Origin of the sequence: Enterococcus sp. 22-H-5-01 (assembly GCF_050310005.1) — a bacterium.
Lineage (GTDB): Bacteria > Bacillota > Bacilli > Lactobacillales > Enterococcaceae > Enterococcus_A > Enterococcus_A hailinensis.
In genome coordinates this window covers 115,343-230,685 of record NZ_CP189994.1, presented here as the reverse complement: position 1 = coordinate 230,685, position 115,343 = coordinate 115,343, and the positions used below count along the sequence as shown (strand labels likewise).

112 protein-coding genes, 8 pseudogenes and 1 riboswitch (2 of these 121 running past the window's edge) are annotated in these 115,343 nt (G+C 35.7%); of the genes and pseudogenes, 30 read left to right on the top strand and 90 right to left on the bottom strand.

Annotation, left to right across the window (positions count from 1 at the left end):
- On the top strand, window positions 1-329 hold the 3' portion of the coding sequence (locus tag ACQKTA_RS12100) for a FadR/GntR family transcriptional regulator (protein WP_427814556.1). Its footprint begins 256 nt before the window's first position; only the last 329 of its 585 coding nucleotides appear in the window; its start codon lies off the left edge, out of view; its stop codon occupies window positions 327-329.
- A 50-nt stretch (window positions 330-379) separates the two neighbouring features.
- Here the strand turns inward: ACQKTA_RS12100 and ACQKTA_RS12095 are convergent, their stop codons facing one another.
- Both ACQKTA_RS12095 and ACQKTA_RS12090 read right to left on the bottom strand, forming a co-directional pair.
- Window positions 380-1,270, bottom strand: coding sequence for a DMT family transporter (locus tag ACQKTA_RS12095; protein ID WP_427814555.1), 891 nt, complete (start codon window positions 1,268-1,270; stop codon window positions 380-382).
- Entirely contained in the window at window positions 1,267-1,752 is a 486-nt protein-coding gene (locus ACQKTA_RS12090) for a GNAT family N-acetyltransferase (RefSeq protein ID WP_427814554.1), read from the bottom strand. Before ACQKTA_RS12090 ends, ACQKTA_RS12095 begins: the two co-directional genes overlap by 4 nt.
- Window positions 1,753-1,854: 102 nt before the next feature.
- Between ACQKTA_RS12090 and ACQKTA_RS12085 the strand changes: the two genes are divergently transcribed.
- Entirely contained in the window at window positions 1,855-2,742 is an 888-nt protein-coding gene (locus tag ACQKTA_RS12085) for an AraC family transcriptional regulator (protein ID WP_427814553.1), read from the top strand.
- 60 nt (window positions 2,743-2,802) lie between these two features.
- Here the strand turns inward: ACQKTA_RS12085 and ACQKTA_RS12080 are convergent, their stop codons facing one another.
- The 9 genes from ACQKTA_RS12080 to ACQKTA_RS12040 form a co-directional block, all read right to left on the bottom strand.
- The gene (locus tag ACQKTA_RS12080; protein ID WP_427814921.1) at window positions 2,803-3,381 is read right to left on the bottom strand and encodes an ECF transporter S component; all 579 of its coding nucleotides are present in this window, start codon (window positions 3,379-3,381) and stop codon (window positions 2,803-2,805) included.
- Between the two features lie 6 nt (window positions 3,382-3,387).
- Window positions 3,388-4,362, bottom strand: coding sequence for a nucleoside hydrolase (locus tag ACQKTA_RS12075; RefSeq protein ID WP_427814920.1), 975 nt, complete (start codon window positions 4,360-4,362; stop codon window positions 3,388-3,390).
- Between the two features lie 24 nt (window positions 4,363-4,386).
- A riboswitch (PreQ1 riboswitch) is annotated at window positions 4,387-4,431 on the bottom strand.
- A 153-nt stretch (window positions 4,432-4,584) separates the two neighbouring features.
- Window positions 4,585-6,234, bottom strand: a complete 1,650-nt coding sequence (locus ACQKTA_RS12070) for a phosphoenolpyruvate carboxykinase (ATP) (protein ID WP_427814919.1) — start codon at window positions 6,232-6,234, stop codon at window positions 4,585-4,587.
- Between the two features lie 54 nt (window positions 6,235-6,288).
- Window positions 6,289-7,449: an NAD(P)-dependent oxidoreductase gene (locus tag ACQKTA_RS12065; protein ID WP_427814918.1), complete on the bottom strand. Its 1,161-nt coding sequence runs from the start codon at window positions 7,447-7,449 to the stop codon at window positions 6,289-6,291.
- 50 nt (window positions 7,450-7,499) lie between these two features.
- Window positions 7,500-7,934 (bottom strand): hypothetical protein, encoded by a 435-nt coding sequence (locus ACQKTA_RS12060; RefSeq protein ID WP_427814917.1) that lies wholly within the window; start codon window positions 7,932-7,934, stop codon window positions 7,500-7,502.
- Between the two features lie 50 nt (window positions 7,935-7,984).
- Window positions 7,985-8,155, bottom strand: a complete 171-nt coding sequence (locus tag ACQKTA_RS12055) for a hypothetical protein (RefSeq protein ID WP_427814916.1) — start codon at window positions 8,153-8,155, stop codon at window positions 7,985-7,987.
- 57 nt (window positions 8,156-8,212) lie between these two features.
- Window positions 8,213-8,641, bottom strand: coding sequence for a hypothetical protein (locus tag ACQKTA_RS12050; RefSeq protein ID WP_427814915.1), 429 nt, complete (start codon window positions 8,639-8,641; stop codon window positions 8,213-8,215).
- Between the two features lie 80 nt (window positions 8,642-8,721).
- On the bottom strand, window positions 8,722-9,087 hold the full coding sequence (locus ACQKTA_RS12045; protein ID WP_427814914.1) for an ArsC/Spx/MgsR family protein: 366 nt from the start codon (window positions 9,085-9,087) through the stop codon (window positions 8,722-8,724).
- A 29-nt stretch (window positions 9,088-9,116) separates the two neighbouring features.
- Complete coding sequence (locus ACQKTA_RS12040; protein WP_427814913.1) at window positions 9,117-9,299, bottom strand: hypothetical protein; 183 nt, start codon at window positions 9,297-9,299, stop codon at window positions 9,117-9,119.
- 769 nt (window positions 9,300-10,068) lie between these two features.
- On the opposite strand from ACQKTA_RS12040, the gene ACQKTA_RS12035 reads away from it, so the two are divergent.
- Complete coding sequence (locus ACQKTA_RS12035) at window positions 10,069-10,275, top strand: hypothetical protein (protein ID WP_427814912.1); 207 nt, start codon at window positions 10,069-10,071, stop codon at window positions 10,273-10,275.
- Window positions 10,276-10,355: 80 nt separating this feature from the next.
- Here the strand turns inward: ACQKTA_RS12035 and ACQKTA_RS12030 are convergent, their stop codons facing one another.
- The 10 genes from ACQKTA_RS12030 to ACQKTA_RS11985 form a co-directional block, all read right to left on the bottom strand.
- Window positions 10,356-11,213: an aldo/keto reductase gene (locus ACQKTA_RS12030; protein WP_427814911.1), complete on the bottom strand. Its 858-nt coding sequence runs from the start codon at window positions 11,211-11,213 to the stop codon at window positions 10,356-10,358.
- Window positions 11,214-11,256: 43 nt separating this feature from the next.
- Complete coding sequence (locus ACQKTA_RS12025) at window positions 11,257-12,237, bottom strand: aldo/keto reductase (protein ID WP_427814910.1); 981 nt, start codon at window positions 12,235-12,237, stop codon at window positions 11,257-11,259.
- 77 nt (window positions 12,238-12,314) lie between these two features.
- Window positions 12,315-12,626, bottom strand: a complete 312-nt coding sequence (locus tag ACQKTA_RS12020) for a carboxymuconolactone decarboxylase family protein (protein WP_427814909.1) — start codon at window positions 12,624-12,626, stop codon at window positions 12,315-12,317.
- A gap of 6 nt (window positions 12,627-12,632) precedes the next feature.
- Window positions 12,633-13,049 (bottom strand): cupin domain-containing protein, encoded by a 417-nt coding sequence (locus ACQKTA_RS12015; protein WP_427814908.1) that lies wholly within the window; start codon window positions 13,047-13,049, stop codon window positions 12,633-12,635.
- Between the two features lie 21 nt (window positions 13,050-13,070).
- Entirely contained in the window at window positions 13,071-13,589 is a 519-nt protein-coding gene (locus ACQKTA_RS12010) for a flavodoxin (RefSeq protein ID WP_427814907.1), read from the bottom strand.
- Between the two features lie 87 nt (window positions 13,590-13,676).
- A complete protein-coding gene (locus tag ACQKTA_RS12005) occupies window positions 13,677-14,558 on the bottom strand; it encodes a LysR family transcriptional regulator (protein ID WP_427814906.1) in 882 nt (293 codons plus the stop codon).
- Between the two features lie 142 nt (window positions 14,559-14,700).
- Window positions 14,701-15,534, bottom strand: a complete 834-nt coding sequence (gene dapF, locus ACQKTA_RS12000; RefSeq protein ID WP_427814905.1) for a diaminopimelate epimerase — start codon at window positions 15,532-15,534, stop codon at window positions 14,701-14,703.
- A gap of 23 nt (window positions 15,535-15,557) precedes the next feature.
- Window positions 15,558-16,856 carry a diaminopimelate decarboxylase gene (lysA, locus tag ACQKTA_RS11995; protein WP_427814903.1) on the bottom strand — a complete coding sequence of 433 codons (1,299 nt, stop codon included), beginning with the start codon at window positions 16,854-16,856 and terminating at the stop codon, window positions 15,558-15,560.
- A gap of 10 nt (window positions 16,857-16,866) precedes the next feature.
- The gene (locus ACQKTA_RS11990) at window positions 16,867-18,021 is read right to left on the bottom strand and encodes a M20 metallopeptidase family protein (RefSeq protein ID WP_427814902.1); all 1,155 of its coding nucleotides are present in this window, start codon (window positions 18,019-18,021) and stop codon (window positions 16,867-16,869) included.
- Between the two features lie 147 nt (window positions 18,022-18,168).
- Complete coding sequence (locus tag ACQKTA_RS11985; RefSeq protein ID WP_427814901.1) at window positions 18,169-19,131, bottom strand: bile acid:sodium symporter family protein; 963 nt, start codon at window positions 19,129-19,131, stop codon at window positions 18,169-18,171.
- A gap of 453 nt (window positions 19,132-19,584) precedes the next feature.
- Between ACQKTA_RS11985 and dapA the strand changes: the two genes are divergently transcribed.
- From dapA to ACQKTA_RS11965, 4 genes are all read left to right on the top strand, one after another.
- Window positions 19,585-20,469: a 4-hydroxy-tetrahydrodipicolinate synthase gene (gene dapA, locus ACQKTA_RS11980; RefSeq protein ID WP_427814900.1), complete on the top strand. Its 885-nt coding sequence runs from the start codon at window positions 19,585-19,587 to the stop codon at window positions 20,467-20,469.
- Between the two features lies 1 nt (window position 20,470).
- A complete protein-coding gene (dapB, locus tag ACQKTA_RS11975) occupies window positions 20,471-21,226 on the top strand; it encodes a 4-hydroxy-tetrahydrodipicolinate reductase (RefSeq protein WP_427814899.1) in 756 nt (251 codons plus the stop codon).
- 62 nt (window positions 21,227-21,288) lie between these two features.
- Window positions 21,289-21,990 carry a 2,3,4,5-tetrahydropyridine-2,6-dicarboxylate N-acetyltransferase gene (gene dapD, locus ACQKTA_RS11970; protein WP_427814898.1) on the top strand — a complete coding sequence of 234 codons (702 nt, stop codon included), beginning with the start codon at window positions 21,289-21,291 and terminating at the stop codon, window positions 21,988-21,990.
- 120 nt (window positions 21,991-22,110) lie between these two features.
- A complete protein-coding gene (locus ACQKTA_RS11965) occupies window positions 22,111-22,752 on the top strand; it encodes a hypothetical protein (protein ID WP_427814897.1) in 642 nt (213 codons plus the stop codon).
- 33 nt (window positions 22,753-22,785) lie between these two features.
- Here the strand turns inward: ACQKTA_RS11965 and ACQKTA_RS11960 are convergent, their stop codons facing one another.
- The 9 genes from ACQKTA_RS11960 to ACQKTA_RS11920 all read right to left on the bottom strand — a co-directional run bounded on the left by ACQKTA_RS11960 (window position 22,786) and on the right by ACQKTA_RS11920 (window position 30,495).
- Window positions 22,786-23,322, bottom strand: coding sequence for a TetR/AcrR family transcriptional regulator (locus ACQKTA_RS11960; protein WP_427814896.1), 537 nt, complete (start codon window positions 23,320-23,322; stop codon window positions 22,786-22,788).
- 30 nt (window positions 23,323-23,352) lie between these two features.
- On the bottom strand, window positions 23,353-24,054 hold the full coding sequence (locus tag ACQKTA_RS11955; protein ID WP_427814895.1) for an ABC transporter ATP-binding protein: 702 nt from the start codon (window positions 24,052-24,054) through the stop codon (window positions 23,353-23,355).
- Window positions 24,055-24,104: 50 nt separating this feature from the next.
- Window positions 24,105-25,166: an ABC transporter permease gene (locus ACQKTA_RS11950; RefSeq protein ID WP_427814894.1), complete on the bottom strand. Its 1,062-nt coding sequence runs from the start codon at window positions 25,164-25,166 to the stop codon at window positions 24,105-24,107.
- Window positions 25,167-25,298: 132 nt separating this feature from the next.
- Entirely contained in the window at window positions 25,299-26,042 is a 744-nt protein-coding gene (gene pnuC / locus ACQKTA_RS11945) for a nicotinamide riboside transporter PnuC (protein ID WP_332579773.1), read from the bottom strand.
- Between the two features lie 47 nt (window positions 26,043-26,089).
- On the bottom strand, window positions 26,090-26,785 hold the full coding sequence (locus ACQKTA_RS11940; RefSeq protein WP_332579774.1) for a deoxynucleoside kinase: 696 nt from the start codon (window positions 26,783-26,785) through the stop codon (window positions 26,090-26,092).
- A gap of 283 nt (window positions 26,786-27,068) precedes the next feature.
- Window positions 27,069-27,479 (bottom strand): amino acid decarboxylase, encoded by a 411-nt coding sequence (locus tag ACQKTA_RS11935; protein ID WP_427814893.1) that lies wholly within the window; start codon window positions 27,477-27,479, stop codon window positions 27,069-27,071.
- Window positions 27,469-28,041 carry a UbiX family flavin prenyltransferase gene (locus ACQKTA_RS11930; protein ID WP_407855283.1) on the bottom strand — a complete coding sequence of 191 codons (573 nt, stop codon included), beginning with the start codon at window positions 28,039-28,041 and terminating at the stop codon, window positions 27,469-27,471. Before ACQKTA_RS11930 ends, ACQKTA_RS11935 begins: the two co-directional genes overlap by 11 nt.
- 9 nt (window positions 28,042-28,050) lie before the next feature.
- Window positions 28,051-29,523: a UbiD family decarboxylase gene (locus ACQKTA_RS11925; RefSeq protein ID WP_427814892.1), complete on the bottom strand. Its 1,473-nt coding sequence runs from the start codon at window positions 29,521-29,523 to the stop codon at window positions 28,051-28,053.
- Window positions 29,524-29,619: 96 nt separating this feature from the next.
- Window positions 29,620-30,495 (bottom strand): LysR family transcriptional regulator, encoded by an 876-nt coding sequence (locus ACQKTA_RS11920; RefSeq protein ID WP_427814891.1) that lies wholly within the window; start codon window positions 30,493-30,495, stop codon window positions 29,620-29,622.
- Window positions 30,496-30,607: 112 nt separating this feature from the next.
- Here ACQKTA_RS11920 and ACQKTA_RS11915 point away from each other — a divergent pair, with 112 nt between their 5' ends.
- Window positions 30,608-31,339 carry a DUF554 domain-containing protein gene (locus ACQKTA_RS11915; RefSeq protein WP_427814890.1) on the top strand — a complete coding sequence of 244 codons (732 nt, stop codon included), beginning with the start codon at window positions 30,608-30,610 and terminating at the stop codon, window positions 31,337-31,339.
- A gap of 113 nt (window positions 31,340-31,452) precedes the next feature.
- Here ACQKTA_RS11915 and dhaM read toward each other — a convergent pair whose 3' ends face one another.
- The 19 genes from dhaM to ACQKTA_RS11820 form a co-directional block, all read right to left on the bottom strand.
- A complete protein-coding gene (dhaM, locus tag ACQKTA_RS11910; RefSeq protein WP_407855286.1) occupies window positions 31,453-31,821 on the bottom strand; it encodes a dihydroxyacetone kinase phosphoryl donor subunit DhaM in 369 nt (122 codons plus the stop codon).
- Complete coding sequence (dhaL, locus tag ACQKTA_RS11905) at window positions 31,814-32,392, bottom strand: dihydroxyacetone kinase subunit DhaL (protein WP_427814889.1); 579 nt, start codon at window positions 32,390-32,392, stop codon at window positions 31,814-31,816. Before dhaL ends, dhaM begins: the two co-directional genes overlap by 8 nt.
- A gap of 32 nt (window positions 32,393-32,424) precedes the next feature.
- Complete coding sequence (gene dhaK / locus ACQKTA_RS11900) at window positions 32,425-33,408, bottom strand: dihydroxyacetone kinase subunit DhaK (protein WP_427814888.1); 984 nt, start codon at window positions 33,406-33,408, stop codon at window positions 32,425-32,427.
- Window positions 33,409-33,469: 61 nt separating this feature from the next.
- Entirely contained in the window at window positions 33,470-34,192 is a 723-nt protein-coding gene (locus ACQKTA_RS11895) for an MIP/aquaporin family protein (protein ID WP_427814887.1), read from the bottom strand.
- A 70-nt stretch (window positions 34,193-34,262) separates the two neighbouring features.
- Window positions 34,263-35,786, bottom strand: coding sequence for a glycerol kinase GlpK (gene glpK / locus ACQKTA_RS11890; RefSeq protein WP_427814886.1), 1,524 nt, complete (start codon window positions 35,784-35,786; stop codon window positions 34,263-34,265).
- 10 nt (window positions 35,787-35,796) lie between these two features.
- On the bottom strand, window positions 35,797-37,596 hold the full coding sequence (gene glpO / locus ACQKTA_RS11885) for a type 1 glycerol-3-phosphate oxidase (RefSeq protein ID WP_427814885.1): 1,800 nt from the start codon (window positions 37,594-37,596) through the stop codon (window positions 35,797-35,799).
- A 332-nt stretch (window positions 37,597-37,928) separates the two neighbouring features.
- Complete coding sequence (locus ACQKTA_RS11880; protein ID WP_427814884.1) at window positions 37,929-38,078, bottom strand: hypothetical protein; 150 nt, start codon at window positions 38,076-38,078, stop codon at window positions 37,929-37,931.
- A 20-nt stretch (window positions 38,079-38,098) separates the two neighbouring features.
- Complete coding sequence (locus tag ACQKTA_RS11875) at window positions 38,099-39,682, bottom strand: bifunctional aspartate transaminase/aspartate 4-decarboxylase (protein WP_427814883.1); 1,584 nt, start codon at window positions 39,680-39,682, stop codon at window positions 38,099-38,101.
- Between the two features lie 20 nt (window positions 39,683-39,702).
- Window positions 39,703-41,064 (bottom strand): APC family permease, encoded by a 1,362-nt coding sequence (locus tag ACQKTA_RS11870; RefSeq protein ID WP_427814882.1) that lies wholly within the window; start codon window positions 41,062-41,064, stop codon window positions 39,703-39,705.
- Between the two features lie 68 nt (window positions 41,065-41,132).
- Entirely contained in the window at window positions 41,133-42,620 is a 1,488-nt protein-coding gene (locus tag ACQKTA_RS11865) for an amino acid permease (protein WP_427814881.1), read from the bottom strand.
- Between the two features lie 23 nt (window positions 42,621-42,643).
- Complete coding sequence (locus tag ACQKTA_RS11860) at window positions 42,644-44,047, bottom strand: C69 family dipeptidase (protein WP_427814880.1); 1,404 nt, start codon at window positions 44,045-44,047, stop codon at window positions 42,644-42,646.
- 301 nt (window positions 44,048-44,348) lie between these two features.
- A complete protein-coding gene (locus ACQKTA_RS11855) occupies window positions 44,349-45,761 on the bottom strand; it encodes a peptidoglycan DD-metalloendopeptidase family protein (protein ID WP_427814879.1) in 1,413 nt (470 codons plus the stop codon).
- A 15-nt stretch (window positions 45,762-45,776) separates the two neighbouring features.
- Window positions 45,777-46,139, bottom strand: a complete 363-nt coding sequence (locus ACQKTA_RS11850; RefSeq protein ID WP_427814878.1) for an ArsC/Spx/MgsR family protein — start codon at window positions 46,137-46,139, stop codon at window positions 45,777-45,779.
- 420 nt (window positions 46,140-46,559) lie between these two features.
- Window positions 46,560-47,336 (bottom strand): SDR family NAD(P)-dependent oxidoreductase, encoded by a 777-nt coding sequence (locus ACQKTA_RS11845; protein ID WP_427814877.1) that lies wholly within the window; start codon window positions 47,334-47,336, stop codon window positions 46,560-46,562.
- A 13-nt stretch (window positions 47,337-47,349) separates the two neighbouring features.
- Window positions 47,350-48,222: a GRP family sugar transporter gene (locus ACQKTA_RS11840; RefSeq protein ID WP_427814876.1), complete on the bottom strand. Its 873-nt coding sequence runs from the start codon at window positions 48,220-48,222 to the stop codon at window positions 47,350-47,352.
- A 27-nt stretch (window positions 48,223-48,249) separates the two neighbouring features.
- Window positions 48,250-49,035, bottom strand: coding sequence for a glucose-1-dehydrogenase (locus ACQKTA_RS11835; protein ID WP_427814875.1), 786 nt, complete (start codon window positions 49,033-49,035; stop codon window positions 48,250-48,252).
- A gap of 24 nt (window positions 49,036-49,059) precedes the next feature.
- Window positions 49,060-49,809: an SDR family oxidoreductase gene (locus ACQKTA_RS11830; RefSeq protein ID WP_427814874.1), complete on the bottom strand. Its 750-nt coding sequence runs from the start codon at window positions 49,807-49,809 to the stop codon at window positions 49,060-49,062.
- A 187-nt stretch (window positions 49,810-49,996) separates the two neighbouring features.
- On the bottom strand, window positions 49,997-50,614 hold the full coding sequence (locus ACQKTA_RS11825; RefSeq protein WP_427814873.1) for a TMEM175 family protein: 618 nt from the start codon (window positions 50,612-50,614) through the stop codon (window positions 49,997-49,999).
- A 58-nt stretch (window positions 50,615-50,672) separates the two neighbouring features.
- Window positions 50,673-51,053 carry a winged helix-turn-helix transcriptional regulator gene (locus ACQKTA_RS11820; protein WP_427814872.1) on the bottom strand — a complete coding sequence of 127 codons (381 nt, stop codon included), beginning with the start codon at window positions 51,051-51,053 and terminating at the stop codon, window positions 50,673-50,675.
- Between the two features lie 109 nt (window positions 51,054-51,162).
- On the opposite strand from ACQKTA_RS11820, the gene ACQKTA_RS11815 reads away from it, so the two are divergent.
- Window positions 51,163-51,456 (top strand): putative quinol monooxygenase, encoded by a 294-nt coding sequence (locus ACQKTA_RS11815; protein ID WP_427814871.1) that lies wholly within the window; start codon window positions 51,163-51,165, stop codon window positions 51,454-51,456.
- Window positions 51,457-51,481: 25 nt separating this feature from the next.
- Complete coding sequence (locus ACQKTA_RS11810; RefSeq protein WP_427814870.1) at window positions 51,482-51,778, top strand: putative quinol monooxygenase; 297 nt, start codon at window positions 51,482-51,484, stop codon at window positions 51,776-51,778.
- A gap of 131 nt (window positions 51,779-51,909) precedes the next feature.
- Here the strand turns inward: ACQKTA_RS11810 and ACQKTA_RS11805 are convergent.
- Window positions 51,910-52,312: pseudogene (locus ACQKTA_RS11805) on the bottom strand (VOC family protein).
- A gap of 154 nt (window positions 52,313-52,466) precedes the next feature.
- Here ACQKTA_RS11805 and ACQKTA_RS11800 point away from each other — a divergent pair.
- Both ACQKTA_RS11800 and ACQKTA_RS11795 read left to right on the top strand, forming a co-directional pair.
- A complete protein-coding gene (locus ACQKTA_RS11800) occupies window positions 52,467-52,658 on the top strand; it encodes a hypothetical protein (RefSeq protein WP_427814869.1) in 192 nt (63 codons plus the stop codon).
- A 214-nt stretch (window positions 52,659-52,872) separates the two neighbouring features.
- Window positions 52,873-54,417 (top strand): MFS transporter, encoded by a 1,545-nt coding sequence (locus ACQKTA_RS11795; protein WP_427814868.1) that lies wholly within the window; start codon window positions 52,873-52,875, stop codon window positions 54,415-54,417.
- Between the two features lie 35 nt (window positions 54,418-54,452).
- On the opposite strand, the pseudogene ACQKTA_RS11790 reads toward ACQKTA_RS11795, so the two are convergent.
- The 4 genes and pseudogenes from ACQKTA_RS11790 to ACQKTA_RS11775 all read right to left on the bottom strand — a co-directional run.
- Window positions 54,453-54,842, bottom strand: a pseudogene (locus ACQKTA_RS11790) (family 1 glycosylhydrolase); the annotation flags it as partial.
- A 135-nt stretch (window positions 54,843-54,977) separates the two neighbouring features.
- A complete protein-coding gene (locus ACQKTA_RS11785; protein WP_427814867.1) occupies window positions 54,978-55,754 on the bottom strand; it encodes an Asp23/Gls24 family envelope stress response protein in 777 nt (258 codons plus the stop codon).
- Window positions 55,755-55,981: 227 nt separating this feature from the next.
- Window positions 55,982-58,470 (bottom strand): annotated as a pseudogene (locus tag ACQKTA_RS11780) (glycyl radical protein).
- A 124-nt stretch (window positions 58,471-58,594) separates the two neighbouring features.
- Window positions 58,595-59,305, bottom strand: coding sequence for a DeoR/GlpR family DNA-binding transcription regulator (locus tag ACQKTA_RS11775; RefSeq protein ID WP_427814866.1), 711 nt, complete (start codon window positions 59,303-59,305; stop codon window positions 58,595-58,597).
- A 157-nt stretch (window positions 59,306-59,462) separates the two neighbouring features.
- On the opposite strand from ACQKTA_RS11775, the gene ACQKTA_RS11770 reads away from it, so the two are divergent.
- From ACQKTA_RS11770 to ACQKTA_RS11760, 3 genes are all read left to right on the top strand, one after another.
- Complete coding sequence (locus ACQKTA_RS11770; RefSeq protein WP_427814865.1) at window positions 59,463-60,239, top strand: glycyl-radical enzyme activating protein; 777 nt, start codon at window positions 59,463-59,465, stop codon at window positions 60,237-60,239.
- An 87-nt stretch (window positions 60,240-60,326) separates the two neighbouring features.
- The gene (locus ACQKTA_RS11765; protein WP_407856799.1) at window positions 60,327-60,500 is read left to right on the top strand and encodes a hypothetical protein; all 174 of its coding nucleotides are present in this window, start codon (window positions 60,327-60,329) and stop codon (window positions 60,498-60,500) included.
- 145 nt (window positions 60,501-60,645) lie between these two features.
- Window positions 60,646-61,056 carry a GtrA family protein gene (locus tag ACQKTA_RS11760; protein ID WP_427814925.1) on the top strand — a complete coding sequence of 137 codons (411 nt, stop codon included), beginning with the start codon at window positions 60,646-60,648 and terminating at the stop codon, window positions 61,054-61,056.
- A gap of 6 nt (window positions 61,057-61,062) precedes the next feature.
- On the opposite strand, the gene ACQKTA_RS11755 is transcribed toward ACQKTA_RS11760, so the two are convergent.
- Window positions 61,063-62,040 (bottom strand): Gfo/Idh/MocA family protein, encoded by a 978-nt coding sequence (locus ACQKTA_RS11755; RefSeq protein WP_427814864.1) that lies wholly within the window; start codon window positions 62,038-62,040, stop codon window positions 61,063-61,065.
- A gap of 26 nt (window positions 62,041-62,066) precedes the next feature.
- A complete protein-coding gene (locus tag ACQKTA_RS11750) occupies window positions 62,067-63,086 on the bottom strand; it encodes a Gfo/Idh/MocA family oxidoreductase (protein ID WP_427814862.1) in 1,020 nt (339 codons plus the stop codon).
- Between the two features lie 220 nt (window positions 63,087-63,306).
- Here ACQKTA_RS11750 and ACQKTA_RS11745 point away from each other — a divergent pair, with 220 nt between their 5' ends.
- Entirely contained in the window at window positions 63,307-64,170 is an 864-nt protein-coding gene (locus ACQKTA_RS11745) for a MurR/RpiR family transcriptional regulator (RefSeq protein ID WP_427814861.1), read from the top strand.
- Window positions 64,171-64,271: 101 nt separating this feature from the next.
- Here ACQKTA_RS11745 and ACQKTA_RS11740 read toward each other — a convergent pair whose 3' ends face one another.
- From ACQKTA_RS11740 to ACQKTA_RS11730, 3 genes are all read right to left on the bottom strand, one after another.
- Window positions 64,272-65,111, bottom strand: a complete 840-nt coding sequence (locus tag ACQKTA_RS11740; RefSeq protein ID WP_427814859.1) for a sugar ABC transporter permease — start codon at window positions 65,109-65,111, stop codon at window positions 64,272-64,274.
- A 2-nt stretch (window positions 65,112-65,113) separates the two neighbouring features.
- Complete coding sequence (locus ACQKTA_RS11735) at window positions 65,114-66,436, bottom strand: carbohydrate ABC transporter permease (RefSeq protein WP_427814924.1); 1,323 nt, start codon at window positions 66,434-66,436, stop codon at window positions 65,114-65,116.
- Window positions 66,437-66,552: 116 nt separating this feature from the next.
- Window positions 66,553-67,812 carry an extracellular solute-binding protein gene (locus tag ACQKTA_RS11730; protein ID WP_427814858.1) on the bottom strand — a complete coding sequence of 420 codons (1,260 nt, stop codon included), beginning with the start codon at window positions 67,810-67,812 and terminating at the stop codon, window positions 66,553-66,555.
- Window positions 67,813-68,080: 268 nt separating this feature from the next.
- On the opposite strand from ACQKTA_RS11730, the gene ACQKTA_RS11725 reads away from it, so the two are divergent.
- The 5 genes and pseudogenes from ACQKTA_RS11725 to ACQKTA_RS11705 all read left to right on the top strand — a co-directional run bounded on the left by ACQKTA_RS11725 (window position 68,081) and on the right by ACQKTA_RS11705 (window position 74,799).
- Window positions 68,081-69,184: an ABC transporter ATP-binding protein gene (locus ACQKTA_RS11725; RefSeq protein ID WP_427814857.1), complete on the top strand. Its 1,104-nt coding sequence runs from the start codon at window positions 68,081-68,083 to the stop codon at window positions 69,182-69,184.
- A 17-nt stretch (window positions 69,185-69,201) separates the two neighbouring features.
- Window positions 69,202-70,968 carry a glycoside hydrolase family 13 protein gene (locus ACQKTA_RS11720; protein ID WP_427814856.1) on the top strand — a complete coding sequence of 589 codons (1,767 nt, stop codon included), beginning with the start codon at window positions 69,202-69,204 and terminating at the stop codon, window positions 70,966-70,968.
- A 38-nt stretch (window positions 70,969-71,006) separates the two neighbouring features.
- A complete protein-coding gene (locus ACQKTA_RS11715) occupies window positions 71,007-72,632 on the top strand; it encodes a glycoside hydrolase family 13 protein (protein WP_427814855.1) in 1,626 nt (541 codons plus the stop codon).
- A gap of 3 nt (window positions 72,633-72,635) precedes the next feature.
- Window positions 72,636-74,262, top strand: a pseudogene (locus ACQKTA_RS11710) (glycoside hydrolase family 13 protein).
- A 45-nt stretch (window positions 74,263-74,307) separates the two neighbouring features.
- On the top strand, window positions 74,308-74,799 hold the full coding sequence (locus ACQKTA_RS11705) for a GNAT family N-acetyltransferase (RefSeq protein ID WP_427814854.1): 492 nt from the start codon (window positions 74,308-74,310) through the stop codon (window positions 74,797-74,799).
- Between the two features lie 42 nt (window positions 74,800-74,841).
- On the opposite strand, the gene ACQKTA_RS11700 is transcribed toward ACQKTA_RS11705, so the two are convergent.
- Window positions 74,842-75,018 (bottom strand): hypothetical protein, encoded by a 177-nt coding sequence (locus ACQKTA_RS11700; protein WP_427814853.1) that lies wholly within the window; start codon window positions 75,016-75,018, stop codon window positions 74,842-74,844.
- A gap of 26 nt (window positions 75,019-75,044) precedes the next feature.
- Entirely contained in the window at window positions 75,045-75,527 is a 483-nt protein-coding gene (locus ACQKTA_RS11695) for a hypothetical protein (RefSeq protein ID WP_427814851.1), read from the bottom strand.
- A 355-nt stretch (window positions 75,528-75,882) separates the two neighbouring features.
- On the opposite strand from ACQKTA_RS11695, the pseudogene ACQKTA_RS11690 reads away from it, so the two are divergent.
- Both ACQKTA_RS11690 and ACQKTA_RS11685 read left to right on the top strand, forming a co-directional pair.
- A pseudogene (locus ACQKTA_RS11690) lies at window positions 75,883-76,447 on the top strand (TIGR00730 family Rossman fold protein).
- The gene (locus ACQKTA_RS11685) at window positions 76,448-76,885 is read left to right on the top strand and encodes a nucleoside 2-deoxyribosyltransferase (RefSeq protein WP_427814850.1); all 438 of its coding nucleotides are present in this window, start codon (window positions 76,448-76,450) and stop codon (window positions 76,883-76,885) included.
- Between the two features lie 76 nt (window positions 76,886-76,961).
- On the opposite strand, the gene ACQKTA_RS11680 is transcribed toward ACQKTA_RS11685, so the two are convergent.
- The 20 genes from ACQKTA_RS11680 to liaX form a co-directional block, all read right to left on the bottom strand.
- Window positions 76,962-80,546, bottom strand: a complete 3,585-nt coding sequence (locus ACQKTA_RS11680; RefSeq protein ID WP_427814849.1) for a Cna B-type domain-containing protein — start codon at window positions 80,544-80,546, stop codon at window positions 76,962-76,964.
- 198 nt (window positions 80,547-80,744) lie between these two features.
- Window positions 80,745-81,440, bottom strand: coding sequence for a hypothetical protein (locus ACQKTA_RS11675; RefSeq protein ID WP_427814848.1), 696 nt, complete (start codon window positions 81,438-81,440; stop codon window positions 80,745-80,747).
- Window positions 81,406-81,909 carry a hypothetical protein gene (locus ACQKTA_RS11670; RefSeq protein ID WP_427814847.1) on the bottom strand — a complete coding sequence of 168 codons (504 nt, stop codon included), beginning with the start codon at window positions 81,907-81,909 and terminating at the stop codon, window positions 81,406-81,408. Before ACQKTA_RS11670 ends, ACQKTA_RS11675 begins: the two co-directional genes overlap by 35 nt.
- A 15-nt stretch (window positions 81,910-81,924) precedes the next feature.
- A complete protein-coding gene (locus ACQKTA_RS11665; RefSeq protein WP_427814846.1) occupies window positions 81,925-83,295 on the bottom strand; it encodes a glutamate decarboxylase in 1,371 nt (456 codons plus the stop codon).
- A gap of 19 nt (window positions 83,296-83,314) precedes the next feature.
- Window positions 83,315-84,304: a choloylglycine hydrolase family protein gene (locus tag ACQKTA_RS11660; RefSeq protein WP_427814845.1), complete on the bottom strand. Its 990-nt coding sequence runs from the start codon at window positions 84,302-84,304 to the stop codon at window positions 83,315-83,317.
- A 374-nt stretch (window positions 84,305-84,678) separates the two neighbouring features.
- On the bottom strand, window positions 84,679-85,239 hold the full coding sequence (locus ACQKTA_RS11655) for a DUF308 domain-containing protein (RefSeq protein ID WP_427814844.1): 561 nt from the start codon (window positions 85,237-85,239) through the stop codon (window positions 84,679-84,681).
- Window positions 85,232-87,724 (bottom strand): YhgE/Pip family protein, encoded by a 2,493-nt coding sequence (locus ACQKTA_RS11650; RefSeq protein ID WP_427814923.1) that lies wholly within the window; start codon window positions 87,722-87,724, stop codon window positions 85,232-85,234. The genes ACQKTA_RS11655 and ACQKTA_RS11650 overlap by 8 nt, the downstream gene beginning before the upstream one ends.
- Before the next feature lie 2 nt (window positions 87,725-87,726).
- On the bottom strand, window positions 87,727-89,148 hold the full coding sequence (locus tag ACQKTA_RS11645; RefSeq protein ID WP_427814843.1) for an amino acid permease: 1,422 nt from the start codon (window positions 89,146-89,148) through the stop codon (window positions 87,727-87,729).
- Window positions 89,149-89,337: 189 nt separating this feature from the next.
- Window positions 89,338-90,291 (bottom strand): alpha/beta hydrolase, encoded by a 954-nt coding sequence (locus ACQKTA_RS11640; RefSeq protein WP_427814842.1) that lies wholly within the window; start codon window positions 90,289-90,291, stop codon window positions 89,338-89,340.
- A 140-nt stretch (window positions 90,292-90,431) separates the two neighbouring features.
- Window positions 90,432-91,517: a Cna B-type domain-containing protein gene (locus ACQKTA_RS11635; RefSeq protein WP_427814841.1), complete on the bottom strand. Its 1,086-nt coding sequence runs from the start codon at window positions 91,515-91,517 to the stop codon at window positions 90,432-90,434.
- Between the two features lie 111 nt (window positions 91,518-91,628).
- Entirely contained in the window at window positions 91,629-92,129 is a 501-nt protein-coding gene (locus ACQKTA_RS11630; RefSeq protein WP_427814840.1) for a hypothetical protein, read from the bottom strand.
- Window positions 92,130-92,292: 163 nt separating this feature from the next.
- A complete protein-coding gene (locus ACQKTA_RS11625) occupies window positions 92,293-92,559 on the bottom strand; it encodes a hypothetical protein (protein WP_427814839.1) in 267 nt (88 codons plus the stop codon).
- 41 nt (window positions 92,560-92,600) lie between these two features.
- Window positions 92,601-92,759, bottom strand: a complete 159-nt coding sequence (locus tag ACQKTA_RS11620; RefSeq protein ID WP_427814838.1) for a hypothetical protein — start codon at window positions 92,757-92,759, stop codon at window positions 92,601-92,603.
- A 122-nt stretch (window positions 92,760-92,881) separates the two neighbouring features.
- The gene (locus tag ACQKTA_RS11615; RefSeq protein ID WP_427814922.1) at window positions 92,882-94,603 is read right to left on the bottom strand and encodes an oleate hydratase; all 1,722 of its coding nucleotides are present in this window, start codon (window positions 94,601-94,603) and stop codon (window positions 92,882-92,884) included.
- A gap of 3 nt (window positions 94,604-94,606) precedes the next feature.
- A complete protein-coding gene (locus ACQKTA_RS11610; RefSeq protein ID WP_427814837.1) occupies window positions 94,607-94,738 on the bottom strand; it encodes a methanol dehydrogenase in 132 nt (43 codons plus the stop codon).
- A gap of 21 nt (window positions 94,739-94,759) precedes the next feature.
- Entirely contained in the window at window positions 94,760-95,014 is a 255-nt protein-coding gene (locus ACQKTA_RS11605; RefSeq protein WP_427814836.1) for a hypothetical protein, read from the bottom strand.
- Between the two features lie 23 nt (window positions 95,015-95,037).
- Window positions 95,038-95,424, bottom strand: coding sequence for a DUF805 domain-containing protein (locus ACQKTA_RS11600; RefSeq protein WP_427814835.1), 387 nt, complete (start codon window positions 95,422-95,424; stop codon window positions 95,038-95,040).
- Window positions 95,425-95,839: 415 nt separating this feature from the next.
- Window positions 95,840-97,333 (bottom strand): helix-turn-helix domain-containing protein, encoded by a 1,494-nt coding sequence (locus ACQKTA_RS11595; protein ID WP_427814833.1) that lies wholly within the window; start codon window positions 97,331-97,333, stop codon window positions 95,840-95,842.
- Between the two features lie 161 nt (window positions 97,334-97,494).
- Entirely contained in the window at window positions 97,495-97,779 is a 285-nt protein-coding gene (locus tag ACQKTA_RS11590; RefSeq protein ID WP_332579796.1) for a PspC domain-containing protein, read from the bottom strand.
- Window positions 97,780-97,785: 6 nt separating this feature from the next.
- Window positions 97,786-99,378, bottom strand: coding sequence for a daptomycin-sensing surface protein LiaX (gene liaX / locus ACQKTA_RS11585; RefSeq protein WP_427814832.1), 1,593 nt, complete (start codon window positions 99,376-99,378; stop codon window positions 97,786-97,788).
- A gap of 193 nt (window positions 99,379-99,571) precedes the next feature.
- On the opposite strand from liaX, the pseudogene ACQKTA_RS11580 reads away from it, so the two are divergent.
- Window positions 99,572-100,056: pseudogene (locus ACQKTA_RS11580) on the top strand (AmiS/UreI family transporter).
- Window positions 100,057-100,120: 64 nt separating this feature from the next.
- On the opposite strand, the gene ACQKTA_RS11575 reads toward ACQKTA_RS11580, so the two are convergent.
- From ACQKTA_RS11575 to ACQKTA_RS11565, 3 genes and pseudogenes are all read right to left on the bottom strand, one after another.
- The gene (locus ACQKTA_RS11575; RefSeq protein ID WP_427814831.1) at window positions 100,121-101,167 is read right to left on the bottom strand and encodes a DUF916 and DUF3324 domain-containing protein; all 1,047 of its coding nucleotides are present in this window, start codon (window positions 101,165-101,167) and stop codon (window positions 100,121-100,123) included.
- A gap of 42 nt (window positions 101,168-101,209) precedes the next feature.
- Window positions 101,210-101,950, bottom strand: coding sequence for a WxL domain-containing protein (locus tag ACQKTA_RS11570; protein ID WP_427814830.1), 741 nt, complete (start codon window positions 101,948-101,950; stop codon window positions 101,210-101,212).
- Between the two features lie 231 nt (window positions 101,951-102,181).
- A pseudogene (locus ACQKTA_RS11565) lies at window positions 102,182-103,331 on the bottom strand (cation:proton antiporter).
- A gap of 157 nt (window positions 103,332-103,488) precedes the next feature.
- On the opposite strand from ACQKTA_RS11565, the gene ACQKTA_RS11560 reads away from it, so the two are divergent.
- Window positions 103,489-103,839 carry a DUF488 domain-containing protein gene (locus ACQKTA_RS11560; protein WP_427814829.1) on the top strand — a complete coding sequence of 117 codons (351 nt, stop codon included), beginning with the start codon at window positions 103,489-103,491 and terminating at the stop codon, window positions 103,837-103,839.
- A 175-nt stretch (window positions 103,840-104,014) separates the two neighbouring features.
- Window positions 104,015-104,572: pseudogene (locus ACQKTA_RS11555) on the top strand (YitT family protein); the annotation flags it as partial.
- A 130-nt stretch (window positions 104,573-104,702) separates the two neighbouring features.
- Here the strand turns inward: ACQKTA_RS11555 and ACQKTA_RS11550 are convergent.
- The 3 genes from ACQKTA_RS11550 to ACQKTA_RS11540 form a co-directional block, all read right to left on the bottom strand.
- The gene (locus ACQKTA_RS11550; RefSeq protein WP_427814828.1) at window positions 104,703-105,026 is read right to left on the bottom strand and encodes a hypothetical protein; all 324 of its coding nucleotides are present in this window, start codon (window positions 105,024-105,026) and stop codon (window positions 104,703-104,705) included.
- A gap of 17 nt (window positions 105,027-105,043) precedes the next feature.
- Window positions 105,044-105,703 (bottom strand): ABC transporter ATP-binding protein, encoded by a 660-nt coding sequence (locus ACQKTA_RS11545; RefSeq protein WP_427814827.1) that lies wholly within the window; start codon window positions 105,701-105,703, stop codon window positions 105,044-105,046.
- A gap of 121 nt (window positions 105,704-105,824) precedes the next feature.
- Complete coding sequence (locus ACQKTA_RS11540) at window positions 105,825-107,348, bottom strand: ABC transporter permease (protein WP_427814826.1); 1,524 nt, start codon at window positions 107,346-107,348, stop codon at window positions 105,825-105,827.
- 248 nt (window positions 107,349-107,596) lie between these two features.
- Here ACQKTA_RS11540 and ACQKTA_RS11535 point away from each other — a divergent pair, with 248 nt between their 5' ends.
- The 3 genes from ACQKTA_RS11535 to thyA all read left to right on the top strand — a co-directional run bounded on the left by ACQKTA_RS11535 (window position 107,597) and on the right by thyA (window position 110,556).
- A complete protein-coding gene (locus ACQKTA_RS11535) occupies window positions 107,597-108,271 on the top strand; it encodes a response regulator transcription factor (RefSeq protein WP_427814825.1) in 675 nt (224 codons plus the stop codon).
- Window positions 108,272-108,275: 4 nt separating this feature from the next.
- Window positions 108,276-109,601 (top strand): sensor histidine kinase, encoded by a 1,326-nt coding sequence (locus ACQKTA_RS11530; RefSeq protein WP_427814824.1) that lies wholly within the window; start codon window positions 108,276-108,278, stop codon window positions 109,599-109,601.
- A gap of 79 nt (window positions 109,602-109,680) precedes the next feature.
- Complete coding sequence (gene thyA, locus ACQKTA_RS11525) at window positions 109,681-110,556, top strand: thymidylate synthase (protein ID WP_427814823.1); 876 nt, start codon at window positions 109,681-109,683, stop codon at window positions 110,554-110,556.
- Between the two features lie 63 nt (window positions 110,557-110,619).
- Here thyA and ACQKTA_RS11520 read toward each other — a convergent pair whose 3' ends face one another.
- The 3 genes from ACQKTA_RS11520 to ACQKTA_RS11510 form a co-directional block, all read right to left on the bottom strand.
- Complete coding sequence (locus ACQKTA_RS11520) at window positions 110,620-112,377, bottom strand: DUF2075 domain-containing protein (RefSeq protein WP_427814822.1); 1,758 nt, start codon at window positions 112,375-112,377, stop codon at window positions 110,620-110,622.
- Between the two features lie 103 nt (window positions 112,378-112,480).
- On the bottom strand, window positions 112,481-113,344 hold the full coding sequence (locus tag ACQKTA_RS11515; protein ID WP_427814821.1) for an HNH endonuclease: 864 nt from the start codon (window positions 113,342-113,344) through the stop codon (window positions 112,481-112,483).
- Between the two features lie 209 nt (window positions 113,345-113,553).
- Entirely contained in the window at window positions 113,554-114,189 is a 636-nt protein-coding gene (locus ACQKTA_RS11510) for a TetR/AcrR family transcriptional regulator (RefSeq protein ID WP_427814820.1), read from the bottom strand.
- Window positions 114,190-114,334: 145 nt separating this feature from the next.
- Here ACQKTA_RS11510 and ACQKTA_RS11505 point away from each other — a divergent pair, with 145 nt between their 5' ends.
- A protein-coding gene (locus tag ACQKTA_RS11505; protein ID WP_427814819.1) for an MATE family efflux transporter crosses the window boundary here: on the top strand, window positions 114,335-115,343 show its 5' portion. The gene runs 341 nt beyond the window's last position; 1,009 of the gene's 1,350 nt are visible here — the first part of the coding sequence; the start codon lies at window positions 114,335-114,337; its stop codon lies beyond the right edge, outside the window.

Here is a 115,343-nt window from a genome sequence, read left to right as displayed (position 1 = left end):
AGAATGGCTATCAAATAGAAGATATGTTGCAATTAAAGGAAATTCTCCATGAGCGAAACACTTTATTAGCAGAGGGGAAATTTTCTGCTTATGTGACTGCTGATCTACAGTTTCACTATAAAATAATTGAAATGTCGCACAATCCTTTTTTAACCCGATGGTATCAAGAAATCCAAACTGATTTAAGCACCTATTTGAGTACTCAGATTTTACATTTGGAATCTTATTCAGATAATACTTTACTGCACAATGAACTTTATCAAGCAATCCTCGATTTAGACAGTCCTACTGCCATCGAAAAAATCAAAATAAACAATCACACCTCGTGACCAGTATTTTATTCCATTAAAAAAGGCAATCCAATTTAAGGATTGCCTTTTTAGGACTTCAGACTTCTTCTCAGAGTTATCAAATTACTTGTTATGATAATAAAAATTCCCAAAATACTATACATCGTCACTTCTTCGCCTAATAATAAAACACTAAAAATCATACTGACCGCTGGTTTAGAAAAGAATATAAGATGAGCAACTTCCGGATACCTGCGTTGACAAATAAAATAGAGAAAAAAACCACCGGCTGTTACGATGATACTCAAAAAAAGCAATGAAGGAATATTTTCCCAATCAACCCCTGTCAGCATACGCAAATTAAAATACTCAAATATCTTTGAGTAAGGTGACAATTTATGACTAATTGTTACTATTCCATAGAGCTCAAAAGCCCCAAGAATAAATGTATAAGCTGTATTCGTCAAAGTGGAATTAGTTGTACCTATCCTTATATTTAACCAGCTATATATGCCAAATAACATCGAAGCTGCTATAGCATAGAATATTCCGATAAAATTATTAGTTACTGCTGGAATCACGATAAAGCTTAATCCAATAAGCGACGGTAGCATAACAAGCAACGAACGAAAAGAAATATTTCCTGAAAGAGCATCAACGACTCGTGCAAATAATGGATTCAGACTGAAAACCACCGCTACAAAAAAAGCATTGCTTTGTTCGATTGCCAATTGGTAAAAAGTCATACTTAATACAATAAATAGAAAAGCTAAGGCGAGTATTCTTGGTAAGCTCTTCAAAGCAATTTTCTTTTGTTTTGTTAGGCTTAATAAAAATAGCCCTCCAATCAAAAAACGCCAAAAATTCAATTGAAGACCACTTATGGTAGCGTGGCCAATCAATTTTAAGGTTACTTCAGTCGAACTAACAATCAAAGTGGTTAGAAAAATTAGTAAATAATTTGTTGATTGCTTCTTCATACCGCTCTATATAAGATATGCATATCAGAAAGTGTCCCGTCTTTTAAACGAAATCCAGCTGGAACCGTACCAATAATAGAAAAATCATTCTTTATATACGTATGGAGTGCTGCTAAATTACTAGCGACTACTGCATTGAATTGAAGACCACTAAAACCTAGATGAGCAGCTTGTTTGATAGATTGAGCAACTAATGCGCTAAAGCCACCTTTACCGCGTGCTGATTTATCTATGCAATAACTAGCATTTCCAATATGACTGCATCGCCCGATATTATTCGGATGCATTACAAAATACCCTACATACTTTCCATTATAAAACATACATGTCACTGCACTTTGCTCTACTAACATTTTTTCAAAATCGGCTGCAGAATAAAATACTTCTCCTGGAAATGCGACACCATCTTCTAATATTTCATTCCACGTTTGTGTCATCTCTTCTAAATATAATCGTTCATATTTTTCAAAAGTTATTTTCAAAACATTTCACTCCTATCTGTGATACGATAATATCAACATATCGAAAGCAAATATAGGCGATTTTACGCTGTTTTATGTAAAAAAATCGCCAAAGGAGTTTCTATGAATTCTTATCACGAAAAAAATACCTATAACGATTTACTTTTTCCTTTTGAAATCTATACGATAACTTCTGATGGCGTTCGCCCAGCAGGTAGGGGGTTTGGTGATACCCATTGGCATGAAGAATTACAATTTACAATTGTCAAACACGGAAAAATCCAAGCGAAAGTTAATGGCGAAGACTATCTTCTAACTGAAGGCGATGTGATTTTTATCAATACCGACGTATTACATCAAATGACTGACTTAGAAAAAAATAGCAGCTATATCAGCATCAATTTTCCAGCTGGACTATTAGCTTTTTTTCCAAATAGTCGGATGGAAAAAGATTTTGTAGATCCCTATTTAGGTTTTTCACATTTTCCAGCTAGGATTTTTAAGCAACAAAATCAGGAATACCATGACATAAGAAATATCTTAAAAGAAATCGAACAACTTTATTTCAAACAAAATTCTCAGACCTGGCAATATCAGCTTTCAATTCTACTGTGTCAACTATGGTTAAGTGTTATTGAAACCATTTCTGTTGATACCTTAAAAAAGATGACTGAAAAAGGACATAAATACGAACGAGCGTTGACTATGATTCAATATATTCATAAAAATTATCACGAACAAATTCAATCACAGGACATTGCAGATAGTACCAACATCAGTATTTCAGAATCAACTAGGATCTTTAAAAAATTTACTGGCCAAACACCTTATCGTTTTTTAATCGATTATCGTTTATACCGAGCAAGTTTACTGTTAGAAAACAGCCCTCTAAATATTACGGAAATAGCCTTAGCCTGTGGATTCTTAGATACAAGCCTGTTCATTCAATCCTTTAAGAAAAAATATCACACAACACCTAAGAAATATCAGCAAGTTAGATTGCAAGGATAGCTAGTCAAACTAAAAACTCTTAAACCATAGATATTTGTCTATGGTTTAAGAGTTTCTAATTTATGAATTACTTAAAAATAAATTTCGTTTAGGTAATATTGCTACTACTGCAACTACGACCATCACGGATAATAATCGATCCAAATAATCGGTTCCAGTCTGAACTAAAATAACACTCATCGTTTGAGTCATGCCTAATCCGTTTAATACTTGAACGATCAGGCTTGAACCTGACGAGGTAATTCCGCCAAATAAATAAACTGTAATAAATGAGGATACTAATGTGCCCGGAAATGAAAGTAAAAATGCTAAGCCGGGAATTTTCCACGATCCTTTTTTGATCAACTTTCCTTTTAATAAAAATCCTGCGAGTAAACCGGTAACAATTTGTACCGGTGAATAATATAAAGAGAAAATATCTGTCGTGATCCCACTTAATAAACCACTTAAAAGTCCTGTAACAAGACCCACGATTGGGCCACCGATCGCTCCTGCAAATATCGTCCCGATACTATCAAGATAAATCGATAATCGTAAAAACAAAGCGATCGATCCTCCTAAAAAATTGATCCCGATACATAGGGCCATCATCGTTACGATTCTAACATTTATTTTTGGATTATTCGTAGTGCGTTTCATCTATCATCATCCCATCTGAAGTTTTTCTAAATCTGATTCGATCGTTTCTTTTTGTGCATTTAAAAGAACGGTCAAAAACTTCGTGAAGAACTGACGAGAATCGACAGCTGTTAAAATTTTACTATTTGGTGCTTTTTGCCAAAACTGATGACGATCAACTAATGTCTGACCTAAACTGATTCCTTGGGTCTCTACAACTGTATAACTTTCAAACCCTTGACAAAGAGAATCATCGATAAAGTAGGCCACGGCTAATGGGTCATTGATGACACAGCCCAAAATACGTTCCTGTTTCCAATGAAAATCAAAATAAAATCGTGTAATTGCTGCTAAAAACTGTCCCACTTCAGGATTCATTTGACAACAATATTCAAGAATCGTTGGTGTAAAAACAATTTCTCTCGTAACGTCGAGCCCTACCATTTCGATCAACTGGCCAAGTTTTTCAAATACTACGGCTGCCGCATCTGGATCACACCAATAGTTATACTCGCCAACTGGTGAACAGTTTCCATGACTTTTATATGCGCCGCCCATCGTTACAAAGCGCACCATATTTTTTCCTAACGACTCATTCAACAACAATGCTTGCGCAATATTCGTCAATGGTCCTAGCGCAATAACAGAAATTTCTGTTGGTTCACTAAACGTTTGAGCTAAATATTTTGCGGCAGATAACTGTTCCACAGCTTTGCCACTGTGAATCAAAATATCAGATTCGCCCAAACCATCGATTCCATGAGTGTCCTGCGCACTGACAAAATCACGTTTGAGCGGCTGTTCAGCCCCCTGAAAAATCGGGATATCCAAACGATCCAGCCGTTCTAAACATTTGATTACATTTTTTGAACCCAGCTCAACCGGAACATTTCCGCAAACATTAGTAATTGCTACTACTTCAATCTCTGGCGATTGAATCGCTAACAAGAGCGCTAACATATCATCAATGCCAGGATCACAATCAATAATTACTTTTCGCATTATTTCCAACCTCCAATCTATGAGAGATACTTAGTTTTTTTACCTGGGAAGTTTACGAACCAGTCCAAGACATTGTCTTGATTTAAATGCACGTTGTTAGTATACCATTTTGAAGGGTCTTGTAAATATTAGAATGTTAGCCTAGTTACAAATAAAAAAAAGTAGCCTGAATTAAAAATCAGACTACTTTTCCAATTTAAGATAACAAAAAACGATTATTTACTAGTTTAATTTTGAGATTATTTCTCTCATTTTTTGTTCTGCTTCTACAGGTAATGCATTATAACCATTATTTTCAACATTCATTTTCAAAATGAATGCGAGTCTATTTTTCATGCTTTGTTTTAGTTTATTCGCATAGATTGGATCATCAAAATCGGGCAAATGACCTTCAAATGGCAAATAACTGATTGATTCAATTGTTCCGAATGGACGAAACGCAGCTTGACCTTCAACTACTTTTTCAATACTAGTTAATGTATCCAAAGGCGTCACTTTTTTTCCATTGAAATAGCCAGTATTTAAAATGTAGCAATCCGTTTTTTGACTTATGAATAAGTTGATAAAATCTGAATAATCTTCTTTCAAAGGGTAGCTTCTAAATGGATTTGCAAATGGTTCAATTACCAAGTCATTCGCATCATCATCTACTACGATATTTTCTGCAGAAGATCGCTTAGTAGCCAGAGTTGCACCAAAGACCGCTGCTAAAACAGGATCATTGATTTTAATCATAGGGGGCAAAGATTCATCTTTCATTATCCAATATACTGCATCAATTTTTTCTTTTAAATGATCTACTCTATTCGGAGTTGAGAATCTAGATTTTACTGTTCTACCATTCCCATTACGTATATCTTCAGTAACCAAAATCTTATTCCCAAATTCGTCTAATGTAACCCCAACATTTTGACAGGTCAAATAATATTTGATAGCCTCACTTCCCATTGGGTAATCCTGTGTCTTATCAAAATAGGATGGTTCCAAGGCTGTAGTCATACCATTTTCTTTTGATATAACAAATGCATCATCGTGTAAGACCACCATATCATATTTATCATTGTGATTTGCTAATGTGATCGTTGATTTTCCAGAACCTGAAAGACCAAAAGCTGCCATAGTATAAGCAGAATCCTTAAATCGATATTGTTTCATTCCACCATGGCATGAGATAAATCCATTTCTATGAGCAACTCCCCAAGCCAACGTCAACGTCGCTTTTTTAAATTCTCCAAAATAGCGTAATCCCAATATTGCTGCTACATTATGCTGAGGATCAAAAATGACTAATCCAAATGGATAGTCTGGATGTGTCCATTCAGGATCACCATAAATATAAAGCTCATTCTCAGAAAATTTATTCGAATTAGTGTATCTATTTTGGAAATCTTTATTTAGAAATTGAAAGTTTAACATATACGAATATAAAGTAGATTCAAAGTTTTTAGGTAACATAATATGCGCTTTTAGCATAAATGATTCGTCTAGCCCAACAATAACTTCACTAGAATAATATTTTTTCAATCCACCTAAGTACATAGCTTCTCTTAAAATTTTGGCCAATTCTTTATTGTCTACATTTGGTTGTCCTATAATCTTTCGTGCGGCAGAGGTCCTCCCTACCACAGATCCATTATTGTTAACTAAAACCTTTGAATTTTTTGGTAAATCCAATGCCTCATAATTAAATACAGGGATATCTGTTATAATCGTTCCCGAAGTTTTAACTGCCAAGTTATATGCTTCCTCAACTGAATTAACCTGGTGAACATTATTGCCATAAAAATTTGATTCAATAATTGCGCGAAAATCAGAAAATTTATTATTATGTTTAGACATTTGACTATTGGTTAATTTTTGAATGCTGCTCATATAAACCGCTCCCTAATTTGCAATGTATTTCTCAAATAAAAAAATCATCTAGTTTTAAATTTCTATAGATTTTATAATTCGGATCCTTTGGATAAAACATAATGTCTCTAGTTCTTTTTTTACCAAAAGTAATTGGGTAAGTTCTGTATTTAACACATCTAGTAGTAAGTAGCCATAACCATTTTTTTGCTTATTAATGATACGGTCAAACTTCAAATTTTTAGCCATCGCAGTGGATAAAATCACCGTTAAATCTTCCTTTTGAAGGGTATAAAAAACTGTAAGTCTAAAAGGGGTAGAAAAGCGATCAGTAACATTAGGAAAATTAATGGCATTCTCCGTGATACCGTATAATAGAAATTGTTCCATTTGCTTTAATGCTTGTTTTTCACCGCCCTTTCTAGCTTCTACAGTACTTCCTCCGAGGTGTGGGATCATCCAGACGTTATCAACATCAACCAACTCATTAACTGGAAAATCCGTAATATACGTTTGTATCTCTCTATTTCTTATAAATTTTAATAGTGCTTTATTATCCACAATCTCAGCACGTCCAAAATTAATCAAAATACAATTTTTTTTCGCATGACTCAGTAAATAATCATCTACAAGCCCGATGGTATCATTATTTAATGGAATAACTATAATTACAAAATCAGATTCTTTAAAAATATGGCGTAGTTTTACTCTAGTAGTATAGCTATTTTCTAGGTTCTCATTTCTATCATAAGCCAGTACGTTCATATTTAAACTATGGCAAATCTTGGCAAGTTCGCTTCCAACACTTCCTAATCCTAAAATTCCAACAGTTTTTCCTTTTAATTCATGACCTATATATGGACCTCGTCTTTGTTCTGAAGCTAATTGTAAAGAATCATATTCTTCTAATGTCGCATGGACTTCATTAATCATAGTATTTGCAGAAAGAATCGGTCTCTGGGACAAAAGCATTGTTAAAATGATCAATTCTGTAACTGAAGATTTATTGATTCCAGGGGTATTCATAACAACTGTTCCATTATTTGTAGATTTCTCGATATCAATAGTATCCACACCTATCCCTGATCTAACGATGCAAAGGAGCTCTTCGTTGATTACCTCTTCATCTATCTTACTAGAGTTAACAATAATTCCATCAATATTTTTTGTCCCAACTTTTAGATAATCCTTATTTATCTCTTCTGAAAATCTATCTTTCAAAAATATATTGTACATGTCTTCACCTCTAAAATTTAATCAGCAAAACTACCCTTTCTATTCTAAAGTCAAGGATAACCTTTAGTAATCGCATATTCATCCCATATACCCGGTTCAGAATTTCCACATCGATAAATAATTCCCTTTTCAATCTTGTAGCATACAACATAAATAATTTCTGCTTGATTTTTAAATTTTTCGTGTATATCATTTAGCGTCTGTAAACTGCCTTCGACATCTATAAAGATTGGCATAAGACCTTGTAGTGTTTCTAGATATATTTTTATAAATTTAAAATCGCTGATAGTGGTTTCTCCTAGTAATTGTTCTTCGGACGTTTTTTTTACCTCTATTTCGCCTTTATAAAAAGGAGTCATCAATTTTATTAAATTTTCATGTTCACTGTCTTCTATAGGATCATCTAAATATTGAAAAAAAGCTAAACTACTTTCAATTCCATACATTTCTTGAACCTTCTTAAATGCTTCGCGCTTAGTTTTCATTTTGGACAATCCTTTCTAAATATATTTATAAGTTACTCTAATTAATAGATTTATCTATTTATTTCATTAAGAAATGCTTTCAAGACAAGTACATCAAAGAAATCTTTTTGAGCATATGTCTCTAATGTGTATTGAACAGCCAAACTTGATATATAATCATTTTGCCTCATATAGAATTCATATAATCTTTTTAACATATCTAACTGATCTTTAGCATCCATCATTTCCACTCCTCACCCATAAACTGATATTACGCAGTGATTAGAATTACTAACTTCTTATGGTGCCAAATAGTCAACATTCCCTAATATGATTAATTCATCGTCTTGATATCTTTCTAACCAGTCATGAAGTCCATTATATTTATTTGTAGCTACCAAACCTTTTATATGCTCAGTTTTATCAATTCCTAATTCAACCAACAATATTTCTCCAGAGGAAGTCCTAATAACATCATGGAATTTAATTTCTTTATTATTTGCATCTTTCACAAATTTTTTACGGAATGTATAATCTGGATAATTATCGACCATACTTTCATTTTTTTTCAAATCTTTAAATAATTGCACGGCTGTAAATAAGTCCATTTGCAATTCATTTTGAATGAATTCAACAGTAAAGGCTGCTTCTTGATTGATTTCTTCAAAATGCATTTTCTGAAATTGCATAGTTTTAAATTGTTCTGCTGAGTACGGCACACTTCCCATAATTTTCTCCTCTTTCCTGTGATCATTAGAAGTCGACCACTTTTATTGGTTCAATTTTATGACGAAATAAATTTTCTATATTAAAGTAAACCAACATACTTTTCTCTTTGACTTCTAGGGATAAACACTCTTATTTCACTATCATTGAATCCTGACTGTACGGTTTTTCCGTCAAATAGAATAGGCTTTTTTAAAAAATTTGGATTTCTAATAATTATAGTTAGAGCTTCTTCCAATGATAGCTCATTCAATTCAGCATTCTGACCAGATCTACTTAATAGATCATCTAACCCATTCTCAGTATATTTGAGTAAATTTTTCAAATCTTTTAGATTGAATGGGTGTCTATTTACTCGAACTTCAAAATAATCGATATTATTCATCTTTAGCCACTCAACAGCTTTACGACTTCGTAAATTACTTGATTCAGTATAAATTATTACCATTAAGCATCATCCTTAAATAATGGGAGTAGTTACTCAATCTCGGTGCAAGCTCCGTTTATTTCTTTCATATTTTTAAGCACTTCGTCAAAAATTTTTTCTAATTGAACGACTGTTATTTCTTTATTAAAAAAAAATGAATTGAATTCAATATCCTCTTCTGCCAATTTGTATTCAACTTCAATAAGTCCAAAATCCTCTTTTTCAATGTCCAAAATATCACCTTCATATTATTAGTAATAATTACTTTTAAAAAATAAAAAAAAGGCAGCTTACAAATCGTATTTGTAAGCTGCCTTTTATGTTACAGATTCCTTTGTCGAAATAAATTTAACACATTTAGAAAGTAATATTTCTAAAGCAGTATCTAAGCAAAAGATACTAAAAAGCTTAATTTATTAAAGTTTGTGTGTTAAAATATATGCATTACGGCAAATGCTGTAACTAAGGGGAGTTTACTCATTGACGTGATTGTGACGTTCAATGTGACGATAAAATTTTCATGACCCTCTAACGGATTGCCGTCCTTAGTAGGCTAGAAATTTTATCGGTCTCCTTTTATAAATTTGGTAAAAAATTAATCGCGTTTTGCTTTTATTTTAAAATACGATAACATAATGTATATTGCAAAACAAGAATTATTTTATAATACATATAACAAATCCCCCCTCGTTAAAATAACGTTTATAATATAATTGGTTTATGCATATATTATATCATGAATAAATTACGCACACAAATTATTTAATAACATTAATGCCTATTTTTAATTGAACATGTTCATTTTTAGTGGGAAATTATTCTTGCACGCTTTTTGAAATAGCTTAATCCAGAGCTTTTTTTATTTCCCAATATTTAAAAGTCATTTATCTTCAATAATATTGATGATTTAAGGATTATATTTATTATTTTTATTCAACTCTTAATAGTGTATAATTTTATTATCAGTTAATGATACTGAAATAATTGGTATAGGTGATTTTTATGACCGTAAAAGGAAAAATTGTTGAAACTTTGAATAATAAAAAACACGTAGTTTTTAGATTTGAACGAGGAAATAATTTTCATGCTGATACTTTAATCGATGAAATGTCAGGTGATAAAAATTGGATACATGTTGGTCGCACTGGGACAGAACATTCTCGTCTTATCAATCTAACTATGTGTCAGAGAATTGTGATTGAAAATTAATCAGACTATTTATTAAAGACAAAAGACCTTAAACATGCTTCTAATGTTTAAGGTCTTTTGTCTTTAAACTGTTTATTTTTTTATTTCTTATTATAAACTGGAAAATTACTTGATTCCCCATAATTATCAATCGCTTTGATCGCATTCAACGTCTCAATATCAGCTTTTTCTAATTGAAAATCTAATTCACCATTTGCTTTGATATGTTCTTTATTTGCTGATTTTGGCAAAGGTAATAATCCTAATTCAATACAGTAACGAATAGCTAATTGTGGAACACTGACGTCATATTTTTCAGCCATTTTCTTTAATTCAGGATTTTTTAATAATTCACCATGTCCAACTGGAGAATAAGCTTCTATTAGAATATCTTTTTCTTTACAATATTCGATCAGATCAAAAGGCACATTAGAAATATGAGCTAAGATTTGATTGACCGCGGGTTTTATCGTAGCATGATCCAAGATGTTTTTTACGTCATATTGATTAAAGTTTGACAGTCCGATAGCTTTAACTTTACCAGCTTTTTGGGCATCTTCTAACGCCTTCCATGCTTCAACATTTCCAGTATCGTAATTTGCTTCTCTGAATTCCGCCCATGGTTGTGGTGCATGGATGATCATTAAGTCAATGCTGTCTAACCCTAGTTTTTCTAATGATTCATCGATAGAATGTGCAGTTGTTTCATAAGTTTTATGTTCCGCAGCTACTTTACTGGTTAGAAAAATTTCAGAACGTTTAATTCCAGAAGTCCGTATGGCTTCACCGACCCCACGCTCATTTTCATATGCTTGTGCGGTATCAATATGACGGTATCCGATTTCAAGTGCGTCTTGCACTGCTTGAACAACCGCTTCGTCATCGATCATCCAGGTCCCGAATCCCACCTTAGGAATGTTGATACCACTATTTAATTGATATTTTTCTTGTAAAATCATTTTAATTTTCTCCTCTCATTACGCCTAACTAATTTTTATTACGCTAGCCATGCCCCACAATCGTATGTGGAAGATAAGGTTCTTCTAAATAAGCGATATCTGTCGGACTAAGCTCGAAAGCTACAGCCTCAACTGCATTTTCAATATGTCTCATTTTTGTTGCCCCGACCACTGGTGCAGCAACTGGTTGTTTTTGTAAAAGCCAACTTAAAGCAATATTCACTCGATTTGTCTCATATTTATTCGCCATTTCCGCCACTCGATCAATGATGAGTTGATCCTGGTCAGCAGTCAAATCATATTTATTTTTTTGTATATAGTCCGTTTGACTGCGCGTTGTTGTTTCGGTTTTATCTCTAATCAATCTTCCTGAAGCTAATGGACTATACGGTGTCAAGGCAATTTTTTCTGAAAGACAATATGGGATCATTTCTCGCTCTTCTTCTCGATAGATAAGATTCAAATGATTTTGCATGGAGACAAATTTTGTCCAACCATTTTTTTCAGCAATCGTATTTGCTTGTTGGAACTGATAAGCAAACATCGATGAAGAACCGATGTAACGGGCTTTACCACTTTTTACGACATCATGAAGTGCTTCCATGGTTTCCTCGATTGGCGTATTGTAATCCCAGCGATGAATGATGTACAAATCAACATAATCTGTCTGAAGTCTTGCTAAACTTTGATCTATTTGAGCCATGATCGCTTTTCGAGACAAACCTTGTCCATTAGGACCCTCAAACATTTTTTGCTGAACCTTGGTTGCCAAAACAATTTCATCTCTTTTAGCATAATCTTTTAAAGCTTTTCCTACTATTTCTTCACTTCGACCGAGAGAATAAACGTTAGCAGTATCAAAAAAATTGATCCCTAGTTCGAGTGCTTTTTTTATCAGTGGGCGGCTGTCCTCTTCTTCCAAGACCCACTTATGAATCCAGTTTTTAGGATCACCAAAGCCCATTGATCCTAAGCAGATCCGCGATACATCCAATCCAGTATTCCCTAATTTCGTATACTCCATGATCGTCTCCTCTCGATATTAAAGCTTCTTGATCTAAATCTTAAATGCTGTATTTTTAGAATTCAAATTAAAGAAATTTATTCAAATAGCTCTTTTGCTAGTGAAAAAGCACTCCATGCTTTCGGCCATCCAACATAAAAAGCTAGCTGGGTGATCAACTCCACCACTTCTTCTTTTGTGACACCATTTTGTTTAGCAATTTTCAAATGGGCTTCAAGTTGTGGTGCACCCATAGCTAAGAGTGCAGAACAAGTGATCATGCTTCGATCATGAGCAGATAATTTTTCTTCGCGAGCCCAAACTTTACCAAATAAAACATCATCATTTAAAGCGGCGAATTGGGGTGCAAATTCTCCTAATTGTTCTCTTCCAGCTGTTTGTTTTTTCATGCTGATCTACTCCTCTTCCAATTTATCGTACACTTCATCGCTAACAGGTTCTAGCCATTCTGGAGTTCCTGCTGTAATTGCCAAATGTTCAAACCAACTATTTTTTGCTGCCCCATGCCAATGTTTTACACCATCGTGGGTCACGATTACATCGCCAACTTGGAGAAACTGCGCTTTTTTGCCTTCTTCTTGATACCAGCCTTCACCGCCAGTGACTAATAATAATTGATACCCATCAGGATGGATATGCCAATTATTACGACACCCTGGTTCAAACGTCACATTACCTACACCTACATTAATCTCTGGATCAGCAATCAATGTTTTCAAATAACTTTGTCCAATAAAATATTTAGCATAAGCATCATTTTTTTCACCACTCGGAAAGATAATTCCATTTTTTACTTCTTCATATTTTGCCATTTATTTTCATCCTTTCGTAGATCACTGATTAATATATTCTATCAACCAATTACTGATCGCTAAATCAGCTTTCTCGACCCGGGAGCCGCAGACCGGTAAACCTGTATGGACAAACGCTCCCGAACAATCTCTTTTTAAATCTTCAATACTTGAGCCCATAGCACTGCCCTCATGGGTACAAAATGGATAAATTACTTTGTCCTCCCAATCGTTAGCTTGGATAAAAGTTTTGATAATTTCAGGATAACTCCCCCACCAATTGGGAAAGCCTAAAAAAATTGTTTGAACTTTTTTTAAATCCAGAACTAACGGTCGATACTCGACTGCTTGAGCCTCTTTCTTCTCTAGCTTTGACTGTTTGAGTAAGCGATCATATTCTTTGGGGTAAGCCCGCTGGGGAATTAACTCAAACATGGGAACTTGCAATTGTTCATTGATTTTGAGTGCTAAAAATTTTGTATTCCCAACTAAAATCGTTTGTTTTTTCCCATGGATAAAATTCTCTCCTGATTTTGAGAAAAAAATAATAACTGTTTCCATGATTCCTCCTAAAAAAAGCGCCTTACAATGACTAAATCCATTGTAAGGCGCTCCGTACTATTCGTCTAATTCCTATTATCAATACCTCTATACCTGAAAAGCATGTTTGAATCGTTTGATCAGTTCCTGAACTAACGGGGTTTGAACTCTTTTTTTCCAAACTAAGGCACATTGTGTTTTTACTTCTGGATTCAAGGGTAGAAAAACGAGGTTTTCTGCTTGTCGATTATACAGCGCCCCTTCAATAGCAAAAGCTGCTCCTACTCGATTTTCGACTAAAGGTAATATATTGAACAGCAAATTATAATTTCCAATAATATTCAGCTCATTTAAAGTCATGCCTGACCAAGTGCATAAAAGTTCTTTTACTTCTTGACGATTTGAACATAAGAGCGGCATACCTTTGATATCTTCAGAAGTGATTTGATCATTTTGTGCAATGAATAATTCGTTGGAAACAACCACTCCCCATTTTTCTTCTCTCGGAAGTCTCAGCTGTTCTACTTCATTTAATATTACTGGCTCTAACAATACGGCTAAATCTAAAATACCTTTTTCTAATCGATCGACGATGTCATCGCTTGTACCAGTGACTAAGTTAAATTTGACTTGAGGATAGTCGCTGATCAATTCTTCGATCATCATTGCTACCGTGTCTGAATTATCTGCCTCGACACATCCGATTGAAAAATGTCCGCTTAATTGTTCATTTCTTCGATCAAAAAACGCTTGTTCTAATTTTTCATCTAAACTGAGGATTTCTTCCGCTCTTTCTTTTAAGAATAGACCATCAGCAGTTAAACTCAATTTATTTTTTTCGCGATTGAACACAGAGGTTCCAAGCATTTCTTCCAATTCTTTGATTTGCCTGCTCAATGTTGGCTGGGTGATATTCAATAATCTAGCCGCTTTAGAGATATTGCCTTCTTGAGCAACGGTCCAAAAATACCTTAAAAGCCGTGTTTCCATGCTGCACCTCTTATTCTGTTATTTTAGTACTGACTATCTATTTATCATATTTCTCTAAAACTAAATAATCAAGTGCGTTAACTTCTAATAACATAAAGAAACTGTAACGAATGAAGAATCCCTCGTTACAGTTTCTTTAGTTTTAATTTATCGTTAAATCTTCATCTAAAATAGTTCCTTTAACAACTAGATTCGTATCTCCGATCAGATACAACTCCGCTTCCTTGATCATCACTTTCAATTTTCCACCTAACACTTCGACATTGACTGGATTTTCATTGATCAATCCTTTTTTTGTTAATGCGTAGGCAGTTGAACCGGTCCCTGTCCCACAAGCTAGAGTGAAATCTTCAACACCACGCTCGTAAGTCCGTTCAATAACTGTTTGGTCAGCTAAAATATCATAAAAATTGACGTTCGCTCCTTTGGCAAAAGCACTATGATTTCTCAATTTACGGGCAAAATCAAAGATAGTCACAAGCTCAGTTCGTGCTAGATTTGGCAAGGCAACCACTAAATGTGGAATTCCAGGATCACCTAATTCAACATAATCAACAGTTACTTCCTGACCATCTAGCTCAATTTTTTTATCTGCTTCAAAAATCGTCGGTGAGTTTAATTGTACTCGATACGTTCGCTGATCAAGTCGTTCCGCTGGAACCGTTCCGGCGATGGTTTCAATCAGCATATATTCCTCAGCTAACCCTTGTTCATAGGCAAGTCGAGCCACACATCTTGCGCCATTTCCGCACATTTCAGCTTCTGATCCATCTGCATTGAAAAAACGAGCATAAAAATCGCCTTCGCCACGAGGTGCTTCGATCACGATCAATGTATCAGCACCGACTGAAACACGGCGTGTACAAACACGTAACGCAAATTTTGCCAATTCTTCACTTGAAAAACCGAAAGGCTGATTGTCAATCAAGATAAAATCATTGCCTGCACCTTGCATCTTATAAAAAGGTATTTCCATTTTCCCACCTCGTTCACTAACTTTTATTTTAAAGATTCTGGAATCACTTCATTTTGGATGATTTGATCTAAAGTCTGCCTTTTCACGATAACTTCTGCTTTACCGTTTTTTGCTAAAACAACCGCCGGAATTACTAGCTTATTATAATTACTGGCCATTGAATAGCCGTAAGCACCCGTAGAAAAAGTAGCAAAGATATCTCCTGATTCTATAGCTGGTAAGGCGATATCTTTCACTAAAATATCTGTGCTTTCACAAGCTTTCCCCGATATAGTAACGATTTCTTCATTTGCTTGATCGATTTTATTAGCCAAAACACCTGTGTATTCTGCTTCATAAAGACCTGGACGAATATTATCCGTCATCCCACCATCAATACTGACATATTTTCTTAATCCAGGTAATTCTTTGATCGCGCCGATTGTATGCAGACTGATTCCCGCTTCAGCCACAATACTACGACCTGGCTCGATCACAATTGCTGGTTGCGGATAATTTTCTTGCTCACAAAAAGCCAACACTTTATCCATCATTGGATCTGTAAAATAATTAAAGGGTTTAGGTTGATCTGCATCTGTATATTTGACACCAAAACCACCGCCAAAGTTCAATTCTTTGATCGTATAATCAAAACGTTCTTGAACCAGTTTTACCAAATCTAAGGCAATATCTACCGCTGCTAGATGGGCTAGATGATCAAATAATTGACTACCTACGTGAAAATGAAACCCTAAAAAATGAACTTCTGGTATCTTGATTGCTTGTTCGATTTGTGGAAATAAAATGGATTCATCGATGGGAATCCCAAATTTTGAATCTTTTTGACCAGTAGAGATGAACGAATGTGTCGTTACATTCACTTCTGGTGTAATCCGGAATAAAATATCGACGGTCTTTTGTTTTTCTTTTGCGATTGCCGCGATCAAGCCAACTTCTTGTAAACTATCCACGATGATTCGACCCACACCATAATCGATCGCCAACTCTAATTCTTCGATCGATTTATTATTTCCATTCATTTCGATCCGTTCTGCTGGAAAATCGGCTTTGATCGCCGTATACAATTCTCCATCAGAGACAACATCTAAAGAAAAACCTTGCTGCTCAACAATTTTTAACATCGCTAATGTTGAAAAAGCTTTACTAGCGAATGCCACACGAGCATTCTTATATTTTTGAACAAAATTCTTTTGTAACTCATGACATTTTTCTTCAATCTGTGTTTGAGAAAATACATAAAGTGGTGTACCAAATTCTTTTGCCAGTGCTACTGTGTCACAGCCAGCCCAAATTAAATGTCCGTTGTTTGTTTCAAATTCCATGTTTAGCCTCCTACGCTTCATTTAAACCAGCGATCAAATTGATATACGTTTGAACGCCAAGTAATAAATTCACTTCATCAAATTTCATTTTTCCGCTATGCAACGGGTACGTATAGCCTTTCTCTTCATCACGGATACCTAGGAAGAAAAACATTCCCGGAATTTCTTGCTGATACCAAGAAAAATCTTCAGCAATTAAATAAGGCGGCGTTTCAACATAATAATCGGACGCCACTTTTTCTAACACCCGAACCATTGCAGGATCATTATCAACAACGCGATACATATGATTGAAATCTACGATCGCCTCACAGCCATAACCTTTAGCAATTTCCCCCGCTAATAATTCCACACGACGAACGACTTCATCATAAACACGATCATCAAAAGCTCGCATAGTTCCGTGAAGAACCACTTCTTTTGCAACGATATTCATCGCCTCTCCACCATGGATCGTTCCAAAGGTTAAAACGACATTATCCAGCGGACTGATATTTCTTGCTAAAATACTATTTAAACCAGTGATGACACCGCCAGCCGCCACGATCGCATCTTCACCTAGCTGTGGCTGTGCACCATGAGTGCTCACACCTTTGATCGTGATCGTTACTTCGGCATTTCGCGCCATCATAGCTCCAGGACGGCAAGAAATTTTTCCTGCAGGAAGATCTGGGAATACATGGAGACCCACGATTTGTTCAACCCCTAGTTTTTGTAAAATACCTTCCTTCATAATTAATTCAGCGCCCCCGGGCCCTTCTTCTGCTGGTTGGAAAACAAAAACAAGTGTCCCCTGAATTTTTTCAGGATGCTGATGCAAATACGCAAGAAAGCCTAATACAGTAGCCATATGACCATCATGACCGCATGCATGCATTTTTCCTGGTGTTTTTGAAGCAAAATCATAATCAGTTTGTTCTTCTACCGGCAATGCATCGATATCGGTTCTAAAAGCTAACGTCTTGCCAGGTTTATTGCCACGTAATACAGCAATCGTTCCTGTGCCCAAGACTTCATATGTTTCTGTTATACCAAATGAAACCAGTTTTTCACGTATATATGCGGCCGTTTGATATTCTTTTAATCCAAGTTCAGGGATTTGATGCAATTCACGCCGCATCGTCGTAACTAATCCTTCTAATTCTTTGACTTCTGAATCGATCATGTATTCCACTCATTTCCTATATATATTCTGAGAATAGTGCTCTTTAGATTAAAATCTAATTGAGAGTTTCTCATATTATAGTACAGAAACGAGTTACGGTCATTAATTTCTTGCTTTATTTGTTAATAAGCTGAAAAAATGATTAAATCAATAGCTTTCTGGTGCTTTATTTACTAATTTATTTTTATCATGATTTCTCCACCAAGAAGAAAGGATTGAACCTGAAATGTTATGCCAGATTGAAAAAATAGTAGAAGCAATCGCCGCTTGCGGTATAAAAAATTTCATAGCTAAGGTTGCACCCAAGGCGGAGTCTTGCATCCCAACTTCAAACGTGATGGCTTTTTGTTGTCGTAAGTTTAAATGGGTCGACTTAGCAAATACAAAGCCTAACAAATAGCCAAAAAGATTATGCAGCATAACCACTGGGATAATTAACAGACTAGCTTTATTTGTAAACTGAGCATGATTTACAGAGAAAACTGCACAGATAATCGCAAGTATTGCTACTTGAGAAATCAAAGGTGTTACGTGGTTTACTTTTTCGACCTTTTTACCAAATAGCGTATGAACTAAAACACCTAGTAACACTGGGATCAAAACGATTTTTAGTGTATTTAAGAACATGGATAAAGCTGGGACCTCGACGTATTTTCCGGCTAAGGTTGAGACTAATAATGGAATCATGACCGGTGCTAAAATAGTCGATAATAATCCAATCGAAACGTCTAAGGCAACATCACCACCCGCTAAAAAGGCCATCACATTGGAAGAAGTTCCTGAAGGACAAGACCCAACTAATATTACTCCTACAGCCGCTGCTCCTTGCAAATGAAAAAGATGGACTAAAAGAAATGCCATTCCCGGCATAATGATATAGTGGGCTACCGTCCCTAAAATAACCGGAACAGGATGCTTCCCGATTCGTTTAAAATCTCCTACATTCAAACTTAATCCCATTCCGAAAAGAACAACCATCAATAAAATCGATGTGTGTGGTGCAATTGATAGTCCTAAAGATGGGGAAAAATATGAAAATAAAGCCATAATAATTACCAATACCGTAAAGTTTTTTGATATAAATTTTGTCAATGTTTCAAGTGTTCTCATTTGAATTCCCCTTTTCTTACATTTAATTTAAAACATAAAAAAGCATCCCACTGTGGAAATGGGATGCTTGCTGAATCCCATTTTCAAAAGCAAATAGGACTCTAACGATGTAAAAAATCTACTCGTTCTAAGTCCTGATCTTAATAATTAAAATGACGACAGTTGTTAGTTGCTTTTGATTCATAATAGGGACCCCTTATTTTTGAGATTAAAAATAAAATGTTTCTCAATTAAATGTTTCTCATAATATAAAACTGCTTTATTAGATTGTCAATCATTTTTTGAAATTTTCTGAAAATTAACTTTAAGAGTAATCCGCTCATTTATTATGGCCTTTTATTGAAAATATCATGAGATTTACGTTGGCTTTCATTAACAATTGCGCTATAATTCTAATATTAAAAACCTTTTTAGCGTTTTTTAAAATAATTATGAATGAAGGAGTTGATTTCCTTGAGTATATTCGAAGGATCTGGTGTCGCTTTAGTTACCCCTATGAAAGCAGATGGTGCGGTGGATTATAAGAAATTGGATGAATTAGTTGAATGGCAAATCAGCGAAGGAACCGATGCAATCATTGCTTGTGGAACGACTGGTGAAGCCTCCACTCTTTCCAATGATGAACACATTTCTGTAATTGAAGCAGTGGTCAAAAAAGTCGCAGGTCGTATTCCTGTTATTGCAGGAACCGGAGTTAACGATACTCGCCATGCGATTAAATTATCCACCGGTGCACAACGCGTTGGTGCAGATGCACTATTAGTTGTCACCCCTTATTATAATAAAGCTTCTGACGAAGGATTATTTTTACACTATCAAGCAATTGCTAATAGTGTCGAAGTGCCGATTATTTTATATTCCGTCGCTTCACGGACAAATATGAATATTACCCCGCAAATGGTCAAACGATTGGCTGAAATTCCAAATATCGTCGGTATCAAAGAAGCTAGTGGTGATATCTCGCAAATTGCTGCAATCGCACAGCTAATGCCTGCTGATTTTGCCATTTATTCTGGTAATGATGATCAAGTATTACCGATCATGGCTTTGGGTGGTCGTGGAACCATTTCAACGATTGCTAATATTGCACCAAAACAAACACATGAATTAACGGCAGCAGCTTTAACAGGCGATTTTATTACAGCGAAAAAACTTCAATTAGCGCAAATCCAATTGATTCACGCACTTTTCTGTGAAGTCAATCCAATTCCAGTCAAAACAGCTGTCAGCTTACTTGGAAAATTTGATGTTCATTTTAGATTGCCGCTTTCGCCTGCCAAAGCTGAAACAGTGGAACGCTTGAAAAAAGAAATGTCAGCTTACGGGTTGGAGGTCTAATATGTTAAACGTGATTTTAAGCGGTGCAAACGGACGAATGGGCAAAGTATTGCAAACGTTAATTGCTCAACAAACCGAAATGCAAGTTGTTGCTGGGATTGATCGTGAAGCTTTTGAAGCAAACTTCCCTACCTATCAAACATTTGCTGACTGTCGTGAATCCGCAGATGTCGTAATTGATTTTTCTCATTACAGCGCAGTCCCAGACGTTTTAACGTATTGTGTCGATCATAAATTACCGGTCGTGATTGCAACAACTGGTTTAACTGATGAAGTAAAGACACAATTAATTTCTGCCAGCAAAGAAACAGCTGTCTTCTTTTCAGCTAATATGTCGATTGGAATCAATCTCTTAGCTAAAGCGATTCGTGAAATCACACCGTTATTAGAGGATGAATTCAATATCGAAATTGTAGAAAAACATCATAATCAAAAGAAAGATGCTCCCAGTGGAACGGCTCTTTTATTAGCGGATGCTGTCAATGATGCAGTGGAAGAACCAAAAACCTATATCTATGGGCGCCATGGCAACGACTTAGAAAATCCTCTTTCTGAATTAGGGATCCACGCAGTCCGTGGCGGCACGATTCCTGGAGAGCATACCGTGATTTATGCTGGTCCAGATGAAGTGATTGAATTAAATCATTTGGCATTATCCCGTGATATTTTTGCTAGCGGTGCTGTCAAAGCGGCAAAATATGTCAGCCAAAAAGCAATTGGTTTATTCGATATGGAAAAACTAATCAACGAGAAATAAAACCCATAGCCATTTTTAAATAAATATAGCAATTCGCTATGCTATAAGATAGGAGAAATTTTATGACGTTAACAGATCCATATGAGATTGCAAAATATATTAAAGATGCTGAAAAAACAACGCCAGTCAAAGCCTATGTGCAAGGTGATCTGAGCGATGTTAAAAAAGAGAATATTCAATTTTTTGGTCAAGGTGATTCTTGGATCCTAATTGGTGAAAGCCAAGCGGTCAATGAATTATTAAACGAACAAGCAGCAAAAATCAACGCTGTTCATTTAGAAAACGACCGTCGTAACTCTGCGATTCCAATGCTGGATATCACAAATATCAATGCGCGTATTGAACCCGGCGCAATGATTCGTGACCGCGTTTCGATTGGTGACAAAGCAGTGATCATGATGGGCGCAGTCATTAACATCGGTGCTTCGATCGGTGAAGAAACAATGATCGATATGGGTGCGATTCTGGGTGCTCGAGCAACAGTTGGAAAACGTGCGCATATCGGTGCTGGTTCTGTGTTAGCTGGTGTTTTAGAGCCACCTAGTGCTTCACCAGTTATCGTGGAAGATAATGTTTTGATCGGTGCCAATGCCGTTGTTTTAGAAGGTGTTCATATTGGAAAAGATGCGGTGGTTGCAGCCGGTGCAATCGTGACTAAAGACGTCCCTGTCGGTGCCGTAGTAGCCGGTGCTCCAGCTAAAATTATCAAAACAAAAGATGAAGTTGATCCTGGAAAAACAGAATTTTTAGACGATTTACGTTAGAAAAAAGGCGAAGAGATGCTTCTCTCCGCCTTTTTTGCGTATTTTTACTGCACTTTGCGGGAAATATGCTATAATACAAACGGAAAGAAACTCTATAAAGAAAGCGACTGAATTATTCTCGTGAATTTAAAAAGTATCAAGAAATCTATCAAAACTCGTAACAAACAAATCAGCAAAGCATTCGCACAAGTTGAAGAAACTTTAGCGAACCACATCCACAGCGATGTTAAAATTTATTTTGATAAAGTTGAAACTTATCGCATTCATTTGGATGAAACAACTCCAGAAGGCCAAGCTCGTCAAATCGTAAGTGCTGAAGATGATCATTCATTTAAAAATCTAGTTGATAACTATTTACAAAAACCTGAAACAGAAATCCTAAATCAACTAACAAACAGCCTATACAATCTATGGTCTGAAAGTTTCAAAGATTCAACTGCTGTTTCTGCAACAGAAACAGATCAAGCAGCTGAATTAGCTCAAGACATCTTAGCTGATGTTGTAAAAGAACCAACTGCTTCTGGCGTTTCAGCTGAACAAGCGGAAGCGTTGAATCAAGCATTGAAATCTAAAGCTAACTATTCTGCTGAATGGTCAGATGCTGATCAAACAATCGAAGTCTTTTACAATCCGCCTAAGAAAGATTGCCAATTATTAGCGACTGTCGCTGCAGATCAAACCATCACTTACATGGATGCTTTAGCAACTAAACGAGTAATGAAAAAAGAATTACCAGACATGATTGCATCTGTCTTAGCATAATAAAATCCGCTACCTACAAAGGTAGCGGATTTTTTATTTGAGAATTCCGTAAAAAAATAATTGAATCGCTGCTTGGAGATTTTCTTTGCGATTTTCTATAGGTGAATCCAGATAAGCAGAAATCAAAATAAATAGTTGACGGACTGCAAAATCTGCTTCTACTGTCGAACGCAATTTTGATGATTGTTGAAACAAATCAATAAATGGTTGTTTATAAGAATGTTCCCATAAAACAAATAATTTTTTTGATGTTTCAGGTTGTAAAATGTGCTGAATATCATGCATCATCATAAATAAACTGAATGGATGCCTTGCTTGTAGATAAAAAGCCATCGCTACTATTTTTTCTTCAAAAGAATTCTCACTAATCCCGATCCCAATCAAATTTTTGCGAACTTCATGTGATAAACGTTGCATCACTTGATAATAAATAGTCTCTTTATTTTTAAAATGATAATAGATATTTGGCTGGGTGATTCCTAAAATATTTGCGATTTGTCGTGTAGACGTATCATTATAGCCTTGCTTCATAAATAATTCTTCCGCAACATCTAAGATTTCTTCATACATGGCATCGCCTCATTCTCTTTGATACCTTTATTATACGACAGTTGCCGCTTGTTCTTCATGCTTGATTTCTTTTTCTGTCAATCGTCCATCTCTCATTTCTAAGACTCGGTCGCAATATTTAACTAAACGAGTATCGTGCGTTACCATGATCGTGGCTTTATTTTTTTCTTTGGTTTCTTTTGCTAAAATTTTGACCACTTCATACGCTTTTTCAGAATCCAAGCTAGCCGTTGGTTCATCAGCTAAAATGATCGTTGGATCATGATATAAAGCTCGCGCAATCGCTACACGCTGACGTTCGCCCCCAGAAAGTTCCTCAGGATATTTATTTTCTAATCGATCGATCTCCAATTGTTTAAAAAGTTCATCCGCTTTTTCAGTATTTTCCTGTTTGCTGACTTTATCGACCAATTTTAATTGTTTTTTTACTGTCAGAAAAGGTACTAAATTTGATGCTTGAAGAATGAACCCAATCTCTTTAAAGCGTAGTTTTGCTCGCTCTTTTTCTTTCTTTCCACTAAAATCTTCATCGTTGATCCGAACTTCTCCTGAAGATGGTGCTTGGAGACCACCTGCAATCGTCAAAAAAGTACTTTTACCAGATCCAGATGGACCAATAATTGCTACGAATTCTCCTTTTTCCACCGAAAAATTGGTTTCTTTTAGTGCTTCGATCGTTGTATCGCCATCTTTAAAATCTTTTTTGACTTGTTTAAATTCAATTGCACTCATCTTGATCCTCCTATTCATTTTTTATTACTGATAATCGTAGATCCGAATTCTTACCCGATCGCCTTTAAAGGATCGATTTTAACAATTGTTCGAACTGAGAAAAAGGCTCCGATCAATGCGACTATGATCATCAGTAAACTGATGGCGATAAAGAATAAACTATTAACTTGGAAAGGTACTGCATCTGGTAGTACCAATGCTGTCCCTACTGTAGCTACTAATCCAATCACTACACCAACAGTTACTAATAAAAAGGTTTGAGCGATGACTGAAATAGCAATATAGCGGCTCGAAATCCCTTGTGCTTTCATCACCCCAAAAATTTCTGATTTTTGCATCGTTAAGACATAGATAAAAATCCCGATTACGATCGCTGCAATAACGATTAAAAAGCCAATCATAAAGCCAAAAGTCAAGACTTGAGCACTATACCCCGGTAATTCATTGATAAAGTTTTTAATGCTTGTTTTTTCTAAATCTTTTGGCACTGAATCAACCGTTCCTTTTGTTACAACTGCATTGATTCGTGTGTTTTGACTCGTTCCTTTCGTTTCAAAACTAATTTCTTGATAGGCTCCTAAAGTAGTGTATAAAACCGGTGCTACATTAAACTTGGCATTGTCGGTAAAGCCAACAATTTTTAAGGTTTTATCATTGCCAGCCATTTTAACCATTTCTCCTAGTTTCAAATTGTACTGTTCTTTCAATGAAAGATCTGCAACAGCTTCCTGATCCGAACCAAACATTTTACCACTAGTAATTTTAGGTGCTAAAAATTGATCTTTATCGATTCCAAAAAAGCTAACATCGATTTTTTCTCCATTGTCCCCTTTAATAACACCCGCTGTTTGAGCCAGATAAGCTTTCTGATCTGCTTTCACTTCATCAAACGTCTTTAACGGAATCATCGACATATTCAAATTATCATTTGCTTCCTCTGCTAAAAGAATCGTATCTGCATTCCATTTATCAACTGCGGTTCGATTATCTTGCGCTAACCCATATGCTAAACCGGTCAAAAAGAACACCAGATACGCAATCAAAAACATTACACCCATCACTAATGTGTAACGCAATTTGGAATGTCGGATTTCATTGATTGCTAAAAACATACTTTTCCCTCCTACTTATCACTTGATAAAATAAACGTAACATGTTTCATTTATTTTCGTTACTAAAATGCTTGCGGTCTCCTTCACAGAGTTAAAATAAGTCGATTTTAAATAAAAAAAGCCATTGAAAAATCAATGACTTAAATGATAATATTCTTCTTCCATCGCTTGCATACGTGCTCGTTCCTTTTTATTGTACCAAGGAGAGACGGTGAACGCCAACACATCGTTGATCAAATACACAGAGCTATTTACAAACATCGCCAAACTAGCTGAACCATGTCTAAACGAAATATACCATAATACCATTTGAGCTAAACCTGAAGCTAACCACCAATAGTATTGATTATTGTAACGTAAGAAACTAATCACTCCAGCCGTCAAACTAATTGAAAACGCGATCGCATCGATCCAAGGTCTTGGATCATCGGTAAAGCGCTGGATCAAGGTGCCTGAAACAAAGTAAACAATGATCGTGCTGACAATCGCGATCACCCAGACTTTTCCGGTAAACTTACGGATCTTGGCAGCCATATTATGATTCCATTCTTTACTCAATAACACTGGAATATCTAGCGTGATCATATAAGCAATTTGTTCGCCGATACTCAAATAGTTTTTAGCTGAAAAGCCGACATAAATAAAACAAATGGCTGAAATGATACCCAAAACACCATTAACTGATTTAGCTGCGTTAATGGACAAAATACATAGCACGCCTAAAGTAGTTCCGATAAATGTTACGACTGTTAAAAATGTGATCGGTTGATTGACAAGTGTCATGATTTGACAACCTAAACTGAAAAAGAATAAGTAATAATTTTGTTGCGGCCATCCTTTTAATTGATGGAATAAAAATTTGAAATAGTTTAACATGATTGGCTCCTTCTACAAAACAGTCGTTCTTTATTGATTAAAAAAAATTAAAAAATGCCTTTTTCAAGATTATTTGAAGAATAGTACTTTGAGACTTTACTTTCAGATCGATTCATTTGGACCATTTTTTCTTTGATCTCAGCAATAACGATTTCAGCAGCTTTGGGATCTGCCACAAAGTCATACCGATCGCCATCAATCTGAATTTTAGGACATAAATCAAAATGGTCATACCAGTCTTGATAACGTTGATTGACTAATCGATAGTACTCATATAATTCTGGATTGGTTGAGACTTGTTCATAATCACGGCCACGTTTTTCAATTCGTTCCAACATCACTTCGAATGAGACATTGATATGGATCAATAGATCCGGTCGCTTTTTAGGCGCTACTTTGTCTAATTCCTTTAACATCGTATCCAGTAAATGATCATACTGGATAACTTCATCTTGAGTGACTCTTCCAAGATCAGCATTTAAATGAAACAGCAAACTATCCTCATAAATCGTTCGATCTAAAACATTATTGGCTTGTTGCAGTGCATCTTTCATTGCTAAAAAACGCTTGTTTAAAAAAAATATCTGTAACAGAAATGTATATTTTTCTGGATTCGAGTAAAACAACGGCAAGACTTCATTGTCATCGACATTTTCATAAAAAGGCCTTGAGTTCATTTCTTGTGACAACATATCTGTCAGGCTGCTTTTACCAGCACCGATTGTTCCAGCTATCAGTAACATTGTTTCATCTATCCTTTCTTATTAAATTTAAAAATACCTGTTAGATCCTTGATAATAGTACGTCTAAATTTTTGTAAAGTAAAGACTAGATTTTGTGCTTTTTTAATGGTATAGAGAAAATACATACAACATATGGTGTAGTTACTTTATATAAAATGTATGTGCTTTCTTCAAAAAAAAAACGTTCATCATTTATTTTTAGCAATTAGAATAACTAATCGATCGTTTATTCAGAATAAGAAGCTGGGGCAAAAGTAATTTACTTTTGCCCCAGCTTCTTTATTTATTGCGGTTTCTCACCGTTTTGATAATAAACTGCTTCTTCGCCCCAATTGACTGTTTCTAACCATTGAACAATTTCTCGGCTCAATGATTCAACCATTGGAAAAGAGGACGCAATCTGTGCTTTTGAAATATGATCAACATGGACTCCAGACGTTACGACTAAATAATGAGGAACAGCTTTAGCTACAGCTTTGACAAAAATATCTGCTAAAACATCATCTTTATGGAAGCGTCCATCGTGGCTCGGAAAGCGAGTGACTTTTTTTTCTTCCATAGTATAGGTCGTAACTGTCCCGATGTGTGGCGTATCTCCACCAGTGATCGTAGCTAAAACATCTTGACCAATAATTTGAAGTGCAATCGAGATCGTAAAACCTGCTTGTTGGATCGAAAAGAGTTTACTTTCCATCCTTCCACCTGCGTCCTTCATTTTCAATCCCTAAAGCATCCAATAATTTCATTGTTTGATGATGCAACAAATCATCGATCGTCTCTGGGTGATTGTAAAATGCTGGAATCGGCGGAATAATCTGCACACCTAGACGTGCCAATTTTGTCAGATTTTCTAAGTGGATCGCATTCAGCGGTGTTTCTCGTGGGACGATCACTAATTTTCGTTGTTCTTTCATTGTGACATCTGCTGCACGAGAAATCAAACTTTCACCAAAACCAATCGAGATACCAGCGACTGTTTTCATGCTGGCCGGCACAATGATCATTCCTTCAGTCAAAAATGATCCGCTAGCTACCGCTGCACCTAAGTCTTTGTTGCTATATTCAACATCGATCAACGCTGATAAATCTTTCATTGTTAAATCCGTTTCAAGCTTCAAGTTTTCTTTGGCCCACTGACTAACGATGACATGTGTTTCAACTTCTGGGATGGTCTTTAATTTTTTTAATAAATCAATAGCATAAACTGTTCCAGAAGCTCCACTGATTCCGATCACGATCCGTTTTTTATTGGTCAATTTTTCCACCTACTTCAAATATTTTTCCCAATCAGGAACTTCTTTAAATTGTGCACGAATAAAATGTTCTTTCATGTCATATGGATATGTTCCATCTAGAATTGTTTTAGAACTCATTCCGCGGAAACGAATGTTTGCTGGATCGTATTCAGGCAATTCAGAAGGATCTAATGGATGATTACGCATACCAGGAAGTACCATAATATCTTTTGTTCCTTGGAAGCGTGTGTTCAATGTCCACATTACGTCATTCATATCAAAAATATCAACATCTTCATCAACTAAAATAACTGTTTTCAATTCCTTGAATGCAGATAAAGCTAAGATAGCTGCTTGACGTTGGATTCCTTCATCGGAAGGCCCATTTTTCTTGATTTGCATGATTGACATTAATTTACCGCCACCTGCTGGAGGGTTATATACATTCAATACATTTCCTGGGATAGCTTTGTCAACTAATGATAAGATGCTGGCTTCTGTTGGGATACCCGCCATTGATACGTGTTCTTCAGAAGGTCCAATTGTTGTTTGCATAATTGGATTTTTACGATGTGTCACAGCTTTAACTTTTATCACATTCACAGCTGGGTTAGCATCACCAGTATAGCCAGGGAATTCAGGCATTGCTTTACCAGTATTTGTGTTGATGTCTTCTTGCATTGTTTGATGAGGCATAAGTTCTGCTTCAATAATGAATTCAGCACGAGCGATGCCGACTTCATCTACTGCAACACCGTCCACGATTTGAACTGGTTCTTTACGTAATGCACCAGCAGCCCACAATTCGTTGTAACCAAGTGGTGTGGTTGGTGGTTCAAATGTAGTACCGATCGCAATTGCAGGATCTAAACCAATATTGATTGTAATTGGCATTGGTTTGTTTAATGCTTCATATTGTTTGTGGAAATGTCCGATGTGACGTCCACCAGGCATGATATAGATACCAATTGTATCTTCATCTTCTAAAACCATACGGTGAATTGTTACGTCACTCATTGTTTTTTCTGGATCTGATCCTAAAACAACACCTAGAGTGATATATGGACCAGCATCTTCTGGAGTGTTTTTAGGAGCAGGAATAATTTTACGAATATCAAAACCTTCATCAGTCGCTAAATGAACTACTTCTTGAGCAGGAGCGTCTGCTTTAGAAACTTTTTCAGGCATAACTGGATTTTCAACAGCATCTTTTAAGTAGCGGCCTAATGTCTTATAGTCATGATGTAAAATTTCGCCTACACGACGACGGCTAGCCATTGTTCCGATATTGACACGAGTTCCAGGGAATCCTTTTACGTTATTGAAAGTCATTGCTGGACCTTCTTGAGTTGGACGTTTTACAGTACCACCGGCACCGATATAACGATATACACCAGATAAATCTGCTTCTGGATCAATTTCTACATCTGTTTCATGGTATTGACCAGGTAATTCTTTTAATTCCTCAATTACTTTACGTAAATCATATGGTTGATTTGACATAATTGAACCTCCTTTGATTGATTACAGTCTCTATTTTAGTCGTATCGTTGGAGAAAACAATTCGTAATTGGGTAAATTAAATTCCAAACTGGAATACTATTGCTGTTCTTTCAAATAATCCCAAAATTCATTTACGATCATCGAGGTATCATTTTTGCGTTTGATAAAGGCTAACTTGCTTTTGACATTTGGTGTAATCGGCAACGCGACTAAATGATCTTCTGGATTTAATTTGAACGTTTTGCTCATTAAAATAGCAATCCCTAAATTTTCTTTCGCCATTTGGATCAATAAATCGATCCGTGAGCTGACATTTGCGATGCTCGGATCAAAACCTGCTTGATGGCATAAATCAATCACTGGTTGTTTTAATTGACTCGTCTCTCTTAATAGTAAGAAGCGTTCATGTTCCAATTCCTTTAATGAAAGCTCGGATTTTTTTGCTAGCGGATGATCTTTAGTAAATACTGCCACAAATTCGTCCTCTTCTGTTATTAGTACCTCCGTATCCGGATGATTCCACTCAAAAAAACGTGAAAAAACTAACCGATTTTCTCCATGCTCGAGCATTGCTACTAGTGCGTCCGTCTCTGCTTCTCGTAATTGCAAAGTTGTTTCTGGATGCTTATTCAAGAAAGACATGATCGTAGTAAATCCTTCATACTTGATCAAAGTCGGAATCGTTGAGATATGCAAAATCGTTTCTGAGCCTGTTCTCAAATCAACTAATTTATTTTTCATTTGATGGTATTGATCGACGATAGTCTGAACATAAGTCAAAGCCAATCTTCCAGCTTCAGTTAATTCTATTTTCTTGTGTGATCGGGTAAACAGTTTAGTATCCAACTCTTTTTCTAAGGAAATTATTTGCTTCGAAACATTTCCTTGACTTGTGAACTGACGCTCAGCTGTTTCAGTATAATTTAAGGTTTCTGAGAGATCGATAAAAACTTCCAATTTATGAATATCCATACTGATGCTCCTAACTATTCTAATTAAGAATAATCTAGCACAAAAATGGAATTGGTGCGAATAAAAATCGATGCTACAATAACATCGCAATTGTAGAAAGGGGATTTATTTTATGCCAACTGGAGTTATTATCAATGCTGGATCCGTGTTATTAGGCGGAATTATTGGAGGATTTTTCGGAAAATATTTATCAGAAAAGTTCAAAACTGAAATCAATATGATTTTTGGGGCTTGTTCGATGGCGATGGGGATATACGCAGTCGCACCGATGAAGTATATGCCCGCAGTCATTTTTGCGGTCGTTATCGGAACTGCTTTAGGTCTTTTCTTCCATCTAGGAGATTTATTGAATCGTGGAGCAATGGTCATGCAACGTCCGATCTCAAAGATTTTTCCCAATGAAAATTTAGGGATGACACACGATGAATTTGTTGCTACATTAGTCACTGTAATCGTACTATTTTGTGCTAGCGGTACTGGGATTTATGGTAGCTTGGACTCAGGTATGACTGGTGACAGTTCTGTTTTGATTGCTAAATCAATCTTGGATTTCTTCACTGCTCTTATTTTTGCTACAAATTTAGGTTATGTTGTTTCAATTATTGCGATTCCACAATTTATTATCTTTTACATTTTGTTCTTATTAGCAAAATTCATTTTCCCACTAACTACACCAGATATGATTTTAGATTTTAAAGCTGCTGGTGGTATTTTGATGTTAGCAACTGGTTTCAGAATGATCAAAGTAAAAATGTTCCCAACCGCCGATATGATACCGGCAATGATTTTGATCATGCCTTGTAGCTGGATCTGGGCTAATTTGATTTTACCTTTACTTAGCTAATAAAAAAAACGGTTTGAGTATGATACTCAAACCGTTTTTTTATTGTCCTAATTTTCTAATTCACCAATTAATGGTTTATACTCTATTTTTAAAGTGTCTTTTATTCAACGCTATTATTTTATTTTGAGCTCAGCTAATTGTTTTTCTATTTCTGACTCTTCGGCATCTGCTGCTAATAACGCGCAAGCTGTATATGCACTTTCAACAAATGCTGTATCAAATAAAGTAACTTTTTTGTCTGTCATCTCAATCGCCATCTCTAAATTCATTTTGGCGCTTCCTAAATCATAAAAAGCTAAGATCTCATCTGCTGAATTTTCTTCGATTGCTTTAGAAATACGTTCCATTGACGTTCCAATACCGCCATCTTCTAAACCACCAGCTGTTGTTACAGGTACATCCTTAGCAACTTCACCGATTAAACGTTTCAATCCTTCTGGAATTTCTTTTATATGTGATACTAAAACGACACCTCTACTCATTAAAAACACCCGCCTCTATCAATGATTCAAAGAAATAAGCTGAAGACATCGCACCTGGATCGATATGACCGATTGAACGTTCACCTACGTAAGAGGCACGACCTTTCGTTGCTTTAATATTCTTCGTTTGCTCAACTAAAACCTCTAAAGTTGCTGTGTTTAAAGTACCATTATTTAAATTATCAACTGCTGGTACCCAAAGATCCAACATTGTTTTTTCTCCAGGTTGAGAATTTCCTCGTTTTTCAATTCCAACAATCGCTGCTTTAAGTAATGTCTCAGGATCGTTCGAGTCCTTGCTTGCTTTCATCATTTCCATCATTGCTGTGCCATACAAAGGACCAGAAGCTCCACCGACCTTATTGATCAAAGCCATCGCTGTTGCTTTAAAAATTGCTGGCAAGTCACCGGATAAGTCAGCTGCCATTACAGCATCCATTCCTCTTGCCATATTGTTACCATGATCTCCATCACCAATCGGTGTATCTAACTCACTTAAATAATCTTTTTTAGCTTGAATTTTATCGTTGAATATTTCTAGCGTTTTACGTAAATTTTCTGGTGTGAACATAAGCTTCTCCCCTTTAACCAATTTAATTTGTTTTACCAAGCAATTGTATGCACCGATTCATTTAGTAATCGTGTACGTTCGTCATCTAATTTAACCATAGTGATCGAAGCTCCTGCCATTTCAAGCGAGGTCATATAATCGCCTACTTTTGTAAAAGCCAATTCAATCCCATCTGCTTCCAAAAGTTTTTTGGCATCATTAAAGTAAATAAATAATTCCATCAGTGGGGTACCACCCATACCATTGACTAATAAACCAAATTTATCACCTTTTTGCCACTTAAATTCAGCTTTCAATTTTCCAATGATTTCTTCAGCAATTTCTTTTGATGGTTTGATTTTTTCACGACGATATCCTGGTTCTCCGTGAATTCCAACACCAAATTCCATTTCATCATCAGCTAACGTAAATCCTGGTTTTCCTACTTCTGGAACAGTCGCTCCTGATAAAGCAATCCCAACTGTTTTGATATCTTGAACAAGATCCTTACCGTATTCAGCCAACTCAGTAACTGATTTTCCTTCGCGAGCTAATCCTCCTAAAATTTTGTGGACTAAAACAGTTCCTGCAACCCCTCGACGGCCTTGAGTGTAAGTACTATCTTCAACAGCGATATCATCATCTACTAAGACTGTTTCAACTTTGATATCATCCATATCAGCCATATCTTTGGCCATGTCAAAGTTCATTACGTCGCCAGAATAATTTTTAATAATCAGTAATGTCCCTTTTCCTTTGTCAGTTGCTTTGATTGCTTCATAGATTTGATCAGGTGTTGGTGAGGTAAATACTTGTCCACAGACCGCCGCACTCAGCATACCGTCTCCGACAAAGCCTGCATGTGAAGGTTCGTGACCACTTCCACCACCGCTGACTAATGCTACTTGATCGTAATCATCGTTACGAGCAACTACCAATGTTTCCGGAAGTTGTTTCACATATTGGGGATAAGCATTGACAAGGCCACTGACCATTTCTTCAACTACATTTTTTGGATCATTAATAATTTTTTTCATCGTATTTTCTCCCTTGTAGAAAGTCTTAAAGGGCGATAGTAAACTATCACCCTTTTAATCATTAAATTGGTAATGCCATAAATAATAATGCTGCTAAAATTCCGCCAATGATCGGGCCGACAACGGGTACCCATGAGTAACCCCAGTCAGAATCACCTTTGTTAGGAATTGGTAAAAATGCATGAGCAATTCGTGGTCCAAGGTCTCGCGCAGGGTTAATTGCATATCCTGTTGTTCCACCTAAAGACAAACCAATAACTAAAATCAAAATACCTACGGCAATCGGATTTAGTCCATCACCAAAGTCACTCATACCGAATGTCAATAGAGCAAAAACGAGCATAAAGGTTCCAATGATTTCACTAATTAAATTGGCGCCTAGACTACGAATCGCTGGCCCAGTTGAGAATACGCCTAAAATAGCTGCTTGGTCTTTTGTTTCTTTCCAATGTGGATAGTAATGAATAAACACTAATACCGCACCAATAATCGCACCGATCATTTGGCCTAAAATATATGGTACGACCATATCCCAGCCGATTTTCCCGGCAATTGCCATCCCAATTGTTACTGCTGGATTCAAGTGAGCAAACGACATATAACCTGCGACGTATGCACCAATTGTTACTGCTGCACCCCAGCCTAGGGTAATTGCGATCCAGCCTGCTCCCTCAGCTTTACTTTTCCTCAAGCTTACTCCGGCAACAACGCCATCACCTAGTAATACTAAAACCATCGTACCGATAATTTCTCCAATTACTTGAGTTGTCATACTCGTATCCATAGTTTTCACCCCTAATTTATTTTATCACAAGAAATTTATAGATTAAAATTAAAGAACTCTTCATAATCGATTATTTTTTTGAATCGTCTTTATCGATTGGTTTATGTTTATATTGCATTGTTGCTTTAACTGCTTCTTGCCAGCCTTCATATAAATCATCTGTCATTTCTTCATCCATTTCAGGTTCGAAGTGTTGTCCGTCTGAAGCAAATTTTTTAATTTCTTCAATATCTTTCCAGAATCCCACCGCTAATCCGGCTAAGTAAGCAACACCTAAGGCAGTTGTTTCTAAATATGGCGCACGTTCAACTGGTGTTTGTAAAATATCGGCTTGGAATTGCATCAATAGATCGTTTTTCGAAGCACCACCATCAACTCTCAATAGTTTAATTTCCGTATTTGAATCTTTTACCATTGTTTTAACTACATCCGCTGTTTGATATGCCAATGATTCCAGCGTTGCACGAATGAAATGTTCTTTCGTTGTTCCTCTAGTCAAACCAAAGATTGCTCCTCGAGCTTGTTGATCCCAGTACGGTGCACCTAACCCAGTAAATGCCGGTACGACATAAACATTTTCACTGCTATCGACACGTTTTGCATAGTCTTCTGATTGGGGTGCTTGTTGGAATAGTCTCAATCCGTCACGCAACCATTGGATCGCAGAACCAGCTACGAAAATACTTCCTTCAAGTGCGTAAGTAACTTTTCCATCGATGCCATAGCCAATCGTCGTCAATAATCCGTTTTCAGAAAGAATTGGTTTATCCCCAGTATTCATAACAATAAAGGCACCTGTACCATACGTATTCTTAACGGTTCCTTTTTCAAAAGCTAATTGGCCAACTAGCGCAGCTTGTTGGTCTCCGGCCATACCAGCGATTGGTACTTGGTTACCATAAAAATGATAATCTTCGGTGTGACCATAAACTTCTGAATTTGATTTTACTTCTGGTAACATTTCTTTGGGAACATCTAATAAGTCCAAAATTTCTTGATCCCATTCTAAATCATAAATATTGAACAACATTGTTCGGCTTGCATTACTATAATCAGTCACGTGAACTTTTCCACCGGTTAATTTCCAAACTAACCAAGTATCGATTGTTCCAAACAATAGTTCGCCTTTTTTAGCCCGTTCCCGTGCGCCATCGATTTTATCTAAAATCCATTTTACTTTGGTTGCTGAGAAGTAAGAATCGATCAATAGACCCGTTTTCTTTTGGATCATTTCTGAATGACCTTGTTCTTTTAATTCATCAGCGATGTCACTCGTTTGTTTTGATTGCCACACGATGGCATTGTAGATGGGATGTCCAGTATCTTTTTCCCAGACAACAGTTGTTTCACGTTGGTTCGTGATCCCGATTCCTTCGATTTGAGTTGGACGGATACCACCTTCAATCAAAGCGCCGGCAATAACCGATTGAACAGAGTTCCAAATCTCATTAGCATTGTGTTCTACCCAACCAGGTTTTGGAAAATATTGGTTGAATTCTTTTTGCGAAGAGCTGACTTCTTTTCCTTCTTTATCAAAAATAATAGCTCGTGAAGAAGTTGTTCCTTGATCGATTGACATGATATATGATTCCATATTCCCACTCCTATTCTTTTAGATCCGCTAATTGCGTGATGCGGATTTGATTCTCTAAATCTGATTGATACGTTTCTTTAGTTGCTTGATCCCAATCAAAATACTCTGCCATCGCTTCGACAACAGCATCTTTGATCTCCATCAATCGATGACTGATGAATAGCATGTAATTGGAACGACGCAACAAGTAATCGACAGGTGTTACGACCATTTCAGCTTGTAAAGCATACAATAATGACATTGATTCGCCTTGGCTCAATCCATCAAAAACTTTTTCATCTTTCAAAGCAAAGACTTTTTCAGCATTGGAGCCATATAAATCGGCGATGTATTTAGCATCTTCTTTACTGAGACCTTGATCTTCTCCCGCTTTAGCAAATTTCTCTAATTCCTCATCCACATTTTTAGCATCGAAGTCGCCACCAGAAATAGGATATTTTGCGGAATCGATCAATTCGACTTTTTGATCTAATAAATCAATGATTTTCTTCATAGCTTCAGAAGCCATTAGACGATAATCAGTTAGCTTACCACCGGATAAAATCAATAAACCATCCTCTGCAATCGTTAAATCACTGCCACGAGAGACGGCCGATGGATTATCTTTAGGTTCTTCTTTTGCTGCACCGGTAATTGTTTTCTCAACAGCGGCTCGTGATTGATTGCCTTTTGAGTAGTCTTCGGCTGCATTGATAATTTTTTCAAAATTCTCATCACTGATCTTTTCTTTGGTCGTTCCATTGTAGTCGCCACCGGCCTCACTGATCAACGGACGTAAGCCCGCCCAAGCAGCCTCAATATCATTCACTGATAATTTTGCATCAGGGTAACGACGATTAACGATTTTCAACAAATAATCCACATCGGACTGTTCAACTCTTGGATTATCAAAATCACCTTGATAGTCAGTATCTGTTGTTCCAAAATATGTTTTGTTCTCTCTTGGAATGACAAAAATCATTCGACCATCTTGTTCGCCAGTATCAAAATATGTTGGTTGCGGCACTTTTAATTTTTCACCATCGACAACTAGATGGACACCCTTTGTTGGTCGCATATGTGGTTTATGATCAATTTCTTTGTCTAGTTGTTTAACGATGTCGGACCACGGACCAGCGGTGTTGATGATTAATTGGCTATTGATAGTGATCGATTCATCATTCAATAAATTTTTTGCTTTGACCCCTGCAACTTTTCCGTCGTCATTATGGAAAATTTCTTCGACTTTCAAGCGGCTAACAGCCACTGCCCCATCTTCTACTGCTTTTTTGATATTTTCGATGACTAAACGAGCATCATTATTGCGGTAATCTAAGTAAACGCCACCGCCTAATAATCCTTTTGATTCCAACTGAGGTTCGCGTTTTAAGATTTCTTCTTTGCTTAACATGTAGTTAGCGTATTTTCCGCCAGTGATACCCGCTAAGTGATCATATAAATCCATTGCTACTTTAATTGAAAATAAATTAAAAGTTGATCCTGGTTCGTCAAAAATCGGTAAAATCATCGGATCCGCTTTCGGAATATGTGGCGCAATTCCTTGGATTTTCGCTCGTTCACCAACTGTGTCGGCGACAACTTCAACATCAAATGTTTTAAGATAGCGAAGCCCTCCATGAACTAATTTAGTTGATCTTGAAGATGTTCCTTCAGCGAAGTCTTGCATCTCAAGCAGTGCTACAGAGAGTCCTGAGGCCGCTGCTTGTAAAGCAACCCCGGCTCCAGTGATTCCTCCACCAATGATCAACAGGTCAAATTTTTTTGATTTTAATTTTTCAATTTCTTTGTTGCGATCAATAAAAGAAAACATAATCTCCCTCCTTATGGGTTTCTTCATAAAACAATAAATGATGACTACAAAAGTAGTGTAGCACAACAAAAAACGCTTTCAAAAATATTAGATTGTGAAATCCTCAATAAAACACTTAAACTTTTGAATTATTTTGCTATTTTTGAATAAAAAATAAAGTTTAATCTTACTATTACCTCATATAATGCCTATTTAAGAGCATATAAATTATTAATAAATCACATTAATGACCTTTAGTATCCTGCTCCTTTAAACGTAAAAAATGACAAAAAGATTTTATCTTTTCGTCATTTTTATCATGTCTCTTTTTTGTAAAACAACCAAATAATCGATTAATTATGTGCTCGTTTTTGCTCTTTTTCTTTTTTTCTTGCTTCTACAGATGCTCTATTTTTATCAATCGTTTCTTCAACTTTTTCTAATTCTTTTTGATCCTCAAAGGCAATTCTATTTTCTTTTAATCCATCTCTTTTTGTTGTCATAATTAGTTCCTCCAAATTTTCTATTTAGTTAGTGCTAAAAACTGTAAATGATATTCTTTTAATAGTTCAAGGATTTTTTCTGCTATAATCCCATAGTCTTTAGTTGGTAAATTAGCATTAGAGATTCTGATTTCTCCCGCTTTTGTACCAAATCCAACACCATCCATCAATACTACTCCAGTTATTTCAGCCAAATTGACTAAAAAATCAATTTCTTCAAAATGATTTTTTAAGTATGTTGAAAATTCTTGACCATATAATTGATCTGCTAAACGATAGATATCAATCAATGAATAATATTTTGAATTTAACTCACTGTTATCCATTGGATAATTTAATTGATCATGTAGTAATTCGTATCTACCTTGAATAATATTTTTTGATTCATTGATATATCTATCGGGTTTTTCCAAACAAATTAAGTGTGTCAAACTGAATAAAACCATCATCATTTGTTGCGGTGTAGATAAACCTGCCGTATGGTATAACCCAATCGAACGACTATCTGCGACGATTCGATCAATAAATTTCATTTTATCCGGGTATAGCGTGACTAAACTATAACGCTCAGTCAATTCTTGATGATCATTTTCCGAAAGATTTTGAATGGCCTGATCAAAAATATTTTCTTGATTTAAAGCGATCATCCCTAGACGCCAACCAGTTGCACCAAATAATTTTGAATAGGAATAAACCAGCAATGTATTATGAGGAACCGCTGTATAAACAGATTGGAAATTTTCGACGAATGACCCATAGACTTCATCTGTGATAATCATCAAATCTGGTCGTTTTTCTACAATCTGCTTGATTTTATCTAATTCTTTTTCACCTAATGCTTTAGATCCTGGGTTGCTAGGATTGACTAAGAAAAAGGCTTTGATTTTAGGATCCAATAATTTCTCAAATTCTTCGACTGGCACTTCCCAATTATTTTCTTCGCTTGACTGCAAGTCAATTTCAACCATTTGATAATCATGCAATTCTGGAATTTGTAAATACGGAGTAAAAATCGGACTGCTAATTGCGATTTTATCATCCGGAAGAATTAATTTATTTTCCTTCAAAGACTGAAAAATATAGACCATTGCGGCCGTTCCACCTTCAGTAGGGAAAATTTCAGTTTCGCTTGCTAGCTCTGTACCATTGAATAATACTTCCTCTAAATAAGTTGCTAGAATTTTTTCACTATGTTTCAATACTCGATTCGGTGTGGGATAGTTGTTTCCGATCGCCCCATCGATCAACTCCGCTACTAGATCATCTAATGGTACTGAAAATTCCGTTTTGAAATACGCTAAACAAGCCAATAAAAATTCAGCTGTTTCATCATCACGCGCTATTAAGAAGGCTGAAAAACGCTCATAAATGCCTGCTGTAGTAATATCACCTGCAATATCAGTTTGATTGTATGTTCGTTGAGACTCAATAACCCCAAATTCCACTAACTGACAAAATGCCAATCGAGCCTTTGTATTAATCCAATTGGGATTTCCTTTTCCAGCATTTAAAAAATTTTTGTTTTTTTCTGCCGCTTGTATTAATAATTCATCAATCTCAAACGCTCCAAGTTTTTCTATTTTTTCTTCTTGTAATTTATCCAAAATAATTTCCTCCTATTTGATTACTTAGTCGCTTTAGCGACTTCATGTTTATCGTTAGATTTTGCTTTGATTTTGGTTTCGTATAGAACAACCCCTAATAAAAATACAATACCCATAACTAAAAGAACTTTCATATTGAAGTTCGTTAATAAATACATTGAGATGGCTAATGCTAAAATTGGGATCGTGTATCCCCCCTTTAGACTAAATCCATTATTAGGGAATTGTTTTGTTTTTTTGAATTTTATCACCGCTAAAATAGACGGAACATACTGTATAAATGATGCTAGCACAATACAAGAAACTAAGAAAATATAACTACATTGTGTTGCTAGTACGCTGATAACTGATGTAATGATCACTGCAACAAATGGTGCGCCGTATTTATTCTTTTTCCCAAGCGAACTCGGAAGCAAATGATGTTCTTCTGCTAATGAAGCGGCTAAGGCAGGTGTACTAAATGACACGGCAAAAGCTACCCCAAAAATTGAAATGATCATCCCTAAAATGATGATAGCATACGCCCATTGTCCAATCCCGATTTTCATTGCTTCAGCAATTGGGACATCATATTTTACAATCGTTGTTCCTAAAATTCCGATAGCAATTGCCTGAACTAGAGTGTACAAAACGGTAACGCTAGCCATGACATAAATCAATGCTTTCGGAATATTTTTTTCTGGATTTTTCATTTGAGCAGCGGCTACAGGAATAAAGGAAAAGCCACTAAACATATAGAAAACAACACTAAAGGCTGAACCAAAATGTCCCATAAAACTTTTTGTATTTGTTACGGTACTTGGTACTAGAGGGGTAAAGTTTACTTTATGAATAAAAAAGACCCCTAAAATAATAAAAAATAAGACAATAAAGATTTTGAACGCAGAAGAGATGCCATTGATCAATTTAACTAGCGATGTTCCAAATAAATTGATGATTGCTAAAATTAAAATCAAGGTTAATGGAAATAAGATTTTAATCATGTCATTATCTAATTGCGGAAAGATATTTTTTAATGTCCTAAGCAATGCCACTGATTCTGCTGCTAGTGTCAGACAACCTAAAAACCAGGAAAATAACCCGATTTGAAAACCAGTAAATTTCCCAAATGCATTATATGAATACAGCCAAGCGGCACCTGAACCTGAAAAACGACTCGATAAATCTGCATAACATAAAGCGATCATGCTAACTGTTATTGCAGCACTTAAAATAACTAAAATACTCATAACACCCATATGTTTATATATTTCTTGCGGTAACAGGAATGCACCCGAACCGACGATAGCATTGATCCCTAAAAAATAGATCGACGTAAAAGACAATTTATTTTTAGCTGAATCTCCTTTGTTGCTTGTCATTTGACTATTTGCGGTAGCCATAGTAGTTCCTCCATTCAATAAGTCTGAGCGTTTTATATGTTGTTATCGATAAAACGCTCAACTCATTTCTAATTTGTTTTTTCAATTTGTTCAGGAATATTTTTCCAACTATCTTTTTTATTTTTATAAATAAGTAATGGAATCGTAAAAAATATTCCGGTAAAAATAACGACAAAAACCAAGTTCAGCAATGAATTATTCATAAAAGTAATTGCTAACGCAAAAACAATGGTCGTTAACAGAACAAATGCAACGATATATGCTAATTTATTGCCTTTCTTTCCTACACGGAAAGGATGCTCTTGATCTTTATTATGACGACGCATACTGATAAAACCGATCGTCATCAAACTGTAAGCTAAACAATATAAAACTGTTCCGCTATTTGTGATCATAATAAAGACTTTATTGATTCCAGGAATAACAGCATATGCTACTGAAAGCAAAGAGATGGCTATTGCTTGTACGATCAACAATGACGGACAGGCATTAAATTTATTAGTTTTCCAGAATTTTAATTTAGGTGGAAAATCTCCGTTTAGCGCACTTTGAGTCATTGTCTTAGATGCACTGACAAACCAAGTGGACATATTTGTTAATACACTGATAATCGACATCAAACAAAATAGTTGAACTAAAATATACGGCAAGCCTAGACGATCCGCAAAAATTTGTAATGGTTGGACTGTGTTGTTCAATTGGATTTTTCCTTCAGGGATCGTGTTAGCAATAAAGAAAGCATTCATTAGTGAAAGGACAGCTAGTAAAATCAACGCAATAATAATGCCCTTTGCATACTGGCTTGACGGCTTTTTCAAACGCGTGATAAATACTGAAGACATCTCAATTCCTAAGAAGATAAAAATTACCCCACTGAAATACATTCCAGATCCGCTAGTCAATGACTTCGGTACTAATTTCGCGGGTTCAAAATTCCCTAAAATACTGTCCGGATTGAAACCAAATTTCACAAAAGTATATAATCCTAAAGCAAATAGCATTACTACTGGAATATAGAAACCGAGCCATATCCCGAATTTACCATTGATTTTGGCCATATCAAATTTCAAATTTAGCAACGTCATTGTCCAAACCAATGCCAAGATAACGATTAACGTGTATGTTGGATTTTCAATCAAATCTTTTCTGCCGACTAAAAGGGCCACGGTTGGTGCAAAGCCTGTTCCAACAATCAACATCGACGGAATCATTGCCATCCAAATCAGCCAGGAAGTCACAAATCCCCATTTAGGTCCCAAAGTTTTTTTCACCCATAATTCTGGACCGCCTCTACCGGGAAATGTTGTTCCGAACTCTCCAGAAATCAATGCAATCGGTAAAGCAAAACCAATCGTCGCAATCCCCATATAGAGAAACATATTCCAACCAGTAGCAGTCAGTGTGGAATAATATGGACCCGCAACAAGTGCAAAGGTCAAACCAATAAAGGTCGTAAGTGTGATTTTCGATAGAGCCTTTTTTCCTGTGACAGTTTCATTTGCTGTCGTTTTAGTTTTTGCTGATGGTGCATGTGATAATACATGATTATGTTCCATTGGATTATTCTCCTCTCTGTCTTCTAAATATCTTTAGTAATATCGTAAGTCAGTTGAGATAGGTCCAAGCCTTGGCTTACTAAATCTCCAATATGTTTCAATGCTAATTGATTCATTTTCAGTGCATTTTCTTCATTGCAAGTCGTCAAATAGTCTCGTAATTCTTTTCCAGTACGATGGCTAGCATTATTATCTGTTTCAAAAATCAAATGATGTGCTAAAGTTTTTGCATCTGTTAAATAGCCAAAATTAGAAAAAGCCAACTTATCATAATCTCGCTCGACTAACACAGCTAATAATCGTGAGCGCCAGTAAGCTTGGTTGAATTCAAAGGTCAAACTAGTTTCATTGTATAAAGAAGAAGTGTCATTACTATTCGCATAAAATGGTACATATGAATTGAACGCCGTTGGCCCACTATTCAACCAGAGCAAGCCAGCAATCTCTGCTGGAACATTATTTCTAATCTCTAAAATATGCGATTCGGCAGTTCGATTCATTGAAATTGGTCGGAAAGCATGAGCTTTTTGCTCATCATTTTTATTAAATGGATCATATTCAGTTTCATCAAAGTGAGAACTCAAAACATATCCCACTTCATCAACAGTTACTTTATGAGCTGGTTTAAAGGTGAAAGGCATGTCCTCCGCCGTAGGACTGGCGTTTTCATACCCTAAATATTTTTGGCCATACCATACACGAGCAGTGTTATATTTTCGATCTTGTAAGTTACTAGTTCCAAAAATATGTCTAAAATTAAATGTCGTTTCATCTGGATTTAATGAATAACGTTCCACAAATGTTTGAATTCCAGGAGAATACATAAAGTTTTCATCATCTGAAAAATCAACTTCCTGAATGATTGACTGATTTGCAATTACTGCACAGTGCTCGTCAGGAATTCTTTGCGCTACCCAATGATGTCCACAAGGAATTTCCATATACCAAATTTCATCCTTATCGCTAAAAATAATTCCATTTCCTTCATGTGAACCAGCTTTTTCAATCATCGCTCCGACGTATTTCACTCCTTCACGAGCAGAAGCGATATATGGTAAGACCATAGATAAAAGAGAATCCTCACCTAATCCTTCAGTAGTCAAAGGATCGATAGCTAATACAGAAGGATTACTAAAAATACTTTCTGTCGAGCTCATAGCGACATTTTTAGCATTAATTCCTGCTTCTCCAAAAATGCCTAAAGTTTCTTGCTCAACAAAGGGAATCATTTGATAGCTCAGAGCTTTTTGGGGATATTCTTTAGAAAAATTTGTTAGAACAGAGTGAAAGGTTCCACTTGTCACTTCATCTTCTTTTACACTAATAAATTTAACTGGTTGAATCGGTTTTTCTGTATCACAATTTCTAGCAATCATTGTTGATCCTGTTCGAGAAGCCTTTTTTCCGACTAAAACTGTTGTACACAAAATTAATTCCTTCTTTCATTTTTTTATAAATATAGTTATTTTTTAGCCAATTTGGCTGATACACAAAATTACTTGTTGTTTTTCTAACAAATTATTTCGTTTATTTATACTCTAGATTCTACGCCCCTTATAAAAGCTGTGTAATTCAAAAAATGTCGTTTTATACGACACGTTATTTAATATTCGGATTTTTTTTATTTAATAAAATGAATTTGGTATTTTATGATAAAAATTTAGTCTTTTATGCATAAGAAAATTTGTGCAAAAAAAAAAACAGTCCATAAAGGGACTGTTTTTTTTGCTATTTAAAAATAATAGTTGCAGGGTCGATCAACTTCCCTTGCGACAAACTATTGTCTTTACACATTTCTAAATGTAAATGTGCTCCCGTACTATTTCCTGTACTACCAACATAACCTATGATTTGATCTTGCTTTACTTGATCTCCAACTTTTACAACGTACTGTTGCTGATGGGCATATAACGTTGTCATGCCATCATCATGCTGAATCACCACATAATTCCCCCATGAATTATGATACTCTGCTTTGATTACAGTTCCTGATTTACTTGCATGAATGGGTTCTCCCTGATTCGCAGCCAGATCAAGACCGCGATGGAACTCTGTTCCGCGATTACCGAATGGACTAGAAATCGTGTAGTTATTCAACGGTACTTGATATCCTGTTGCACTTACAGGTGCGCCCTGAACTTCTTTATCATATTGAATTAGATCATAGGTTTCAATCAACCCATTCAATTTTTGATTATAGGTGGTATCCGTTGCATAACGTCCTGTCAAAAATTTTGTTGCTTCTTGATAATTTTTAGTTTTACTTTTCCAAACACCTGAATAATAATCCGTATTTCCAGAGATACCTTCTTTTATCAAGGTCGCATAATCATTGAGACTATCTTCATAATCTTCATAGACACGAAATCCAGCTTGTGTGCTGTATAGATTGCCATTTCCAGAATCTTCATTTGTAGTCATTGAAACTGTTTTACCATTATGACTTCCTTTGATACCAAACAAATTATAATTGGGAGCTTGTGCTAATTTACTCTGACCAGATGCCGATTCTAAAATTGCTTGCGCAATCATGACCGAAGCATACAGGTCTTTTTCTTGTCCGATCTTACGAGCTGATTCGCCAATTTTGCGAATAAAACTTTCCACAGATTCATCTTTTTCGAAATGAATCGATCCATCCTCTGTTACTGTAGCTGACGGCACAATTTGGTTCAAATCATTCGTAGCTTCTTGATTAACCGTTGTTTCTGGTGTAGGTGCTTCTTGAGGAGGCTCTGACTGTATTACAACATCGGGAATTTTGACAGACTCATTTTTATTACTAGTTGATCCTTCACTACTTGGCGTTGTCTGTTCACTAGTCGAAGTAGTCTCAGAAGGTTTAGCACTACTTGAGGGGTGTGCTGAACTCTCGCTACTACTTATGATTGTACTGCTTTCTGAACTCGATGTACTAGAAGAGCTTGAAGTCGACGTACTACTTTCTGAACTTTGAGAGGTGTTTTGGCTGCTTTCAGTACTGCTTGATTCTGTCTCAGAGGAAACAGTCGATTCGGTCTGGTTAACTTGTTCTGCATCGCTACTTAATTGTATTTCATTTGCTAATCCACTAAGCGGGATCGCTGTCCCTGTTTGAAGTGATAATAATAGAACTGAAGCTATTTTAGTAAATTTTTTCAATCTTTTTTCTCCTTTTTAAACAATGATATATTTTTTTCGCTTATTTTTAGGAATAAATACTCTAATCATTTCATCGTTGAATCCTGTTTGAAGTGTTCTCTCATCACAAATAATCGGTTTTTTTAAAAATCTCGGATTTAAAATCACTTTGTCTAGAGCTTCTTCTAACGTTAAATCATCAAAACCTTCTTTATGGCCGGAAGCACTAAGTAGATCATCTAGCCCATTTTCACTAAAAGACAATAAGTTTTTTAATTCTCTTTTTGTAATCGGAATTTTATTTAACTTTATTTCCGTAAATAAAATGTCATTTTCTTTCAACCAATTGACCGCTTTTTTACTAGACAAATTACTCGTATCTGTATAAATAATTACCATAACGACCCAGCTTTCAGCTATTTCTATCAATAAAATTTTAACGAAATAATTACTACCTGATTATAAATTATTTACATTATATCAAAAAAGAAGCAAAAATAAACTATATATCCTAAAAACAATCAAAAAACACCTTCAATAAATTTTAAGATTCATTTTAGTTTTCATATTTATTATGTTCTTATCACAAAAATTACTAAGGAGATGTTGAGCATGCTAAAAAAAATTAAAAACAAAGGATTTACTATAGTGAAAGACCTATTCTATGAAGTTACTTTATTAGGCGGCGCACATCTTATCTATCAATTTATCGCTCATTTAAGCTAAAATAGTTAAAAGCCGACCCCCTAGGATCGGCTTTTATTCTTTCTTTGAATTGAATGGATTTTTTAGTTATCTTATGTAGAACATAAAAAATAGTTAAACAATAGTCAAACCACCATCCACGGCGATGAATTGGCCAGTCACATAACTAGATGCATCCGAAGAAAAGAACAATATACTACCATTTAACTCCCCATCTCTTCCTGTACGAGAAGCAGGAGTATTAGCTGCATATTCTTTTAAAAATTGTTGATCTTTAAAAGAACTATTTTTAGTCATCTCTGTTTTAAATAATCCTGGTCCAATGGTATTAACAGTAATATTTTCTTGCGCATAAGAAGCTGCCATTCCAATAGTCAAACCATGAAGAGCACTTTTAGATGTATTGTAAACGTGCCGCCACATCGTTGGATTTTTATCTCCGAGAACAGCATTAATTGAAGCAATATTGATAATTTTTCCATAATTAGCTTTTCTCATATATGGAAGAGTATACTTACTCATTAAAAATGGTCCTTTTACATTTACTTCCATTACATGATCCCAAGTTTCTGTAGTAGTGTTTTCCACACTTCCTCTATAAGCTACACCAGCATTATTCAACAAGATATCAATTTTCCCAAATGAAGCTATGACTTTTTCTATACTATTTTTAACATCTGCTTCATTCGTAACATCAGCTTGTAATACCAAACCTTTTTGACCAAGTTGCTCAATTTTTTGTTTGATCGCTTCTAATTTTTCAATGCGACGTGCTATCAATACTACATTCGCACCACTTTCTGCATATGCTAGAGCTGCATCTGCACCTAATCCAGAAGATGCTCCTGTTACGATTGCTACTTTTTCTGATAAGTCAAATAAGTTATTCATATGGATCTCTCCTTTATTTGCTCATATTTCCTATGACTACCCCACCTACTATAACTAACGCCAATCCAATAAATGTAAATATTAATTCCTGTTTCGTTTTGTGTTCTTTTAAGATTACGATTCCGCCTAAAGTAGCTATGACTACGTTCATTTGAGATAAAGTGAATCCAGTCGTAACACCATTTTTTTGCGCGGAAATTAAATACGTCAATGCAGCTATTGAGAAAATAACGCCACTTAGCAAATTGAACCAAGTCGTCTTTTCCTTAAATACTTTCGTGCCTATCGTACCCATTGCTAATAACACTGACATACTTGCCATTCCTAAAGCTTGTGGGAAAAATCCTTGCCAACCAGAAACATTTGCAATTCTAGGAAATGCAGAATAACCTACGTAACCTAGAGTTGATACTAAAAATATACTCATTGTCATAAAAACAGAAGAATGATCTGCATTTTCTGCTTTCATTTTTACACTTTTTATTGTAGTTAACGTGATTCCAACGATAATTAGAAGTAACGCCGAAAAACCGATTAATTTTTCCGAGCCTTCTCCCCACTCACCAAATGCTAGAACACCCAATAAGGAAGTCCCTACTAATTGTAGTCCAGTAGATATGGGCATTGCTTTAGAAACACCCACTCGTTTGAAGGCCATGTATTGTAGAAATTGTCCTAAGGCCCAAGATGCTCCAGATAGAAAAGTGATCCAAAATGGTCCCAACCCTATTTCTGGACGCATAATCAGCCATACAAATAGCGCCATCATCAATGTACCAAATGTTGTGCCAATTATTTGATTGATTGGTTTACCACCGATTTTAGTGACTACTAATGGGAGTATGCCCCAAGCTAGAGCGGGTATCAGCCCTATCAGAATATTCATTTTTCTCCCTCATCTATTCGTTTATTATTACCCTTTACCGTACTGAAATGATGGGTACAAGGTCATACCACCATCAATAAATAATGTGATCCCTGTGACATAACTTGATTGATTTGATGCTAACCAAGCCGCTGCTGCAGCTACATCTTCAGGATCGCCAATCCGTTTCATTGGAACCATTTCTAATGTATCCTTTAATTGTTCTTTATCCGCAAATTTTTCAGCGTTTATTGGTGTGTTAATTGCTCCAGGACCAATTGCATTGACTCTGATACCTTTGTCTGCATATTCCATTGCGATTGTTTCATTAAATAATTTAACGCCACCTTTAGATGCAGCGTAATGAGAAAATCCTGGCCAAGGAATTTGTTCATGAACGGAAGACATATTAATGATGTTTCCTTGCACATTATTTTTTACAAAATAATCGAGCGCAGTCTTTGATCCCAAAAATACTCCTGTTAGGTTTACATTAATAACCTTTTGCCATTCTTCCAGTGTCATTTCATGAGTGGCCACTCTATTTTCAATTCCCGCATTGTTCACCCATATATCCAATTTGCCAAAGTTATCAATAGCCGATTTTAGCAATGATTGGACGCCTGATTCAGTATTAACATCTGCATGGACAGTTACTGCTCGACCACCAGCGGCTTTGATCAATTCAACTGTTTTTTCAGCACCTAAGCGATCTGAATAGTAATTAACAACGATAGACATTTTTTCTTGTCCAAATCGTTCAGCGATTGATTGACCAATCCCTTTTGAACTACCTGTAACAACTGCTACCTTATTTTTTAAATCGTTAAACATATTATTCACTCCTCCATAGTTCGATTAGTAATCTCTTTGATTAATCGAACGTAAAATAATTTCATTGATTCCGACATTGTCAGGTGTATCAATCGAATAGACGACTGCATGTGCAACATCTTTAGCAGATAATCCTGTTTCAGCTTCACTTTTTAATACAGCTTCGCGTAGTTGTGGATCACTGATTTTATTTGCCAATTCTGTTTGAGCATGTCCTGGTGAGATCAACGTTGATTTGATTCCTTTTCCGACTTCCTCTACACGTAACCCTTCCATAACAGCACGCATAGCATATTTTGTTGCTGAATAGACAGAAGAACCTTCACCCGTAAAATGCCCAGCTACGGAATCAGTTGTGATAATATGCCCACTTTTTTGTTTTTCCATAATAGGCAAAGCATATTTGATTCCATATAATGCGCCCTTTATATTAATATCGATCATAGCTTCCCATTCATCTACTTTGCCATCTCGCAACATAGAAACTGGCATCAAACCGGCATTGTTAAATAAAACATCAATTTGACCAAACGTGGAAATCGCAAAGTCTATTAATTCTTCTACCTCTTTTTGTTTTGTCACGTCTGTTTTTTTATACGTCACTTCAGTTGAATAGTTGCTTTCTAACGCCTGAGCCACTTCTTTTAATGAGTCTTCACGTCTAGCTGCCAAAACCAACTTTGCGCCCTTTTCAGCTAAAAGTGTCGCTGTTTCTTTTCCAATCCCACTTGATGCACCAGTTATAACTACTACTTTGTTTTTAATGTTGTCCATTTTTTTCCCTCACTTTTATTTGATAAGGCAAGTATAGTCGGAATATAAAAAGATACAATTAGGCACTTTCAGCTAACCAACGTACTTTAAAGTAAGTTTTGTGCTCTATATACGATCATTGGCAAAATTATTTTAAAAAAACTTCACTTGCTGATCAACAAGTGAAGTGTACAGATAAAATGATTATTCAACTATGGTTTTTAGTCAAGCTTGAAATTCGGGCATACGCAATTCCGTGATTTATAATTCCTAAAACTAAGAATAGCAAACCTAAAAAGACATTAAAATATGTGAAAACAAAAGCTAAACAATAAATAAAGATACTTAATATAGGATATTTCTGCTTTTTCTTTAAATGCTCCAAACTGATTTTTTGTTCGATTAATTCTGGATTTTTAAATATGTAATTATAAATCAATAGAAAGATCAAAGAAATCATCAGAGCTAAAAAAGTATAAATATAGCATGATACTTGTAAATCATTTGTATTAAGTGTCCGCATCGATTCTCCTAAAAGAGACATCGAAAAGCTCAACAACGTGATGAAGAAAATCAAAATCAAATTTAAGACATTCAACTTGACGGTCGTTTTAATCAATATTTGAAAAACATCATGATGGAACAACCATAGTATTCCGATGTAGAAATAAGTTAGAATATAGGCAAACAGCACTGGCCAATAATGAACAATTGCTGAAAATAAACGTCCTTCTACATAACTTGGGACTTTAAACTCTAATACTAAAATAGTAATCAGTATTGCAAATATACCATCACTAAATGCTTGTACACGTTCAGTACGCATTTTAATTCGACTCCTAATGAAACGTTTTTTATTTTACTAGTTATAAAATTTACTGTTTTTATATATCGTATTTTTCATGATCCATATAATCTAACTGGACGTTATCTCCATTTTGATTTAGAAAAGCGATTCTTTCCTCTCCCCATTGAGACATTACTCCAAGAATGGAAACCAACGACTTGCCATACTCAGAAATTGAATATTCAACATGTGGAGGGACTTCATTAAATACCTTTCGAATAATGATTCCATCTCTTTCTAATTCTCTCAATTGATCCGTTAGCACCTTTGATGTGATGCCTTGTACCGCTCTTTTTAACTCGGCTGTTCTTTTCGATCCATCAACTAAATGACATAAAATCAACGGTTTCCATTTCATACCAATGACAGATAATGTCATTAAAACCCCATTTGTATATGTTTTTTTTGTATTGTTCATGTTGTTCACCCCTTTTAAACTAAATTAATCGTTAGGCACATGAAAGTGCCTACTAGATTAATGAAAAAATAGCTGTATTATATAACTATAATAACCCAGAGGTGATAAAATGAAAACTATCAATGCTACAGTATATGTTCAACCAGGTAAGGAAAATACATTTTTAGAATTAGCGGCTGATTTAACAGCGAACACATTACAAGAAGCTGGCAATTTACGATTTGATTTGTACAAAGGCACCACTTTGAATACTTTTGTTTTTATTGAAGTGTACCAAGACCAAGAAGCTATCATTGCTCATCGTGACTCTGAACACTTCCAAAAATTTTTAACAAAATATAAGAAAATCCAAAATGGTCCAATGGACGTCATGATTTTTGAAAGTTTAGGCTCAGAGGAATAAAATCAACTATAAGGGAGAGTATAAAATGATTACAATTAATGCTACTGTTTTTGTCAAAGAAAATTCTATCGAGGAATACAAAGAATTATCAGAAAAATTGATCCGAGGTACACAAGCTGAAGTCGGCAATTTGAGATATGATATGTATCAATCAGTTGAAAGACCAGGGGAATTTATGTTCGTTGAACAATATATGGATCAAAATGCTTTGGATACACATCACTCAGCAGAGCACTTCACACAATTTTTAGCTAGTGTAGAAAAATTATTAAGCAAGGATATGGACGTAAAAGTCTTTCGCGAATTACCTAAAGCTGAATAATAAAAGTAAAAAAGCCGTAAACACTTCTCAAATTCAGAAATGTCTACGGCTTTTCATAATTAATTACTATACTTATATATGAGACTAAGAGAAAAAGAATGAGTAATTTAATAAATACTAAGTGTATATATTTAAAAACCCTTCATCCAAACTGGTTCCAATTGATTACCATCTAAATCCAATACTTCTAGGCCAAACATTTGATCCTCCAGGAATCCCCATATCAACTGAGAAGTAATCTCCACCGTTTGCTTTTGCTGTTTCAGCGATTTTTCTAACCATATCCGCATTTTCAACTGAAAAAGCAGTTAACGTACCACTAACGTTTTGTGTATCCGCGATTTTTTTATTTTTCAAAAACAGTTGATAAAATTCATGTTTCAATAGCATAATCCAAAACGTATCACCCCAAACCATTGAACTAGATGTTTCGTTCGAAAAATCTGCATTTTTCTTAAATCCCAACTTTTCATAAAATTCAGTCGCCGCATCTAAGTCTCTTACTGGAAAATTAACAAATACCATTGTAGCCATTTTAATTCGCCTCTTTCCAATTTACTCTTATTATGCAGATAAGCTTTTCTAAAAGCAAAGAAAGCGCTCACTGTTTTTCTGATAGATAATTAAATAAAAAATATTAGTTGACATATGCATCATCATGCATATAATGAATTCATGGAGGTGCCACATGAATGCTAAATATGACCCCGAAAAATGTCGCGAGTTGATTCAAGAAACCATTGATATTGAATTTTTTAGAACTATTTGTGATCCTGTCCGTAGTGAATTATTGATTTTTCTAGCTAGTAGCGGTGAGCTATCTATTGGCGAAATTGCTGAAAACTTTCCCCAAAATCGTTCTGGATATCTAGACATTTAGACTACATGAATCGCTTTGGTGCAGTCGAGCGTCGTAAGAAGGGCGAGAAGTTTTTTACCGTGTGGACAAAGAGCAAATTGCACGTAAATTTGAATCAGCTTCAGATAATATGAAAGCACTCCTGAAACAAATTTAGAGAGTGCTTCTACTAAAAGTTATATATGCATTAGTGCGCACATTTAGATAATAAACTTGAAAGAAGGAAATAGAAACAATGAAAACCAACAATAATAAATGGTGGGTGTTAGGAACAGTCAGTCTGGCCGTTTTTATGGCAATGCTGGATATTACGATCGTCAACGTTGCGTTGCCAGAGATTCAAAAAAGTTTTAACGAAAGTTTTGCTAACTTACAATGGGTATTGAACGCCTATACTCTTGTCTATGCCGTAGCGCTTTTACCATTATCAAAATTAGGTGATTTATTTGGACGAAAGAAAATTTTTTTGATTGGACTACTGATATTTATGGTAGGCTCATTAGCTAGTGGATTAGCAACGAATAATTTAATGCTCAATCTTTTTAGAGGACTCCAAGGCATTGGTGGTGCAGCCATGATGTCTCTGTCATTGTCGATTGTCACCTCTTCCTTTCCGGAAAAGCAACGTGGTCTAGCTCTTGGGATTTGGAGCAGTGCCGTTGGGTTAGCGGTTTCGATTGGCCCTTTAATTGGCGGACTTTTAGTTGATACACTTGGTTGGCGTTCAATTTTTTTAATTAACTTACCTGTAGGTTTGCTTGCTTTGATTTTAGGCATGATCACGATCAAAGATACTTCACAAAGAAAATTTGGGAAAATTGATTTTGCTGGTCTTTTCTTTAGTACACTGATGATATTCAGTACAGTATTTGCTTTGATTCAAAAAGAAACTCATACTGATTACTCTTGGACAGATTGGCGAATTTTGAATTTATTAGGAATTGCTATACTTTCACTGATTTTGTTTATTTTGATTGAACGAAAAATTAAAGATCCGATGATTCAACTAAGCATGTTTGCTTCTCGTTCTTTTGTCGGAGCAAATATTGCGGCATTTACTTTAGGTGCTGGTTTATACGGTGGTTTTACTTATCTTTCAATCTTATTGCAAAGTTACATGGGATATACCGCGTTTGAAACAGGTGTGAAATTATTACTGATCAGCATTTTTACACTAGTACTTGGCCCAATTACCGGCATTATTTCTGGAAAGATCGGTAATCGCTGGCTGATTGCTTTAGCTCTGTTACTTGGTTTGAGCGGTGTTTTAGCCATTAATCACTTAATCAAAGTTCCTTTTAAATGGAGTTATTTGCTTCCTGGATTTATTCTTTTAGGAATCAGCAACGCTTTAGTTAATCCGCCAATCTCTAATGCCGCGATGAGTTCTGTAGATGAAGCACATGTTGGGATGGCCTCTGGTGTTTTAAATGTCTTCCGTCAAGTTGGGATCTCTTTTGGTGTTGTTATGTTGGGGATCAATGTGACGAATGGTTACAACGACAGTTTGAATAAAAGTTTAACAGCTATCACAACTTTACCAAGTGAAATCAAGAATCAATTAACTAGCCTTCTACACAAAGCAGGACCTTTTGCGGGTCAGCAAATTTTTGAAAATGCTCAAGCAAAAGCTTATAACCAGCTACCTATTTTTACTCAAATCAAAGAATTGGTTTTTTCAGCTTATAATCAAGGAATGAAAGAAGCAAATCTAATGATTGCAGTCCTCTTATTGATTGGTGCTTTAGCTAGTGTGCTATTGATACGGGACAAAAAATAAAACAATAAAGGACGTCGATTGACGTCCTTTATTGTTTACTCTTCTCCTAAATCGGACCCATTTGTTTTGATTACTTTTTGATACCAGTAAAAGCTATCCTTCTTACTTCGATTAAAAGTTCCATTACCTTGATCATCTTTGTCTACATAAATAAACCCATAGCGTTTAGACATTTCACCAGTTCCACCTGAAATTAAATCGATACAGCCCCACGGTGTATAACCAATTAAATCAACTCCATCATCAATCGCCTTTTCCATTTCTAAAATATGGCGACGCAAGTAATCAATTCGATAATTATCATGGATTGAACCATCTTTCTCTACTACGTCAACAGCTCCTAAGCCATTTTCTACGATCATTAACGGAATTTCATAACGGTCATATAATTCATTTAATGTGAATCGTAAGCCCACAGGATCAACTGTTAAAAAAATGAGTGTTACTCAATTTGATTTCTATTTTAAAAAAAAGGAATACTGATTTCCTATAAATTCGATTTATTCCCACAAAAAACCTCCTTAGCTAATATTGGCTAAGGAGGTTTTCAAATACTTTAATTATGAAGGATTGTCTTCTTTTGCTTGGTCAACAGCTGTATTGACCGAATCTTTCACTTTCTCAGATTGTTCAGAAATTGCTGAGCCTGCTTTTTGTGCTGTATCGGTTACTTTATCTTGAACAGTTTCACTGTCTTGTTCAAATTGCTCTGCAGTTTTAACATCTGTAACATCGACATTAACTTCGATCACATCTAAATGAGTCGCATTGTGGACTTCTTTTTGAATCAATTCTTTTATTTTATTGTAGACTTCTTCAATATCTTTTCCATATTCAGCCACAATTTTTAAATCAACCGCTACTTGTTTTTCGCCAACTTCGGTCTTAATGCCGGCTCTCTCATTATCAATATTAACAAGTTTCTCAGCTGTATTTGAAAATACTCCGCCATCTACCACCAATAAACCATCGATATCGTTGATTGCTTGAGCAATAATTTGTTGAATCGCTTTATCTTCAAATTTCAACGAGCCTTCATTTTTTTCATTTGCTGAAGTGTTCTTAGCGTCATCGCTAGAATCAGCCGCATGGTTACTTAATGAATTGCCTTTTGAATCCCCAGAAGAACGGTTATCTTTATTAGAATCATTTGAATGATCTTTCGGATGTGTTTCTTCTACCTTTTTTTCTACATTTGGAACAACCGGATCTGGATGAGCCGAAACGGGTGCGGTTTCATTTTTTAAATCTTTTGCACCTTTTGATTCATTTGGTGTGATTGGATCTGGATGGGCTGAAATCGGTGTTTTTGTATCCTTGTTATCTTGTTTACTCATACTAAAATCCTCCTAAGGTTTAATAGTTATCGATTAAAAATATTGAACACTGTTACTCATGCTAAATTTTACTTTTTATGAATATTTAATGGCCTTTTTTCTAATACTCTATATTAAAACGATAGTCTATTTTAACGATAAAATCAAAAAATATGCACTTTTTTTGACGATATACAGAGGATTTATGAAATAAAAAAACGAGCAGAAAGTTTCTACTCGTTCACCTATTAAATAATATGCTCCGTCCGTTCAATAATATCGTCTTGCGTCGCTTTCGATAACACATTGAAGAAAGCTGAGTAGCCGGCCACTCGAACGATCAAGTCTCGATGTTTTTTGGATGTTTTTGGGCATCGATCAATGTTTCCCTTGAGACTACATTGTATTGGATGTGGTAGCCATGAAGCTTATTAAAGAAAGCTCGTAAAAGCATGATCAATTTTTGTTTATCTTCTTCTTTAGCTAATGTTTGAGGATTAACTTTTTGATTTAACAACACGCCGCCAAGAATATCTTCTGTACGCAATTTAGAAACAGATTTCAACACTGCTGTCGGACCATTTTTATCCATATTATGAGATGGAGAACAGCCTTCCGCTAATGGTGTCCATGCTTTTCTGCCATCTGGTGTAGCCATCGTTGCTCGCCCTTGTCCCACGTTGGCTGAAATAGAGGAGGTTCCTGAATAGCGCATGCCGCCAATCGGCCCACGACCATAACGTGTATTTGGATATTTTGCGATTTCATCGATATAACTATCATATGCCTCCGTGATCAATTGATCAACTTGATCGTCATCATTGCCATATTTAGGTACTTCTTCCAAAATCATTTGTTGGATTTCTTGACTACGTTCACTAGCATAATCAGTCATCAAGGCTTCCCAAAGTTCGGCAGGAGCAACTTTTACTTCGTCAAAAACGAGCTGTTTGATTGCAGCTAGCGAATCAGCCATATTAGCAATTCCCACTTGTAGACCCGAAATAAAATCGTAAACAGCTCCGCCTTCTTTTAAAGTTTTACCGCGGCCAATACAATCTTCAGTCAATGTAGAACATAAAATATCTGGTACATCGCGTTCCAAGCCTAGATCAATGGCATTTTCTACGATCACACTCATTCGCGTCAACTCACGGACAGTCTTATCCCATGCATCTTGCAATTCTTGATAAGAAGTCATCTCTTTGAAATGACCGTAGCCTTTAACAAAACGTTTCCCAGAAACAGGATCGATTCCATCATTCATGGCAATCATCAAAATTTTAGGGAAGTTCATATAACTCATCCCTGTACAACGATAACCCCATTTTCCTGGTACTGCTGTTTCTACACAACCGATAGCACTATAATCATAGGCATCTGCTTCGCTCACTCCAACTTTCATAAATGAAGGAATGATGATTTCATCATTATTGAAAGCCGGCATACCAAAGCCTAGTTTCATCACTTCAATACATTCGTTCATAAATCGATTATCTAAACCATAATGATAACGAACAGTTAGGTTGGGCTGTGGTAATTTTGTCTGTGCCACACTGCGTAAAACCAAATAAGATAACTCATTGACTGCGTCTTTTTTATCTCTCGTCTGTCCGCCGATCGTTACATTCTGGTAAAGCGGACTGCCGGCACTACTAAAAGTATGAGCTTGGCTACGAACTTTATTGACCGTCAACGTTTTGATCCAAAGATTTGTTAAAAGTTCTACCGCCTGAGCTTCAGTAATTGTTTCTTTAGCTAAATCAGCTTTCAGATAAGGATACATGTATTGATCAAAACGCCCATAAGACAACGAATGACCATTTGATTCGATTTGTAAAATCAATTGAATAAACCAGACTGCTTGAATAGCTTCTTGAAAAGTTTCTGCTGGCTCATAGGGAACTTTCCCACATATACGGCTGATTTCTAATAGTTCGGCTTTTCGTTTTGGACTAGCTGTCTCTGCCATTTCTTTTGCCAAACGAGAGTAGCGTTCTGCATATATTTTTACGGCTTCGATGACGAGTAAGACCGAATTATAAAAACAATATTTATCGATACTCGCAGGCTGCGCCAAGTCTAACGCTGCTTTTTCGGCCAATGTCCGCTGTTGATATCCTTTGAGCCCAACTTTTAGCATCTGCCCATAATCAACAGCTAAATGAGCATCTCCCGAATTCATCTTACCTTCCATTCCAAAAAAGCCGGTTTCCATAAAGACACTTACTTCATCCGGCAATAAAGCCCCAGCTTTTGCACGTAAATTATTATTTTCCCAAAAAGGTGCAATCGCGCGTAAGTCTTCTTTCGTTTTCTCCGTAATATAAAAGACATCTCCATCACGTTTTTCAAACAGATCCAGTTCATTCAACACGAATTCCATCGTATACTCCGGAAAAATCGGTGCATCACGGTTTGAGGCCGCTTGATTTCCAACGATTAATGTCTCATCCTCAATATAGATCGACATTTTTTCTAAAATATTTTTAAGCATCAGTGCGCGTTTAACTGTATTTGGTTGATTCTGATGTTCTTTGTAAGCTTCTGTCACTAATAATGCTCGCTCTGCATCGATATAAGGTCTCTTGGTCAGCACAGCTTCGCGAAATTGATCCATTCGATCTGTTAATTGTCCAAAATAAGGAATAATTTTTTCTTTTGTTTGAGTAATCATTTTTACGCCTCCATCTTCATTCGTAATTAAATTAAACTTCTTTCGTAACAATACTAACATGTGTATTCCATCACGGTCAATGTACATTAAATTGATTTCAAAATAAAAAAAGGAATGCACATCTGTGCATTCCTTTGATGTATCTTTAAAACTCAAATGGTTTGAATATCAATACTTTCTGCAATTAAAAACTTTTTGATCTCGGATCAATTTTTTTATCTGTAAATACTCTGCTGATCTCATTGAATGAGAACTCAGAGACAACGCCGTTTTGAGTAAATTTACTTGAATCCGTTAAAACAATTGTTTGATTTGCAGCGCTGGCCAACATTCTTGTGGTATCGCATCTTGTGATATCACTTCCAGTAAATCCGCGGCGATGATCAAACCCGTCGATTCCGACAAACAATTTGTCCACATGGAATTCATCCACCACTTTTTTTACTAAAGGACCTACATTTACTTGAGACGCTTTTTGATATTCGCCACCAAGTAAGATGACTTTGACTGAATCCGCTTTTCGAATATACGAGGCAATAAAACAAGAATTAGTTATGATCGTAATATCGTTACGATTGAAAGCTAGTTCTTCTGCTAATAGTGCACAAGTAGAACCCGATTCGATCATCACAACTTCCCCATCGCTAACTATTTTACTTGCTTCCAAGGCAATTTTTCGTTTCAAGTCATAGTTTTGTGCTAAGCGGTAATTAATGTCATCCGTATTATTTAACAACGCATAGCCATGTTGACGATGCAAAAGACCGCGAGATTCCAATTTATCTAAATCTTTTCTGATCGTTACTTTTGAGACTCCTAGTAACGTAGAAAGCTCATTTACTTCGATTTTTTTCTTTTCACTAACAATAGCAAGAATTTCTTCTTCTCTAGACATACTTTTTGCTCCAATAAGTTTTGACATATGGTTAAAGATTAGCATAATTTCGGTAAAGGAACAATCAACTATTATTTTTGATTACGTACGAAACAAAAATTATTTGCGTTAAAAATATATTGTGATAAAATTGGCATGTATAAAAGGAGGTAGAAGAATGATCGATACAGCTTGTATTTTTAATATTCAAAAATTTAGTATTCATGATGGTCCTGGTATTCGGACAGTCGTGTTTTTTAAAGGTTGTCCCTTAAAATGTTATTGGTGCTCTAATCCTGAATCGCAATCTGGAAAACCAGAAGAAATGAAAGATAGTCACAAGAATCAGCTCACAACCGTTGGCAAATATCAAACCCTTGAAGAAGTCATTGCAGAAGTAATGAAAGATGAAGCTTTTTATGAAGAGTCAAACGGCGGTGTAACTCTATCTGGCGGTGAAGTATTATACCAAGCTGAATTTGCTACCGAACTTTTACGCCGTCTAAAAGAGAAAGGAATCCATACAGCTAGTGAAACGACTGGTTTTGCTAAACCTGATGTTTTTAGTCGCTACATTGATCAAGTCGATTTGCTTTTTTTTGATGTAAAGCATCATGATGAAAATCACCACAAACTTGGCACTGGCGTTTCCTTAAAGCCTATTTTAAAAAATCTTACAATCGCACTTGATAAACAACAAGAAGTGATCGTGAGAGTTCCTGTCATTCCTGGCTATAACGATGGGACAGCTAATGCTCAAGCCTTTGCTGACTTATTCAATCGGTTAGGTATCACAAAGATCGAATTATTGCCCTTTCATCAGTTTGGTGAAAAGAAATATACTTCTTTAGATCGTGAGTATAAAATGCATGATATTCCACAATTGCATTCCGAAGATTTAGGTTATTTCAAAAAAATTATGGAAGACGCCAATATAATCTGCAGTATCCAGTAAATCTAAACTATTTTTAATTACAAGATCTACTATCAATAGACGGAAAAACTTTTCTCCTTTATACTTTTCAGTGAAGGAGGAATCGTTATGTTACGTAGATTACTTAACGCGTTGCTTGCTACTCTCATTTACTTGATCGTCTCGAATATCGGCAATTTATTTTTTGCCATTACTCCACGTTATAGCTGGACCACAACACTTTGGGAAGCACTTTTCTTTTTTATTTTTATCTTCTTAATCCAGCAATTTAGAAAAAAATGATTTATTTTTAGCTATTAGGCGCTCACATTATTGAGTGCTTTTTTATTTTATACTTAATAATATGTTATTTCCAAAGCTTCAGCATAGTTTTTTTGCTATTTTTGGTATAATTAATTAAGAATACTTATCCTAGGAGTGATCCCTTATCAATAAAAAAAGAGAATGGCAAACCATTAAATTTTTACTGTGGGGCATTGCCACCATGATTTTCAATATTGTGTTTTATCATCTACTATTTTTAAAATTAGGTTTTGAGTATCAAACAGCCAATCTGATTTCTTGGTTTGTGACAGTCTTGCTCTCCTATATCGTTAACAAATTATTTGTTTTCAATTCTAGTTCAGTGATTACCCTAAAAGAAATCGCACTTTTCTTTGGCTCACGTATTTGTTCTTTAGTCGTTGAACTTATTATTTTATTTATTCTATACGATTGGCTAAAATTTGGTGTGACTTCTAGTAAAATCGCCAGCCATGGAACTGCGCTGATCATTAATTATTTTCTAAGTAAAATTTTATTCTTAAAAAAGATTCAGCATGAGGACCTCTCATGCTGAATCTTTTTAGCCTAAATGTATCTTAGCATCTTCCAATGCTGCTTCCACTATTTCCATTACGATTTTACTATGCATTAATTGTTGCTTTACAAATTCTTGGTCATTTTCTTGAATCACTCGATCGAATACCGCAAATTCTTCGTACATACGATGGGCGTGTTGATTGTCATTTACTGTTTGAACTTCGCCTTTTAATGATTCAATCGTGAAACTGTCCAATGTATTAGTCGGCCCATTTATGATAATCGACCCTTGCGTGCCTTGAATAGTCGAGCGAATCGAAGCTGTTGAGTCCTTCGCACCGATACACACCACTTTTTGCTTGCCGTAATCTAGTACTAACATGCCTGAAGTATCGATTTCTCTTTCAACATTCGCATAGTAATTTACGTCTAATGGTTTTCCTAATAATCCTACGACCAAATGAATATTGTAGATATTAATATCCATCAACGCTCCACCACCCATTTTAGGGTTGAAAGCAGGTAAAATTGTCCCGGCTTTGAAATCATCATAACGTGAAGAATACTGAGAATAATTACATTCAATGATTTTTAGTTCACCGATCGTATTTAATGCTGTTTTGATGCCCTCAAAATTTGGTAAATATTGATTCGTGATTGCTTCGATCAACACTAAATTTTTTTCTGACGCTAATGCTTCTAATTCTAACAACTCGGCTTTTTGTAGCGTAAAAGGTTTTTCACAAATAACATGTTTCCCATTTTCTAACGCTTTTTTAGCAAAACTAAAATGCAAATGATTGGGCAATGCGACGTAGACCGTATCAAACGCTTCACTCGCCAAACATTCTTCAATGTCTGTATACACTTGATCAATCTCAAATTGCGTTTGTAAAGCTTCCATTTTTCCAATACTACGAACGGTACCAAAAATAGCTTTGACTTCGAGTTCGGGTATGTCTTTAACGACCGGTAAAAAATCATGAACGATTTTTCCTGATCCTAAAATCGCTAATTTCATTGAGTCTTCCTCTTTTCTTGTAAAGGTTATCGAACGATCTGCTGAATGCCTTTTTCTAACATTTCAATTTGTAAAATAGTTTCTTCATCTTTAACAGACTTAGGTTTTCCGTTGACCAATGTTTGATAGATATCTTCATAAACTCGGCTATAATCGCCTATTTCCGAAACAACTTTTTCTTCATAATAAACACCTGCATCATCAATAAAGGTCAACGTCCCATAATGTTCAGGCAAATCGACACCAAAATCTTCATGGTCAGGCAAATAAAACATTTTTAAATGTTCCTCTTGCCGATCCTTTGTTTCTTTTACAAAGACACCTTTTTTACCATAAACAATAAAGCTTGGACGCTCTTTCAGACGGAAATAACTCGATTTGACTGAGACTTTCATCCGGCCATAAAACAAATCCAAATCAAAATAATCATTCATTCGATCATCGCCTAAAAGCTGTCTTACTTCATAATGAACATCATCTGGTTCACCAAAATAGGAGATGACTTGATCTAATGTATGGCAGGCATGACCATAAAGATAGCTTGTGCCGATCGAAAATGATTCCACACCTGTTGGAATTTCTGGACGAAAATAATCATAATGCATTTCTACTTCTAAAAGATCACCTAACACGCCGCTCTCAATAACTTTCTGAACAGTCAAGAAGTCAGAATCATAGCGGCGGTTCTGATAGCACTGAACAAAGAGTCCTTTCTCCTCAGCTAATCGAAATAATTCTTTAGCCTCTGCTGATGTCTCAGTAAACGGCTTTTCAATCAAAACATTCTTTCCATGTTCTAAAGCTTCTTTTCCTAATTCAAAATGCAACGGGCTTGGTGTCGTAACAACAACCAGCTGGATCTCGGGATCATCATAAATGTCATTGATGTCTTTCGTGTAATTGACATTTGGTATTTTATCCCAAGTAATTTTTCCACTTGGTGAATAGATCGTTTTGATAGTGATTTTATCTTTCAATTTGGTTGAAAAAGGCAAATGATAGCGATTGGTACTCTTGCCGTTCCCGATATATGCGATAGTTAGCATAGCTGATTCCCCCACTTTTCTTTTGATGCCTTAAGTATACAAAAAGGCTTGCAGAAAAAAAGATATCTAAGTCAAACAGGTTGTTTTCTCCAATCATTTGATCAATCGTAGCGAATTATTGAACATTTATACCAAAGTAATGAGCTTTGCTTTTGTTTAACTTCTTGAATCGAAAAATTTAAGGTATGATAACAGTAGAAGAACGATGAAAGGTGTGCCTATGTTACTAATCGATAAATTGAAAATCCAAGCAGACTTGACGACAACAGAAAAACGAATTGCAGAATATATTTTGAATCATTTAGCGACGATCCCAGCGATCAATGTGGACGAACTCGCTAAAAAAACGTATACGTCTCATTCTTCAGTGATCCGTTTAGCCAAAAAAATGGGCTATGAAGGTTTCCGTGACTTTCGAGTAGCGATTTCAGCAATTGCTCACAGTAATTTATACCGTGAAGAACAGGTCGATGCTAATTTTCCTTTCTTACCACAAGATTCAACTCAAGAAATAGCCAAAAAAATGGCGGACTTAGCAGTCGATACGGTAAAAAAAACGTATGCACAGTTAGACCATGATATTTTAGCAGCATCAGCTGATCTACTTGCAAAGGCGGAACGAATCTTTTTATTTGCCCAAGGTGATTCACAAATCCGAGGCCGGAGCTTCCAAAATAAATTAGTTAAAATCAATAAATTTCTGATCGTTGCAGATGAATATTCTGATGAAGATTGGAATGCCGTCAATCTTACACAAAAAGATTGCGCCTTGTTTATTACTTACCGAGCTCGCGTTCCTCAATATGAACGGATTTTAAAGCATTTTTTAAACGAAAATGTCCCTTCCGTTTTGCTAACTGGAAATGCTCGTTCTAATTTAATTTCTTTAGCTCGCCAAGCGATTGTTTTTACTCAAGCTGAAATGGATTTTATAAAAGTCAGTACCTTCTCGTCACAAGTGGCTTTTGAATACGTTTTAGATACTCTTTTTTCACTGATTTATGCTAAAAATTTCAATGGAAATATTCAAGATTTAAAAAAGAAAAATACTTGGATCGAGCAACGGCTTTCTCCTGAACAATGATTTCACTTTCTCAAAATAAAAAAGTGTTATCCATCGCGCTTTTAATTAAGCTAGATCAGATAACACTTTTTAATATCTTTTATTTATTATGCGCTTTAAAACTACCCTTTAACACCACCGGATGTAATTCCTTCTACATAATATTTTTGCATATACATAAATAGTAATGTAATGGGAACCGCGATAAGTACACATCCTGCTGTAAACGGCATGAACCATTGGTTTATTTTATCTGGTTGGATCATAGTAAATAAACCAATTGCTACTGTAAATTTTTGCTTTTGCTGTCCTAAAATGACTTGTGCAAAGATAAAGTCCATCCATGGAACCATAAATGCCATCAGTGCAGTATAGACAATAATAGGTTTTGACAATGGTAAAGTGATTTTAAGAAAAATATCTTTTTTTGTTGCTCCGTCGATCATTGCTGATTCATCTAATGAATAAGGTATTGTATCAAAGAAGCCCTTCGCAATATAAAAGCCCAAAGCCGCACCACTAGAATAAACAATAACTAAGGCGGTTAGAGTGCCATCTAAATTCATTGCCTTTAAAATGTAATACACTGCGATCATACTCATGAACCCAGGAAACATATTTAAAACTAAAGCAAGCTTTAAAAATCTATTCCTAAATTTAAACTTGATCCGCGAAACTGAGTAAGCTACTGCTACTGTAAAAAACGTTGAAATAATGCATGTTGCTATTGCGACAAAAAACGTATTTTTGAACCATGCAAGGAACGGATAGGAATGGTTTCCAAACAACATTTTATAATTTCTCAAGGTATATGTTTTAGGAATAATGTAGTTGACTGACATGGCTCCTTCACCTCGAAAGCTGGTTAAAACTACCCATAAAATTGGAAACAACCATATTATTGAAAGTACTATTAATATAATGTAAACAAAGGCTAGCGTTCGATGATTCTGTTTTTTCATTACTAGATACTCCCTTCGTAAGATTTAGAGCGAGTATATGCTAATAAACTGAAAATAGCACTCATCACAAAGATAATAATACCAATTACACTCGCCAAATTATAATCACTAGCTACAACAGTTAACTTGTACAGCCAAGTTACTAAAAGGTCCGTATCACCAGCTTGATATAAGTTTGAATTATTTGGTCCACCACCTGTTAACAAATAAATTACATTAAAATTATTTATATTTCCGATGAATTGTTGGATTAGATTAGGTGTCATAATTAAAAGAATCTGCGGAAAAGTGATTCTTCGAAAGATCTGAAATTTATTAGCACCGTCGATTTCTGCTGCTTCAATTTGCTCTACTGGTAAATTCATTATTATACCCGTTGATATAAGCATCGTTACTGGGATACCAACCCACATATTGACAAAGATAATTGAAAATTTCGCCCATGTACCATCGCTTAAAAACGGCAAAGCATTTGTTATCAAGCCGGACTTTTGTAGTAGTGTATTCAGCGGACCCCAGTCAGCTAACAAGTTTCTCATAATTAATAGCGAGACAAATTGAGGAACTGCCATAGTAATTACAAAAATAGTTCTAAAAATTCTTTTTCCTTTTAGTCCTCTAGTGTTAATAATCATTGCTAATAAGATACCAAAGAAAAATGTAGTTGCTGTAGCTGCTATTGCCCATATCAACGTCCATGTTAACAATGGTAAAAATGTTTCCGCCATACGCCCATTGAGAATATTCCCAAAATTAGCTAAACCAATCCAATCGAACAAATGACCTGGCGGTAAATGATTGTGATCATAATTTGTAAATGCAATACAAATCATATAAATCAGAGGTAGAATCGTAAATAATAATACTCCAATTAATGGGATAACCATCAGCGTCATATGAAAACGCCCATTTGTTAAGGTTGTTAAATCTTCTTTAAATGAAGGGATTTTTTCATTATTTTTATTCAATAAAAATAATTTACGATTACTCTTTAAGCTACACCAATAAACATAAATGAAAACACAGCAAAAGATGATGGAAGCCAAACCATAGATCAACATCAACATGGAATTATCTCCCGCAACTGAAACCTTGATTCTTACTCCATCTATATTTTCCCACTGCATACCTTGTGTTTTGGTCCCCAAAGTAATCAATCCCGCAATACTTGGAACAAGCTGATAAATTGCTGTCATGATGAAAATGATTTCAGCTACTAGAAATAAAACTCCCTTTACAATTTGCTTATTCATCAGGTTGCTAAATCCCATAATAATAAAAGACAATTTAGTTTTTATATCGCCTTGCTGAAAGACATCCTTCATGTTGGTATTTTCATCATAAAAACTATCTGATTTCAACTTAAAGTCCCCCTTTTATCAAAATAATTTTTTATTAAAAAAATTCGAGAGTAAAGAAGTTTACCCTCGAATTCAATTGACTATTCCTTGTTACCAGAAATATCTTTAACTAATTGATCTAATTTTTCTTGATATTGGTCAGGTTTGATGCTTCCATTATAAGTATCACTTAGAACAGCCGCAGAAGCTGTCCAGAAATTAGTCATTTCTGGTATTTTCGGCATTACGACAGAATAATCTGGTTCGCTCATAGTAACTACGGCATTTGCTAGCTCATCATTTTTTAAGTAATCACTTTTTTGAACGTTCATATTAGTTGGAACAATGTTTCTAGACTTGTCTTCTAATTGGGCTTTCTGAACTGCTTCACTTGAAAGATAAGAGGCTAGTTTATAATCGGCTGCAATTTTTTTCGCATCACCATTTGCTGGAGCTTGGTTTACAGCATATAGCTTGACGCCTAAAAATGCTTTTTGTTGAACTTCATTACCCCCAATATTCATCTTAGGATATACTGCAATCCCTAAGTTTTCTTTACCTACAGCCTCAGTTGCTTTTTCTTTATCCCAAGGACCTGATTCAAAAGCAGCAATTTTTTTATTTTCAAATTGAGCAATATAATCATCTCCTACATTAACGAAACCTGTATTATCTTTTTGATCAGCAATCCATTGCAAGACGGAAACTCCGGCAGCATTATTCCAATTAGTTCCATCTACCTGTTCCCCATTGTCACCGAACAATTTATCCCCAACAGACATAAATAATGGTGCAATTTTGTAAGCATCTACTACTTTTAAGTTTGCCCCAAAAGTTGCATTTTTTGTTATATCTTCATATGTCTTAACTTGATCTTCATTTAAAAGCTTTTTATTATAATAAAGAACTTGAGATTCAATCCCATATGGGAACGCATACACATTATCCTTATATGATGCTCCCTCTAATGCTGTTTCTGACTGCTCATCTTTTATTTTGTCTGCGTATTCCTTAGGTATTTCTTGAATAACACCAGAATCTACTAATTGCCCAAGTTGATCGTGTGGTAATGCAAATACATCCGCCGCAGAAGAAGGATCTTTTTTTACATTTTCTTGCGCTTTAGCATCTTCAGTCTCCACTACTTTAACTTTAATATTTGAATTATCTTTTTCAAAATCTTTTAACACTTTTGTATAGAATTTTTTTGAATCAGTTGTTACCCATAGAGTTACTTCTGTTGAACCATCTGAAGAAGTTGATTGTTTGTCATTCTTTGAATCTGAACCACATGCCGTCATAACTAACACACTACTTAAAGTTATTCCAAAAACCAAAAATTTTCTTAAATTCCACTTCATTTTTAAACTCCTCCTAAAATTTAATTATCTTTACAAAAATGATTATGCAACCGTTTGCTTAAAAAGGCAATGGTTTTTTTATTTTTAATCAAAAAAATTCATTTTATGTATAAATTAATGGTTTTTTCTTTGTTTTTCCAAGATTAAATCATTCTATATATCAATAATGTAAATAATTAGTTAAAAAAATAAAAAAATTATCTTTGCATACGGTTGCATAATGTGTAATAATTATGGCGAAAATAATTGATAGAAATGAGGAAACATTATGGTAGAGCTAAACCTTAAGCATGTAAGTAAAAAATATCCAAACAATCCAAATTTATCAGTGGATGATTTCAATCTTGATATTAAGGATAAAGAATTCATCGTCTTTGTTGGACCTTCTGGCTGTGGAAAATCCACGACGTTACGAATGATCGCTGGTTTGGAAGAAATAACTGATGGCGAGTTAGATATTGATGGCGTACGAATGAACGATACACCTCCCAAAGACCGCGATATCGCAATGGTATTTCAAAATTATGCCCTTTACCCACACATGACTGTATATGAAAATATGGCCTTTGGATTAAAACTCAGAAAATATCCTAAAGATCAAATAAAAGAACGTGTGGAAGATGCTGCAAAAAAAATAGGACTTTCAGAATTTTTAGATCGAAAGCCTGCTGACCTATCCGGTGGACAACGACAAAGGGTCGCAATGGGTAGAGCAATTGTGCGGGATGCAAAAGTATTTTTAATGGATGAACCTCTATCAAATTTGGATGCAAAGCTCCGTGTGCAGATGCGTGCCGAAATTGCTAAAATCCATCAAAATCTTGAGGCTACAACAATTTATGTGACACACGATCAAACTGAAGCAATGACTTTAGCTGATCGCATTGTTATCATGGATGCCGGAATTATTCAGCAAATAGGAACACCACAAGAACTTTATAACCAACCAAAAAATAAATTTGTTGCTGGTTTCATGGGGAGCCCCGCAATGAATTTCTTTGAGGTTATTTTCCAAAATGGGCATATAAAAAATAACAAAGGAATTGATTTACCCTTGTCAGAAGGTCAAAAAAACTTGCTTGAAAAAAATGGTTACGAAGGGAAAAAATTAATTTTTGGGATACGTCCAGAAGATATAACTGCAGAACAAATTGCATTAGAGGCGTATAAGAATTCAGTTGTGACTTCAACCGTTGTAGTTAGTGAATTATTGGGTTATGAGTCAATGCTTTATACAAAAATTGATGATACGGAATTTGTTTCAAAGGTTAATTCTCGTGATTTCCACCAACCTGGTGAACAAATTAAATTAGCCTTCAAGTTAAACAAAGCTTCATTTTTTGACATTGAAACTGAAGAATCAATTATTTAATTAGAGAGGGTTTTACTATGAATACTGCCGCAATTTATCATCGTCCAGATAGTGAATACGCCTATCTGTATACAGAAAATTTAATACATCTTCGATTAAGGACAGCACGAGCAGATTGTTTTAGTGTTTCACTGGTCTACGGAGACCCTTACCAACTAAATGAAAAAGACTGGTATAAAACAACCACACCAATTAAAAAAATATTGACCACCGATCTTTATGATTACTGGGAAATTGCCATAACTGTTCCTTATCGCCGCTTGAGCTATGCATTTATTATTACTGGTTATGATAATACTAGTGTCTTTTTTACCGAACATGGGACATTGCCAGTAAACGATTTCAATCTTTCTATGGAAAATAACTATTTTCGAATGCCTTATTTACACGAAATAGATCGATTTAAAGCCCCCGAATGGGTAAAAAAAACGGTATGGTATCAAATTTTCCCTGAACGCTTTTCGAATGGTGATTCAACTAATGATCCAAAAGATGTTCTCCCATGGAATAGCAAAAATCACCCTGGAAGACAAGACTTTTATGGAGGTGATTTACAGGGTATTCTTAATAATTTAGATTATCTTGTCGATTTAGGGATAAACGGAATTTACTTATGTCCGATTTTTAGTGCAAAATCTAACCATAAATATGATACCACCGATTACTTTACTATCGACCCTACTTTTGGAGATAAAAAAATCTTAAAAAACCTAATTGATGAATGCCATAAACGTGGCATAAAAATTATGTTAGATGCTGTATTTAATCATCTGGGCGATTGCTCAGAACAATGGCTCGATGTTATACAAAATGGCGAAAAATCTCAATTTAAGGATTGGTTCCATATTCATTCATTCCCTGTCCAATATGAAATAACAAATGATTTCGAACACTCAGAAAATAAGAATTATGATACTTTTGCCTTCACACCCCATATGCCGAAATTGAATACTGCAAATACAGAAGTCCAAAATTATATACTCAGTATTGCCAAGTATTGGATTCAAGAATTTGATATAGATGCTTGGAGATTAGACGTTGCCAATGAGGTGGATCATCATCTGTGGAGACAATTTGCTGAAGTTTGTCATGGGCTAAAAAAAGATTTTTATATTTTAGGAGAAGTTTGGCATAGTTCTCAAAGTTGGCTACAAGGCGATGAATTTACTGCCGTTATGAATTATCCCTTCACAGATTCAATTAAAGCCTATTTTATCGATAAAACGATTACTTTGGATAGGTTTGTCAGCAATCTTAATTCTCAATTGATGCTTTATAGAAAACAAACCAATCAAGTGATGCTAAATACTATAGACTCTCATGATACACCTCGACTATTAACTCTTACTAAGGGAAACAAACAGTTAATGAAACAAATTTTCGCTTTTCTATACTTACAACAAGGAGTTCCTTGTCTTTATTATGGTGATGAGATTGGAATAGATGGCGGAATGGATCCAGACTGTAGAAAATGTATGATTTGGGATCCAAAAAAACAAGATTTAGAGATGTTAGAATTCACAAAACAGTTAATAAAATTGCGTCATGAAAACCAAATGATTATATCAGACGGCGTATTAAATTGGGCAGAAATTGATTCCTTGTCTGGTACCTTGGTGTTTGAACGATCATTAGTGGAAGATAAATTGATTGGTATTTTTAATACAGGGCACGATCATATATTCTCTCCATTGTCCGGTGAACTGTTATTATCAAACCTTTCAAGCATTAAAGATAATAATTTGATAATTGGTCCTGAAGGCTTTGCAATAATTAGAGTCTAAATTTCTGTATTATATTTTAGTATTGGAGTGTGAAATTAATGGAACATTGGTGGCAAAAAGTGGTTGTTTACCAAATTTATCCTCGCAGTTTCCAAGATAGTGATGGAGATGGTATTGGCGATTTAAAGGGTATCATCTCGCGATTAGATTACTTAGAAAAATTAGGAATTGGTGCTTTATGGATAAGCCCCATATACCAAAGCCCAAATATTGACAATGGCTACGACATCTCAGATTATGAGAGTATTTTGACAGAATTCGGGTCCATGGCTGATATGGAAAACCTAATTGATGAGGCATCAAAACGCTCAATTCGAATTATATTAGATTTAGTAGTGAATCATACTAGTGACCAACATAAATGGTTTGTTGAAGCTAGAAAATCAAAAGATAACCCTTACAGGGATTTTTACATCTGGAATGATCCTATAAATGGTACCCCACCAAATAAATTGGCTAGTTTGTTTGGTGGATCAGCTTGGAAATTTGATACTAAAACCCAACAGTATTATCTTCATTTATTTAGTGAAAATCAGCCTGATTTAAATTGGAAGAATCCGAAACTCCGTGAACATATTTACAATATGATGGATTTTTGGATAAACAAAGGAATTGGCGGATTTCGCATGGACGTTATTGATTTAATTGGGAAAATACCTGAAAATGAAATAACAGCTAACGGGCCTAAATTGCATAATTATTTACAAGAGATGAATTATAGAACATTTAGAGATAAAAATTTACTGACTGTTGGAGAAACTTGGGGAGCTACTCCTGAAATTGCGAAACTATTTTCTTCTCCTAAGCGTAATGAATTATCCATGGTTTTTCAATTTGAACATATTGCGCTAGATGAAATTAATGGTAAAACAAAATGGGAATCTCGTCCTCTTCAAGTAAAAGAATTGAAACAAGTTTTTTCTAAATGGCAAATCGATTTAAAAGATGATGGATGGAATTCCCTATTTTGGAACAATCATGACCTTCCACGGATTGTTTCACGCTGGGGAAATGATAATATTTATCATACAAAATCAGCAAAGCTATTAGCAATCTTACTTCATTGTATGAAAGGAACCCCCTATATATATCAAGGAGAAGAAATTGGCATGACCAACCATACTGTTTCTGATATTTCTGAAGTAAATGATATTGAGAGCATCAACATGTATAATGAACGATTATTAGAAGGGCTACCCAAAGAAATTCTTATAGACAAAATAAATACTAAAGGACGTGACAACGCAAGAACACCGATGCAATGGGATAACACCCTAAATTCTGGTTTTAGTACAGGTGATCCTTGGATAGCGGTAAACCGAAATTATAAAAAAATTAATGTAGCAAATGCTTTGAAAGATTCCGAATCAATTTTTTATACTTATCAAAAGTTGATTCAACTACGAAAAGAGCAGCCTATATTAACTTTCGGGAGTTATCAATTATTGGATGGAACTGAGGATGAAGTTTTTAGCTATATTAGACACTACAATGAAATTCAATGGTTAGTCGTTGCAAATTTTTCAAATATCCCGCACTCCTTCACTTACCCAGAAGTACATTTAGGAGAAGTCATCATCTCAAATCTAGCTACAGATATTAATAGAAAAAATACAATAGAACTGGCTCCTTGGGATGCATTTGTTGTAGAAATTGGGGGCTAATTCATGACAAAATGGTGGAAAAATGCTGTAGGATATCAAATTTATCCGCGAAGCTTTATGGATAGTGACGGTGATGGTATTGGTGATATTAAAGGAATACAAAGTAAAATTCCTTATTTGAAAGAATTAGGTATAGATTTTATCTGGATAAACCCCATATATAAAAGTCCAAACATTGATAATGGCTATGATATTTCCGATTATAAATCGGTAAATCCTGAGTTTGGAACATTGGATGACTTGAAAGAGTTACTACATGTGGCGCACGAGTACAATATAAAAATAATCATGGATTTAGTTATCAACCATACAAGTGACCAACACCCTTGGTTTATTGAATCAAGAAAATCGATTGACAATCCTTATCGAGATTTTTATTTATGGGCAGATGCCACTCCTGAAAAAATGCCTAACAATTGGCAAAGTTTTTTTGGAGGCTCTTCTTGGACCTATGATCCTAAAACAAGACAAGCATATTTTCATGTTTTTGCTAAAGAGCAGCCAGATTTAAATTGGAAGAACCCAAAAATGCGAGCAGAGATATATCAGATCATTATATGGTGGCTCGACCTAGGTATTGATGGTTTTCGTTTGGATGCAATTAGTCATATTCAAAAAGAACCATGGGATTTTAAAATAAAAGAAAATCCTTGGGCTCCTTTTATGAATGTATCAGGTATTGAAAACTACATGATGGAGCTTAAAGAAATATTTCAACAATTATAATATCATGACCGTTGGAGAAGCTAGTGGTGTCAAAAGTAAACATGCGTCTTTTTGGACAAATGAAGATGATGGCTTTATTGACATGATATTTGAATTAGAACATTTAAAGCATACAGGTAAGTTAGGCAAGCAAAAAGGAGATATTTTGGCTTTAAAAAAGGTATTATCCCGTTGGCAAGCAGACTTACAGAATTCTGGTTGGAACGCTCTCTATATAGAAAATCATGATAATCCTCGTAGTAATTCTATTTTTGGTAATGAAACATGTAAATCAGCTATGGCACTCGCTACGGCATATATGCTATTAAAGGGTACCCCCTTTATCTATCAAGGACAAGAACTTGGAATGACCAACTACCCATTTAGTACTATTGATGAGCTTAAAGCTACTGATTCATTAATAACCTATCAAGCTTGGCTAAGTAAAGGCTTCTCAAGTAATGAATCACTTAACCTAACAGCAAATTGGGCTCGTGACCATTCAAGGACTCCGATGCAATGGAATGATTCAGGAGCGTTCTCTAAGAATGTACCTTGGATGAAGATCAACCCGAATATGGATCAAATTAACGTTGAATTTCAACAAAAAAATCAGGCCTCTACATTTAATTATTATAAAAAATTAATTAAACTAAAAAAAGAACTCCCTGTTTTCACTCACGGAGACTATAGGCTTGAACTGCCGAATCATCCAAAAATTTGGGCATATACAAGAACTATGCCGCAGGAAGAAGCAAAAATTTTAATAAATTTAAGTGAAAAAAAGCAAATAATCACCCTGCCTAATAGATGGCTATATGCAGAAAATAAAATTATATTAACTAATTATCCTGAACAAAAACTAAAGAAATCTATGACCTTGCGACCTTTTGAAGCGATAGTTATTTTGGATTATGTGCTATAGTAAATAAATCCAAAGTGGAAATTTTTAGTGAATCAGGTGACATTGATGAATTTTTCTTTTAGACAACCACGCATGCAAGATTTAGAACATATTATGGAAATCGAACGATTAGGCTTTTCTCCAACAGAAGCCGCTTCAAAAGAAGCGATGGCTGAACGTATTCAAGTGATCAGCGATAGTTTTCTGCTAGCTGTAAATGCAGAGGATCAACCTATCGGATATGTTGTTGGGCCGGTTATTCCGGAGCGTTATCTTTACGATGAACTGTTCGAAAAAACCGTACCTAATCCTCCTACTAATGGTTATCAAACAATTTTAAGCCTAGCTGTTGCTCCAGATTATCAGAAGTTTGGGATCGCTAGTGCTTTGTTGAATGAATTAGCCCAACATTCTCGTAAAGTTAAGCGAAGCGGGATCACATTGACCTGTTTAAAGGACTTGATTCCCTTTTATGAAAAAAATGGCTATCATGTCGAAGGAGTTTCAAAGTCTCAACACGCTGGAGAAATTTGGTATGATTTAGTTTTAGATTTATAAGAACGAAAAAGCTGACCGAAATTTAATTCGGTCAGCTTTTTTCTATTGATGTTGATCAACGATTTGTTGTGATTTATCAGCAGTATTCTTTACGTCTTCATTTGCTTTTTGTAATTTAGCGATATAATCTCTCAAATCAGAATTTTCTTTTTCTGAATTTGCTAATTGTTGTTTTGTTGTATCCAATTGTGTTTGTAATGACGTTTTTTCATTATTCACCGTGTTGATTTGATTCGTTAAATTATTTACAGTATCTTGAAGCGTATTGGCTTTATTTTGAGCTTCTTGTAATTTCGCGTTCCATTCTTCATTTTTCTGATTGATTTCTTGCGTTTTTGTTCGATTTCTTTGATTTTATCATTGATTTCTTGTTGTTTAGCTTGAATTTCTTGATCTTTACTAGTTAGTTGTGATTCTAAATTAGCTTTATCACTATTCAATTGTGTGCCTTCAGTTTTTAATTCAGTGAGTTGTTGCTGATAAGTAGTAATACTTGTTTGCGTAGCAGTCAATTGTGTTTGCGCGTCCGTCGATTTTGAAGTCAGGTCAGCGATCTGTTTTTCTTTATTAGTTAATGACGTATTCAACTTATCTAAATTATTATTGATCGTTGAGATGTTTTCTTCTCCACCCCAGTTGATAATATTATCGGCATAATTTTTCCCAGCAAATCCAATTACCATCAATAACATAGGAATAGCGATCAACAACATTTTTTTATTTTTCATTAGTAGGCGTTCTCCTTTTTTCAAACAAAAAGTAACTAGCGACGATCCTTATCATAATCGAAATACGCATAAATACCATTAATTTGTTTTCCATTCCATTAAAAATTTCTTTTTTTCTCATTTTTGTCGTTCTAACTAAATTTATTTGTTGTTTCAGAAAACAAATGTAAGTATTCAAAAATATAAATTTAATTAGACTTATCTTTCTATAATTAGAAATTTTAAACTCTAAACAAATACTATATATTGTGTCTCTATTATTATTAACACAAAAAAAATACAATATCTAGACTTTTTTTATTTTTTCTTTCACGCTATGATAAATGCTCAAAGAAAAATGATAGGTGGTAATTTTATGAAATTAGCTGTTTTTTGTGGTGCACGCTACGGAAAAGGGAAAAAATATACTAATTTAGCAACAGAAATTGGCGAATATATGGCTGAAAAAAGACTTGGTTTGGTCTATGGCGGATCATTTAGCGGCTTAATGGGGGCTGTAAGTACCGGAAGTTCTTGCAAAAAATGGTCATGTAACTGGGATTTATCCGCGTGGCTTGTTTGATGATGAATTGCCTCGAGAAGAAGTTTCCGAGTTCATTTATACCGAGACAATGGATGAGAGAAAACAATTATTGATCAATAAATCAGATGCTTATTTGATTTTACCCGGCGGCTTAGGAACATTAGAAGAACTATCTCAAGTTCTTTGTTCGATTTCCATTGGTTTGATTCCTAAAAAACCAATCGGAATTTTAGATATTGATGGCTTCTATAAACCCTTAGTGGATTTTTTGGTTCATTCAGCGGATGAAGAATTTATTGATCCTGAAACAGTTAAACATGTACTTGTTTCAGCTGATTATAAATCATTGATCGATCAAATCAGTACGCAATTAGCTGAAATGAAAGAGGTGGCCTAAATGAAAATTTATTTAGCTGGTCCATTCTTTTCCGCAGAACAAATCGAATTAATCGAAAAAGTAGAAACTGCTCTAAAAAATAATCCAACCGTTGATACTTTTCACTCTCCTCGCCTTGATCAAGAAGGTGAATTTGAAGAATTCACTCCCCAATGGGCCAAAGAAACTTATTTAAAAGATATGCATCATATAAAAACTGCTGATTGTTTGGTTGCTCTTTTAGATTATGAGCATGGTATCACTGATCCTGGAACAGCTTATGAGATTGGAATAGCAACAATGTTACAAAAGCCCGTGATTGGTTTGCTTACTATAGGTGATAGAGTCAATATTATGTTGACAGAATCGTTGCATGCTTTTACTAAAAATGTAAATGATTTAAGCGACTATGATTTTACTGTCCTTCCTCAATCTGCTTATTCTGGGGACTATATTTAGACGATGAGTAAAAAAGACTAGGTATTTCTGTCATCTACAGAAATACCTAGTCCCTTTACTTTTTACATATCAAAATTTATCTAGTATTTTTTGTTTTTCTAAACCAATAAAGAAGTCCAATGATCACTAGGATGATCATTCCTAAAACAATCCAACCTTTACTTTGTTGTTCACCTGTAGTAGGCAGTAGTCGTTCTAACATGCTATTCGTAGAATTGTTTGTTGGTGAACTGCTTGTTGGAACAGTTTTCTTTTCTGCATTATAAGTGTTCGTAATAACGATATTTCCTAGATTTTTATCATCGATAGTCGCAGTATAATTCTTAGGAACAGCTACTTCTTTAACAGTATAAACAATTTCCTTTTTATCTTTCTTTAGATGTAAATCATTCCATGTAGTTGACCAATTATTATCGGCACTTAATAGTACTGGTTCACCGATAGCTTGTTCATCGCCATATAATTGAACCTGAATACTATTTGGTCGTACGTTGGCTTGATTATTATTATCATCCCATGCTTTTGTTACTGTCATGCTGGTTTTACCTGGTGTATAATGATTGATGATATTATTTCCTTGAATCTCAGTCGAATAATCCGCTACTTTATCTTCAGTAATGGTATAACTGATTTCTTTACCTTCTTTATATTTTGGTAAATCAGAAAAAGTATATGTCCAATTTTCCGCGGCAGTGACTTTTTTGTTAGCAATTGGTTGCCCATCTGCTAACAAATTGACAGTGATTGCATTTGGACGCTTTCCATCTTGGTCTTCTTGATCATCCCATTTCTTACTTCCTTTAATTTCCGTTAATTCTGGTGTGTGATGGTTAGTTAGTAATATATTCCCTTGATCTTGACCATTGATGCTACTTTCATAGTCTTTTGGAGAATCGACTTCTTTAATAGTATAAACGATCGGTTGCCCCTCTTTCATCAGATCTAATTCACTCCACGTGTGAGTCCATTGATTAGTACTATTTAATGTTATTGGTTCACCGATAGCTTGCTCATCACCATACAGCTGGACATGAATTTCTTTCGGACGAATGCCGTCTTGGTTTTCAGCATCTTCCCACTTTTTAGTCACCGTTACACTTGTTTGACCTGGTGTGTAGTGATTGATGATGTCATTTCCCTTAATTTCTGTCGAATAGTCTTTGATATGATTTTCAGTCACAGTGTAGATAATTTCTTTCCCGTCTTTATATTTTGGTAAATCAGAAAAAGTATATTCCCAGTTTTCTGCCGCAGTTACTTTTTTAGCGGTCACTGGTTCACCATCTGCCAATAAATTGACTGTAATCTCACTAGGACGTTTCCCATCTTGATTGCTCTTGTCATCCCAAACTTTATTTCCCTTAATTTCAGTAACCGCAGGTGTGTAGTGATTTGAAATAATAATGTTCCCTTGATTATCGTCATTAATACTGTTTTCATAGCCTTTAGGTACTGCTAGTTCTTTCACTGTATAAGTAATATCTTTACCACTTTTCTTTTGATCCAGACCCTCCCAAGTATGTGTCCATTGATTTGCGGCATTTAGTGTCACTGATTCACCAACAGCTTGACCGTCTCCATATAATTGGACTTGAATGTCATTAGGTCGGATGCCATCTTGATTATTTCCATCATCCCAAGCTTTGGTCACTGTTACACTCGTTTGACCAGGTGTATAACTATTTGTAAGATTACTTCCACTGATTGTTGTTGAATAATCTGGCACTTCATTTTCAGTAACCGTATAACTAATTTCTTTACCATCTTGATATTTTGGTAAATCAGAAAAAGTATATTCCCAATTATCTGCTGCGGTTACTTTCTTATCCGCTACTTGTGTACCATTCGCTAACAAATTAACTGTAATAGAATCTGGACGTTTTCCATCTTGATCCTCTTTATCGTTCCATGTTTTTACGCCTTTAATTTCTGTGATCGCAGGCGTGTGCTTATTGATGATCGTTGTTCCATCTATAGTTGTTGTGTATTCAGGAACATTCTCTTCGATAATGGTATATGTTACTTTTTTGCCATTTTGGTAAACAGGTAAATCAATGAATTCATAAGACCAATTATCTAAATTATTAACTTCCTGGGATTGAAAGATTTCGCCATCAGCCAATAAGTGAACTAAAATATGATCTGGTCTTACGCCATCTTGGTTCTCATGGTCATCCCATTTTTTTTCACCTGCAATCTTAGTCGTTTCAGGAATATGAGTATTTTTAAAGAGTACAAGAGTTCCATCATCTTCATCCGGATATGTCGCTTCCGACTCATAACCATTCAATGTTTCACTTTTATCACTAGTATTGGCTCCATCAAATAATTCTTTAGCTGTATATTTATAGGTCTTTCCTTCCGGGTCCTTAACAGGTAACCCGCCCCAAATAGTTGTCCAGTTGTTTTCTTCATTTAACACTTTTGGGTTATCAATTTTGTAAGGAACGTCATTTTGATACAACTCAATATAAATATTGTTGGGGCGGATGCCGTCTTGATTGTTATTATCCTGCCACTCTTTTTCAGCTTTGAAAGCAGTTAAATTATCCAAATCATATTTTTTGTAGTCCTCTACATTTTTTTCGATTTTCCCATAATATCCAATCGGCTGAAAACCTAAATAGTTCTTATAATACAAAATATAACTTTGTCGCGAAGTGACTTGTGCTTTTCCATGCATCGTCAAAGTTCCGCTATTCTCATCTTCAATATATTTTTGTGGTACTTTGAACTCGATTGTTCCTAATGGATTTGCATCTGAGCCATTACTTTTAACGGTATAGCTGATTTCATTCGTGATATCATACTCTTTAGCTTCATTAGCGGGAATCCAACCGAATGTTACACCAAAACTATCTTGATTCAAGCTAAGGGCTAATGTATTATCAATATTTTTCCCTTCAATTGGCGCTGAGTAAAGGTAATCTTGTCCAGACATACCTTCTTGTTTGATTGCGCCAATACTTACTTCCGCATTCTCTACTTTTTTATAAAGCTCTTCGTAATCAACTACGTTATCAATAGCATTTTTCTTTGCTTCAGCTATTATTTGTTTAGTGATTTCATTGTTATTGATTGTTCTCGCATAAGTCGTATTATTGATTGTTCTTGGATTTGTAAATGTCCAGATAGCTAGTTGCGTAGCTGCATATTTTGTTTCCATATTTTCTATTTCAAATACTGAAAGCTTACTTGCTTTTGTACCATTGACAGATTCATAGTAATTCTCAATCAACCAAGCAATGGAAGCCTTATTTTTCTTTTCTACTTCTGGAAAAGATCCTGGAGCAATTGTTGAATCGTTTGGATCGACCCATTTGGGATTGCCGTCTAAATAATAATCCGGCCCTCCGCTAGGATAAGACATGTATCTTCTTAAACAAAAATACTCTTTTGAATCTCTGTCTTGAATTACTTCTAAATTTTTTAGATCATCTAGGTTAGAAAAGTCTTTCAAATGAACGGCCGAATCAACCGCTGTTCCTTTTTTTAAATACCAATCACTATGGACCCCATGAATAATTGGAAAATCACGATTCTCTCGTGTCTGTATGGAATCATTCTCAGCTGCATAGCTCTTAACCATAAATGATAAACAACCAAACATTCCTATTAAAAATAGTAGTGGTAAAACAACCCTCATTTTTACTTTTTTCATTTTTTACTCAGCTCTTTTCATTATTTTTTAAATTTGTTAGTCAAATTTGATAAAAATCCCCTCACACTGCTGCAATATCAGCTACTTCTATTTAAAAAAAATTCTAAGATTAACTAGATTTTCCTGCTATGTATTAAATATTGATAAAAAGCCGTTTTAAATAGTCTTATTTAAAACGGCTTTATCAAATATCACTTTCTATTCTTCTGCTTCTAAAGGAAAATCAATTTTATACGTATGAGTTGTTTCATCATTTGAATCTGTTTTAGCTCTAAATGTCACATCCACTGCTTTGATTTCTTTCAATTTTTGTTCGTCTTTGATTTTGAAGTGAATAAAGCCATCTTTATGTTTGTCAGTCGTTGAAAATTCATCATCAAAGATATCCATGAAGAAGTTTGCATCAACTTTCTTGCCATCGCTTAATTCTACTTCAGCATGATCGGGCATGATGTATTTATCAGTTGTATCTTCAATATCTAATTTATATTTCAATGACAATAATGTTTTATACGTATCGCCATCTTCATCTTTGAAATCTTTTACCGTTACTAATTTGGCATGATCTACATCAAATTTGATTTTATCCCAATCTGAACTGCTGAATTGAGTATCATAGGATACGATATCTTTTACCTTAGGATCGATTCCGTCAGTGACGATTTGTTTGAAATAGCCGTCATTTTTTAACGTTTCATCACCCACAGCTACATCATCACCTGAGCTATCTGTGTAAATTGTTTCTGAACCTGATTCACCTACAACTGTTCCGGCATCTTCTGTTTTTCCACATGCACCTAATAATACGACCATTCCTAAAGTTGCTGCTGCTAATCCTAATTGTTTGTTTACTTTTATCTTAATTCTCCTCCATATATTTATTTGCGTGATCAATATCTTCTTTCACATCTTGATAATCAAAACGTTCAATACAGCCATCTAATTCATTTACTAAAACACTATCAATCAATGTTTCATCGGATTCTTCCATATAAATAATTAATCCTGAAGCACCTGGTGCTAAATTTTGACTAACCGTATCAAAAACCGTTGTGTTTTTTTTAGTTTTTACATAGTTTGTCCCAACACCTGCTAAATCACCAATGATCCAGCCAGATAAGACACCTAATGGTCCACCTAGAATCCCTACGATCATTCCGATCAAACCACCAGTAGCTACTCGGTTCCCACTTTGGAAATCCAAGCTGTCTTTAATTGTCACTTCAGAATTTGATTGGTTCTTTTCAATCACCGCAGCTTGTTTGACCTTCATTGTGTTGCAGTTATTTAACGTCTTTAATTTAGAAAGTGCTTCATAAGCTGTTGCATTTTCTTTATAAGTAATCAAAGCTAAAGTTTTCATCTTCTTTATTCCTCCTTAGTGAGTAAATCCTTGAGTATGTGGTCCTTCGTTAGCATGCATTGAAACATTGGCTTTATTTAATTCTGTGATTGAGACATTTAAATCACGAATCAAAGCATCTGCCATATTCATTCCAAAGTCGCCGCGACAAACGAAGCGTTGAATCACTACTTCATCTAAATCTTCTGGTAATGGGTACGCCGGAACTTGCCAGCCTTTCATTTGCAAACGATCAGCTAGATCATATAGATTCCAAGCAATATCTGGATTTTCTTTTAATTTATAGCAGACGATTGGAATATTTGCACCATTGTTATAAATTTCGAATAAATCAGTATCTTCAACGGCTTGAGCGACTTTCATAGCAACTTTTTGAGTCCGTAAATGGATCTCTTTGTAGCCATCAAAACCAAAACGGTAAAAGTTGTAATATTGACCTAATATTTGGCTAGCACTGCGAGAGAAGTTGATGGCCATTGTTGGCATGCTGCCTCCAAGATAGCTAACATTAAAAATTAATTCCTCTGGCAAATATTTGCGATCTTTCCAAACAATCCATCCGATACCTGGATAAACCAATCCGTATTTATGACCTGAAGTATTGATCGAAACGACATTTTTCAAACGGAAATCCCATTCTAGTTCTGGGAAAACAAACGGTGCGAACATAGCACCACTGGCACCATCGACATGGATTCCCAGCTCACGGCCAGTTTGTTGATTATATGCTTCAACTTTGGCATCTAAGGCCTTGATATCATCATATTTACCAGTGTAAGTAATTCCTAGAATCCCAACGATTCCAATTGTATAATCGTCGACATAATCCATTACTTTATCGATATTGATACTCATGTGTTGTTCATCCATCGGAACAGTACGCATTTCGATATCCCAGTAGACACAGAATTTTTCCCAACATACTTGATAACCAGATGAAATGACTAAGTTAGGTTTTTGATTGACGACATCGACCCCGCGTTTACGAGCTTCTTCTCGCCATCTGAATTTCATTGCCATTCCGCCTAACATACATGCTTCACTAGAACCAACTGTTGACGTTCCGATTTTTTTGTCTTCGTCTGGAGCATTCCATAAATCGGCAATGATATTGACACATGACTCTTCGATTTCTGCTGTACTTGGATACTCTGATTTATCGATTGCATTTTTTTCAAATGTCTCTGACATTAATTTCGTTGCTTCTGGTTCCATGTAGGTTTGGCAAAATGTCGCCATATTTTGTCGTGCATCACCTTCATCGATCAATTGGTCTTTGATCAAGCGATACGCTAATTCAGGTTCAACTGACTCCTGGTTCAATTTTTTTAAAATCACATTGCCTTCTGCTTGTTTAGATCCAAATAATGGAATATTGTTATTCATAATAATTTCCTCCTAAGGTTTAGTTTGCTTTTTTATATACAGGCGTTCTATCTACGGAAAAGATTTTTACATCTGTTTGATTTAATAATTCTTCGGTCATTGAGACTTTTGTGATGCCGTTACTGGCATAATCTTGGTAGTAAAGCGTCCGACTTTCATTACACATGATACTGATAAATTGAGAGTAATCTTCTTCACCCGTTTGTTTAACAACGATTCCTTTTGGAATACTAACCGTTTCTAAAATGTTTACGGCGTTCATTACACCTTCATCTTCATTAGCTGCCTCATCGATTTTTTCTTTGAAGAAAGCTGCACGGACGAAGCGTTCAGGTGGTGTATATCCTCCCGGAAGTCCAGATGTTCCCGTACCTTGTGAGAAAGCTTGCGCTTCATAATCTCCGAATTCCACTGGAGCAAATTGCATTGGTTGTACGTTTAGATAATTTCGTAAATTTTGAATATGCCATTCCAAAGTCGGTGTATTCGTCATTACGTTCACTGGATTTTCTTTGAAATGAAGCATCGTTTCTGTTGGTTCAATCACTACGGATCGACCATTTGCGTCCGTAATAATCCAATGCAAAGGTGTAATGAAGCCTAATTCAGGAACGGGTTGATTGACTAAATTAATTGTTTCTAACTGTTCTTTTAACTCATCTAAAGAACGAACGTTTCCAAGGATCCACATAATAAATTCATGTGGCCGAAAATTCATTTTTGCTGGATCGATATCTTTTTGATAAACAACCTCACCTGGAAGATAAAGTTCAGCGACTGAAATTCCCGCTTCATTCACTCCATCACTGACAAAGTAGTTCGCTTCTAATTGTTCTCCGGTACCAAGAAACCCTAAGCTATTTTCCCAGCTTTTATGATCACTATCTGATCTCCAGCTATGATTTCTAGGTATATATAATGGCGAAGCTCCTAAGGGATATGAAAAATCCATTGTTCGTGCTAAAAGATGTTTGCTGTCTTTAGTTGCTATGAAAATACTTGTACACATTGGTCATTTCTCCTCTTTTCTCTTCCTTACAAGAACTATTCTAGTGGATACTGACTAGACAAAACGTTCAGATGTTGTCGTTTTTTTCGTCATTTTTCAGTCTGTAATAAGTTCTTTAAATAACTGTTTTTTTATTGATAGAAAGTTTTAAAAATAAAACAATAATGGCTTGGTACAATTATTGAAAATCGTCCATTGTACAACTCAGTTCTAAAAGTATTATTTAGTTTGTTTTATCTCTTCCTTACAAGAACTATTCTATTAGAAAAACACTAGGTAAATAGAATAGATATTGTCGTTTTTAACGCCAAAAATATATTTTAAATAACTGATTTAAAGAAAAAAAGAAACCAATAAAATGGTTTCTTTTTTTTCTATTTAACAGAATGTAAATCCTCTCGATTGATGACACCGCCAATCAATTTGGTAAAACCAAATAGCAGGAAGTAATTTCCAATCAATGATGGAATATTGATAATCAACGATTCTCCACCGACTAGTAAAAGCAAACCGATCATACAACCGACCAAATCAACAATCAATGAAATGTAATAGTACGGCATTGCGATCATTTTTGCTAAATCTAACATGAAGAAGGAAATGACAGAATCACAGATGAACCAAACCCCAAACAGTATCGCCAAACTAGTGACATCTAATGTTGTATTCATCACAAGAATCATCCCAATCAAAATATCAACAAATCCAATGATCAGCGCGGAATATTGATTACGTTGCGTTCGCAATGCGATTTTTTTGCGATTCATCAGTTCAAAGAATCCTTTTATCAGTGAAAATATTCCGACTAGCTGAACCGATTGGATAATCGTCTTTTCCGTATACCTCATTGCCAAGACAGCCATGATCAAATAAGTGAGCCCCGTCAAAAGCTGTAGAAACCGATATGATTTAAAAAACTGTTTTGCATTATTCATGTTTCTTTTCCTCGCTTTCCGCATTCTCTTTTTCAATATTTGCTTGGATTTGTGATGATAAACGTGATTGATCATCTACTTCTAACGCCAATAACTCTTGATTATCATTCAATAATGAGACATCTCTTAAATGATGTTTTTGCAAATAGTCCATTGATAGACGTAACAGTGTCAAGAAGACAATGATTAATACGATCATGACAGTAAAACTTTTTGTTACTAATGCATTACTGATCCCACCAGCAATCGCATTTCTAAAAGCATACAATGAATACGACATCGGTAAGAACGGATGGATGATTTGGAAAAACTTGCCTTGTGTTTGAATTGGGAACGTTCCTGCAGCCCCGCCTAATTGCAATACCAGTAAAATCATTGCAACAAATCGGCCCGGATTATCAAAAGTCATCGCTAAGAACATAACGATCGACATATAACACCATGCTGTGACTAAGGCTGTAACATAAAGTGCTACGACGCTATACGCAGGTAGGCCTAATAACAGCATTGTTGTGACTTGGATCAAAGCCATTAAACTTGATACCACAAAACCTAAACTTACTTTACTCAACCACCAAGATTTACTTGATTGACCATCCATTGAAGATTTTCTAACGGGATAGATAAAGTTGAATAGCATGCAACCTACAAACAATGCTAGTGACATTATATAAGGTGCTAAAGCTTCTCCATAATTGTTAACTTTAGAGTAGCGATCATTTTTTAAACTTGTTGGGTTAGTGAATTGATTGATTGTTTTATGCGTGATTTTTACGCTTTCAGCTTTATCGACACCAGAATCTAACCCGCTGGCTAATTCTGCTGCACCTTGTTTTAATTTAGCAACACCCGCAACTAATTCCGGTGATTTACCGTTCAATTCGTTCAATCCATTTTCTAGTTGAACCGAACCAGAATTCAATTGACTGACGCCATTGCTTAAGGTTGGAATTTTAGCTTCTAATTCTCCTAATCCGTTGGTTAATTGTGTGCTGCCGGAAGCTAATTGTTGTACTGCTGAGAGCGCGGTCGGAATATCATTTGATGCTGTTCTGAGTGTAGCGCTCAATTGATTGAGTTGGGCAACCACCGTCTGGGCATCCATTGATGCTGGCACCATTCCAACCGCTGCCTCAATTTGCTGACTGCCTTTTTCGACTTCATTAAAAGTTTTTTGGATATTTTTAGTATTCTTTGCCATACTGCTAGTAACATTACTTACTTCATTTGCTTGCTGAGCAAGTGTTGCAGTGAGTGTAGATAAAGTAGTCAAATTATTATTGACGTCTTTTACTTTGTTATTGATTGTCTGTTCAGCTGTTGCTAGATTGCTATCAACAACATGATTAATATTTTGAATCAATGCTGATTTTGAATCCTCTGATAATTCTTCATTTTCTTGGATCAAACTATTGATTTGGCTATTGATTGTACTATTCACTGATCCAATTTCACCAGTCAGTGTTTGTAATTTTTCAGATATTTCTTGATTTTGTTTTTCTAATTGCGCTGCATCAACCGAAGCTTGATTCAATTCCTCAGAATTTGTGACTAGCTCACTCAGTTGTGCTTGTGCTGTTTTGATTTGACTACTTAATTGTGTCCGAACTTCAGGATTCAAATTATTTTCAAAATTTTGCAACGAGGCAGCCATTGATTGAGCCGCATCTGATAGCGTCACCATCCCGCCATCGACTTCGGAAATTTTAGTTCTATTTGTATCTACGACCTTTTCGATGCTGTTTAATGCGCTACTCAATTTTTCTGAACCTGCATCTAATTGAGCGACACCACTAGATAATGGACCAACTCCAGCTTCTAGTTCTGCTGTTCCGGCTGCAAGTTTGGCTGAACCACTATCAGCTTCAGAGACTCCGTTTGTGTATTGACCAATACCCGTTGCTAATTGATTGGTTCCAGAAGACAACTGATTAGAACCATCGGCTGCTTGTTCTAGTGAACCAATCATTTTACTTGCCTCACCATCTACGGCGCTGACATAGGCTTTCACTACTTGATCGCGAACTTTCATTTCCAATTCATTCGCAGCAACTTCAGAAATTTCTTTTCCTATATAATTATACGAGCCATTAGTTGTATAAGTGATTTCCATTTTTTTAGGCTCATTATTCATTACACTTGCTGCTGAAGCCGAGAAATTTTTTGGTAAAGTAACGATGGTGTAGTAATCCATGTCCTTCATCCCTTTTTCAGCTTGTTTCTTACTAACAAAATGCCAATCTAAATCATTATTTTTTTTCAAATTATCAATTACTTGTTCGCCAACATTTACCTTTTGTCCTAACATCTCAACATTCTCATCTTCATTGACGACAGCTACCGGTAAATTTTTGATTCCGCCATAAGGATTCCATAAGGATTTATCAAAAACAGATGTATAAATAATTGGAATAAACGTGATTGCTATGACTGATATCAAGAGAATTTTATTTTTCAGAAGATTTTTGAACTCATTTTTTACCATTTTCAAGCTTGTTCACCACTTTCAATTATTGCACTCCTTTTTTTCGGACGAGAATAAAAATGATAGAAGACAAATGGAATTGCTAAGGTCACAATAAATCCTGCCAATAAACTGATTAAGTAAAGGTGACTTTCGCTACTTGGAACAGTAGAAGGTACAATAAAGGCTGTACAGACTGCTGCAATAGAAATCAATAATCCGATTCCCGCTACAATCCCTTTGACCAAATTTCCACCAGGAATTTGAAACTCCCGTGCTAATGTTTGATGTTTACGTAAGATCACAAAGTATGAAACAAAGAATAAAATATATGCACTTAAGTAAATCAATACTGTTAATGAAATTGCTGTTTGAAAACCAACATTCCCACCTGAACCGCTAGAACCAAAGGTTAATAATGCGGCCCAAACAGTGACGATGACCCCTTGGATCATTAAAATTCTTACTGGAACATCGTTCGCATTTTTTTCAGCTAATTTTTTGGGTAATAAATTTTTAGTAGCTGCAAATTGCAAGCCTTCAGTTGGACTGACGATCCATGAACTAACTTGAGCTAAAATACCAAAAGATGTTAAAAAACCAATCATTTTGACAAAGAAACTGACATGTCCTGGAGAGATCAATTTTGTTGCGGTATCCATCACACCTTCGTTTGAAGAAATATTACCGGTTAAGACCATTGAAACAACACTCCCGCCGATTGTACTCATCACGATGCCGACAATTACTAAAAGCATCAATAATTTGGGATAGTTTTTCTTGCCATCTTCTAAATCAGAAAAATGAGTCGCCGAGGCTTCAACCCCCATGTAGGCCAAAACAAAAGAAGTTAATGAACCAATCGTTGCTTTTGTTGGCCAAAACGATGAATGTGTGAAATGTGGTGAGATGGAATGTCCGCTCATAAAGTACTTGATTGAACAACCAAACAATACTAAGACTGGAAGAATGATCCCAATGCTGAAACCATATTTAGCTAACTTAGCAGTTGTTTCTGTTCCTCTCAATTGTAAAAAGGTCAGGATCCAAAATATTCCCACAACAGATAAAAATTTAAATACAGGATCATTATTCATTGCCGGTATCTCTAATGCGTAAGAAAGCGTTCCAACAATGAAATAAATCATCGTGACAAAACCGACTGTGACTTGGAACCATTGGAAGAACAATGCAGCAAAGCCATATTTCTCACCTAACGGTTTGCCTACCCAACTATAGATTCCTCCTTCTTGATATCCTTCGATGGTCGCTAGTTCTGCTGAACAAAGAGAGACCGGAAGGAACCACCCCAACCCACATAGCAACAGATAAAATATCAAAGACTTTCCGACAACTGCAAATGTAGGATATTCATATACAGTAATAAATAGCGACGCTGTCATTGCAAAAAAAGCAAACTTAGACATAGTATGTTGTTTTTTCATTTTTTATTTTCCTTTCGTTTCTTAAGTTAAACCTAGTTTACCTTCGATTAGACCACTAAAAATTCCAATTGTTGGCGGAAAAAAGGACAAAACTATCCGCTGATTTCGTTATTAGAATTTATTTAGCTTACTGTTTAATAAAAAAGACAAAAAAAAAGACCCGATCATTTATCGAGTCTTTTGAAAATATTATTTACTATTCTGTTGTTTTAGCCATTCACTAGATAGCGTCATTGCTCCACGAGTAGCGTTTGTTTGATCTAAAGCATTGACCATCACAAAATCATGGATTATCCCTTGAAAACGAGCTTGCGTAACTTCCACTCCTGCTGCTCTTAGTTTCCGAGCATATGCTTCGCCTTCATCTCTTAAAACATCTGATTCCGCATTAATAATCAAGGCAGATGGCAACTCTTTTAATTGATCCAAGGATGCTCGTAAAGGGGAGGCCGTAATCTCTGCTCGTTGCTCTTCGCTTGTGGTATATTGATTCCAAAACCATTCCATGCCTTCTTTAGTAAGATAGTAATCTTCTTCAAACTGTCGGTAAGACTCTGTATCAAAATTAGCATCTGTTACCGGATAATATAAGAGCTGTTGTTTAATCGGCAATCCCCCACGTTGTTTCGTTAAAATTGTCATGATGGTCGCCATATTGCCCCCAACGGAATCACCCGCTACTGTTAAACGGTTCAAATCAAATGATTGCGCTTCTGACAATTCTGGTAACTGCTGTAAAATCGCGTAGTTTTGCTCGACTGCGGTCGGGTATTTTGCCTCTGGCGATAAACTGTATTCAGGAAAAATAATGATTGAATTTGTTCTAACTGCTAATTCTCGAATCAATTTATCATGTGTTTTTGCACTCCCAAACACCCAACCAGCACCATGGATATAAAAAATAACTGGTAATTTGCCTGTACTATTTTTAGGGCGCATCACGCGTATATTGACCTCACCCCAAGAACCAGTATTCAATAATTGATCTGCAAATTCGACCTCAGCTTTTTCTACATCAGATGATTGGACTTTTTCCAGCAAAGCTCGACCTTTTTCAGGTGGTAATTCATAAATTCGTGGATGTTCCGCATTGTCGTCACTAAAATCAATCGCTGCTTTCTCTAATGAAATACGTTCAGACATTCTTATCTCCTCCAAATCAAAATTATAAATATATTTTTTCAATCTATTAATTTTACTTAGGCACAGATTTTAATCGTTTGTTGTAGTCTACGTTGAGAACGTTTTCGTGTCAAAAAGTTTGTTTTAAACTCCCTTACGATTTAATTTTTAACTGTGGAATCATATGTACTAGTTAAGATAACGGTGTTCTTATCGGTTTCTTCAATCATTTTAGTATAATGTGGGACATTTGTGATTTCTTTGACCGTATAATTCACTTCACTGCCTTTTTGGTTTAAGGCCAGATTTTCCCATGTATACTGCCATTGATTGGCATCATCTAAGACAATCGGGGAACCAACTTTTTCATCATTAGCATATAATTGGATCTGTACGTTTACAGGACGAACATTTGCCCGATTTTCTCCATCCTCCCATTTTTTTTCCAAAATAAAAGTAGTTGTTTTAGGAGTATATGTACTGATCAGCATATTCGCTTCATTTGTAGTAGTGTAATCTGGTAAATCCTCTTCCGATAAGCTATAAATGATTTCAGAACCAGCTGCATCCAATTTGGGCAGATCCGTAAAAGAGTAATGCCAACCTTCTTGTTCGCCAGTTCTTTCAGAAGCAATTTCTGTTCCATTTGCTAATAAACTAATTTTCATACTCTGCGGACGCAAGGCATCTTGGTTCTCACCGTCTTGCCAAATTTGACGTCCTTCAAGTTTTAACGTATTGGGATCAGCGCCCGTATAATTAAGTGTTAACACTAAAACTGTCTGTTGTTCTTCTTGGATCACCTCATAATTTAATTGATAACCCGCAGGAGTATAGGCTTTTACATCAGTAAATGTCCATTCATCACTGCTATCGCCTTGTTTTATCCAATTCTCTTCATTTTTCAAAACGATGGGTGTGATCGTTGTGTTCGATTCTCCAATCAATTCGATCATTAGATTATTAGGGCGTGTGCCACTTTCATTTTCATTGTCTTTCCATTCGCTTTGGATTACATTACAAGCTTGATTATCTGCTGGCGAAAAATTTATCTCTTTATTTGACACCGCGTGAGGAAGTTCTGCATTCTTTTTTTTGCTATTTAAAAAATAGGTTGCTTTAGTCCCTGAATTCGTGTTTCCCAAAACATTATTTTCAGGTGAATCAGTTCGAAAAATTTGAAGAATAAATAAAATTGCGACCAAGAATGTTAGTAGTCCCCCAACGACTAAATTCATTTTTTTCATCATGCACCTTCTTATGTATTAAAGTTATTTAAGTAAAAAGCGCAGAAATTACTTTATTTCTGCGCCTTCATTTTTTCGCATTGCTTTTCTATGTTTACGTCAAAAACGCGATTATTTTTCTAGATGTTTTTGAGCAGTTGATACGTCTTCCTTTACATCAGTGTAATCAAAGCGTTCAATTGAACCATCAAATTTTTCAACGATCATCGTATCTAGCAATGCTGGATCTGTTTCATCAATATAAAGTAACAAACCTAATTGTTCTTCCTTCAATTCGCCAGCAATTTTATCGAACACTGTGACAGTTTTCTTATTTTTTAGATAATTCGTACTCAAGCCTGCGATGTCTCCGATGATCCAGCCACACAAGATACCTAGTGGACCGGCTAAAATACCGACTAACATTCCGATTAAGCTGGTTTTGACTACACGATCGCCACTTTCATAATCTACGCTGTCTTGCATCGTAAAATTGGTTCCTTTAGCATTCTTTTCAATTACGGCTGCTTGTCTAATTTCTAGTGTGTTGCTCTTTGCTATCTTTTTAACTTGTGAGAAAGCTTCGTAAGTTGCTGCTGAATCTTTAAATGTGACTAATGCTACTTTTTTCATATTGAATTCCTCTTTCTATTTATGATTATTTTTCTGTTTCTTACTACTCTTTTATTATAGAAGCGATCCGTTCTGTTTTAAGTCGGCTTTTGTCTGACTATGCGTCATGTTTTCTCATCACTTAAGGACACGCTACAAAATAAATGATTCTCATCACTCTTCTTTATTTTTGATAATCAACCATGATTTGTTGTTGTTTCTTTTGTTCTTTGTATTGCTGTTGTTCCTGTTTGATATAATCCTCAGGGATCGTTGTTAGTTTGCTCTGAAGTTGTTGAACGGGTAAAAAGAAGGCAAAAGCGATAAAAAGAATCGCAGCAGATGCCATCAAACTTTTTCTGATTTTATCGTTGGGCTGCTTCACGGAGTAGAACCAGATACCTGCAATACTTAGTAAAAATAAAATCAGACTAACTAAACATATTCGCATTTTCATGCTCCTCTCTGTTGTGACAGTCACGGTATTTTTGATCAGCTGTTCATTTCCATTTGTTCCAATTCAGCAATGGCTTGTTCGATTGTTGCGCCTTGAGCAAAAAATTCTGCATTAGCTGAATCATAGACAACAAATTGATTATTTTCTGTATCTAAGGTCACGCGATATTGAATACTGTTTTTTTCAAATTTCATTGGATTCACACCTTTCATAAAATAGTTGCTTTCATTGGTGAAGTACTACTATGTATGTTTTTAATTAATAGAACAAAGTGGGATGACCGGAAAGTATCATCCCGCTTCATTTCAATACTGTATTAATCAAACATTTTCTTCCCTGCTTTTAGTAACGTCTTGATATCTTTATCGTATCTTGGTGTTTTGACCAGCTTAGACATTGGTACACCCGCAAAGTGGAACGCAGCAATTTCTCCAGAGCGAACAGCACTTTGTTCGGTAAAGATCATTTGATAAGGTTGCTCAACAAATTCTCCAGTAAAGGCTAGATTCGTTGAATGTTCCGGAATTACTTTTGGACGATCCGTTTTTGCTCGATTATTAAACAATGCAGAGGCATAAGGCATATACACTGGAATATTGTTTACGATCCCATCCAAAATAACTTCTTCTTTTTCACGAATATTCACAGGACCTGGATCGACTTTTGCTAATTGACCGATCAATTCTTGAGCCATTTCTTTACCAGTCATTTCAATATACGGTTTAGTAATGAACTCCCCTTCACGACGTGGGTATAAGAAGTAACCCCAAATGACCGTTTCGTTTGGTTTTTGTGATGTGAAGTGCGGTTGGTGATGTACAACGATCGACATATTGACATCTTTTTGGCCCAACGGCGTGATTGGTGTTGTTGAGATAAATGAATTCAAGGCATTTCCTGGTTGTTGTGTCGTAATACGAATGATTTCATTAAGCAGGACGTGGTCTTTGCTTGTCAGTGTAAAACTGACCCATTCACTTGAATCACGATCAGCAAAAAATTTATCTGGATTTCCGACGTTATAAAATTTATTCGCAATATTTTTCCATAAACTTGAAGCCGCACCATAATCCATATTTTCTGCTGCTGGTGTATCGTAATCACCTAAAGTAGCCGAATCAGTGATCGAACCATTAGTGAATAGAACCGCTGTATCTTCATCAACGGTGATATATTCTGCAGTGTCATCTACCGTATTGGTCATTTTGATTCCTGTAACAGTGATTTCATCTTGCATCTCCGTTTGTTTGAAATCAAAATCCGTCACTAAACGGTCCAAGACAATTTTACAGCCTTGTTCTTTCAAATAATTGATCAATGGCAACATGATACTTTCAAATTGATTGTATCGTGTACGGTTAACACCGACTAAGTGTTCGATTTGAGTAAACTCATAAATCATTTGATGCATATAGCGACGGAACTCTTGCGCTGAGCTATTGATTCTAAAAGCAAAAGTTGTTTCCCACATATACCAGAAATTTGTTTCAAAGAAATGAGTATCATCTTTAAAATATTCTGCGATCGTTACGTTATCCAATTTTTCTTCTTCTGAATCAGGCATTGCAATCAAAGCCGTTAATAGTTGACGATCCAGATTGTTAAATCCTAATTTACCGCCATCAATAATTCCTTTTCCGCCTTCTAACAGACGTGCTTTGTCAAATGTACGGTGTTTCGAATCAAAATCACGCGTATCTTGTTCTGCTGTCATATTCGGTTCAGTAGCAGATGGGATTCGGCTCAACAAATCCATTAAATCGACATACGTTCGGTAATTCAACATCCGACCACCGCGAGCGATATAGCCCTTTGTATTTTCCATGGGATGATTTTTATTCCAGTATTCATCGGTGACTGTATCTGTAGGTGCACCATCATTTGATCCGTGCGCATCAAGTGAATAAAATGTGATATCTCCACCGTTCCATTTGCCTTCTTGGATTAAATAAACAGCTGCGGCCATATTTGCGATCCCCGCGCCGATCATAATTGCTTTTTTCTTTTGCATCGTTTCATTCTCCTCTACATGTACAATTAACTATTTTGTTGAATCATATTCGTCGTATAAGTGAGCGTCATTTTCAAGTAATCCTGTTTTTTTACCTAAAATAACGATTCCTAAAGTCATAATTCCTAAACCAAAACCGGTTTTCATCAATTTTTTCTTCATTGTGTCATCTACTTCCTTTTTTTAAATATTTAATGAATCAATGTATGACTCAAACTTAACCATTTCTTTTTCATCATATTTTTCATAACGGTTTGCTTCATGCAAGATATGTTTGATTTCATGAAGTGCTTTCTTTTCAGCAAACCATTTTTTGATGGGATGTTTTTTTGATCCTTCTTCTAATGAGTCTAGTTTTGATAATTCTGTATCTAATTTTTCTAATGTTTTTCCGATGTTTTCTACTACTTTGATTTCTTTTTCTTCATAATTGGTCATGATATGACCCTCCTTTTTTATGTTTAACGTGTTGATTGATTTAAGTATGTTGAAAATGTCCGATTCTGATAGTTTTTTGTTGGTTGGCATAGTATACAGATTAATCCAATCCAACCGATAATTGGGATCAATCCCAGTAAGATCCAAGCGGCAGAACGATTTGTATCATGCAACCGCCTAGCTGTTAATGTGAATTGTGCAATGAATAGGACGACTCCTAAAGCTGCTACGAACGAATTAGTATTTGAAAAATCGATATACGAAAATCCTGTAACAGCGATCCCAGTGCTATAAAATAAAATGTTGTATAAGATGCTGTAGACGAGGGTTGGAATCCAGTATTGTTTTCTCGTTGCTGTATAATTCCATTTGAACATATCGCCCCAGTACTCTAGCAATGCTTGCATCATGTTTCACTTCTTTCAATTTTTCAATATTTTAATTGTCGAGCAACCTCACTGTCTTTAAAAGCAGATAAGATGCCCCCGTTCATTATCTGTTTGATCATATTGATCATTTCCCTCATTGTCTTTTCCCCCTTATTTCTCTCATTCCCTTGTTGCTTTCACTCCAGCAGTTGCTTTTCTATCGACCCCCGTTTACTTTGTTATTTCCTTGTTGAATATAGAATAAGGCATTTGGTACCGACTAAAATAACAAGTATTGTCTGATAATCCGACGATTTTTTTTAATTGCTAAAAAGAGTATGCTAGAATAGCAATCGAGTCGGCCTTTTTCTGATCATTCAAATCTTTCTTCTATTTAAATAGTAATTTTTCAATACAAAAAAACACATCCTATAGAAAGGATGTGTTTTTAGTTCGTTTATTTTTGTAGATACAATTGTTCAAGTTTTTCAGCTAATTTTTTTTCGATCAATTGAAAATCGCCATGCCGCAATGGAGACTCAACAACACAAACATTTTTTGCTTCTTCATTTAAAGAAGGCATATTGGTGATGACAAGATAATTGTCCTGATTCTCTGGGACAGTCTCAGTCATTTTCAAATTGAAACGTTCTTCGAATTGACCCAGTAAACGTTTTTTCACGCCCGCTCGGACTAAAAATGGTAAATCAGAGTCAATTACCAATTCGATTTGTGGTTCATAGATCGTTGAGCTTTCATAGTAAGAAAATAGCGGCAAGTATTTTTTGATCAAAAACTCTTCTTGCTCCAGCATTACTCGATTGGAATCATCTTTCATTTCACCAATGAATTGATGCAATTTTTCGATCAAATGACGAGAAGTATCCGAATGACCAAAAATATCATACCCTTCTAAGTCAAAATTGATACCTGGGAAAATTCGACATTGTAAATGACTACAGAAACAATAAGTAAAGAAGATATCGATACTGTCCTCTGGAATCGGGAAAAAGTCTTTTTGAAATTTTTCTACCATTAAAGTAGTCAGCTGATAAACATCTGAGTTACGTTTTTTATGATATTTCAACACACGTTCTTTGATATCATTTGACTTGTACATCCGATGTTTTGTTTCCATCACAACTAAAATGAAAATAATCTCGCTGCTTGAGAAGATTTGATAATTGTTCATACCTTTGATAATGATCTCTTCGTTATGACGCAACGACTCAACATTAACGTATTCTTCCCATTCTTTAAAATCTTCAATATACATTTTCTTTCTATTACGAATCAAACAAATCGCCATAAAATAGGTCATTTGTTTTTTATGGATGTCAGTAAAAGTAAGCTCCAGACTCTTTTCGATACTATCGATAGATGTGTACAATCGCTGTTCATCAATATATTGGAATGGCCAACTGTCATTTTTATATAGCGACCATAAAATACTATAAATAAAAATTCGAATATATTTTTCTTCGCCCACAAATGTTAATTTTCCTGGATCAACTGCGATCTTAAAGGAGTTCAATAAAGGTGCGATTTTTTTCAAAGAATTTTTGATCGAATAGACACTGATAAAATTCTTTTCAGAATATTTCTTTATGACCTCGGTTCGCAATAAACATAGATCAATCAATAATTTCAAGCTTTCATCATTGCTGATAATATAAAGTTTTAATTGTTCGATCGAAGAGTCTTCAAACTCAAACTTGATCCCTTTGAATTTTTCGTAATGCATTTGGATATGCTTTTCTTCACTCTCGTTATATTCATCGATCACTTCTTCTAAGTAATGAATATATCGCTGGGTACTGCGATCACTGATATCTAAATTTAGACTGATATCTTTTACCTCTAACCAATCATCTTCTAGTTGAAAAAGTTCGATCAGCGAACAGCTCACCCGATTTCTTTTTTCCAACAAATCAAATAGCTCACTTCTCATCCACTACACCCCATTCAAATTAACTGCCTACTTATCCTATTATGCTAACAGTTTTTCCGAATAATTTGAAGTATTATCATTTGCTCAAAAAAGATGGATTTTTTTATAATTTATAAAAAAACTCGTCCGATTTTTTGAAATCGAACGAGCCTGAGCTCATCTTAAAAATCACTCCACTTATCTTCTTCTGAATCCATTGATTTTTTACTAGACGATTTTGATTGATGGAACGAATCTCGATCGAAGTCTTTTCCCTTAGCTTTATTTTTGGGCATCAGAATCGCAAATAGAATGTAGAGTAAAATCGGACTGCCTTCAAAAATAAAGATGGCAATAACAAACACAACACGTATGATCGTTGGATCGATTCCAAAATATTCTGCTAGACCAGCTAATGTTCCTGTTAAAATTTTATTGGTTGATGATTTAGTCAATTTTTTATGCATTATCTGCTACCTTCCTTCATAATCTTTTAAATAAATACTACCTGTTTTGGATGAAACATCGATGATAGCTGTTTTCCCCATTCTTCTGCGAAAATGAAAAATCTTTTGCGTGCGTTCATTACGTTCAAAAACTGTTTCACAATCATTAAAACGTTCGTTGATCGTTCCAGTGCTAGTTTTGGCTGTTCCTTCAATACCAATCATTTCTGGTAAAGCAACTTTGACGTCTCCTTTGATCGTATGAGCAGTGAGGGTCTTTAATGAATCATTGCCTATCGTCAATTTGATATCCCCATTGATTAATGATGCCGCTAAATGATTCACATCCGATTTTGAAATAATCGTCCCATCAACTGTTTCGATTTCTGCATCAGATATTTGATCTGCTAAGAGTTCAATTTTATTGGTAGTTCCTTTAATATTTAGTCTTGATACGGTTGATTCTTTAATCTTGACAGCTCCTAAGGTTGATTTGATCGATAATTGCTCACTGGTTAAATTTTCGATCGATAAATCACCTGAGAGTACGCGAATCGTTGTTTCATCATAGTGACATTGTGGTAGATAAAAAATCAATTGAGCCTCTACACGCTTGTTAGGAATATGAAATAAAATTTGCTGATCCTCGATGTCGATTTGACTTCGCTCTAGGAAGGCATCCAATGGATCTGCTTGATCCATCTCACCCAATAATTTGATTTTTGCTTCCACCTCAACATCCTCTTTGGCCCATGTTTTGAGCTGAATATTTCCTTTGGCAACTTTGATATCGATGTGTGTCGCCTGAACGTCATCAAATGAAAAACGCCGGCTAAATTGAATAGCTCGCTCATTCTTTGAACCAAATTTTTGATTGCTATTCTTCCAAATTGACTCTCCGTTTAATTTATCAGCCATCTTTTCGACTTTCTCTGACGCTTTAGTTACAAAACGTTCTAGTCGATTCGTATAAGGATGAGATGTTTCTTCAAAAAGATCACTAGGACGATACGTTTGTTCATCAAAGTCATCTGGTATTCCAAAAAAGTTAGGTTGTTCCGACGTTTTAGCAGTTGAAGTAAAAAAATCTTCCTCCGACGTTGCATAACTATTTTTGATTTCCTGGATTTCAGTTTCCAAGTCTTTGATTTGTTGTTGAATTTGTTGATAACGACGTTCATTTTCTTTAGTAATGATCCCTAACTCCGCTTCTAAATTCAATTCATGATATTCTTCTTGCAACGTAGTTAGTTCACTCTTTTTTTGCTCTAATGTTTGATCAAATTCTTCCATCGTACTCGTTACTGAATCGGACGTATCAGATTTCAGTGGATCTTTTTCCCAAGCATCGATCAAATCCGTTACGCTATCGGATTGTTGAAAAATCTTTTCTTTGGGGGTTGTTTTGTCAACTTGTATTTCTTCCATGCTTGGCTCTTCATTAAAAACCGCTTCGATACTTTTTTCTACTGTATCGTCACCTTGCTCCATTTTGATCATCGTCTCAGGAACAGATGTTGCAGATGCTTTTGTCTCAAGATGCTCTAATAAGTCTAAGCCTTCTTCCGGCGTTAAAATTCCTTTTTTTATGGAGGCTAAAATTTGTTCCCGTTGATTCATAATGACCTCTCCTCAATCACTCTATTTTATATTTCTATTATGCTTAATTTTTAGCCTTTCGTCATGGGTCGAAAGAAGTATTTTTTTTAAGAATCTTAAAAAACGGCCGCATAAGGTGTTTTATCATAATTTGAAGCCCTCTTTCATTTATTAAATTTATTTGTTATTCTAATGCTAAGAACAGGAGGCTACTATGTTAGGAATTGGAATTTTTTTGTAGGAATAACCTTAATCATCAATGGATGGGGAAGTTTATTAAAGATTGATCATCGCTCACTAGCTCTGATCAATTTATTTACTGGCTCGTTATCTTTTATTATCAATGTTTTATATACGATCCAAGGAAGCTATTATGAAGCCGGGACGGGATTTTTATTTGCGTTTACTTATCTGCTCGTAGGAATTTTGTATTTATTCGATTTAGACATGCGAATCTATGGTATTTACGCACTATTTGTTGCGATCAATACGATTCCCTTTGCATGGATATCTTGGCAAATAGAAGGTGATCCAATATTTGCGGTCATTTGGTTGACTTGGGGCGTTTTATGGTTATGCGGATTCTTAGATGCTGTCATCAAAGTAAACTTCGGCAAATCGATCCATTACTTTGCCATCGCTTGCGGAATCTTCACCACTTGGATTCCAGGGATTATGATGTTGACGGGAATTTATTAAGCTACATTCTAATAAAAAGCCTTTGTATTTCATTTAAGAAATACAAAGGCTTTTTCTCATTGAGTTAGTCATTTTTTCTATCTAGTAACTTCTTCTTACACCAAACAATAAACAGAATTATCATGGCTAACAAAATTATACTGATTAGGATAAGTATCCACGTATCATCTTTTTTGACTGTTACATCAGAATCGTTTAATTTTTTAGCTTCTGCAGCTTTGATTTTGAACTCTTTTTCTAATCGCCAATGATAACGATAATTTTCTTTTGTTTGACTATCATCTGTTTGAAATTGGTGCGCCCCATTCTCCATTTCTTCACCATACGCTTCCATTTTCATCGTATACTGACCTGCTTGTAGCCGTTCTCCATTTAATGGGATAGAAATATCAAAATGTGTATTGGGGGCTACTTGCATTTGTGTTTGTTCATGGGTATAAAGAATCTTAGAATCAGCTTTTTTAGTGATCGTTGTTTTTACCGCCAATTGATTTAAATAAGTGGCATTTGGATTTTGCAGCGTACCTTTGATGACGTTTCGAGCATTTCGTTGATCCGGGTATGCATGCGTTAATTTCAAATCCGGAGAACCATTTTCGGTAGTTTGCCGCATCAATAACGCAACAACATAAGAATATTCATTTTTGATCGCTAGGCCTGCGTTCTTTCTATCTTTAGCAGTCGTAGTTTCAGGCGTTTGTTTTTCTTTGAAGGTAATTCCACCTGCAATGATTCCATCAAAAATATTATTTGGCATCTTTATCTGCATTTTATATTCAGCTACAGATTGGGGCCTCAAAATAATTTCTTCAGGCGCTTTCACGTGATCTTTTAGATCATATTTGAGTGTCGCATCTCGAGTTATCTCATTTTGACTATATTCAACTACCCCATTCCCATTCGTAGTCGCGCTATTAATCTGTGCTTCTACTATCACTTCGTTATCAGTATCATTACGTAAATCAACCGTTAGTGTTTCTTCCTGACCAGGCTGCAATAACAAATCAAAATACGTTTTCTCTTTATCAATTTGGTTTTCAGCTGTTCTGGGTGTCACTGAAAAATTAAATTCAGCAGCGCTGACTCTGGTAGTTGTTATTATGCTTCCCATAAAGGCTAAAAGTAAAAAAAGCCGTTTGCAACGTTCCATAATTTAGTTTACTGGCGCATCTGTTAATACCCAAGTGAATGTTGTTGAGTATTCTTTGGCATATTTTGTCGTTGCACCAGGAACATGTAATTCAATACTTTTAGCAGCTGTTTCAGCATTTGTTCCCCAATTATGCAAGAAAGTCCCAGCCCCTTGCCCTACTTTTGCTGCCATCACATTCTGGAGTGAGCCATCGGTATCAGTTGTAATCTGTATTTGTCCGGTCGGTTTTGCTGAAGCAGATGTGGTCACAACATTCCCGTTTTTAAATACGACTTCCGCTCCAGTCAACTCTTTACTATCCGCTGTTTTAAATTGTCCATTTTGTTTTACCTGTAGTGTCCAACCGGCTTCTGTTCCTCGATTATCAGTTACTTGAACAAAGTTAGGGCCGTTTTTTTCTTGCTTGTCTTTAGTTAAATATTTTTGGGCTTTTGCCATGTATACTTCATCTTTAGACGTAATTTTTTGCGTACTAAAATCTAAGTTTGAAGCATAATCAATGGATAAGGGACCCTTCGTACCAGGTGTTGGCTCCGTTTCTGGATTAATTGGATCGATGGGTTTGATCGGGGAAGATGGATCGTTCGGATCTACTGGATCAATCGGTTCAACGCTTGGTTTAAAAGTAATCACTCCTTTTGACTCGTACTCACCACCCTCTTCAGCGAATACAGTGATCGCACCTAAAGACAGACTGACTAAAAGACCTGTTGCAAATACCAAAGAACCTAATTTTTTCATGTTTATTCTCCTTTATATTGTTTTATTCTCTTTACTACTGAATTGAAGAATTCTAAAAATACTCGAAAGCTGCTTATAGATTTAGCTCAGCTATACTTTTTTCAATAAGATACGTAAACATTTGTGATTTGAATAAAATAAACCGCACAACTAGATCTGTTGTGCGGTAATACTGATATTTTTTTGAATTTAAAAAGCATCCTCACATTAATTGTTTGAGGACGCTTTTTTTCATCTATAGATTTTTTTAGTGAAATGTTTTAGTAAAAATGGTGACGATAATGTAGTGAATAAAATAACCAGAATAAATGGTGAATAATATTCTTTCGTCACTAAATGGGCTTGATAACCTAATTGTACGATGATCAAGGCCATCTCACCGCGTGAAATCATTCCTGAACCGACCATCAAGCTGCTAGGATTATTAAAACCGGCTGCTTTGCCACCTAAAAATCCGCCGAACAATTTTGAACCAATTGCGATAAGTGTGACGACAACGATCAAACCCAATTGCTGAGTAATGCCATTGAAGGATACTTCTAATCCGATGCTGACGAAAAAAACCGGAATAAATACGGCATAGCCCAACGCTTCCACATTATATTTAACTTCTTCCCCTACTTCTGTTTGTCCAATCGCAACGCCTGTAAAGAAAGCGCCGATAACGGAACTTAAGCCGATCAGATCTGCTAAATAGGACATACTTAAACACAAAATAATCGAGACGATGATCACTGAAGATTCTGCCAATAATTTTTTACTGAGCTTCATTAAATATGGTGCGCCCCAGCGAATCAAAAAGAAGATTCCGGCAAAGAATAAAACTTGTTCCACGAGCATAAAACTTAATGGAACACTGTTACTGCTAGATGCACCCAAGAATGACATACTCAAACTGACGATCAAGACGATCAAAATATCGTCTACTACCGAAGCGCCTAAAATCGTTGAACCCTCTTTTGTATTCAGCACTTGCAATTCTTTCAATACTTCGACCGAAATACTGACCGAAGTAGCCGCCAGGATCAAGCCTAGAAAGAAGGCATGATTCCATGCGATGCCAAAGAATCGCCCACCGGCTGTTCCCAACAGCACAGGAAAAAAGAATCCCCAACATAGCCACATACATACCAGGGCGGAAGTATTTCTTCAATAAAGACAAATCACTTTCGATCCCCGCTAAAAACATCAGCAAAATCACACCGATCTCAGAAAAATCTTTTACAAGAATATCTGGATGGACCCACTTTAGACCCGCATTCCCTAATAAAATACCGACCAATAATTGGCCAATCACGGCCGGTATGCCGAAACGACGTGAAAAATGACTCGCCAATGTCGTACAAAATAGAATCAAACATAAAATACCGATAAATTCCATTTTAACCTCCCTAACATAATTCTCGATTATCAAAACCAGTAAAAAGCTACAAATCATTTTAACAGAAAAAATAGCGAATTGGGTTATTCCGATTTCAATGACTATTGATTTAAGATTTTTCTAGAGAGGAATATAATGGTGAAAAGGACGTGAGCAGATGTTACAAATCAAACGAGCTTATTTAGCACCAAATGAAATGGATGGTTATCGTGTGTTGGTTGATCGGATTTGGCCGCGAGGAAAATCTAAAGAGGTTGAGAAAATTGATTGTTGGTTAAAAGATATTGCACCAAGTACCGAGTTACGTCAATGGTTCAATCACGAACCAAAAAAATATGCGCAATTTAAAATAGACTACTTAGCTGAACTACAAAATGAACCTCAAAAAACAGCTTTAGAAGAATTAAAAAAACTTGTTTCTCAACATCCGACTGTCACGTTAGTTTATGGTGCTAAGAACGAAGAGAAAAACAACGCACAAGTTTTATATGAACTATTGACTAAATAATAGCTGGAGCTAGCAATTTTTCATTGCTAGTTTTTTTATTGTCTAAAAAGAAAAAGAAGAACTATTTTTTCATAGAAGACTGAAAAAGTTGACTCAAAATCAAGACGATTGAATGATAAAGTGGACTTAAAGGAATGCGCTTGATTTGATAAGCGACAACTAAGGAGGCGTTAAGATGTACAAGCAAACGAAACAACTTTCTAAAATCCTATTAGCCGTAATTATATTAGCTGGTAGTATCAATTTGTTTTTAGGTCCTCACAATATAGCTGCGGGCGGTGTCAGCGGAATCGGTCTGTTAGTCGAATATTCACTAGGCATTGATCGTTCTTGGGTCGTACTCGCTTTAAATATCGTTGTGCTCGCTTTAGCGGCGATTTTTTTAGGCAAAGAGATCTTTTTCAAAACGTTGATCGGTAGTTTCTTGTTCCCACTAGCATTACAGATCGTTCCGAATGGTATGCTAGTCGAAAATCATTGGTTATCTGTGATCGTGGGAAGTATCATCTTCGCCGTTGGGGTCGCGATTCTTTATGATTCAAAAGCATCGAGCGGCGGTACGACCATCCCACCACTGATCTTCAAAAAATATTGGGGATTGAGCACAGCGATCGGTTTGTTATTGACTGATTTTGTCATTGTTTGTATAAGCTTGTATATTTTTGGTTTCGAAGCCTTTTTATTCGCGATTTTATCGATTGGAATCACGTCTGTCTCAATGATTTTGATTGAACGGATGCAATCAAAGTTACCCATATTCACTGAAAAAGTCTTGGCAGTCTTCAATCCGAATCCATAAAAGAAAAAAACTGATAACTGTCTTCTCGTCCTAGAAGATAGCTATCAGTTTTTTTGTAGTATTTTTAAGCGCTAGTCGGAAATACCTGCCACTCGATCGTTAGTTCAGCTTCTCTGGCAGCATTGATTTTGATCGTTGAAGCGTTTGGCTTTTGATTCTCTTTTTTGCGGCGAGCCCTTGCCTCATAAACAGCCCCAAAATACCAAGCTTGTTGGAGTTGCTGCTGCTGGTCATTTATTTGAACATCACGTGTAACCGAAAAACTTTTGCGGCGTCTGTGATCTAGTTTAATGACCGTATGCGAGCCGAGTGAGCGTGCACGGCGATCGAGGATATATTTTCCATTGATTAATTCACTAACTTTTATATTGATTTGAGCAACATTCACTCGAATCCCTCCTTATTTTATGATACTTGACTGAATTTTTTATCTTTCAATTCATAAACGACATCACAGGCTTTGGCGACATCTTGTTCGTGAGTGACTAAAACGATACATTTTTGTTGTTCATGCGCGATTTCTTGGAAAAGACGGACGATCTCTTGCGATGTCGTATCATCTAGATTCCCAGTTGGTTCATCTGCAACAATCAATTCATGTTCACAACACAACGCTCGTACGATCGCCACCCGTTGTTGTTGCCCACCAGATAATAACGTAACTTTCTTTTCGGCTAATTCTTTGGTGATACCGACTTTTTCTAAATTAGCTAACGCATAGGCTTTTTTGTCGGTTTGTTGACTTTGTGCGATTTCCATTGCTGTCACGACATTGTCAACAGCTGATAAATATGGCAATAGATTATAGGCTTGAAAGACGATCGAAACATCTTTACGACGATATTCTCGCAAGGCGATTTTTTTCAAAGAAGCATCGCCGTATAAGATTTCTCCACTTTTCGGTGTATCCAAACCAGCGATCAGTGATAGAAACGTCGTCTTCCCAGAACCACTCGTGCCTAAAATAGCGTACATTTTGCCTTTTTCAAAGGTCAAATTAACATTTTCAAATAATGGTCCACTGTTTTCATACCAGTAGCCTAGATCTTTCGTTGCTAAAGTCATAATAAATTCCTCCTAAATGATTGAGCGCTTCAATGTTTTCTCAGCAAACGCTGCTTCAGCGAAAGAGTGTTTTCGTAGTCCGTACGATCTTTCGCTTTGGCTTGCGTCGTGTCTTCCTTGATTAAGAAATCAAAATTTTCTTCGGATTCAAGCGTAAGATTCCGGCAGAGGATAGAACGATCGAGAAGAGACTAATGCCTAGACCGATACCGGCTAAACTCAAGATTTCAACTGGTTGCACCGAGATATTCAAATCTTTGATTTCTTGTGTTGAAGAAAATGGATTGCTGCTTGAGTTGCCGCGTCCGCCGCCGCTTGGTGCTTGACCGCCTTGACCCGGGCCGCCATTTCCACCAGGGCTATTTTGATCTCCGCCATTATTTTGTGAAGTCGTTTGTTGCGACGTGGTTTGTTGACTCAATAATTGATTTCCGACAGCATTTCCGACGATATTTCCACTGGCTGCTGCAATCCCTAAAGCAAACAACATGCAGACGAAAATTTCAACGAAAAATTGCGAAATCACTTTTACTCGTGACTCACCTAATGAAAGCAAGACGCCGATTTCATATTTACGTTCACGGATCGACATCATAATGATCAATGTCAAGATGATCACACCTGCTACAGCGACTAAGATCACGATATTTTTAGCAAAGCTTGAAACATTGTTCAATGGTTGCAACATTTGTTGGTACATTTGATCGTTGGTTTCTAAACTGAATGTATCGGTGTCGATCAATTTTTTCGCTTTTTTAACGAAGCTGTCCATGTCTTTTGGATCCGTCAAATTGAAAACGGCTGAGTCGATCGTTGTTCCATCCGAACCACTCAATGTACTTACGAAAGTATAAGAAGAGAAGATCGTATTTGATGGATTCAAGAAATTAAAGCTATTACCTAAACTGTCGCCAGAGTCGCTGGTTTTATAGATTCCTTTAATAGTGACTTCAACATCTTTATCATCTGAATCTTTGATCTTGAACGTATCGCCGACACTTAAATCATTGGCTTCAGCTAAACTTTTTTCGATCAAAACATTATTTGTGCCTTCATCAGAAGCCGTAATGGCTTTCCCACTAACTAAAGTCGCAGTACCAGCTGAAAAATCAGTATACGAACTACTTTGTGAGACACCTTTGATTTGGAAGTCGCCTTGACTAGTCATCATTCCACCAGGGCCACCTTGGCCTCCCGCTTGTTCACCGGAAGAATCAGTCGCATCAGAATCTGAGCTACTGCTGTCAGTACTGCTATCACTGCTGGAAATCGGTGTGATGCCGGTACTTTTATCTGCTGAAGTGCTAGCTTCAAACGAATAAGATTTCACATTAGCTAAGTTCGCGATTTTTTTCGCGTCGCTTAGATTAACTGGTGTTTGTTCAAAACTGCCGGGGTCTGGTTTGGAACTCTCATCGCCTGAACTTGACGTAGATTGGTTTTTGAACATCGCTTCTCGGTTGGCCGATAAGGTGACGGTCGCTCCTACGCTTTTTTTTGCATTCGATGTCGCCAGCTCTGCGCCGCTGCGGATCGTTAGTCCGGCTAAAACAAAAATTAAAATTGCAGAAAAGACGGCGATCAATAAGATGCTGCGGCCTTTCTTCGCCCAAAGGCTTTGTACTGCCCGTTTGATAAAATTCATGATGGTTCCCCCTCGTATCGATTGCATTTCTTTTTTTTAGAAATGAATGTAAGCTTCATGCTCGCTATCAGATCGATTCCTTACTTTCAGCCGATCGTAAATTCGTCGATCGCACAGCGCTCATGTGACTACCTGTAAGATAATCGTCCTGCCTTAACCGAAGCTTAAGTCAATGACAAAAAGTTTTAAGGTTGTTTTAGGAAAGCATGGTACACTGAAAGAGCAAACTAGATTGGGAGGACTTATCCATGATAAAGCTACTTATAATAGAAGACGAAGCAACCTTATCAAATAACATCAAAGAAATTTTAACGGATCTGGGTGAGATCACCCAAGCGTATGATGGAGAAGAAGGCTTATTTGAAGCAGAAAGCGGGATGTATGATTTAATTTTATTAGATTTAATGCTGCCAGAAAAAAATGGTTACGAAGTCTTAGCAGACTTACGGGCCAAAAATATCCATACACCGGTGCTAATCTTGACGGCTAAAGATAGTCTCGAAGATAAAGTGACTGGCTTCCAAAAAGGCGCTGACGATTATTTGACCAAACCTTTTTACCGTGAAGAATTGATCATGCGGGTCAAAGCGTTGCTGAAACGTTCCCTCGGCTTATTTGCTGAAAATCAATTAGCCTATAAGCAATTAACTTGTAACTTAGCGACTAAAGAAGTACTTGCCAATGATCAGGTCTTACCGATCCAAGGAAAAGAATTCGACCTGCTGGTTTATTTCATCCAAAATAAAGGTGTGATCTTAACCAAAGAACAAATTTTTGACCGTATCTGGGGCTTTGATTCGGAGACAACAATCACGGTAGTCGAAGTTTATATGAGCCATTTACGTAAACATTTGAAACCAACAGAAATCGACAAATGCTTCAAGACTCTCCGCAATGTCGGTTACATCTTACAAAAGGACTGAGGCTATGAATACTGAAATCTCAAGAAAACAACGCTGGAAATTTTTCTTCATCAATGTCGCAGCCTTTGCCGGGGTCTTCCTACTCTTAGGATTCATTACTTTGCAACTGTTGCAAAGCTCGGCCTATCGCCAAACGGATCTTTCACTTAGTCAGATGGCTAAAAATGAGCGATTGATCGAAATGGAAATCACCCGCTACCAAGAAGGAAATCCTTTCTTATCGCAACAACAAACCCCTGATGACTTACAAACGAGCGACGGGCCTGATGGTAATAATCGGTTCAATACACAAATTATTTTATGGTCGAAAGAGGGAAAAATCTTAAACAAAGAAGTGTTAGGCGGCCGCTTCACTGAGCTGGCCAATCTTTCATTAGATACTAGCAAATTAAATAGTATCCAGTCCTTAGATTTGAACAATAGTACGGCTGCAAGCCAAAAATTGGCCTTCCATTCGTATACGATTAAATACGAGCAAGACGGCGAGGTCGCTTATGTTCAATTTTTAGCCAATACCAATCAAATCGCTGATTCGATGAAGACCTTCGAAACGACATTGATCCTTTGTATGATCGTCTTTTGGCTCTTATCGATCGGATTAAGTTTTTATATTTCCAAAATGAATATGAGACCGATCATGAGCTCATGGCGTAAGCAACAAGAATTCGTTGAAAATGCCTCCCATGAATTGCGGACACCACTGGCGATCATCCAAAACAGCTTGCAACAGCTGTTCACCCGACCCGAAAATACGATCATGGAAGAATCCGAGCCAATCGCTCAAGCCTTGAATGAGACCCGTCGACTCAGCGGATTGACTAATGACTTGCTGACTTTGGCTAGGAGTGACTCCAATCAATTATTATTACAAAAAGAGGCCCTTGATCCACAACCATTTATCCAACAGTTGGCCCAACCTTTCCAAGAAATTGCTGCGATGCAAGACAAACGTTTTGTCTTAGAAAACTTTGCCAACGAAGCGGTCACCGTTGATGAAAAACGAGTCCATCAAGTGTTGGTGATCCTATTAGATAATGCCTTGAAATATACCGATGCCAAAGATAAAATCATTTTGCAATCTGAAATCTCAAACGATCATTGGCTGATCGAAGTCAAAAACAGCGGCGCATCGATCAGCGATGAAGACAAAAAACATATCTTTGAACGTTTTTATCGCGAAGATCAATCGCGTTCAAAAGAAACTGGCGGCTATGGTCTAGGTCTTGCGATCGCCAAACAAGTCATCACGCAACACAAAGGCAAACTTACCGTCCGCGACTGGCAACCACAAGGCGTGTTTTTTCAGATCCGTTTGCCGCTTAAAAATTGAAACAAAACGAGAATATTTTAATCCAAGCAAGCCCAGAATGTGTTAGAATCTAAAAAAAGCAAAAAAGAGGAGATTTCTTGTGACTGAATATACTGGATTTGATAAAATTTATCGTGACATCGTCATGGATATCATAGAAAATGGGACGGACCAAGATCCAGCTTTAGTCCGGGCCAAATACGCTGACGGCAGCCCTGCTCCCACGCGTTTTATCCAAGGCGTCAATTTTAAATTGAAACCAGAAGACGGCATCCCGATTTTAAAATCGAAACGGGTCTTCCAAAAAACACCTTTAGTCGAGTTGGAATGGATTTGGCAAGAACTATCAAACGATGTGACTTGGCTCCAAGAACATAAATGTAAAGTCTGGAACGAATGGGCCGATGATCAAAATACGATCGGTAAAGCCTATGGGTATCAATTAGCTAAAAAATGCCGTAAACTTCCTGACCATGAAGAAAAACTCAATCAAGTCGAATACGTCTTGCATCAATTACAAAACAATCCTGGTTCACGTCGGATCATGACCAGCCTGTGGGATGTCGATGATTTAGATGATATGACGTTAGAGCCTTGCGTTTGGGCCACCAATTGGAAAGTCAATAACGGCGTGTTAGATATACATGTCAAACAACGCTCAGCTGATATGGCATTGGGACAACCATTCAATACGTATCAATATGCCGTGCTTCACCGTTTGATCGCTGATCAATTAGATCTAGCATTAGGCACGATGCACTGGACGATCGATGACGCCCACGTCTACGACCGTCACATTGATAATTTAAAAGAACAATTATCAAAATCGATCCCTACAAGCGAACCAACACTTGTCTTACCTGATAAATACGACGAAGACGGCCAGAAAAAAAGCTTCTTTGAACGCCGCTTATCAGAAGTAAAACTCGAAAACTATGAAAATAATGGTGTGTTCAAATATGAGATCGCGGAATAAGAAAAACCCAGAGTATACGAGTTAAACTCGTATACTCTGGGTTTTTTATTTTACTATTTTAATCTAAATTAGCTGATTTTGGGCCTTTTTCAAAATCTTACGCAATTCCTCATCTACTGCATAAATGTATAAACCATTAACACCTCGAGTCATCAAAACATTCAATTCATTTTTAAGTAAAAAATCAGATACATCTAATTTCTCATTATCTTTTCCTGTACGCTTTTGAATTGCCTTTTTATTTTTACTTTTTGTTTTATCAAAAATAATTTTACCATCTCGATATTTTACTGACGGACCTATAATTACACCTGCATAATTAAGGTCAAATCCTTGAATTGTAAATGTTGACCCTACTTCTCCGATAGTATGGGATTGTTCAGCCCAAGCACGTGCACCATTTTTTTGTTTTTCTATTTCATTTTGTGGAAGCTGTAGATTCCATGGCAACTGCCAATCACCAATTTTTACATTCCAGTATTTTTCATTCTTGGGGCTTTTCTTATCCACATATTCCCAGTCAAATGTAGCTAAAATACGAGATATCCCGGATTCTTCATTCTGAGCTTTCTGACGAATTTTTTGATACATTTTATCAGGATGATCAAATATTTCAATTGCATATTTTTTAGAATCAATAGGTATATTTGCAATTATCCCATTATCAATAACGTTTCGAATCCAATTTATAGTTTCTTTATCAGCATTAATTCGTAATTGATTTTTCAAATAAATGTGGTTATTTGCTAAGTTAGCTTTATGAATCATTTCTAACATATCCTGTTCATCCCAATACTGCTCCCGCGAAAGAATTTGGTTACGATCAAGCACAGCTACTACAACTCTTGCTCTCTTTAAAAGATCTTCGAGCTGGTTTTTTCCTCGGTAAGACTGTTTTCCTTGAGTCCATAATAAATGCGCCTCGTCAACAATGATAATATCTACCTTTTCATCCGTTGAATGATTATTAATAAATCTCGTTGGTTTAGAAACAACATCTGGATTTTTTTTTGATAAAATTCCTAATTTTGAAGCAATTTGTTTATAAACTTTTAATTGTTGATCGTGATTTACTAATAAGTATTGACTCGTATTCTTGAGAACTACATTTTCAGACTCATCTAAAGCAAGTTGGCTTAATTCATAAAACAAACTACTCATCAAAACAGTCTTACCAGAACCTGCTTCACCTTCAATAATGATTAATTGTCCTTCTTTATTTCGATTTAATGCTTCAGTTACTTTAAGGATAATATCTTCTCGTGCATTCATTTGCTCTCGAGTTAACTTATGAAAAGGCGACGCTTTAAAGATAGCTGAATCTCTAATTATTCTTTCAAGAGGAAACAAATCTTTATTCTTTCGTTGTAATTTCTTCCAAATTTTTGAAAAAATACTACCTAACTCTTCTGAAGTATAGTAATCATTTTGAGGATTGGTCCTACGATTATTTAATTTATCAACCGCTTCTACACTCGATAGATACTGCATTAAACGATTTTCGATGTCTAGAGTTAATGATTTATTGAAATGTTCGTGACCTATTACAAACATTCTTGCTTCACTAGATTCAGATATTTCTTGCCAATCATCACGTATTTCATTTAAATGTTCAACAGTTCGTCTTTTAATATTGGTAGTTTCACCAACATAAACTGAGTATTTTGATGAACCTTTTTTATCGTTTACAATGTAGACTGTCGGATAGTTCAGCATTACTTTTTGTTCTTTTTTTCCTTTATTCTGAATTGTTTCTTCTAAATGGTTAAGTGCTTCTTTCGAATAACCAACTTCATAGATTATAGGATTTACTAATGTCATACTACACCTCGGTGAATACCTATTTTATATTATTATATCCTAGGATAATTAATTTATCTAAACAATTTTTAACTGAGGATACATATGTTTTTTTACAAGCCTTTTAAATAAATTTTTTTATAGCATAAAGTTTTTCTACATCTGTGCTATCATTTTTTATATGCATTCGTTTATGACAGTTGGGGCAAAGAGCAGCCGTATTTTCTATCGTATCCTCCCCTCCCATGGATAACCACTTAATGTGGTGAGTTTCTAAAAAGGGGCGTCCTTCCTTATCTTTAAAATCTAGTTGTATTCCACACAATTCACAAATTCCATTTGCCCTTCTTTTAGCATATTCAATAATATCGGGATCTCTTTCATAAGTTGTACTAATTACTTCTCTATAAGAACTAACTTTACCTTTATACCTACTATTTTTTATTTCTATTTCCTGATTATTATGCTTAATACTATTTTTCTTGCGTACTTTATAATTCTCATTTAATTCTGAAATAGTAGGAATTACGCCTTTACTATCATCTAATAGCTTAATTGGAAATTTCCAAACTTCACGTTCTTCCCCATTTTTGTCTAATTGTAATTCCTGATAGGGTTCTGCTATGAGTTTAATAAGTCCACGATAAGTATATATTTTTGGCTGTAACACCTCAAAAAGAAAAACTCTTATCCCGTTCTCTTTTGAGTGATTTAACGTTTTATTTTGACTAAAATTTATATCTTGATCACCAACCTGTCCCATACCTGTATAATGTAGGATTTCACCATTCCATGAATCTTTATAAAGTTTAGTCTCATCTGAAATAAGTACTAATGCATTTTCTTTTTTTGATCTTCTCATCCCGCCTTGTGGTGCACATTTAAAAATTTTCCTTAACTCCTCATTGCTTAATTCATCACCGGATTCCAAGTCTGCAATTTCTATTTCATTTTTTTCTTTTTTCAAATGACTTTTACTTTTTAACATCCCCACTCACCTTTTTCGTTTTTATATTATTAACTCAATTGTAACAAACTCAATCGTTTTAACTAATTAAAAACAGAATGGATTTTATTATATTAGTAGTATTTTTATTAGCACGTATAATTAAAATAATTTTAATAAATATTTTTCAAAAAAAAAACCTCGCAAATAAAAATTTGCGAGTTCCTTAAAAATAGTTCCTATATTTTTGTTTACTTTCCAATCAACGCCCCTAATCCTGTCACAAAAATCGTTAGTCCCCATTCAAATGCTTCTTTACTTCCGAGTGTGTCTAGGACATCGCTTTGCATGATCCGTGAGATAGGTTCATTAGATGGATACTCGGCTAGTGATTGTTTTTCGTTTTCGGGGGTTATATTTTTTTGATTTTCTTTTTGAGCCAAATAATCGATCTCAAAAGAAATGATGTAATTCATAAAGGCATTGATACTAGTGAATTTTTGTCCGTCTGTCAATGGTTGGCTGTCAATAACTTTTAATAATTCATTATTTAATTTCAATAGCTCGGGATTATTCGGCGTAGTCCGTAAAAGTAAGTGCGCGGAATAAGGGTATTTCCGTAATTTTTGAAAAAGAATCTCACCGTAAAGCGCTAATTGTTGTTGCCACTGATCTACAGTATTAACCTCCTCCAATACTTCTTTGATGACTTGTGAAGCGAGTTTATCAAAAATTTGCTCTTTGCTTTTTACGTACCAGTAAAGAGATGGTGCTTTAATATTCAACAACTGAGATAACTTTCGCATGCTGAAATTATCGAGTCCTTCAGTATCTAATAATTCCCAGGCTGCTGCTAGGATTTCTGCTTCATTCATTTTATTTTTCAAAATAACTTCACGCTCCTCCTCGTTATTATACCAGAAAAACTAACAGTGTTAGTTTTTTCTCTTGCATCTTTCAATAAGACATGATAATCTAACACCGTTAGTCAAGCTAACGGTGTTAGATTTATTTTGAAAAGAGGTTTTTTAAATGGAACAAATGATGGACGATTCAAATGAATATTTATTGAAAGAAGCGCCTGTGAAGAAGGCGGTATTGAATTTATCGGTCCCTATGATGATCGGTACATCGGTTGGTGCGATCTACAATGTCGTGAATGCTTACTTTATCGGTTTGCTTCACAACACCCACATGATCTCAGCAATAACGATCGGAACGCCCGTATTTATCGCATTGATGGCGATCGGAACTATGTTTGGAGTCGGCGCAAGTACCTATATCACCCGTTTGATTGCAGTGAAAAATACCGCGAAGGCAAAAAAAGTAGCCGGTTATGGTTTTTATATGAGTTTAATCGTTGCTCTTTTATTGGGGGTGATCGGTGTCGTTGCGATTAATCCTTTGTTAAAACTATTAGGTGTTGATGCTGCGATGCACAGTTATGCGTGGCAATATGTCGTGACTCTTTTAGTCACCGGTTTTACTACTACGATCAATTTTACCTTGGAACAAGTCGTACGTTCAGAAGGCGCGGCGAAGGAATCAATGTACGGCATGATCATCAACGTCGGCGTGAATTTGCTTTTTGATCCGTTATTGATTTTGTTTTTACATCTGCATGTAATTGGTGCGGCATTAGCGATCGGCGCTGCTAATTTAGCTTCTATGTTGTATTATCTTTATTATTTATCTAGCAAAAGCGAACACTTGAAAGGTTTTGCTAGTCATATCTTTTTATCATTAAAAGATCAAATCGAAGTCTTGAAAATCGGGGTTTCTGAATTGATGAATTCTGGATTTATGATTATTTCAACCTTATTATTGAATATCTACGCTGTTCGTTATGGTGACGATGTAGTAGCTGGTTTTGGGATCGCCACTCGTTTAGTACAAGTGCCACAATTTTTAGTCATGGGCATTTTCTTTGGTGTGATTCCTTTATTTGCTTACAACTATTCAAGTAAAAACAAAGAACGCTTAAACGCTAGTTTCAAAACAGCCTGTGCTTTTATTACCTTGATCGTCTTTGTGTTTGTCT

Bases quoted from the DNA above. Each gene is read 5' to 3' on its own strand.
- ACQKTA_RS12095 (WP_427814555.1), bottom strand. From the start codon at position 1,270: ATGAAGAAGCAATCAACAAATTATTTACTAATTTTTCTAACCACTTTG.
- ACQKTA_RS12085 (WP_427814553.1), top strand. From the start codon at position 1,855: ATGAATTCTTATCACGAAAAAAATACCTATAACGATTTACTTTTTCCT.
- ACQKTA_RS12080 (WP_427814921.1), bottom strand. From the start codon at position 3,381: ATGAAACGCACTACGAATAATCCAAAAATAAATGTTAGAATCGTAACG.
- ACQKTA_RS12075 (WP_427814920.1), bottom strand. From the start codon at position 4,362: ATGCGAAAAGTAATTATTGATTGTGATCCTGGCATTGATGATATGTTA.
- ACQKTA_RS12070 (WP_427814919.1), bottom strand. From the start codon at position 6,234: ATGAGCAGCATTCAAAAATTAACCAATAGTCAAATGTCTAAACATAAT.
- ACQKTA_RS12065 (WP_427814918.1), bottom strand. From the start codon at position 7,449: ATGTACAATATATTTTTGAAAGATAGATTTTCAGAAGAGATAAATAAG.
- ACQKTA_RS12060 (WP_427814917.1), bottom strand. From the start codon at position 7,934: ATGAAAACTAAGCGCGAAGCATTTAAGAAGGTTCAAGAAATGTATGGA.
- ACQKTA_RS12055 (WP_427814916.1), bottom strand. From the start codon at position 8,155: ATGGATGCTAAAGATCAGTTAGATATGTTAAAAAGATTATATGAATTC.
- ACQKTA_RS12050 (WP_427814915.1), bottom strand. From the start codon at position 8,641: ATGGGAAGTGTGCCGTACTCAGCAGAACAATTTAAAACTATGCAATTT.
- ACQKTA_RS12045 (WP_427814914.1), bottom strand. From the start codon at position 9,087: ATGGTAATAATTTATACTGAATCAAGTAATTTACGAAGTCGTAAAGCT.
- ACQKTA_RS12035 (WP_427814912.1), top strand. From the start codon at position 10,069: ATGACCGTAAAAGGAAAAATTGTTGAAACTTTGAATAATAAAAAACAC.
- ACQKTA_RS12030 (WP_427814911.1), bottom strand. From the start codon at position 11,213: ATGATTTTACAAGAAAAATATCAATTAAATAGTGGTATCAACATTCCT.
- ACQKTA_RS12025 (WP_427814910.1), bottom strand. From the start codon at position 12,237: ATGGAGTATACGAAATTAGGGAATACTGGATTGGATGTATCGCGGATC.
- ACQKTA_RS12020 (WP_427814909.1), bottom strand. From the start codon at position 12,626: ATGAAAAAACAAACAGCTGGAAGAGAACAATTAGGAGAATTTGCACCC.
- ACQKTA_RS12015 (WP_427814908.1), bottom strand. From the start codon at position 13,049: ATGGCAAAATATGAAGAAGTAAAAAATGGAATTATCTTTCCGAGTGGT.
- ACQKTA_RS12010 (WP_427814907.1), bottom strand. From the start codon at position 13,589: ATGGAAACAGTTATTATTTTTTTCTCAAAATCAGGAGAGAATTTTATC.
- ACQKTA_RS12005 (WP_427814906.1), bottom strand. From the start codon at position 14,558: ATGGAAACACGGCTTTTAAGGTATTTTTGGACCGTTGCTCAAGAAGGC.
- dapF (WP_427814905.1), bottom strand. From the start codon at position 15,534: ATGGAAATACCTTTTTATAAGATGCAAGGTGCAGGCAATGATTTTATC.
- lysA (WP_427814903.1), bottom strand. From the start codon at position 16,856: ATGGAATTTGAAACAAACAACGGACATTTAATTTGGGCTGGCTGTGAC.
- ACQKTA_RS11990 (WP_427814902.1), bottom strand. From the start codon at position 18,021: ATGATCGATTCAGAAGTCAAAGAATTAGAAGGATTAGTTACGACGATG.
- ACQKTA_RS11985 (WP_427814901.1), bottom strand. From the start codon at position 19,131: ATGAGAACACTTGAAACATTGACAAAATTTATATCAAAAAACTTTACG.
- dapB (WP_427814899.1), top strand. From the start codon at position 20,471: ATGTTAAACGTGATTTTAAGCGGTGCAAACGGACGAATGGGCAAAGTA.
- dapD (WP_427814898.1), top strand. From the start codon at position 21,289: ATGACGTTAACAGATCCATATGAGATTGCAAAATATATTAAAGATGCT.
- ACQKTA_RS11960 (WP_427814896.1), bottom strand. From the start codon at position 23,322: ATGTATGAAGAAATCTTAGATGTTGCGGAAGAATTATTTATGAAGCAA.
- ACQKTA_RS11955 (WP_427814895.1), bottom strand. From the start codon at position 24,054: ATGAGTGCAATTGAATTTAAACAAGTCAAAAAAGATTTTAAAGATGGC.
- ACQKTA_RS11950 (WP_427814894.1), bottom strand. From the start codon at position 25,166: ATGTTTTTAGCAATCAATGAAATCCGACATTCCAAATTGCGTTACACA.
- pnuC (WP_332579773.1), bottom strand. From the start codon at position 26,042: ATGTTAAACTATTTCAAATTTTTATTCCATCAATTAAAAGGATGGCCG.
- ACQKTA_RS11940 (WP_332579774.1), bottom strand. From the start codon at position 26,785: ATGTTACTGATAGCTGGAACAATCGGTGCTGGTAAAAGCAGCCTGACA.
- ACQKTA_RS11935 (WP_427814893.1), bottom strand. From the start codon at position 27,479: ATGGAAAGTAAACTCTTTTCGATCCAACAAGCAGGTTTTACGATCTCG.
- ACQKTA_RS11925 (WP_427814892.1), bottom strand. From the start codon at position 29,523: ATGTCAAATCAACCATATGATTTACGTAAAGTAATTGAGGAATTAAAA.
- ACQKTA_RS11920 (WP_427814891.1), bottom strand. From the start codon at position 30,495: ATGGATATTCATAAATTGGAAGTTTTTATCGATCTCTCAGAAACCTTA.
- ACQKTA_RS11915 (WP_427814890.1), top strand. From the start codon at position 30,608: ATGCCAACTGGAGTTATTATCAATGCTGGATCCGTGTTATTAGGCGGA.
- dhaM (WP_407855286.1), bottom strand. From the start codon at position 31,821: ATGAGTAGAGGTGTCGTTTTAGTATCACATATAAAAGAAATTCCAGAA.
- dhaL (WP_427814889.1), bottom strand. From the start codon at position 32,392: ATGTTCACACCAGAAAATTTACGTAAAACGCTAGAAATATTCAACGAT.
- dhaK (WP_427814888.1), bottom strand. From the start codon at position 33,408: ATGAAAAAAATTATTAATGATCCAAAAAATGTAGTTGAAGAAATGGTC.
- ACQKTA_RS11895 (WP_427814887.1), bottom strand. From the start codon at position 34,192: ATGGATACGAGTATGACAACTCAAGTAATTGGAGAAATTATCGGTACG.
- glpK (WP_427814886.1), bottom strand. From the start codon at position 35,786: ATGGAATCATATATCATGTCAATCGATCAAGGAACAACTTCTTCACGA.
- glpO (WP_427814885.1), bottom strand. From the start codon at position 37,596: ATGTTTTCTTTTATTGATCGCAACAAAGAAATTGAAAAATTAAAATCA.
- ACQKTA_RS11880 (WP_427814884.1), bottom strand. From the start codon at position 38,078: ATGACAACAAAAAGAGATGGATTAAAAGAAAATAGAATTGCCTTTGAG.
- ACQKTA_RS11870 (WP_427814882.1), bottom strand. From the start codon at position 41,064: ATGGCTACCGCAAATAGTCAAATGACAAGCAACAAAGGAGATTCAGCT.
- ACQKTA_RS11865 (WP_427814881.1), bottom strand. From the start codon at position 42,620: ATGGAACATAATCATGTATTATCACATGCACCATCAGCAAAAACTAAA.
- ACQKTA_RS11850 (WP_427814878.1), bottom strand. From the start codon at position 46,139: ATGGTAATTATTTATACAGATACGAGTAATTTGTCTAGTAAAAAAGCG.
- ACQKTA_RS11845 (WP_427814877.1), bottom strand. From the start codon at position 47,336: ATGAATAACTTATTTGACTTATCAGAAAAAGTAGCAATCGTAACAGGA.
- ACQKTA_RS11840 (WP_427814876.1), bottom strand. From the start codon at position 48,222: ATGAATATTCTGATAGGGCTGATACCCGCTCTAGCTTGGGGCATACTC.
- ACQKTA_RS11835 (WP_427814875.1), bottom strand. From the start codon at position 49,035: ATGTTTAACGATTTAAAAAATAAGGTAGCAGTTGTTACAGGTAGTTCA.
- ACQKTA_RS11830 (WP_427814874.1), bottom strand. From the start codon at position 49,809: ATGGACAACATTAAAAACAAAGTAGTAGTTATAACTGGTGCATCAAGT.
- ACQKTA_RS11825 (WP_427814873.1), bottom strand. From the start codon at position 50,614: ATGCGTACTGAACGTGTACAAGCATTTAGTGATGGTATATTTGCAATA.
- ACQKTA_RS11820 (WP_427814872.1), bottom strand. From the start codon at position 51,053: ATGAACAATACAAAAAAAACATATACAAATGGGGTTTTAATGACATTA.
- ACQKTA_RS11815 (WP_427814871.1), top strand. From the start codon at position 51,163: ATGAAAACTATCAATGCTACAGTATATGTTCAACCAGGTAAGGAAAAT.
- ACQKTA_RS11810 (WP_427814870.1), top strand. From the start codon at position 51,482: ATGATTACAATTAATGCTACTGTTTTTGTCAAAGAAAATTCTATCGAG.
- ACQKTA_RS11800 (WP_427814869.1), top strand. From the start codon at position 52,467: ATGAATGCTAAATATGACCCCGAAAAATGTCGCGAGTTGATTCAAGAA.
- ACQKTA_RS11795 (WP_427814868.1), top strand. From the start codon at position 52,873: ATGAAAACCAACAATAATAAATGGTGGGTGTTAGGAACAGTCAGTCTG.
- ACQKTA_RS11785 (WP_427814867.1), bottom strand. From the start codon at position 55,754: ATGAGTAAACAAGATAACAAGGATACAAAAACACCGATTTCAGCCCAT.
- ACQKTA_RS11775 (WP_427814866.1), bottom strand. From the start codon at position 59,305: ATGTCTAGAGAAGAAGAAATTCTTGCTATTGTTAGTGAAAAGAAAAAA.
- ACQKTA_RS11770 (WP_427814865.1), top strand. From the start codon at position 59,463: ATGATCGATACAGCTTGTATTTTTAATATTCAAAAATTTAGTATTCAT.
- ACQKTA_RS11765 (WP_407856799.1), top strand. From the start codon at position 60,327: ATGTTACGTAGATTACTTAACGCGTTGCTTGCTACTCTCATTTACTTG.
- ACQKTA_RS11755 (WP_427814864.1), bottom strand. From the start codon at position 62,040: ATGAAATTAGCGATTTTAGGATCAGGAAAAATCGTTCATGATTTTTTA.
- ACQKTA_RS11750 (WP_427814862.1), bottom strand. From the start codon at position 63,086: ATGCTAACTATCGCATATATCGGGAACGGCAAGAGTACCAATCGCTAT.
- ACQKTA_RS11745 (WP_427814861.1), top strand. From the start codon at position 63,307: ATGTTACTAATCGATAAATTGAAAATCCAAGCAGACTTGACGACAACA.
- ACQKTA_RS11740 (WP_427814859.1), bottom strand. From the start codon at position 65,111: ATGAAAAAACAGAATCATCGAACGCTAGCCTTTGTTTACATTATATTA.
- ACQKTA_RS11735 (WP_427814924.1), bottom strand. From the start codon at position 66,436: ATGAAGGATGTCTTTCAGCAAGGCGATATAAAAACTAAATTGTCTTTT.
- ACQKTA_RS11730 (WP_427814858.1), bottom strand. From the start codon at position 67,812: ATGAAGTGGAATTTAAGAAAATTTTTGGTTTTTGGAATAACTTTAAGT.
- ACQKTA_RS11725 (WP_427814857.1), top strand. From the start codon at position 68,081: ATGGTAGAGCTAAACCTTAAGCATGTAAGTAAAAAATATCCAAACAAT.
- ACQKTA_RS11720 (WP_427814856.1), top strand. From the start codon at position 69,202: ATGAATACTGCCGCAATTTATCATCGTCCAGATAGTGAATACGCCTAT.
- ACQKTA_RS11715 (WP_427814855.1), top strand. From the start codon at position 71,007: ATGGAACATTGGTGGCAAAAAGTGGTTGTTTACCAAATTTATCCTCGC.
- ACQKTA_RS11705 (WP_427814854.1), top strand. From the start codon at position 74,308: ATGAATTTTTCTTTTAGACAACCACGCATGCAAGATTTAGAACATATT.
- ACQKTA_RS11695 (WP_427814851.1), bottom strand. From the start codon at position 75,527: ATGAAAAATAAAAAAATGTTGTTGATCGCTATTCCTATGTTATTGATG.
- ACQKTA_RS11685 (WP_427814850.1), top strand. From the start codon at position 76,448: ATGAAAATTTATTTAGCTGGTCCATTCTTTTCCGCAGAACAAATCGAA.
- ACQKTA_RS11680 (WP_427814849.1), bottom strand. From the start codon at position 80,546: ATGAAAAAAGTAAAAATGAGGGTTGTTTTACCACTACTATTTTTAATA.
- ACQKTA_RS11670 (WP_427814847.1), bottom strand. From the start codon at position 81,909: ATGAAAACTTTAGCTTTGATTACTTATAAAGAAAATGCAACAGCTTAT.
- ACQKTA_RS11665 (WP_427814846.1), bottom strand. From the start codon at position 83,295: ATGAATAACAATATTCCATTATTTGGATCTAAACAAGCAGAAGGCAAT.
- ACQKTA_RS11660 (WP_427814845.1), bottom strand. From the start codon at position 84,304: ATGTGTACAAGTATTTTCATAGCAACTAAAGACAGCAAACATCTTTTA.
- ACQKTA_RS11655 (WP_427814844.1), bottom strand. From the start codon at position 85,239: ATGAATAATGCAAAACAGTTTTTTAAATCATATCGGTTTCTACAGCTT.
- ACQKTA_RS11650 (WP_427814923.1), bottom strand. From the start codon at position 87,724: ATGGTAAAAAATGAGTTCAAAAATCTTCTGAAAAATAAAATTCTCTTG.
- ACQKTA_RS11645 (WP_427814843.1), bottom strand. From the start codon at position 89,148: ATGAAAAAACAACATACTATGTCTAAGTTTGCTTTTTTTGCAATGACA.
- ACQKTA_RS11640 (WP_427814842.1), bottom strand. From the start codon at position 90,291: ATGTCTGAACGTATTTCATTAGAGAAAGCAGCGATTGATTTTAGTGAC.
- ACQKTA_RS11635 (WP_427814841.1), bottom strand. From the start codon at position 91,517: ATGAAAAAAATGAATTTAGTCGTTGGGGGACTACTAACATTCTTGGTC.
- ACQKTA_RS11630 (WP_427814840.1), bottom strand. From the start codon at position 92,129: ATGAAAAAAGTAGCATTAGTCACATTTAAAGATTCAGCAGCAACTTAC.
- ACQKTA_RS11625 (WP_427814839.1), bottom strand. From the start codon at position 92,559: ATGCGAATATGTTTAGTTAGTCTGATTTTATTTTTACTAAGTATTGCA.
- ACQKTA_RS11620 (WP_427814838.1), bottom strand. From the start codon at position 92,759: ATGAAATTTGAAAAAAACAGTATTCAATATCGCGTGACCTTAGATACA.
- ACQKTA_RS11610 (WP_427814837.1), bottom strand. From the start codon at position 94,738: ATGAAGAAAAAATTGATGAAAACCGGTTTTGGTTTAGGAATTATGACT.
- ACQKTA_RS11605 (WP_427814836.1), bottom strand. From the start codon at position 95,014: ATGACCAATTATGAAGAAAAAGAAATCAAAGTAGTAGAAAACATCGGA.
- ACQKTA_RS11600 (WP_427814835.1), bottom strand. From the start codon at position 95,424: ATGATGCAAGCATTGCTAGAGTACTGGGGCGATATGTTCAAATGGAAT.
- ACQKTA_RS11595 (WP_427814833.1), bottom strand. From the start codon at position 97,333: ATGAGAAGTGAGCTATTTGATTTGTTGGAAAAAAGAAATCGGGTGAGC.
- ACQKTA_RS11590 (WP_332579796.1), bottom strand. From the start codon at position 97,779: ATGCATAAAAAATTGACTAAATCATCAACCAATAAAATTTTAACAGGA.
- liaX (WP_427814832.1), bottom strand. From the start codon at position 99,378: ATGAATCAACGGGAACAAATTTTAGCCTCCATAAAAAAAGGAATTTTA.
- ACQKTA_RS11575 (WP_427814831.1), bottom strand. From the start codon at position 101,167: ATGGGAAGCATAATAACAACTACCAGAGTCAGCGCTGCTGAATTTAAT.
- ACQKTA_RS11570 (WP_427814830.1), bottom strand. From the start codon at position 101,950: ATGAAAAAATTAGGTTCTTTGGTATTTGCAACAGGTCTTTTAGTCAGT.
- ACQKTA_RS11560 (WP_427814829.1), top strand. From the start codon at position 103,489: ATGTTACAAATCAAACGAGCTTATTTAGCACCAAATGAAATGGATGGT.
- ACQKTA_RS11545 (WP_427814827.1), bottom strand. From the start codon at position 105,703: ATGACTTTAGCAACGAAAGATCTAGGCTACTGGTATGAAAACAGTGGA.
- ACQKTA_RS11540 (WP_427814826.1), bottom strand. From the start codon at position 107,348: ATGAATTTTATCAAACGGGCAGTACAAAGCCTTTGGGCGAAGAAAGGC.
- ACQKTA_RS11535 (WP_427814825.1), top strand. From the start codon at position 107,597: ATGATAAAGCTACTTATAATAGAAGACGAAGCAACCTTATCAAATAAC.
- ACQKTA_RS11530 (WP_427814824.1), top strand. From the start codon at position 108,276: ATGAATACTGAAATCTCAAGAAAACAACGCTGGAAATTTTTCTTCATC.
- ACQKTA_RS11520 (WP_427814822.1), bottom strand. From the start codon at position 112,377: ATGACATTAGTAAATCCTATAATCTATGAAGTTGGTTATTCGAAAGAA.
- ACQKTA_RS11515 (WP_427814821.1), bottom strand. From the start codon at position 113,344: ATGTTAAAAAGTAAAAGTCATTTGAAAAAAGAAAAAAATGAAATAGAA.